This window comes from Allotabrizicola aquatica (SeqCode) (assembly GCF_965194375.1).
In the GTDB taxonomy this organism is placed as follows: domain Bacteria; phylum Pseudomonadota; class Alphaproteobacteria; order Rhodobacterales; family Rhodobacteraceae; genus Tabrizicola_A; species Tabrizicola_A aquatica.
Window position 1 is genome coordinate 1 of record NZ_CBDAEL010000004.1, and the last position, 109,959, is coordinate 109,959.

At 61.7% G+C, this 109,959-nt stretch carries 113 protein-coding genes, 1 tRNA gene and 1 pseudogene; 71 read left to right on the forward strand and 44 right to left on the reverse strand.

Translation table 11 applies throughout. The annotated features are described in order from the left end of the window. The coding region (locus AC72UB_RS06985; RefSeq protein WP_505189145.1) for a transposase at nucleotides 1-346 on the forward strand (346 nt) is incomplete at its 5' end. A 246-nt stretch (nucleotides 347-592) separates the two neighbouring features. Next, nucleotides 593-1,006, forward strand: coding sequence for a hypothetical protein (locus AC72UB_RS06990; protein WP_505189146.1), 414 nt, complete (start codon nucleotides 593-595; stop codon nucleotides 1,004-1,006). A gap of 181 nt (nucleotides 1,007-1,187) precedes the next feature. Here the strand turns inward: AC72UB_RS06990 and AC72UB_RS06995 are convergent, their stop codons facing one another. The 7 genes from AC72UB_RS06995 to AC72UB_RS07025 all read right to left on the reverse strand — a co-directional run bounded on the left by AC72UB_RS06995 (nucleotide 1,188) and on the right by AC72UB_RS07025 (nucleotide 10,157). Then, nucleotides 1,188-3,611, reverse strand: coding sequence for a GcvT family protein (locus AC72UB_RS06995; RefSeq protein WP_505189147.1), 2,424 nt, complete (start codon nucleotides 3,609-3,611; stop codon nucleotides 1,188-1,190). A gap of 168 nt (nucleotides 3,612-3,779) precedes the next feature. Next, nucleotides 3,780-5,087, reverse strand: a complete 1,308-nt coding sequence (locus tag AC72UB_RS07000) for an ABC transporter permease subunit (protein WP_463291063.1) — start codon at nucleotides 5,085-5,087, stop codon at nucleotides 3,780-3,782. Nucleotide 5,088: 1 nt separating this feature from the next. Then, nucleotides 5,089-6,093, reverse strand: a complete 1,005-nt coding sequence (locus tag AC72UB_RS07005; RefSeq protein WP_505189148.1) for a branched-chain amino acid ABC transporter permease — start codon at nucleotides 6,091-6,093, stop codon at nucleotides 5,089-5,091. A 3-nt stretch (nucleotides 6,094-6,096) separates the two neighbouring features. Next, nucleotides 6,097-6,813, reverse strand: a complete 717-nt coding sequence (locus AC72UB_RS07010) for an ABC transporter ATP-binding protein (protein WP_463291061.1) — start codon at nucleotides 6,811-6,813, stop codon at nucleotides 6,097-6,099. After that, a complete protein-coding gene (locus tag AC72UB_RS07015) occupies nucleotides 6,806-7,597 on the reverse strand; it encodes an ABC transporter ATP-binding protein (protein WP_505189149.1) in 792 nt (263 codons plus the stop codon). Before AC72UB_RS07015 ends, AC72UB_RS07010 begins: the two co-directional genes overlap by 8 nt. A gap of 123 nt (nucleotides 7,598-7,720) precedes the next feature. Beyond that, nucleotides 7,721-8,917: an ABC transporter substrate-binding protein gene (locus tag AC72UB_RS07020; protein ID WP_463291059.1), complete on the reverse strand. Its 1,197-nt coding sequence runs from the start codon at nucleotides 8,915-8,917 to the stop codon at nucleotides 7,721-7,723. Between the two features lie 217 nt (nucleotides 8,918-9,134). Further along, complete coding sequence (locus tag AC72UB_RS07025) at nucleotides 9,135-10,157, reverse strand: GlxA family transcriptional regulator (RefSeq protein ID WP_463291058.1); 1,023 nt, start codon at nucleotides 10,155-10,157, stop codon at nucleotides 9,135-9,137. Between the two features lie 154 nt (nucleotides 10,158-10,311). Here AC72UB_RS07025 and AC72UB_RS07030 point away from each other — a divergent pair, with 154 nt between their 5' ends. Continuing rightward, entirely contained in the window at nucleotides 10,312-11,682 is a 1,371-nt protein-coding gene (locus AC72UB_RS07030) for a class II 3-deoxy-7-phosphoheptulonate synthase (protein WP_505189150.1), read from the forward strand. Nucleotides 11,683-11,727: 45 nt separating this feature from the next. Here AC72UB_RS07030 and AC72UB_RS07035 read toward each other — a convergent pair whose 3' ends face one another. Then, nucleotides 11,728-12,366, reverse strand: a complete 639-nt coding sequence (locus tag AC72UB_RS07035; protein ID WP_505189151.1) for a PAS domain-containing protein — start codon at nucleotides 12,364-12,366, stop codon at nucleotides 11,728-11,730. A 196-nt stretch (nucleotides 12,367-12,562) separates the two neighbouring features. Between AC72UB_RS07035 and AC72UB_RS07040 the strand changes: the two genes are divergently transcribed. From AC72UB_RS07040 to AC72UB_RS07175, 28 genes are all read left to right on the forward strand, one after another. Beyond that, complete coding sequence (locus AC72UB_RS07040; RefSeq protein ID WP_505189152.1) at nucleotides 12,563-13,474, forward strand: YicC/YloC family endoribonuclease; 912 nt, start codon at nucleotides 12,563-12,565, stop codon at nucleotides 13,472-13,474. Nucleotides 13,475-13,477: 3 nt separating this feature from the next. Beyond that, the gene (gene gmk, locus AC72UB_RS07045; protein ID WP_505189153.1) at nucleotides 13,478-14,125 is read left to right on the forward strand and encodes a guanylate kinase; all 648 of its coding nucleotides are present in this window, start codon (nucleotides 13,478-13,480) and stop codon (nucleotides 14,123-14,125) included. Then, a complete protein-coding gene (locus AC72UB_RS07050) occupies nucleotides 14,122-14,643 on the forward strand; it encodes a gamma carbonic anhydrase family protein (RefSeq protein ID WP_505189154.1) in 522 nt (173 codons plus the stop codon). Before gmk ends, AC72UB_RS07050 begins: the two co-directional genes overlap by 4 nt. 47 nt (nucleotides 14,644-14,690) lie before the next feature. Beyond that, entirely contained in the window at nucleotides 14,691-15,938 is a 1,248-nt protein-coding gene (locus AC72UB_RS07055; protein ID WP_505189155.1) for a TCR/Tet family MFS transporter, read from the forward strand. A gap of 10 nt (nucleotides 15,939-15,948) precedes the next feature. Further along, the gene (locus AC72UB_RS07060; protein WP_505189352.1) at nucleotides 15,949-17,181 is read left to right on the forward strand and encodes a DegT/DnrJ/EryC1/StrS family aminotransferase; all 1,233 of its coding nucleotides are present in this window, start codon (nucleotides 15,949-15,951) and stop codon (nucleotides 17,179-17,181) included. Between the two features lie 186 nt (nucleotides 17,182-17,367). After that, nucleotides 17,368-17,724, forward strand: coding sequence for an NADH-quinone oxidoreductase subunit A (locus tag AC72UB_RS07065; RefSeq protein WP_463291068.1), 357 nt, complete (start codon nucleotides 17,368-17,370; stop codon nucleotides 17,722-17,724). Beyond that, complete coding sequence (locus AC72UB_RS07070; RefSeq protein ID WP_282365840.1) at nucleotides 17,715-18,248, forward strand: NuoB/complex I 20 kDa subunit family protein; 534 nt, start codon at nucleotides 17,715-17,717, stop codon at nucleotides 18,246-18,248. Before AC72UB_RS07065 ends, AC72UB_RS07070 begins: the two co-directional genes overlap by 10 nt. Before the next feature lie 9 nt (nucleotides 18,249-18,257). After that, the gene (locus AC72UB_RS07075; protein WP_505189156.1) at nucleotides 18,258-18,860 is read left to right on the forward strand and encodes an NADH-quinone oxidoreductase subunit C; all 603 of its coding nucleotides are present in this window, start codon (nucleotides 18,258-18,260) and stop codon (nucleotides 18,858-18,860) included. Nucleotides 18,861-18,863: 3 nt separating this feature from the next. Further along, a complete protein-coding gene (locus tag AC72UB_RS07080) occupies nucleotides 18,864-20,105 on the forward strand; it encodes an NADH-quinone oxidoreductase subunit D (RefSeq protein ID WP_505189157.1) in 1,242 nt (413 codons plus the stop codon). Next, nucleotides 20,105-21,220: an NADH-quinone oxidoreductase subunit E gene (locus AC72UB_RS07085; protein WP_505189158.1), complete on the forward strand. Its 1,116-nt coding sequence runs from the start codon at nucleotides 20,105-20,107 to the stop codon at nucleotides 21,218-21,220. Before AC72UB_RS07080 ends, AC72UB_RS07085 begins: the two co-directional genes overlap by 1 nt. Nucleotides 21,221-21,232: 12 nt before the next feature. Continuing rightward, nucleotides 21,233-21,478 (forward strand): hypothetical protein, encoded by a 246-nt coding sequence (locus AC72UB_RS07090; RefSeq protein ID WP_463291048.1) that lies wholly within the window; start codon nucleotides 21,233-21,235, stop codon nucleotides 21,476-21,478. Between the two features lie 9 nt (nucleotides 21,479-21,487). Continuing rightward, nucleotides 21,488-21,709 carry a DUF5337 family protein gene (locus AC72UB_RS07095; RefSeq protein ID WP_505189159.1) on the forward strand — a complete coding sequence of 74 codons (222 nt, stop codon included), beginning with the start codon at nucleotides 21,488-21,490 and terminating at the stop codon, nucleotides 21,707-21,709. A gap of 13 nt (nucleotides 21,710-21,722) precedes the next feature. After that, on the forward strand, nucleotides 21,723-23,018 hold the full coding sequence (nuoF, locus tag AC72UB_RS07100) for an NADH-quinone oxidoreductase subunit NuoF (protein WP_505189160.1): 1,296 nt from the start codon (nucleotides 21,723-21,725) through the stop codon (nucleotides 23,016-23,018). Nucleotides 23,019-23,033: 15 nt separating this feature from the next. Further along, the gene (locus AC72UB_RS07105; RefSeq protein WP_505189161.1) at nucleotides 23,034-23,336 is read left to right on the forward strand and encodes a hypothetical protein; all 303 of its coding nucleotides are present in this window, start codon (nucleotides 23,034-23,036) and stop codon (nucleotides 23,334-23,336) included. Nucleotides 23,337-23,413: 77 nt separating this feature from the next. Then, nucleotides 23,414-23,830: a DUF5333 domain-containing protein gene (locus tag AC72UB_RS07110; RefSeq protein WP_505189162.1), complete on the forward strand. Its 417-nt coding sequence runs from the start codon at nucleotides 23,414-23,416 to the stop codon at nucleotides 23,828-23,830. A 73-nt stretch (nucleotides 23,831-23,903) separates the two neighbouring features. After that, the gene (gene nuoG, locus AC72UB_RS07115; RefSeq protein WP_505189163.1) at nucleotides 23,904-25,913 is read left to right on the forward strand and encodes an NADH-quinone oxidoreductase subunit NuoG; all 2,010 of its coding nucleotides are present in this window, start codon (nucleotides 23,904-23,906) and stop codon (nucleotides 25,911-25,913) included. Between the two features lie 6 nt (nucleotides 25,914-25,919). Then, entirely contained in the window at nucleotides 25,920-26,324 is a 405-nt protein-coding gene (locus AC72UB_RS07120) for a YNQ4 family lipoprotein (protein WP_505189164.1), read from the forward strand. 34 nt (nucleotides 26,325-26,358) lie between these two features. Then, complete coding sequence (gene nuoH, locus AC72UB_RS07125; RefSeq protein ID WP_505189165.1) at nucleotides 26,359-27,396, forward strand: NADH-quinone oxidoreductase subunit NuoH; 1,038 nt, start codon at nucleotides 26,359-26,361, stop codon at nucleotides 27,394-27,396. A gap of 4 nt (nucleotides 27,397-27,400) precedes the next feature. After that, nucleotides 27,401-27,895 carry an NADH-quinone oxidoreductase subunit NuoI gene (gene nuoI, locus AC72UB_RS07130; protein WP_463290303.1) on the forward strand — a complete coding sequence of 165 codons (495 nt, stop codon included), beginning with the start codon at nucleotides 27,401-27,403 and terminating at the stop codon, nucleotides 27,893-27,895. Nucleotides 27,896-27,901: 6 nt separating this feature from the next. After that, nucleotides 27,902-28,324, forward strand: coding sequence for a carboxymuconolactone decarboxylase family protein (locus AC72UB_RS07135; protein ID WP_463290302.1), 423 nt, complete (start codon nucleotides 27,902-27,904; stop codon nucleotides 28,322-28,324). Then, nucleotides 28,321-28,935, forward strand: a complete 615-nt coding sequence (locus AC72UB_RS07140; protein ID WP_505189166.1) for an NADH-quinone oxidoreductase subunit J — start codon at nucleotides 28,321-28,323, stop codon at nucleotides 28,933-28,935. Before AC72UB_RS07135 ends, AC72UB_RS07140 begins: the two co-directional genes overlap by 4 nt. A gap of 81 nt (nucleotides 28,936-29,016) precedes the next feature. Then, nucleotides 29,017-29,322, forward strand: a complete 306-nt coding sequence (gene nuoK, locus AC72UB_RS07145) for an NADH-quinone oxidoreductase subunit NuoK (protein ID WP_463290300.1) — start codon at nucleotides 29,017-29,019, stop codon at nucleotides 29,320-29,322. Nucleotides 29,323-29,326: 4 nt separating this feature from the next. Then, nucleotides 29,327-31,570, forward strand: coding sequence for an NADH-quinone oxidoreductase subunit L (gene nuoL, locus AC72UB_RS07150; protein ID WP_505189167.1), 2,244 nt, complete (start codon nucleotides 29,327-29,329; stop codon nucleotides 31,568-31,570). A gap of 3 nt (nucleotides 31,571-31,573) precedes the next feature. Continuing rightward, nucleotides 31,574-33,106: an NADH-quinone oxidoreductase subunit M gene (locus AC72UB_RS07155; protein WP_505189168.1), complete on the forward strand. Its 1,533-nt coding sequence runs from the start codon at nucleotides 31,574-31,576 to the stop codon at nucleotides 33,104-33,106. A 12-nt stretch (nucleotides 33,107-33,118) separates the two neighbouring features. Next, nucleotides 33,119-34,558, forward strand: a complete 1,440-nt coding sequence (nuoN, locus tag AC72UB_RS07160) for an NADH-quinone oxidoreductase subunit NuoN (protein ID WP_505189169.1) — start codon at nucleotides 33,119-33,121, stop codon at nucleotides 34,556-34,558. Next, a complete protein-coding gene (locus AC72UB_RS07165) occupies nucleotides 34,551-35,303 on the forward strand; it encodes a biotin--[acetyl-CoA-carboxylase] ligase (RefSeq protein WP_505189170.1) in 753 nt (250 codons plus the stop codon). Before nuoN ends, AC72UB_RS07165 begins: the two co-directional genes overlap by 8 nt. Before the next feature lie 11 nt (nucleotides 35,304-35,314). After that, nucleotides 35,315-36,088, forward strand: a complete 774-nt coding sequence (locus AC72UB_RS07170; protein WP_463290296.1) for a type III pantothenate kinase — start codon at nucleotides 35,315-35,317, stop codon at nucleotides 36,086-36,088. Then, entirely contained in the window at nucleotides 36,085-37,761 is a 1,677-nt protein-coding gene (locus tag AC72UB_RS07175) for a ribonuclease J (protein WP_505189171.1), read from the forward strand. The genes AC72UB_RS07170 and AC72UB_RS07175 overlap by 4 nt, the downstream gene beginning before the upstream one ends. 94 nt (nucleotides 37,762-37,855) lie before the next feature. Here the strand turns inward: AC72UB_RS07175 and AC72UB_RS07180 are convergent, their stop codons facing one another. From AC72UB_RS07180 to AC72UB_RS07195, 4 genes are all read right to left on the reverse strand, one after another. Beyond that, nucleotides 37,856-39,586, reverse strand: coding sequence for a DEAD/DEAH box helicase (locus AC72UB_RS07180; RefSeq protein WP_505189172.1), 1,731 nt, complete (start codon nucleotides 39,584-39,586; stop codon nucleotides 37,856-37,858). 172 nt (nucleotides 39,587-39,758) lie between these two features. Further along, nucleotides 39,759-41,267 (reverse strand): L-piperidine-6-carboxylate dehydrogenase, encoded by a 1,509-nt coding sequence (gene amaB / locus AC72UB_RS07185; protein WP_505189173.1) that lies wholly within the window; start codon nucleotides 41,265-41,267, stop codon nucleotides 39,759-39,761. Between the two features lie 301 nt (nucleotides 41,268-41,568). Continuing rightward, on the reverse strand, nucleotides 41,569-43,164 hold the full coding sequence (locus tag AC72UB_RS07190) for a peptide chain release factor 3 (protein ID WP_463290292.1): 1,596 nt from the start codon (nucleotides 43,162-43,164) through the stop codon (nucleotides 41,569-41,571). 62 nt (nucleotides 43,165-43,226) lie between these two features. Next, nucleotides 43,227-44,234, reverse strand: a complete 1,008-nt coding sequence (locus tag AC72UB_RS07195) for a Hint domain-containing protein (protein ID WP_505189174.1) — start codon at nucleotides 44,232-44,234, stop codon at nucleotides 43,227-43,229. A 144-nt stretch (nucleotides 44,235-44,378) separates the two neighbouring features. On the opposite strand from AC72UB_RS07195, the gene AC72UB_RS07200 reads away from it, so the two are divergent. Both AC72UB_RS07200 and AC72UB_RS07205 read left to right on the forward strand, forming a co-directional pair. Then, nucleotides 44,379-45,155 (forward strand): SDR family oxidoreductase, encoded by a 777-nt coding sequence (locus tag AC72UB_RS07200; RefSeq protein ID WP_505189175.1) that lies wholly within the window; start codon nucleotides 44,379-44,381, stop codon nucleotides 45,153-45,155. 60 nt (nucleotides 45,156-45,215) lie between these two features. After that, nucleotides 45,216-46,310, forward strand: coding sequence for an ABC transporter ATP-binding protein (locus tag AC72UB_RS07205; protein ID WP_505189353.1), 1,095 nt, complete (start codon nucleotides 45,216-45,218; stop codon nucleotides 46,308-46,310). Nucleotides 46,311-46,318: 8 nt separating this feature from the next. Here AC72UB_RS07205 and AC72UB_RS07210 read toward each other — a convergent pair whose 3' ends face one another. Beyond that, nucleotides 46,319-47,002: a helix-turn-helix transcriptional regulator gene (locus tag AC72UB_RS07210; RefSeq protein WP_505189176.1), complete on the reverse strand. Its 684-nt coding sequence runs from the start codon at nucleotides 47,000-47,002 to the stop codon at nucleotides 46,319-46,321. A 151-nt stretch (nucleotides 47,003-47,153) separates the two neighbouring features. On the opposite strand from AC72UB_RS07210, the gene AC72UB_RS07215 reads away from it, so the two are divergent. The 5 genes from AC72UB_RS07215 (at nucleotide 47,154) to AC72UB_RS07235 (ending at nucleotide 51,139) form a co-directional block, all read left to right on the forward strand. Then, nucleotides 47,154-47,366 carry a twin-arginine translocase TatA/TatE family subunit gene (locus AC72UB_RS07215; RefSeq protein ID WP_463290288.1) on the forward strand — a complete coding sequence of 71 codons (213 nt, stop codon included), beginning with the start codon at nucleotides 47,154-47,156 and terminating at the stop codon, nucleotides 47,364-47,366. Nucleotides 47,367-47,418: 52 nt separating this feature from the next. Further along, nucleotides 47,419-48,069, forward strand: coding sequence for a Sec-independent protein translocase protein TatB (tatB, locus tag AC72UB_RS07220; protein ID WP_505189177.1), 651 nt, complete (start codon nucleotides 47,419-47,421; stop codon nucleotides 48,067-48,069). Next, a complete protein-coding gene (gene tatC / locus AC72UB_RS07225; RefSeq protein WP_505189178.1) occupies nucleotides 48,066-48,971 on the forward strand; it encodes a twin-arginine translocase subunit TatC in 906 nt (301 codons plus the stop codon). Before tatB ends, tatC begins: the two co-directional genes overlap by 4 nt. Further along, nucleotides 48,968-49,804 (forward strand): ATP-binding protein, encoded by an 837-nt coding sequence (locus AC72UB_RS07230; RefSeq protein WP_505189179.1) that lies wholly within the window; start codon nucleotides 48,968-48,970, stop codon nucleotides 49,802-49,804. Before tatC ends, AC72UB_RS07230 begins: the two co-directional genes overlap by 4 nt. A gap of 63 nt (nucleotides 49,805-49,867) precedes the next feature. Continuing rightward, on the forward strand, nucleotides 49,868-51,139 hold the full coding sequence (locus tag AC72UB_RS07235; RefSeq protein WP_505189180.1) for a hemolysin family protein: 1,272 nt from the start codon (nucleotides 49,868-49,870) through the stop codon (nucleotides 51,137-51,139). Between the two features lie 23 nt (nucleotides 51,140-51,162). Here AC72UB_RS07235 and AC72UB_RS07240 read toward each other — a convergent pair whose 3' ends face one another. From AC72UB_RS07240 to surE, 3 genes are read right to left on the reverse strand one after another with little or no spacing between them, the layout of a single operon-like run. Beyond that, a complete protein-coding gene (locus AC72UB_RS07240) occupies nucleotides 51,163-52,347 on the reverse strand; it encodes a peptidoglycan DD-metalloendopeptidase family protein (RefSeq protein ID WP_505189354.1) in 1,185 nt (394 codons plus the stop codon). A 47-nt stretch (nucleotides 52,348-52,394) separates the two neighbouring features. Continuing rightward, the gene (locus AC72UB_RS07245; protein ID WP_505189355.1) at nucleotides 52,395-53,060 is read right to left on the reverse strand and encodes a protein-L-isoaspartate(D-aspartate) O-methyltransferase; all 666 of its coding nucleotides are present in this window, start codon (nucleotides 53,058-53,060) and stop codon (nucleotides 52,395-52,397) included. Then, nucleotides 53,060-53,845 (reverse strand): 5'/3'-nucleotidase SurE, encoded by a 786-nt coding sequence (gene surE, locus AC72UB_RS07250; protein WP_505189181.1) that lies wholly within the window; start codon nucleotides 53,843-53,845, stop codon nucleotides 53,060-53,062. The genes AC72UB_RS07245 and surE overlap by 1 nt, the downstream gene beginning before the upstream one ends. 188 nt (nucleotides 53,846-54,033) lie before the next feature. Here surE and dusA point away from each other — a divergent pair, with 188 nt between their 5' ends. Then, entirely contained in the window at nucleotides 54,034-55,023 is a 990-nt protein-coding gene (gene dusA / locus AC72UB_RS07255; protein ID WP_505189182.1) for a tRNA dihydrouridine(20/20a) synthase DusA, read from the forward strand. 155 nt (nucleotides 55,024-55,178) lie between these two features. Further along, nucleotides 55,179-55,913, forward strand: a complete 735-nt coding sequence (locus AC72UB_RS07260; RefSeq protein ID WP_505189183.1) for a hypothetical protein — start codon at nucleotides 55,179-55,181, stop codon at nucleotides 55,911-55,913. Nucleotides 55,914-55,918: 5 nt separating this feature from the next. Here AC72UB_RS07260 and AC72UB_RS07265 read toward each other — a convergent pair whose 3' ends face one another. The 3 genes from AC72UB_RS07265 to ccmI are packed head-to-tail and all read right to left on the reverse strand — an operon-like array spanning nucleotide 55,919 to nucleotide 57,824. After that, the gene (locus tag AC72UB_RS07265; protein ID WP_463290281.1) at nucleotides 55,919-56,149 is read right to left on the reverse strand and encodes a DUF1289 domain-containing protein; all 231 of its coding nucleotides are present in this window, start codon (nucleotides 56,147-56,149) and stop codon (nucleotides 55,919-55,921) included. Further along, on the reverse strand, nucleotides 56,146-56,619 hold the full coding sequence (gene ruvX / locus AC72UB_RS07270; protein ID WP_505189184.1) for a Holliday junction resolvase RuvX: 474 nt from the start codon (nucleotides 56,617-56,619) through the stop codon (nucleotides 56,146-56,148). The genes AC72UB_RS07265 and ruvX overlap by 4 nt, the downstream gene beginning before the upstream one ends. Beyond that, on the reverse strand, nucleotides 56,616-57,824 hold the full coding sequence (ccmI, locus tag AC72UB_RS07275; protein ID WP_505189185.1) for a c-type cytochrome biogenesis protein CcmI: 1,209 nt from the start codon (nucleotides 57,822-57,824) through the stop codon (nucleotides 56,616-56,618). The genes ruvX and ccmI overlap by 4 nt, the downstream gene beginning before the upstream one ends. 192 nt (nucleotides 57,825-58,016) lie before the next feature. Between ccmI and AC72UB_RS07280 the strand changes: the two genes are divergently transcribed. Genes AC72UB_RS07280 through AC72UB_RS07295 form a run of 4 tightly spaced genes read left to right on the forward strand, consistent with a single transcriptional unit; the run spans nucleotide 58,017 to nucleotide 63,138 of the window. Beyond that, a complete protein-coding gene (locus AC72UB_RS07280) occupies nucleotides 58,017-59,264 on the forward strand; it encodes a sarcosine oxidase subunit beta family protein (RefSeq protein ID WP_505189186.1) in 1,248 nt (415 codons plus the stop codon). A gap of 34 nt (nucleotides 59,265-59,298) precedes the next feature. After that, nucleotides 59,299-59,622 (forward strand): sarcosine oxidase subunit delta, encoded by a 324-nt coding sequence (locus AC72UB_RS07285; RefSeq protein WP_463290277.1) that lies wholly within the window; start codon nucleotides 59,299-59,301, stop codon nucleotides 59,620-59,622. Next, nucleotides 59,619-62,594 carry a sarcosine oxidase subunit alpha family protein gene (locus tag AC72UB_RS07290; RefSeq protein WP_505189187.1) on the forward strand — a complete coding sequence of 992 codons (2,976 nt, stop codon included), beginning with the start codon at nucleotides 59,619-59,621 and terminating at the stop codon, nucleotides 62,592-62,594. Before AC72UB_RS07285 ends, AC72UB_RS07290 begins: the two co-directional genes overlap by 4 nt. After that, entirely contained in the window at nucleotides 62,587-63,138 is a 552-nt protein-coding gene (locus AC72UB_RS07295; RefSeq protein WP_505189188.1) for a sarcosine oxidase subunit gamma, read from the forward strand. Before AC72UB_RS07290 ends, AC72UB_RS07295 begins: the two co-directional genes overlap by 8 nt. A 54-nt stretch (nucleotides 63,139-63,192) precedes the next feature. Here the strand turns inward: AC72UB_RS07295 and AC72UB_RS07300 are convergent, their stop codons facing one another. The 3 genes from AC72UB_RS07300 to AC72UB_RS07310 all read right to left on the reverse strand — a co-directional run bounded on the left by AC72UB_RS07300 (nucleotide 63,193) and on the right by AC72UB_RS07310 (nucleotide 65,033). Continuing rightward, nucleotides 63,193-63,798, reverse strand: coding sequence for a TetR family transcriptional regulator C-terminal domain-containing protein (locus tag AC72UB_RS07300; protein WP_463290274.1), 606 nt, complete (start codon nucleotides 63,796-63,798; stop codon nucleotides 63,193-63,195). A 110-nt stretch (nucleotides 63,799-63,908) separates the two neighbouring features. Continuing rightward, on the reverse strand, nucleotides 63,909-64,373 hold the full coding sequence (locus tag AC72UB_RS07305; protein ID WP_505189189.1) for a heme-binding protein: 465 nt from the start codon (nucleotides 64,371-64,373) through the stop codon (nucleotides 63,909-63,911). A gap of 27 nt (nucleotides 64,374-64,400) precedes the next feature. Continuing rightward, complete coding sequence (locus tag AC72UB_RS07310; protein ID WP_505189190.1) at nucleotides 64,401-65,033, reverse strand: TetR/AcrR family transcriptional regulator; 633 nt, start codon at nucleotides 65,031-65,033, stop codon at nucleotides 64,401-64,403. Between the two features lie 118 nt (nucleotides 65,034-65,151). On the opposite strand from AC72UB_RS07310, the gene AC72UB_RS07315 reads away from it, so the two are divergent. The 3 genes from AC72UB_RS07315 to hydA are packed head-to-tail and all read left to right on the forward strand — an operon-like array spanning nucleotide 65,152 to nucleotide 69,037. Beyond that, complete coding sequence (locus tag AC72UB_RS07315) at nucleotides 65,152-66,402, forward strand: Zn-dependent hydrolase (protein ID WP_505189191.1); 1,251 nt, start codon at nucleotides 65,152-65,154, stop codon at nucleotides 66,400-66,402. A gap of 21 nt (nucleotides 66,403-66,423) precedes the next feature. Further along, nucleotides 66,424-67,557 (forward strand): glycosyltransferase family 61 protein, encoded by a 1,134-nt coding sequence (locus tag AC72UB_RS07320; RefSeq protein WP_505189192.1) that lies wholly within the window; start codon nucleotides 66,424-66,426, stop codon nucleotides 67,555-67,557. Nucleotides 67,558-67,582: 25 nt separating this feature from the next. Continuing rightward, nucleotides 67,583-69,037 carry a dihydropyrimidinase gene (gene hydA, locus AC72UB_RS07325; RefSeq protein WP_505189193.1) on the forward strand — a complete coding sequence of 485 codons (1,455 nt, stop codon included), beginning with the start codon at nucleotides 67,583-67,585 and terminating at the stop codon, nucleotides 69,035-69,037. Nucleotides 69,038-69,093: 56 nt separating this feature from the next. Here the strand turns inward: hydA and AC72UB_RS07330 are convergent, their stop codons facing one another. Next, entirely contained in the window at nucleotides 69,094-69,240 is a 147-nt protein-coding gene (locus AC72UB_RS07330) for a hypothetical protein (RefSeq protein WP_463290267.1), read from the reverse strand. 95 nt (nucleotides 69,241-69,335) lie between these two features. Here AC72UB_RS07330 and AC72UB_RS07335 point away from each other — a divergent pair, with 95 nt between their 5' ends. The 10 genes from AC72UB_RS07335 to AC72UB_RS07380 all read left to right on the forward strand — a co-directional run bounded on the left by AC72UB_RS07335 (nucleotide 69,336) and on the right by AC72UB_RS07380 (nucleotide 79,292). Then, nucleotides 69,336-70,142, forward strand: a complete 807-nt coding sequence (locus AC72UB_RS07335; RefSeq protein ID WP_463290266.1) for an ABC transporter ATP-binding protein — start codon at nucleotides 69,336-69,338, stop codon at nucleotides 70,140-70,142. A gap of 99 nt (nucleotides 70,143-70,241) precedes the next feature. Then, complete coding sequence (locus tag AC72UB_RS07340; protein WP_463290265.1) at nucleotides 70,242-70,574, forward strand: SMR family transporter; 333 nt, start codon at nucleotides 70,242-70,244, stop codon at nucleotides 70,572-70,574. Further along, nucleotides 70,571-71,437 carry an ABC transporter permease gene (locus tag AC72UB_RS07345; RefSeq protein WP_463290264.1) on the forward strand — a complete coding sequence of 289 codons (867 nt, stop codon included), beginning with the start codon at nucleotides 70,571-70,573 and terminating at the stop codon, nucleotides 71,435-71,437. Before AC72UB_RS07340 ends, AC72UB_RS07345 begins: the two co-directional genes overlap by 4 nt. Next, nucleotides 71,434-72,279 carry an ABC transporter permease gene (locus AC72UB_RS07350; protein ID WP_505189194.1) on the forward strand — a complete coding sequence of 282 codons (846 nt, stop codon included), beginning with the start codon at nucleotides 71,434-71,436 and terminating at the stop codon, nucleotides 72,277-72,279. Before AC72UB_RS07345 ends, AC72UB_RS07350 begins: the two co-directional genes overlap by 4 nt. Nucleotides 72,280-72,320: 41 nt before the next feature. Continuing rightward, a complete protein-coding gene (locus AC72UB_RS07355; protein WP_505189195.1) occupies nucleotides 72,321-73,295 on the forward strand; it encodes an ABC transporter substrate-binding protein in 975 nt (324 codons plus the stop codon). A gap of 183 nt (nucleotides 73,296-73,478) precedes the next feature. Next, nucleotides 73,479-74,738 (forward strand): helix-turn-helix domain-containing protein, encoded by a 1,260-nt coding sequence (locus AC72UB_RS07360; protein WP_505189196.1) that lies wholly within the window; start codon nucleotides 73,479-73,481, stop codon nucleotides 74,736-74,738. 100 nt (nucleotides 74,739-74,838) lie between these two features. Continuing rightward, a complete protein-coding gene (locus tag AC72UB_RS07365) occupies nucleotides 74,839-75,207 on the forward strand; it encodes a response regulator transcription factor (RefSeq protein WP_463290260.1) in 369 nt (122 codons plus the stop codon). Nucleotides 75,208-75,211: 4 nt separating this feature from the next. After that, nucleotides 75,212-75,505, forward strand: a complete 294-nt coding sequence (locus AC72UB_RS07370; RefSeq protein WP_505189197.1) for a hypothetical protein — start codon at nucleotides 75,212-75,214, stop codon at nucleotides 75,503-75,505. Between the two features lies 1 nt (nucleotide 75,506). Then, on the forward strand, nucleotides 75,507-78,224 hold the full coding sequence (locus tag AC72UB_RS07375) for an ATP-binding protein (protein ID WP_505189198.1): 2,718 nt from the start codon (nucleotides 75,507-75,509) through the stop codon (nucleotides 78,222-78,224). A 54-nt stretch (nucleotides 78,225-78,278) separates the two neighbouring features. Further along, entirely contained in the window at nucleotides 78,279-79,292 is a 1,014-nt protein-coding gene (locus AC72UB_RS07380) for a FliM/FliN family flagellar motor switch protein (protein WP_505189199.1), read from the forward strand. 102 nt (nucleotides 79,293-79,394) lie between these two features. Here AC72UB_RS07380 and AC72UB_RS07385 read toward each other — a convergent pair whose 3' ends face one another. The 4 genes from AC72UB_RS07385 to AC72UB_RS07400 form a co-directional block, all read right to left on the reverse strand. Next, on the reverse strand, nucleotides 79,395-79,829 hold the full coding sequence (locus AC72UB_RS07385; protein WP_505189200.1) for a protein tyrosine phosphatase family protein: 435 nt from the start codon (nucleotides 79,827-79,829) through the stop codon (nucleotides 79,395-79,397). 39 nt (nucleotides 79,830-79,868) lie between these two features. Further along, complete coding sequence (locus tag AC72UB_RS07390) at nucleotides 79,869-80,333, reverse strand: DUF6691 family protein (protein WP_463291449.1); 465 nt, start codon at nucleotides 80,331-80,333, stop codon at nucleotides 79,869-79,871. Further along, on the reverse strand, nucleotides 80,333-80,758 hold the full coding sequence (locus AC72UB_RS07395) for a YeeE/YedE family protein (protein WP_505189356.1): 426 nt from the start codon (nucleotides 80,756-80,758) through the stop codon (nucleotides 80,333-80,335). Before AC72UB_RS07395 ends, AC72UB_RS07390 begins: the two co-directional genes overlap by 1 nt. A 90-nt stretch (nucleotides 80,759-80,848) precedes the next feature. Continuing rightward, complete coding sequence (locus AC72UB_RS07400) at nucleotides 80,849-81,712, reverse strand: MBL fold metallo-hydrolase (RefSeq protein ID WP_505189201.1); 864 nt, start codon at nucleotides 81,710-81,712, stop codon at nucleotides 80,849-80,851. Nucleotides 81,713-81,876: 164 nt separating this feature from the next. On the opposite strand from AC72UB_RS07400, the gene AC72UB_RS07405 reads away from it, so the two are divergent. From AC72UB_RS07405 to AC72UB_RS07415, 3 genes are all read left to right on the forward strand, one after another. Beyond that, the gene (locus AC72UB_RS07405; protein ID WP_463291451.1) at nucleotides 81,877-82,194 is read left to right on the forward strand and encodes a TraR/DksA family transcriptional regulator; all 318 of its coding nucleotides are present in this window, start codon (nucleotides 81,877-81,879) and stop codon (nucleotides 82,192-82,194) included. Nucleotides 82,195-82,266: 72 nt separating this feature from the next. Further along, nucleotides 82,267-82,506, forward strand: coding sequence for a hypothetical protein (locus AC72UB_RS07410; protein ID WP_505189202.1), 240 nt, complete (start codon nucleotides 82,267-82,269; stop codon nucleotides 82,504-82,506). Between the two features lie 139 nt (nucleotides 82,507-82,645). Continuing rightward, nucleotides 82,646-84,475, forward strand: coding sequence for an enoyl-CoA hydratase/isomerase family protein (locus AC72UB_RS07415; RefSeq protein WP_505189203.1), 1,830 nt, complete (start codon nucleotides 82,646-82,648; stop codon nucleotides 84,473-84,475). An 11-nt stretch (nucleotides 84,476-84,486) separates the two neighbouring features. Here AC72UB_RS07415 and AC72UB_RS07420 read toward each other — a convergent pair whose 3' ends face one another. The 3 genes from AC72UB_RS07420 to AC72UB_RS07430 form a co-directional block, all read right to left on the reverse strand. Beyond that, complete coding sequence (locus AC72UB_RS07420; protein ID WP_463291454.1) at nucleotides 84,487-84,702, reverse strand: hypothetical protein; 216 nt, start codon at nucleotides 84,700-84,702, stop codon at nucleotides 84,487-84,489. Nucleotides 84,703-84,897: 195 nt separating this feature from the next. Continuing rightward, entirely contained in the window at nucleotides 84,898-85,350 is a 453-nt protein-coding gene (locus tag AC72UB_RS07425) for a hypothetical protein (RefSeq protein WP_505189204.1), read from the reverse strand. Between the two features lie 34 nt (nucleotides 85,351-85,384). Next, nucleotides 85,385-85,459 (reverse strand) — tRNA-Gln (locus tag AC72UB_RS07430). 124 nt (nucleotides 85,460-85,583) lie between these two features. Here AC72UB_RS07430 and AC72UB_RS07435 point away from each other — a divergent pair. After that, nucleotides 85,584-86,762: a BaiN/RdsA family NAD(P)/FAD-dependent oxidoreductase gene (locus AC72UB_RS07435; RefSeq protein WP_505189205.1), complete on the forward strand. Its 1,179-nt coding sequence runs from the start codon at nucleotides 85,584-85,586 to the stop codon at nucleotides 86,760-86,762. Nucleotides 86,763-86,837: 75 nt separating this feature from the next. Here the strand turns inward: AC72UB_RS07435 and kdsA are convergent, their stop codons facing one another. From kdsA to AC72UB_RS07455, 4 genes and pseudogenes are all read right to left on the reverse strand, one after another. Further along, nucleotides 86,838-87,668 (reverse strand): 3-deoxy-8-phosphooctulonate synthase, encoded by an 831-nt coding sequence (gene kdsA, locus AC72UB_RS07440; RefSeq protein WP_505189206.1) that lies wholly within the window; start codon nucleotides 87,666-87,668, stop codon nucleotides 86,838-86,840. Nucleotides 87,669-87,673: 5 nt separating this feature from the next. Beyond that, nucleotides 87,674-89,344, reverse strand: a complete 1,671-nt coding sequence (locus tag AC72UB_RS07445; RefSeq protein ID WP_505189207.1) for a KpsE/RkpR family capsule polysaccharide export protein — start codon at nucleotides 89,342-89,344, stop codon at nucleotides 87,674-87,676. Then, nucleotides 89,328-89,987, reverse strand: a complete 660-nt coding sequence (locus AC72UB_RS07450) for an ABC transporter ATP-binding protein (RefSeq protein WP_463291459.1) — start codon at nucleotides 89,985-89,987, stop codon at nucleotides 89,328-89,330. Before AC72UB_RS07450 ends, AC72UB_RS07445 begins: the two co-directional genes overlap by 17 nt. Before the next feature lie 208 nt (nucleotides 89,988-90,195). Then, nucleotides 90,196-91,407, reverse strand: a pseudogene (locus AC72UB_RS07455) (Na+/H+ antiporter NhaA). Nucleotides 91,408-91,572: 165 nt separating this feature from the next. Between AC72UB_RS07455 and AC72UB_RS07460 the strand changes: the two are divergent. The 7 genes from AC72UB_RS07460 (at nucleotide 91,573) to AC72UB_RS07490 (ending at nucleotide 97,218) form a co-directional block, all read left to right on the forward strand. Further along, nucleotides 91,573-92,358 carry an SseB family protein gene (locus AC72UB_RS07460; protein ID WP_505189208.1) on the forward strand — a complete coding sequence of 262 codons (786 nt, stop codon included), beginning with the start codon at nucleotides 91,573-91,575 and terminating at the stop codon, nucleotides 92,356-92,358. A 193-nt stretch (nucleotides 92,359-92,551) separates the two neighbouring features. After that, a complete protein-coding gene (gene rplM, locus AC72UB_RS07465; RefSeq protein ID WP_430464015.1) occupies nucleotides 92,552-93,016 on the forward strand; it encodes a 50S ribosomal protein L13 in 465 nt (154 codons plus the stop codon). Between the two features lie 2 nt (nucleotides 93,017-93,018). Then, the gene (gene rpsI, locus AC72UB_RS07470) at nucleotides 93,019-93,504 is read left to right on the forward strand and encodes a 30S ribosomal protein S9 (protein ID WP_505189209.1); all 486 of its coding nucleotides are present in this window, start codon (nucleotides 93,019-93,021) and stop codon (nucleotides 93,502-93,504) included. Nucleotides 93,505-93,991: 487 nt separating this feature from the next. Further along, nucleotides 93,992-94,243 (forward strand): hypothetical protein, encoded by a 252-nt coding sequence (locus AC72UB_RS07475; RefSeq protein ID WP_463291464.1) that lies wholly within the window; start codon nucleotides 93,992-93,994, stop codon nucleotides 94,241-94,243. Nucleotides 94,244-94,427: 184 nt separating this feature from the next. Further along, nucleotides 94,428-95,318: an ABC transporter permease gene (locus AC72UB_RS07480; RefSeq protein WP_505189210.1), complete on the forward strand. Its 891-nt coding sequence runs from the start codon at nucleotides 94,428-94,430 to the stop codon at nucleotides 95,316-95,318. After that, a complete protein-coding gene (locus AC72UB_RS07485; protein ID WP_505189211.1) occupies nucleotides 95,315-96,121 on the forward strand; it encodes an ABC transporter permease in 807 nt (268 codons plus the stop codon). The genes AC72UB_RS07480 and AC72UB_RS07485 overlap by 4 nt, the downstream gene beginning before the upstream one ends. 23 nt (nucleotides 96,122-96,144) lie before the next feature. Next, nucleotides 96,145-97,218, forward strand: a complete 1,074-nt coding sequence (locus AC72UB_RS07490; RefSeq protein WP_505189357.1) for an ABC transporter ATP-binding protein — start codon at nucleotides 96,145-96,147, stop codon at nucleotides 97,216-97,218. On the opposite strand, the gene AC72UB_RS07495 is transcribed toward AC72UB_RS07490, so the two are convergent. The 7 genes from AC72UB_RS07495 to AC72UB_RS07525 all read right to left on the reverse strand — a co-directional run bounded on the left by AC72UB_RS07495 (nucleotide 97,215) and on the right by AC72UB_RS07525 (nucleotide 103,547). After that, on the reverse strand, nucleotides 97,215-97,823 hold the full coding sequence (locus AC72UB_RS07495; protein WP_505189212.1) for a TetR/AcrR family transcriptional regulator: 609 nt from the start codon (nucleotides 97,821-97,823) through the stop codon (nucleotides 97,215-97,217). The two genes, AC72UB_RS07490 and AC72UB_RS07495, sit on opposite strands and share 4 nt — an antisense overlap. Then, entirely contained in the window at nucleotides 97,820-98,689 is an 870-nt protein-coding gene (ppk2, locus tag AC72UB_RS07500) for a polyphosphate kinase 2 (protein WP_505189213.1), read from the reverse strand. Before ppk2 ends, AC72UB_RS07495 begins: the two co-directional genes overlap by 4 nt. A gap of 11 nt (nucleotides 98,690-98,700) precedes the next feature. Continuing rightward, a complete protein-coding gene (gene metA, locus AC72UB_RS07505) occupies nucleotides 98,701-99,624 on the reverse strand; it encodes a homoserine O-acetyltransferase MetA (RefSeq protein WP_505189214.1) in 924 nt (307 codons plus the stop codon). Nucleotides 99,625-99,652: 28 nt separating this feature from the next. Further along, entirely contained in the window at nucleotides 99,653-100,522 is an 870-nt protein-coding gene (locus AC72UB_RS07510; RefSeq protein WP_505189215.1) for a DEAD/DEAH box helicase family protein, read from the reverse strand. A 107-nt stretch (nucleotides 100,523-100,629) separates the two neighbouring features. Then, a complete protein-coding gene (locus AC72UB_RS07515; RefSeq protein WP_505189216.1) occupies nucleotides 100,630-101,748 on the reverse strand; it encodes an OmpP1/FadL family transporter in 1,119 nt (372 codons plus the stop codon). Between the two features lie 122 nt (nucleotides 101,749-101,870). Further along, the gene (locus tag AC72UB_RS07520) at nucleotides 101,871-102,731 is read right to left on the reverse strand and encodes a DMT family transporter (RefSeq protein WP_505189217.1); all 861 of its coding nucleotides are present in this window, start codon (nucleotides 102,729-102,731) and stop codon (nucleotides 101,871-101,873) included. 39 nt (nucleotides 102,732-102,770) lie between these two features. Beyond that, nucleotides 102,771-103,547 (reverse strand): SDR family NAD(P)-dependent oxidoreductase, encoded by a 777-nt coding sequence (locus AC72UB_RS07525; RefSeq protein WP_505189218.1) that lies wholly within the window; start codon nucleotides 103,545-103,547, stop codon nucleotides 102,771-102,773. A 140-nt stretch (nucleotides 103,548-103,687) separates the two neighbouring features. Here AC72UB_RS07525 and AC72UB_RS07530 point away from each other — a divergent pair, with 140 nt between their 5' ends. Beyond that, a complete protein-coding gene (locus AC72UB_RS07530; RefSeq protein ID WP_505189219.1) occupies nucleotides 103,688-104,269 on the forward strand; it encodes a nitroreductase family protein in 582 nt (193 codons plus the stop codon). Between the two features lie 45 nt (nucleotides 104,270-104,314). Here the strand turns inward: AC72UB_RS07530 and guaA are convergent, their stop codons facing one another. Next, nucleotides 104,315-105,871, reverse strand: coding sequence for a glutamine-hydrolyzing GMP synthase (gene guaA / locus AC72UB_RS07535; protein WP_505189220.1), 1,557 nt, complete (start codon nucleotides 105,869-105,871; stop codon nucleotides 104,315-104,317). Between the two features lie 218 nt (nucleotides 105,872-106,089). Between guaA and AC72UB_RS07540 the strand changes: the two genes are divergently transcribed. Further along, entirely contained in the window at nucleotides 106,090-107,634 is a 1,545-nt protein-coding gene (locus AC72UB_RS07540) for a trimethylamine methyltransferase family protein (protein ID WP_463288421.1), read from the forward strand. Between the two features lie 57 nt (nucleotides 107,635-107,691). Here AC72UB_RS07540 and AC72UB_RS07545 read toward each other — a convergent pair whose 3' ends face one another. Beyond that, nucleotides 107,692-107,976, reverse strand: a complete 285-nt coding sequence (locus AC72UB_RS07545; RefSeq protein ID WP_505189221.1) for a DUF6477 family protein — start codon at nucleotides 107,974-107,976, stop codon at nucleotides 107,692-107,694. A gap of 214 nt (nucleotides 107,977-108,190) precedes the next feature. Here AC72UB_RS07545 and AC72UB_RS07550 point away from each other — a divergent pair, with 214 nt between their 5' ends. Next, nucleotides 108,191-109,312, forward strand: coding sequence for a DUF6456 domain-containing protein (locus tag AC72UB_RS07550; protein ID WP_505189358.1), 1,122 nt, complete (start codon nucleotides 108,191-108,193; stop codon nucleotides 109,310-109,312). Nucleotides 109,313-109,318: 6 nt separating this feature from the next. Here AC72UB_RS07550 and AC72UB_RS07555 read toward each other — a convergent pair whose 3' ends face one another. Continuing rightward, nucleotides 109,319-109,921, reverse strand: coding sequence for a YitT family protein (locus tag AC72UB_RS07555; protein ID WP_505189222.1), 603 nt, complete (start codon nucleotides 109,919-109,921; stop codon nucleotides 109,319-109,321). Nucleotides 109,922-109,959: the final 38 nt, after the last annotated feature.

The window sequence follows — 109,959 nt, forward strand, 5'->3', positions numbered from 1 at the left end:
GATCCATAAGTTCGGCCCGCCCGAGATCATGAACACGGATCAGGGCAGCCAGTTCACGTCCTTCGTCTGGACTGACAGGCTGAAACGGGTTGGCACCCGGATCTCTATGGACGGCAAAGGGCGCTGCATCGACAACATCTTCATCGAGCGCCTGTGGCGGTCCCTGAAGTATGAATGCGTCTATCTGCACGCCTGGGAAACCGGATCGCAGGCACGGGTCGGCATCGGGCGCTGGATCACCTTCTACAACCACCAACGCCCTCACACTGCCCATGGCGGCCAACCGCCCGCCGTGGTCTACTTTAACCGCATTGAAACCGATCAGCAGGTGCAGGCAGTAGCTTAAACAACCCGGAAAGCTGTCCAAGAGTTGGGGAGTAGCTCAGTGCACATAGAGTTCGCTTTTGGTCAAGATTGCGAGTTTTGAAAAAAATAAATATATTTTTCAATATTTTAGTATAACTTGTTGGTGAAGATAACCGCATTTATCGCGATCCATAGTCGCATTCGTCGTAGACCATAAAGGCCTAACAAAACGTGATACGGGCCGATCTATAGTCAACCCTGGTCCGCAGTCTTCAGTGAGAAAACGATGAAACTTGACGACCAGCCTTTACTTGCGCTCCTCGCCCAAAGAAGCGAGCGCTTCGCAAATCTAGAGAAGATCGTGGCGCGCGCAGTTCCGCTGATTGAGGCCGAGTTTGCACCGTTTGAGAAATACTCTGGCAAGGTCGCTATCAGCTTCGTAAGAGGGGCAAAAACCACGATCACCGCCGCTTGGCGCTATCGTCTGCCGTGCGGAAGCAAGATGGCGATCAAGGCGAACCTGGAGCTTCACCCGCAAGGTTGGATCATGAACGGTAATCAGCGGTCAGTGAATGTCTGGCCACTCTCGCCCGAGGCCGTCGCCGCTGCTTTCGTGCAGGTCAACGAGACGGTGGCTGAGGCGGCGTTCGAAGCAGTTGTGCTAGGCGAAGGCTGGCGGCTGCGGCACATTCTTCAATAGCAAGAAGTCGGGCGGCGAAATGTGTGGTATACATGATGGAATACTGGGTCTCCGCATTCAGTAAAAAACACTTTATTAACAATTAATTATGTAAATCTACAAGGGGGGCTGTCTGCCCCCCTTCGCGCGTTCCGCGCTCATCCCCCCGAGGATATTTTTCCCGCATTGAAGGCCCGAAGGATCAGGCCCGCATGCGGCCGCCATCATCCCACAAGGGGGCGAGGTGCACAGTGGCCTTGCGGCGTTCGCCAAGGATCTCGATTTCGCACACGAGGCCGTCTTTGACCTGGTCGGCGGGCAGGAAGCCTTGGGCCACCGATTTGCCCATCCAATGGCTGTAGCCGCCGGAGGTGCAGAAGCCCACGACCGCGCCGTCAAGCCAGATCGGCTCCCAAGCGACGACGTCGGATTCGTTGGCGTCCACCACGAAGGACACGAGCTTGCGCTTGGGTCCAGAGGCTTTTTCGGCGGTGGCGGCGGCTTTGCCGATCCAGTCTGCCTCTTTGTTCCAGCGGATGAAGCGGTCAAGCCCGGTTTCGCAGGGCGTGTAGTCGGGCGAGAACTCGCGGCTCCAGGAACCGAACCACTTGTCGAGACGCAAGGACATCATGGCGCGCATGCCGAAGGGGCGCAGGCCGAGGTCTTTGCCATGGGCGTTGAGCGTGTCCCACAGGTGGCGCACCGAGTGGATATCGCAGAAGATCTCATACCCCAGATCAGCGGTATAGGAGACGCGTTGCACGATGCAGTTTGCCATACCGACCGTCATGCGCCGCACGTCCATGAACTTGAACGCCTCGGACGAGACATCTGACCGGGTGCAGCGGGCCAGAAGCTCGCGTGCTTTGGGGCCTGCGATTTGGAAGCCCGACCGCGCATCCGAGATGTTTTCGACCTGCACACCGTCCATCGGGTTCATTTCGAACCAGCGCTGGTGCCAGCCTTGGGCGCCATAGCTGGCGGTCAGCTGGAATTCGGTTTCCGACAGGCAGGAGACTGTGAAGTCACCGATGATCTTGCCCGAATGGGCCAGCATCGGGGTCAGGGACAGGCGGCCCTGCTTCGGAATCGCGCCGGCCATGATGCGGTCAAGCCAAGCGCGGGCGTTGGGGCCTTTGACAAGGTATTTGCCGAAGTTCTGCAATTCGTTCAGGCCGACGCCCTCACGAACGGCCATGACTTCTTGGCGGGTGGCTTCCCATGCGTTGGAGCGGCGGAAGGTGGGTTCTTCATAGCGCGGCTCGCCGGGCAGGGCGTGGTAGTTCACCACCTCAAGCCCGTATTGCTGGCCCCAAACGGCGTTCATGCCGTCAAACACCTCATACATCGGGGTGGTGCGGAAGGGGCGGGCTGCCGGACGCTCTTCGTTCGGGTAACTGACCGAGAAGCGCATCTGGTAGTTTTCGATGACCTTCGGGACGGTATAGCCGGGCGAGGTCCAGGTGCCAAAGCGCGAGACGTCAAAGCCGCGCGGGTCGCGTTCGACCTCGCCGTGGATCATCCATTGTGCCAAGGCAAGGCCCATGCCGCCGCCTTGAGAGAAGCCCGCCATCACGGCGCAGGCTGACCAGTAGTTGCGCAGGCCTTGAACCGGGCCGATCAGTGGGTTGCCGTCAGGGGCAAAGGTGAAGGGGCCGTGGATCACGCGCTTGACGCCCGAGCGCTCCAGCACCGGGAAGCGGCGATAGGCGAAGTTGACCGAGTCTTCGATCTTGTCGAATTGCTCGTTCAAAAGCTCATGGCCGAAATCCCACGGCGTGCCGTCCACCGACCACGGCTCGCAGGGCTTTTCGTAAAAGCCGATGCAGAGGCCGCGGCCTTCTTGGCGCAGGTAGCTTTCGCCGCCCGGGTCCATCACATGGGGGAATTCGCGGCCCGATTTCAGGATGTCCATAATCTCGGGGATGTCATCGGTGACAAGATACTGGTGGGCCATCGGCAGAAGCGGCAGGTAAACCCCCGCCATCGCGCCGATTTCGCGCGCCCAGAGGCCGCCAGCGTTGACCAGATGTTCACAGGTGACGGTGCCCTTTTCGGTCACCACATCCCAGCCGCCATCGGCGCGCTGGTTGGTGGCCAGCACGCGGTTGTGCAGCACAATCTCGGCCCCGCCCATGCGGGCGGCCTTGGCATAGGCGTGGGTGGTGCCCGAGGGGTCAAGGTGACCGTCCAAGGGGTCATAAAGCGCGCCGATGATCCCTTCGAGGTTGACCATGCCATCGGTCAGCTTGGCGATTTCTTCAGGGCCGAGGATCTCGGTGTCCAGCCCCATATAGCGATGCTTGGCGCGTTCGGCCTTCAGCTGTTCAAACCGCGCCTGATTGTCGGCCAATGTGATGCCGCCCACGTGGTGCAACCCGCAGGACATGCCGGTGATCTCTTCCAGCTCTTTGTAAAGCCGGATGGTATAGCCCTGCAGCGCGGCCATGTTGGTGTCGCCGTTCAGGGTGTGAAAGCCGCCTGCCGCGTGCCATGTGGAGCCGGAGGTGAGTTCCGAGCGTTCGATCAGCATGACGTCGGACCAGCCGAGTTTGGTCAGGTGATACAGCACGGAACAGCCGACGACACCGCCGCCAATCACGACCACGCGGGCATGGGTTTTCATTCTGGGAGACTCCCTTGATCTGGTTTGATGGCACAATGGCGAGGAGGAGCGGCGGCTTCATGCTGTTTTGCGACAAATCATGTCGCAAAAAATAAGCGCGTTGCGGTGGATGCCATGACAAAGGGCCGAGATCGCTCTCGGCCCTTGGAAGCTGTGCCTGTGCGGCGGTTATTTCTCGGGGATCAACCCGCGCGGGGCAAAGCGCAAGACCAGCAAAAGCACGATGCCAAGGGTAACAAGGCGCATGTGCTGGGCGCTGTCGATCAGGTGGGTTTTCAGGTCACCCGGCGGCAGGGCGGCGGTGACATAGCCCATGAGGTTCGGGCCGAGATATTCCACCGCGAGCCAGAGCCAGCCGAGCAAGAGCCCGCCCAGGACCGCGCCCCAGTTGTTGCCAGAGCCGCCAACGATGACCATGACCCAGATCAGGAAGGTAAAGCGCAGGGGCGAGTAAACGCCGGGCACCAACTGCCCTTCCATCGAGGTGAGCATGGCGCCCGCAAGCCCGACGACGGCCGAGCCGATGATGAAGATCTGCAGGTGCCGACGCGTCACATTCTTGCCCATGGCCGATGCGGCCACTTCGTTGTCGCGAATGGCGCGCATCATGCGGCCCCAAGGGCTGTTCAGCGCACGTTCCGACAGCCAGATCAGCGCCAAAAGCACAGCGCCGAACATGGCGAGATAGAGGAGTTTCACCAAGATCGTTGACGAGGTGATCGGGCTCCAGCCCCAGCTGGTGACAAATTCGACATAGGCCGGGTTGGCCTGCAGATCGACTTCGTAAGGAACGGGCCAGGGACGAGGCAGGTCGATGATGTTCTTCACCCCGCGCGCGAGCCAGTCCTCGGATTTGATGACGACGATGACGATCTCGGCGATGCCAAGCGTGGCAATGGCTAGGTAGTCCGAGCGCAGGCCAAGGCAGATCTTGCCGATGACCCAAGCCGCAATCCCGGCCATCAGCGCGCCGACGGGCCATGCGACCAGCGAGGGCAGGCCAAAGCCGCCGATATTGCCATAGGTGGCGGGGTCGAAGGCCTCAACCGCGGCGACGCCGCTGTCAAAGACCGCGCGATAGAGGAAGAAGCCAGCGACGAGGAGGGCTGCCACGGCAAAGCCACGGGCGCGGCCCGGCTTCATGGCGCGGTAAAGCAGCGTTGCCGCCACGATCACGCCAACCCCGATCGCCAGACCGCCCAAGGTCATCCAACCGCCCGCGGCAAAGGCCTCGGGCACCGGACGGGCCGAGACCAGCACCACGGCCAGACCGCCCAATGCGACCGAACCGACTATGCCGGTGGAAAACAGCCCGGCATAGCCCCATTGCATGTTCACGCCCAAAGCCATGATCGCCGACAGGATGCCGATGTTCAGGATTTGCAAGGAGAGGTTCCAGCTTTGAAACACTCCGGTGAGGATGAACAACAGCGCCACACCGGCGAAAAGACCAAGATTGCGTTGGGTCTGGGTCATGTCATTTCCCCTTGAAGATGCCGGTCGGCATGAAGATCAGCACGATGATCAGGATCGCAAAGCTGACGGCCGATTTGTAATCGGTGGTCAAAAGCTGCATCAGCCCATCGGGTGCCATGCTGTCGGGCAGGACGTAGGTGGCGACCTTTTTCCAGGCATAGGTCATGATGACCTCGGACAGGGCCACGATATAGCCGCCCGCAATCGCCCCCAAGGGGCTGCCAAGACCGCCCACAACGGCCGCTGCAAAGACCGGCAGCAACAGCTGGAAATAGACGAAGGGGCGGAAGGATTTATCAAGTCCATAGAGCGTGCCCGCAATCACCGCCAAGGCGGCGGCGATGATCCAGGTGACCTGCACCACGCGGTCCGGGTTGATGCCAGAGAGCAGCGCCAGATCCTCGTTGTCCGAGAAGGCGCGCATCGACTTGCCGGTGCGGGTTCTTTGCAAAAACCAAAAGAGCGCGGCCACACAGATCACCGCCACAACCACCGTGACCGCAACCGTGGTCTTGATGACCAAGGGCTCGGCAAGGCCGGTGATCTCTTTGAAGGTTTGCGCGCTCAGCACAAAACGCTCACCATCCGCAAAGTTGCGCTCTTCCACGCCGATGATCAGGCGGACAAGGCCGTTCATCACGAACATGACGCCCGCCGAGACAATCACCAGAATGATCGGCGCGGCCTTTTGGGTGCGGTAGAACTTGTAGATGCCACGGTCAGTGGCCAGAACCAGCGCCGCTGTTGCGGCAATGCCAAAGGGCAGGGCGAGAAGCGCAGTCGGCAAGGGGCCAAAGGTAATGCCCCAAGATTGGAAGAGCCATGTGAACATGATCACAATGGCAGTCCCGAAGGCCATGGTGTCGCCATGCGCAAAGTTCGAGAAGCGCAGCACGCCAAAGATCAGCGTCACACCCAGCGCGCCCAAGGCAAGCTGGCTGCCATAGGCCACGCCCGGCACGATCACAAAGTTCAACAGGGCCACGAGGGCGTTGAGGAAATCCATATCTCAGCCCCCCAAGAAGGAACGACGGACCTCGGGGTCGGCCAAAAGGGCCTGTCCGGTGTCGGTGAAGCGGTTGGCGCCTTGGACAAGGACATAGCCTTTGTCCGCAATATCAAGTGCTTGGCGGGCGTTTTGTTCCACCATCAGAATCGAAATGCCTGTGCGGGCAATCTCGATGATGCGGTCGAACAATTCGTCCATCACGATGGGCGAGACACCAGCGGTGGGTTCGTCGAGCAAAAGCACCGAAGGCTTGGTCATCAGCGCCCGGCCCACAGCGACCTGCTGGCGCTGACCGCCCGATAGCTCACCCGCCGCCTGATGGCGCTTTTGGTGCAGGATAGGAAACAGGCCATAGATCTGATCCATGGTTTCCTTGATGCCCGCCTCATCGGTGCGGATGAAGGCGCCCATCTCAAGGTTTTCCTCTACCGTCATGCCGGTAAAGATATTCTGGGTCTGGGGTACAAAGCCCATGCCCTTGCGCACGCGGGCCTGCGGCGAGAGCTTTGTGATGTCCTCGCCATTCAGTTTCACGCTGCCACCGCGCAGGTTCAACATGCCAAAGGTGGCCTTCATGGCGGTAGATTTGCCCGCGCCATTGGGGCCGACGATCACGGCGATCTCGCCCTTGTTCACGGCAATGGTGCAGTTGTGCAAGATGTCGACGGTGCCGTAGCCCCCGGTCATATTCTCGCCGATGAGGAAGGGTTCAGCCATGGGCGGCCTCCTCTTTGACTTTGTTCTTCAATCCGGTGCCCAAATAGGCTTCGATCACGCGTTCGTCGTTTTTCACTTCATTCACAGTGCCTTGGGCCAAAACCTTGCCTTCGGCCATGCAGATCACAGGGCCACAGATGCGGCCGATGAAATCCATGTCATGTTCGATGACGCAGAAGGTATAGCCGCGTTCTTTGTTCAGCCGCACAATGGCATCGCCGATGGTGTTGAGAAGCGTGCGGTTCACGCCCGCGCCGACCTCGTCCAGAAACACGATCTTGGCATCCACCATCATGGTGCGGCCCAGTTCCAACAGTTTCTTCTGCCCGCCCGAGATATTGGCCGCCTTCTGGTCGGCCAGATGCGAGATGGTCAGAAACTCCAGCACCTCATCGGCCTTGTCGCGCAGGCGCTTTTCCTCGGCGGCAACCGCGCCGCGGCGGAAACAGGCGTTGAACAGGCTTTCGCCTGACTGGTTGGCGGGCACCATCATCAGGTTTTCGCGCACCGTCATCGAGCTGAATTCATGGGCGATCTGGAACGTGCGCAGCACCCCTTTGGCAAAAAGCTCATGCGGGGGTAGGCCGGTGATGTCTTCGCCTTGCATGGTGACCTTGCCCGAGGTGGGCGGCAGGCGACCAGCGATCACGTTGAAAAGTGTGGTTTTTCCCGCGCCGTTCGGGCCAATCAGCCCAGTGATCGAGCCGGTCTCAATCTTGAGCGAGGCCCCGTCAACGGCTTTGAAACCGCCGAAATGCCGGTGAAGGTTTTCGACAACAATCATGGTTCCCCCTGAAAAGCGGACGCCTCTTTTTGCCGGGATCAAACCCGGACTTGGGCGGCTTATCTTAAAGCAACGGCCCGAGGGATGGCCCCGGGCCGTGCAAAGTATCAGATCAGATGCAGATCAACGGAACTGAACAGTTTCGTAGACGCCGCCCTTGATTTCGAACTGCTTGTAGCGACCAGCGGATTCGCCGGGGCCGATCAGGGTCACGCCCGAAGCGCCATCATAGTCGATGGCGGTGCCAGCAGCGATCAGCTCAAGTGCCTTGCCCAATTCACCGGGCATGATCTTGACGCCCGAACCGTCAGCCGGGCCGTTGGCGATCTCAAGGATCTTGCCAGCGTAAACCTTGCTGTCGGTCGAACCTGCGGCGTGCATGGCCAGCATGATCAGCGCAGCGGCGTCATAGCTTTCCATGGTGTAAGGCGAGGTTGCGTCGAACGGGGTGGCTGCTGCCTTGCCCATTTCGGTCAGGATGGCAGCGCCGGGGCTGTCAGACTGAGCGACCTGGCCGTAGGAGCCGTCCAGAGCCGGACCGATCGCGGCGGGGAGCGAGTCACCCACCATGCCGCCGGGCAGACCGAACTGCGAGAAGGCGCCCGAGTCGAGCGAAGCCTGGATGATGCCCTTGCCGCCCTGGTCGAGGTAGCCTGCAACAACCAGAAGGTCGCCACCGGCCGCTGCCAGCGAAGCAACTTCGGCCGAGTAGTCAGCCTTGCCGTCTTCGTGCGGGATGTTGATGGTCACGGTGCCGCCCTGCGCGGTGAAGCCCGCTGCAATGGCTTCAGCCAGCCCCTTGCCGTAGTCCGAGTTGGAATAGGTCATCGCGATCGAGGTCACGCCCTTTTCCTTCAGGATCTCGCCCATGACTTCGCCTTCGCGGGCGTCGGAGGGGGCGGTGCGGAAGAACAGGCCGTCATCTTCAGCGGTGGTCAGAGCGGGCGAGGTGGCCGAGGGCGACACCATCGCGATGCCGTTCGGACGTGCAACGTTCTGCAGCACTGCGCCGGTCACACCCGAGCAGTCGCCGCCGATGATGCCTTTGACGCCTTCAGCGGTCACCATACGCTCAGCAGCCGAGGTGGCGGCAGCCGAATCGACGCAGGTCGAGTCGCCGCGCACGGACAGGAAGTTGTGAGCCGACTTGCCCGAAGCATTCACTTCAGCCATCGCAGCTTCGGCCGCATTGGCCATGTGGCTGGTCAGCGATTCGATCGGGCCGGTGAAGCCGATCAGAACGCCCAGTTTGACGTCTTCAGCCGATGCTGCACCGGTCAGTGCCAGCGTGGCGGCGGAAGCCATAAGAAGTTTTTTCATTGGTCTCTCCCATATTGGATCGCAATCCTGTGACCAAACTAGAGAGGCACCGCGAAAAAGGGAAGCCCCTTCATGTCGACAAGGTGCCGACACAAATCCAGGGTGGGCAAGAGCTTGCGAGGGGGCGGCGACGCCCCTCAGATGGGGTTCGCGGCGCCAAAGTTAAACCCCCAGCGTGCTGTGATCCGCAATCAGATCGCTGTGATAGAGGGAGGGATCAGATGGACAGTCGGCCCGCAATGGCGCCGGGCGTCAAGCCTTGGGTTCCGCGTTCACGGTAGGGCGTGGTGTTGTAATGGCTGCGGTAGCATTTCGAGAAATGCGACGGGCTGGCAAAGCCGCAAGCCAAGGCCACGTTGATCACGCTCATGTCGGTCTGCATCAACAGATTGCGTGCTTTTTGCAACCGCAACTCCATATAGTAGCGCTTGGGGCTGCGGTTCAGGTAGCGGCGGAACAGGCGTTCCAACTGACGGGTCGACATGCCAACCTCTTCGGCCAGATCGGCGGGCGACATCGGGTCTTCGATGTTGCCTTCCATCATCTGGATAACTTGGCTCAGTTTGGGGTGCCGCACGCCGATCCGGGTGGGGATCGACAGGCGCTGGCTGTCCTGATCGGTGCGGATTGAGGAGTAGATCAGCTGGTCGGCCACGGTATTGGCCAGATCTTCGCCCTGATCCGCCGCGATCACCTTGAGCATAAGGTCTATCGAGGAGGTGCCGCCAGCGGTGGACCAGCGGTTACCGTCCATCACAAAGACTGACTTGGTCAGTTTGACCTGCTCGAATTCCTCGAGAAAGCCGTCCTGATTCTCCCAGTGAATGGTGGCCTTCTTGCCATCAAGCAGGCCCGCCTTGGCCACCGTATAGGCCCCGGTGCAAAGTCCGCCCACTGTCACCCCGCGCCGCGCCTCACGGCGCAACCAGTTCAAGACACCCTTGGTTGAGGCCCGCTGCACATCGATGCCGCCACAGACCAGCACGATGTCATCCCGCTCAATCTCATCCAGTCCAATATCAAGCTTGAAGGACGCGCCGTTCGAACAGGCAACAAACTCGCCTTCACCGGCCAGAACCCAACGATACAGTTCTTGCCCCGAGACCCGGTTGGCAATGCGCAGAGGTTCGATAGCGCCCGCAAAGGACAGCATCGTAAAGCGTTCAAGCAGCAGAAAAACAAAGCGCTTGGGGCTGGCGGTCTTGGTGACCGAGGTGGCCTTGCGCTGAAGGTTGGACATCTTGCGACCTGTTTGTGTCGGTTTCGGTGTAAGGAAACAGGTATTGCACCGCTCTGCAAGGCGAATCCGCCTGATTTTTCACCCTTTCCGCCTTTGCATCCGCCGCATTTTTCCTTATACCGCGCGGCGATACCGCTAACGAAAGGGCAGGGCCATGACCAAGGGCTGGAAAAAGTCGGATTGGCGCGCAAAACCGCGCGTGCAGATGCCGGATTATCCCGATGCCGCCGCACTGGCTTCGGTTGAGTCGCAATTGGCCAAATACCCCCCGTTGGTCTTTGCCGGTGAGGCGCGGCGGCTGAAAAAGCAGCTGGCTCAAGCCGCTGAGGGCAACGCCTTTTTGCTGCAGGGTGGCGATTGCGCCGAAAGCTTCGCCGAATTTTCGGCCGACAACATCCGCGACACCTTCCGCGTTATGTTGCAGATGGCCGTGGTGCTGACCTATGGCGCCAAGGTGCCTGTGATCAAGGTCGGCCGCATGGCAGGCCAGTTCGCCAAGCCACGCTCGGCCAATACCGAGATGATTGGTGGGGTGGAATACCCCAGCTATCGCGGCGATATCATCAACGGGTTTGAAGCCACCCATGAGGCGCGGATCCCCGATCCGTCGCGGATGCTGCAGGCCTATACCCAAGCCGCGGCCAGCTTGAACCTTCTGCGCGCGTTCTCGACCGGTGGTTTTGCCGACATTCATCGCGTCCATTCTTGGACCTTGGGCTTTGCCGAACATGACAAGGCCGAACGCTACCGCGAGATTTCCAACCGCATTTCGGATGCTTTGGATTTCATGAATGCCGCTGGCGTCACCTCGGACAATGCCGAAGTGCTGAGCCGGGTGGATTTCTACACGAGCCATGAAGCACTGCTTCTGGAATACGAAGAAGCGCTGTGCCGGGTCGACAGCCTGACCGGCCAGAACGTGGCTGGGTCTGGCCACATGATCTGGATCGGTGACCGCACACGCCAGCCCGACGGCGCGCATGTCGAGTTTTGCCGGGGTGTGTTGAACCCAATCGGATTGAAGTGCGGCCCGACCACTACGGCGGAGGACCTCAAGGTGCTGATGGCCAAGCTGAACCCCGAAAATGAGCCGGGCCGTCTGACCCTGATTGCACGCTTTGGTGCGGGTAAGGTGGGCGACCATCTGCCGCGTCTGATCAAGACAGTGCAGGAAGAGGGCGCGAATGTGCTGTGGTCCTGCGACCCGATGCATGGCAACACGATCAAGGCGGCCTCGGGCTATAAGACCCGGCCGTTCGATTCGGTGCTGCGCGAAGTGCGGGAGTTCTTTGCCATCCACAAAGCCGAAGGTACCGTCCCGGGCGGTGTGCATTTCGAGATGACCGGCAAGGATGTGACCGAATGCACCGGCGGTTTGCGCGCGGTGTCGGATGAGAATCTGGCCGACCGCTATCACACCGCCTGCGATCCGCGTCTGAACGCGAGCCAAGCGCTGGAGCTGGCCTTCCTTGTGTCGGAAGAGCTGTCCGCCCAACGGGCCGAGGCGCGGCGCGCGGCGCTCTGATTTTTGCGGAAACGGGACAAAAGGCGGCCCCTTGGGCCGCCTTTTTCAATCACGCGAACTGACGAGACGCAGGTTAGGCCGCCCACTTGGCGGCTGAAAGCGATGAGGTTCTTCAGCAAAAGCAGATGCCATGCCGTGCGGTGCGATCCCCATCAGCGGCTCGCGCAGGATACGGCTGATGGCAAAACGGCGCGGGGCGCGGCCAATCTGGCCCTTGGTACACAGGCACCCCAGCGCCAGATCCGGCTCGCCATGGGCCCCGATAAGCGGCAGCAACAGCATCCGCGCCCATAGGGGGGGCCGCCCGATGCCGCGTTCGGCCTCAAGCCACAGGTGCAAAAGATGCTCGCCGCGAAAAAGCCCGCCCAAAGCCTCGGAGAGGGTGGCGCGCGCCACTGGTTCCAAAAGGGCTGTCACCGGCATGCCGCGCGGATCCATGCCCAGAAGATCGCTGAGCGCCATGCCTGCCAACCGCAGGCGGCCATGATGGGGGGCGATTTGCTCCACCAAGAACACCTGCTCCAAGGCCGAGGCGATGCCGCGTGGGTTTATGTCATCGCGCCGGGGCAGCTGGCCGGGCTTGCGCATCGCCTCCCAATAGGCGCGCACCGCCTGAAGCTGGTGGAAATCTGCGGTTTCGGCCCGGCTTTCGCCTTGGGTTGTGCCATCGATGAACCAAACCATGCCTGTTGTGCCTTTCTGTGCGGCCAATGCCGGATCACGGGGAACCGGGACGCAGACGCCGGTCCTGCCGCAAGGCCGAGGCTGGCCGACGCGCCGTATCCCTTAAGACTTTCCTAAGATACACGAGTTGAAACGCGTTTTGCGGACATTCTCGACAAATGGTAAACACTGAAAGCCGATAGCAAAGGAGAGGCCCATGCCTGTATCGAAGACCGTATCAATGACCGGATTCGCCGCGCGGCGCGGGCAGGGGGCGGGGCACAGCTGGGCTTGGGACATTCGCAGCGTCAACGGCAAGGGGTTGGATCTGCGACTTCGGGTGCCGGAGTGGATCGATGGGCTGGAACAGGCGCTGCGCGCCGAGATGGCCAAGGCGATGGGGCGCGGGAATGTCAGCCTGTCGCTGAAAGTCGCGCGCGATGGGATGTCAGAGGGGGCCGAAGGGCTGCGGGTGAACCCGCCCGCGCTGGCGGCGGTGCTGAAAGCCATGGCGGAGGTTGAGCAAACGGCGATGGATGCGGGCTTGACGCTGGCCCCGGCCAATGCCGCCGATGTGCTGGCGGTGCGCGGGGTTTTGGACACCTCAGCGGCTGAGATCGACACCGCGCCCCTGCGCGCCGCCATTTTGGCCGATCTGCCCGCCCTTATGGGCGAATTCGCGGCCATGCGCGCGGCCGAGGGTGCCGTGCTGGCCCGGTTGATCGGGGCGCAACTGGATGAGGTGGCGCGGCTGACCGAGGCGGCCACGCACGAAGCGGCGGCGCGCCGCGCCGCCGCCGCAGGCCATCTGCGAGAGGCTTTGGCGAAGGTCTTGGAGAATGTCGACGGGGTGGATGAAACCCGGCTTGCGCAAGAGCTGGCGCTTTTGGCGGTGAAAAACGACGTCACGGAAGAGTTGGACCGGCTTGGTGCCCATATCGGCGCGGCGCGCGCGCTTTTGGCGGACGGTGGCCCGGTGGGCCGCAAGTTTGATTTCCTGATGCAGGAATTCATGCGTGAGGCCAACACTTTGTGCTCAAAGGCGCAGTCGATGGCGCTGACGCGGATCGGGCTTGACCTGAAAACGGTGATCGATCAGATGCGCGAGCAAGTTCAGAACGTGGAATAGATCATGGCGCAGCTTCCCCCTCGGCGCGGGCTTTTGCTTATCCTGTCCTCGCCCTCGGGCGCGGGAAAATCGACGCTGGCCCGGCGGCTGATGGAATGGGACCCGTCTTTGCGGTTTTCAGTCTCGGCCACCACCCGCGCGCCCCGTCCGGGTGAGGTGGACGGGCGCGAATACTATTTCAAGTCGCGCACTGATTTCGAAGCCATGGTTGCCGCCGGTGAAATGCTGGAACATGCCGAGGTGTTTGGCAATTTCTACGGCAGCCCGAAGGGCCCGGTTGAGGCCGCGATGACCGAAGGGCGCGATACGCTGTTTGACATCGACTGGCAGGGTGGCCAGCAGATCCGCAACTCTTCGCTTGGCCGCGATGTGGTGTCAGTTTTCGTCCTGCCGCCGTCGATTGCCGAGCTGGAGCGCCGTTTGCGCGGCCGCGCGCAAGACAGCGATGAGGTGATTGCTGGTCGGATGGCGAAGTCGCAGTCTGAGATCAGCCATTGGGCGGAATATGACTATGTGATTGTGAACAACGATATTGATATAGCGTTCAATGACTTGTTGACCATTCTTCAAGCTGAACGCATGCGGCGCGATCGCCAGCCCGGAATGGCGGAGTTCGTTCGGGGCCTGAACAAGGAGTTTGATGCGCGATGATCTATGAACTGGACGGAATCCGCCCGCAGATAGACCCGTCGGCCTGGGTTGCGCCAACCGCGGTACTGATCGGCAATGTCATCGTGGGGGCTGGCGCGAACATTTGGTTCGGCGCCGTGCTGCGTGGTGACAATGAGCCCATCGTTGTGGGCGCGGGCAGCAATGTGCAGGAAAACGCTGTCTTGCACACCGATATGGGGTTTCCCCTGACCATTGGCGCCGATTGCACCATCGGCCACAAGGCGATGCTGCACGGTTGTACAATCGAGGCGGGCAGCCTGATTGGCATGGGCGCGACGCTGTTGAACGGCGCGAAGATCGGGGCGGGGTCTTTGGTCGGTGCTTGCGCCTTGGTGACCGAGGGCAAAGAGATTGCGCCGGCTTCGCTGGTCATGGGCGCGCCTGCCAAGGTGGTGCGGGAACTGGACGCGGCGGCGCAAGCGCGGCTTTTGAAATCGGCCGAAGGGTATCGCGCCAATGCGGCGCGCTTTGCCAAAGGCATGGTGGCGGTTGGCTGACCTCACGTCAGTTTGACACTTCCCCTTGGCAAACCTAGGGTCCGGCCATGAGCCACAACCTGACCAAACCCGCCAAAGACCGGGCGATGATCTTTATCCTGATCACCGTGTTTCTAGACATGGTGGGCTTTGGCATCATCATCCCGGTCCTGCCCGCGCTGATTGGCGAGGTGGGCCATGTCAGCCTTGGCGAGGCGGCGGTTTTGGGCGGCTGGATGGCCGCGGGCTATTCGCTGGCGCAGTTCCTTTCGGGGCCTTTGCTGGGCAACCTGTCAGACCGCTATGGCCGCAGACCTCTGCTTTTGCTGGCGATTTTTGGGCTGGGGGTGGATTTCCTGCTGCATGCTCTGGCGCCGACGATGGGTTGGCTCTTTGTCGGCCGCCTCTTGGCGGGGGTGTGCGGGGCAAGCTGGGTGATTGCCAATGCCTTCATCGCCGACATCACCGAGCCAGAGGATCGCGGCCGCGCCTATGGCCAGATGGGGGCGGCCTTTGGGCTGGGCTTTATCATCGGCCCGGCGGTAGGCGGGCTGTTGGGAGAGCTTGGCCCGCGTGTGCCGTTTTATGCCGCAGCGGCGGTGTCGGGGGTCAATCTGATCTACGGCTTCTTCGTCCTACCCGAAACGCTGGCCCCGCAGCATCGCCGCGCCTTTGACTGGCGCCGCGCCAATCCGTTCGGCGCGTTCAAAGTGTTTCGCAGCTATCCCGGCGTGGTGCCGCTCTGCGCTGTCATGGCGCTGTTTTTCTTCTTCACCTCGGTTTACCCCGCGATCTGGCCGTTTTGGGGCAAGGCGAATTTTGGCTGGTCCGAGGCGATGGTGGGTCTGACGCTGGCGGTGTTCGGGCTGGTGATGGCCGGGTTTCAGGGTTTTCTGACCGGTCCCGCTGTGGCGCGGTGGGGCGAGCAGAAGGTGGTGATGATCGGCCTTATCTCGGCCGTGATTGCGATGTTCGGCTATGGTGTGGTCGGCTCGTTGGTCTTGGTAATTGCCCTGATGATCGTGCACGGGCCCGAAGGGTTTGTGCATCCGATGCTGACCGCGATTTTGTCACAGCGCGTGCCAGAGAATGCCCAAGGCGAGTTGCAGGGCGGGATCAGCGCCATCACCAATGTGGCGATGCTGCTCGGCACAGTGTTCTTTGCCCAAGTCTTCGGCTATTTCATGCGCGAGGATGCGCCGATCCAATCCCCCAATGTGGCGTTTTATTTGGGCGGGATCGGGCTGGTGGGCACTGGGCTTTTCATGCTGACCGTGCTGAAGAAAGAACGCCGCGCGGGGCAACAGGATGGATGACGGGACCATGATCGAAGAACGCTTCTCGGGGTCGTTCACCCAGCAAGAGCCGATCCCCGAAGCCGGGATCGAGGCGGCGATGGCCGTGCTGCGCCATGGTCGTTTGCACCGTTACAACACCGCGCCGGGAGAGATTGCTGAGACCGCGCTTTTGGAAGAGGAATTCGCCGCGCTGATGGGGGCGAAGTATTGCCTTGCCGTGGCCTCGGGCGGCTATGCTATGGGCTGCGCGCTGCGGGCGATGGGGTTGCAACCTGGCGAACCGGTTCTAACCAATGCCTTCACGCTCGCCCCAGTTCCCGGCGCAATTTCTGCTGCGGGTGGCAGTCCGGTGTTCATTGAGGTGACCCATGATCTGACGCTGGACTTCGCCGATCTTGAGGCGAAGGCCAAGGCCACCGGCGCGCGGCTTTTGATGCTGAGCCATATGCGCGGCCATCTGTGCGACATGGAGGCGCTGGTGGCGCTGTGCGACCGGTTGGGCGTGCAGATCATCGAAGATTGCGCCCATACCATGGGGGCGGCTTGGAAGGGTGTCCCTTCGGGGCGGCAGGGCGCTGTGGGCTGCTATTCGATGCAGACCTACAAGCATATGAATTCCGGTGAGGGCGGCTTTTTGATCTCGGACGATGCCGAGATCATGGCCCGCGCCATCTTGCTGTCGGGCAGCTATATGCTCTACGCCAAGCACCGCGCCGCCCCCCCGGAAGAGGTGTTTCATCGGGTTCGGATGGAGATGCCCAATGTCTCGGGCCGGATGGACAATCTGCGCGCTGCCATCTTGCGCCCGCAACTCCCCATGCTGGCCGAGCGCGTGGCGCGGTGGGCGGTTCTTTATCAAACGCTTGAGGCGGGGTTGCAGGGGATTTCCGGGCTTCGGCTTGTGACGCGGCCCCCGGAAGAAACCTATGTCGGATCGTCGTTCCAATTTCTTTTGCCCGATTGGTCGGATGCGCGGATTGGTCTGTTCCTAACCCGCTGCATCGCGCGCGGGGTGGAACTCAAATGGTTCGGGGCCGATGAGCCGGTGGCCTTTACCAGCCGCTATGACCACTGGCGCTATGCCACGCCGCAAACCCTGCCGCGGACCGACCGCATCTTGAAATCGCTGATCGATATGCGCTTGCCGCTCACCTTTTCGCCCGAAGATTCGGCGCTGATTGCGCGGATTGTGCGGGCCGAAGCGCTGGGTGTGGGTCAGGGGCCAGAGCCTGACGCTGTCGAGCTGCCGCGCGTACAGTAGTGCGGGCCGTCAATTCGGCATACGATCGCATACAATTCGAGAAATCCGATGCTTCGCTGTGTCGAAATCCGCTGGGGATGCGTTGACCCCGGGCAGGGGCCGGGGTAAACGATGCCCAGAGTTTTTGCGGCCCCTGCGCCGTGGCGCGCCCAATGCCAGCCAAAGGAGACACTCGTGGACAATCCGATGTTGCGAGAATACCTGCCGATCCTCATCTTGCTTGCAATTGCTGTTGGGCTTGGCCTTGTGCTGATCCTTGCGGCTGCGGTGATCGCGGTGCGCAACCCGGACCCCGAGAAGGTCTCGGCCTATGAATGCGGTTTCAACGCCTTTGACGATGCCCGGATGAAGTTCGACGTGCGCTTCTACCTTGTGTCGATTCTCTTCATCATATTTGACCTTGAAGTTGCCTTCCTTTTCCCATGGGCGGTGGCCTTTGGTGAGATTTCGATGGTCGGGTTCTGGTCGATGATGGTGTTTTTGGCCGTGCTGACTGTGGGCTTTGCGTATGAATGGAAGAAGGGGGCTTTGGAATGGGCGTGATGACCGGAGCCAATACGGCTGGCGGCGACCGTGAGGTGGCCACCCAAGCCCTGAATCGTGAGCTGCAGGACAAGGGGTTCTTGCTGACCACGACCGAAGACATCATCAACTGGGCGCGCAATGGCTCGCTTCACTGGATGACCTTTGGTCTGGCCTGCTGCGCGGTTGAGATGATGCACACTTCGATGCCGCGCTATGACCTTGAGCGGTTCGGCACGGCCCCCCGCGCCTCACCGCGCCAGTCGGACCTGATGATCGTGGCCGGCACGCTGACCAACAAGATGGCCCCGGCGCTGCGCAAGGTCTACGACCAGATGCCAGAGCCGCGCTACGTGATCTCGATGGGCTCCTGCGCGAACGGCGGCGGCTATTATCATTACAGCTATTCGGTGGTGCGCGGCTGTGATCGGATCGTTCCGGTCGATATCTACGTTCCCGGCTGCCCGCCCACGGCCGAGGCGCTGCTTTATGGCATCTTGCAGTTGCAGCGGAAGATCCGCCGCACTGGCACCCTTGTGCGCTGAGAGGTTCAAATGTCTGAAGCCCTGCAAGAACTTGGCGCCTATCTCGAGCTGAAGCGGCAAGATGCCGTCATCGCCACCGAAGTGGCCTTTGGTGAGTTGAACGTGACCGTTCAGCTTGCGCATCTGGAAAGCTTTGTGGAATTCCTGCGCGATGACGCGGCCTGCCGGTTCACCTCGCTGGTGGATATCACCGCCGTCGACCACCCCGAGCGCGACCCGCGCTTTGACGTGGTTTATATGTTCCTCTCGATGTACCAAAACCACCGCATCCGCGTGAAGGTATTGGTCGGCGAGGAGGAGATGGTGCCCTCGATCGTTGAGATTCACCCCAGCGCGAATTGGGTGGAGCGTGAGGTGTTCGACATGTTCGGCATCCTCTTCTCGGGCCACCCTGACCTGCGCCGGATCCTGACAGACTATGGCTTCCGCGGCCATCCCTTGCGCAAGGACTTCCCGACCACGGGGTACACCGAGGTTCGCTATGACGAGGCGCAAAAGCGCGTGGTCTATGAGCCGGTCAGTTTGGTGCAGGAATACCGGCAGTTTGATTTCATGTCTCCGTGGGAGGGTGCGCAATACATCCTGCCGGGCGACGAAAAGAAGGCGGTGTAAGTCATGGACGGCGACATCATCCGTAACACCTATGACGACGGCAGCCGTGACGCCCAAACGGGCGAGCATCGCATTCGCAACTTTAATATCAACTTTGGCCCGCAACACCCTGCCGCGCATGGTGTTTTGCGTCTTGTGCTAGAGCTTGACGGCGAGATTGTCGAACGCTGCGACCCCCATATCGGCCTGCTCCATCGCGGCACTGAAAAGCTGATGGAAAGCCGGACTTACCTGCAAAACCTGCCCTATTTCGACCGGCTGGATTATGTGGCGCCGATGAACCAGGAACATGCCTGGTGCCTGGCGATTGAAAAGCTGACCAACACGCCGGTGCCGCGCCGGGCATCGCTGATCCGCATCCTCTATTCGGAAATCGGCCGGATTCTGAACCACCTTCTGAACGTCACCACGCAAGCTATGGACGTTGGCGCGCTGACCCCGCCGCTTTGGGGCTTTGAAGAGCGCGAAAAGCTGATGGTGTTCTACGAACGTGCCTGCGGCGCGCGTCTGCACGCCGCCTATTTCCGCCCCGGTGGTGTGCACCAAGATCTGCCGCCCGCGCTGATCGACGATATCGAACAGTGGGCGAAGGAATTCCCGCGTGTCTTGGGCGACTTGCATGGGCTCTTGACCGAAAACCGCATCTTCAAGCAGCGCAATGCCGACATCGGCATCGTCACGGAAAAGGATATCTCGGACTGGGGTTATTCGGGCGTGATGGTGCGCGGTTCCGGCTTTGCTTGGGACCTGCGCCGCAGCCAGCCTTATGAGCTTTATTCCGAGTTCGATTTCCAGATCCCGGTTGGCAAGAACGGCGATTGCTATGACCGCTATCTGTGCCGCATGGCCGAGATGGAAGAGAGCCTGAAGATCATCCATCAGGCGATTGCCAAACTGCGCGCGCCCGACGGCCAAGGCGACGTGATGTCGCGCGGCAAGATCAGCCCGCCCAAGCGCGGCGAGATGAAACGGTCGATGGAAGCGTTGATCCATCATTTCAAGCTTTACACCGAAGGCTTCCACGTTCCCGCCGGTGAGGTTTACGCCGCCGTTGAGGCCCCGAAGGGTGAGTTCGGCGTCTATTTGGTCGCCGACGGCACCAACAAACCCTACCGCGTCAAGATCCGCGCGCCGGGGTACATGCACCTGCAATCCATGGATTACATCTGCAAAGGCCACCAGCTTGCAGACGTCTCCGCGATCATCGGCACGATGGACATCGTGTTCGGGGAGGTTGACCGCTAATGCTGCGCCGTCTGCACAAAGACCAGCCTGCGTCCTTTGAATTCACCCCGGCGAACCTTGCTTGGGCCAAGGGGCAGATTTCCAAATACCCCGAGGGCCGTCAGGCTTCGGCGATCATCCCGCTTTTGTGGCGCGCGCAGGAACAGCACGGCTGGCTGACCCGTCCAGCGATTGAATATGTCGCGGATGTGCTCGGGATGGCCTATATCCGGGCATTGGAAGTGGCGACCTTCTACTTCATGTTCCAACTGCAACCCGTTGGGTCTGTGGCACATATCCAGATTTGCGGCACCACGTCCTGCATGATCTGCGGGGCCGAAGAACTGATTGCGGTCTGTCAGGACCTGGTTGCCAAAGCGCCGCATACCCTGTCGGCGGATGGCAAGTTTTCGTGGGAAGAGGTCGAATGCATGGGCGCTTGCGCCAATGCGCCGATGGCCCAGATCGGCAAGGACTATTACGAGGACCTGACGGCGGATAAACTGCGCGCCTTGATCGGGCGGTTCTCCAATGGTGAGGTTCCGGTTCCGGGTCCGCAGAATGGCCGTTACGCGGCTGAGCCTTTGTCTGGGCTGACCACGCTGAAAGACTTTGAATCGGGTCGGATGCAGTACAACGCCTCGGCGCAGTTTGCCGTGGACATTCGCGACACCGTCAAGCGCATCGATGGCACTGAAGTGCCTTTGACGACGCCGTGGCTGGGTAAGGCCGCGAAGGCGGCAAAGACCGAGGCCCCGAAAGCGGCGGCCCCGAAGGCGGCAGACGCGCCTGCCAAAACGCCTGTTGCGGCGAAGGTGGCCAAGCCTGCCAAGGCTGATGCGGCAGTCGGGGGCAAGCAGCCGAAGGGTTTGAAGGCCGCGAAAAAGGGTAAGGCCGATGATCTGCAGATCATCGAAGGCATTGGTCCGGCCTTGGAAAAGCTCTTGCACGAGCTTGGCATCTTCCACTTTGAGCAGATCGCCCAATGGGGCGAGGCCGAGATTGCTTGGATCGATGCCAATCTCAAGGGTTTCAGGGGCCGTGCGACGCGCGACAAGTGGGTCGCGCAGGCCAAGCTCATTGGTGAGGTGGGGACGGAAGAATTCCTCATCCGCGCCAAGACCAACAATTACTGACGGGGGTAGGCGATGGACGATCATCATCACGAACATGCGCCCGTCGATGGCCCTTGGGCCGGGGGCTGGCTCGTCGCCGCTGTTGCTGGGTTGCTCGCCGCCTTTGTGGCCCGCGCGATTGGCGATGTGTCGCTGACCCCGGCCTTTGTCGTCGGTCTGGTGACCTTTGGTGTTTTCGGCGTTCTGCTCGGGCAGGGCGGGGTTGAACGGGTGGATGGCGGGGATCATGGCGCGGGCCATGGTCATGGCCACCACTGAGGTGATGGGGTGAAAGCGCCCAAGCCCAAGGATGATGGAACGGCCAAACAAGCGCGGCGTGTCGCGGTTGTGATGGCGGGGACCATGATCTTGTGGATGGGGGCGCAGGTTGTGGGTCGAGACATGGGGTGGCCAGCCGAGCTGACGCTTCTGCTCGATCTGGCGGCGCTGGCTGGATTTATCTGGTGCTTGGCCGTGACATATCAGATCTGGCGCAAGCGCCGGGGTTAGGAAGAGGGGCATCATGCTCAAGGATCAGGACCGCATCTTTACCAACCTTTACGGGATGCATGACCGCACGCTGGCCGGGGCCAAAAAGCGCGGGCATTGGAACGGCACGGGCGATCTCATCAAGCTGGGCCGCGACAAGATCGTTGAGATCGTCAAGGCATCGGGCCTGCGCGGTCGTGGCGGGGCGGGCTTTCCGACCGGTCTGAAATGGTCGTTCATGCCCAAGCAATCGGATGGGCGGCCGTCTTATCTCGTGATCAACGCCGACGAATCCGAACCGGGCACCTGCAAAGACCGCGAGATCATGCGCCATGATCCCCACACGCTGATCGAAGGCGCGCTGATCGCGTCTTTCGCGATGGGGGCCAATGCCTGCTACATCTACATTCGCGGTGAATACATCCGTGAGCGTGAGGCGCTGCAAGCCGCGATTGACGAATGTTATGATGCGGGCCTTTTGGGCAAGAACGCCGCCAAATCCGGCTGGGATTTTGACTGCTATCTGCACCACGGGGCGGGGGCCTATATCTGCGGTGAAGAGACCGCGCTGCTGGAAAGCCTTGAAGGCAAGAAGGGCATGCCCCGGATGAAGCCGCCGTTCCCGGCGGGTTCGGGTCTGTACGGATGTCCGACGACGGTGAACAATGTCGAATCGATCGCCGTTGTGCCAACGATCCTGCGGCGCGGGGCGGATTGGTTTTCCTCCTTTGGTCGCCCCAACAATGCGGGCACCAAGCTGTTCGGTATCTCGGGCCATGTGAACAACCCTTGTGTGGTTGAAGAAGCGATGTCGATCCCGCTGAAAGAGCTATTGGAGCGTCACTGTGGTGGCGTTCGCGGCGGCTGGAAGAATATCAAGGCGGTGATCCCCGGCGGGTCTTCCGTGCCGATGCTGAACGCAGCGCAGTGCGAAGATGCGATCATGGATTTCGACTGGCTGCGCGAGCAGCGGTCCGGTCTGGGGACTGCTGCTGTGATCGTGATGGATCAATCAACTGATGTGATCAAAGCCATCTGGCGTCTGTCCAAGTTCTACAAGCATGAAAGCTGTGGCCAGTGCACCCCTTGCCGCGAAGGCACGGGTTGGATGATGCGCGTGATGGATCGTCTGGTCAAAGGCGAGGCCGAGGTGGAAGAGATCGACATGTTGATCTCGGTTACCAAGCAGGTCGAAGGCCACACCATCTGCGCGCTTGGTGATGCGGCGGCTTGGCCTATTCAGGGCTTGGTGCGCCATTTCCGCGAAGAGATTGAAGACCGGATCAAAGCAAAGAAAACCGGTCGCATGGGCGCGATGGCGGCCGAGTAAGTGAAGGGGATTGCGATGATGTCGCTGGGTCTGTTGACCGCTTGCGCTGCACCGGGGCCCGCCCCGATGCCGCTGGCTGCCAGCGGACCTGTGGCCATTTCGCAAGACGGTGTTGGATATCTCGTGGACCTGCAACCCACCCTGTCTGGTGCGCAAATCACGGTCGCGGCCGATCAGGGTGCGATGGCGATGGATCAAGGTCTGATCGCCAAGCGCGTGGCCGGTGCCTTGTGCGAAAGCCGGGGTTCAAAGCTGGATGGTCGGGCCCTTGGGCGGTTTGTCGCCGGGTCTTGGGTGTTTGATGGGGGCTGCCTATGAGCCGCATCGCATCCTGTCATGGCATAGCAAAGCGATTGAGCCCATGTCATGGGACCGTACCCGCTTTGGAGGCGACCATGACACGTTCCATTCTTGGCATTGCGCTTTGTGCGCTGAGCATCCCAGCCTTGGCAGCTCCTGCCTTGGCGCTGGAACCGATCAACACGGAAAAGCACATCAATGAGACCTTGTTGCAGGGCTTCATCGCAGACAGCATCGACGACAATTGCGACAGCATCTCGGCGCGGAAACTGCGGGCTTTGTCCGAACTGAACTCGCTACGGAACTATGCGCTGGAAAAGGGCTATAGCAGCCAAGAGGTGAAGGCGTTTGTCACCTCCAAAGCCGAAAAAGCCCGTGCGAGGGCTTTGGCGTCGGATTGGCTGCGCAGACACGGCGCGGTGGTTGGCGCACAGGCGGGCTATTGCAAGATCGGTCAGGAAGAGATCGCCAAGGACAGTCTGATCGGACAGCTTTTGCGGTTTGACGGATGACCAGACGGAATGACGGAATGGCCGCCCCAAGCACACGGTTTGAGGCGGGATCAGGTGAAGGACGGGTAGGCAGATGACCAACCTCAAGAAGATCAGCATCGACGGTATCGAGGTCGAGGTGGATGGCGCGATGACCATCATTCAGGCCGCCGAAGTGGCAGGCGTGGAAATTCCGCGCTTTTGCTACCACGAGCGTCTGACCATCGCGGGCAACTGCCGGATGTGTCTGGTCGAGGTTGTCGGTGGTCCGCCAAAGCCAGCGGCAAGCTGCGCGATGCAGGTGCGCGATCTGCGCCCCGGCCCTAACGGTGAGGCCCCGGTGGTCAAAACCACCTCGCCCATGGTGAAAAAGGCCCGTGAAGGGGTGATGGAGTTCTTGCTGATTAACCATCCCCTCGATTGCCCGATCTGCGATCAGGGCGGCGAGTGCGATCTGCAGGATCAGGCCATGGCGTACGGCGTTGATTTCTCGCGCTACCGCGAGCCCAAGCGCGCATCGGAAGATCTGGATCTGGGTCCCTTGGTGGAAACCAAGATGACGCGTTGCATTTCCTGCACGCGCTGCGTGCGCTTTACCACCGAAGTGGCTGGCATCACCCAGATGGGCCAGACGGGCCGGGGGGAAGACAGCGAGATTACCAGCTATCTTAACCTGACCTTGGACAGCAATCTGCAGGGCAATATCATTGACCTCTGCCCGGTCGGCGCGTTGACCTCAAAGCCTTACGCCTTCACCGCCCGTCCGTGGGAATTGACCAAGACCGAAACCATCGATGTGATGGATGCCTTGGGATCGAACATCCGCGTGGACACCAAGGGCCGCGAAGTGATGCGCATTTTGCCGCGCAACCATGACGGCGTGAATGAGGAATGGATTTCCGATAAGACCCGCTTCATCTGGGACGGTCTGCGTCGGCAGCGCCTAGACACGCCTTACATCCGCGAAAACGGCAAGCTGCGCAAAGCGGATTGGCCCGAGGCTCTGGCTGCGGCGGCGGCGGCGATGAAAGGCAAGAAGGTTGCCGGTCTTGTGGGCGATCTCGCCTCGGTTGAGGCGGCTTATTCGCTGAAGACCCTGGTTGAAGGTCTGGGCGGGCATGTGGAATGCCGCACCGACAACGCGAAGTTGCCCAGCGGAAACCGCTCAGCCTATGTCGGCACGGCATCGGTGGACGATATCGATACGGCCAAGACCATCCTTCTGATCGGCACCAACCCGCGCGTGGAAGCCCCAGTGCTGAACGCCCGCATCCGCAAGGCTTGGGCCAAGGGCGCGACGGTCGGTCTGATCGGCGAAGCCTGCGATTTGAGCTATGAGTACAAGCACATGGGCACCGACCGCGCCGCTCTGGTCGACCTCGTGGGCAAGGTTACGGCCAAGGACAACACGCTGGTCATCATCGGCCAAGGCGCGATCAATGAGGCTGATGGTGAGGCGGTACTGTCCCAAGCCATGGCCTATGCCACCGGGGCAGGGGCCAAGCTCATGGTCTTGCACACCGCCGCAGCGCGCGTTGGCGCGATGGACGTGGGCGCAGTGACCGAAGGCGGTCTGGCCAAGGCAACCGAAGGGGCCGAGGTGATCTACAACCTTGGTGCTGATGAGGTCGAGATCGCGGCGGGTCCTTTCGTGATCTATCAAGGCAGCCATGGTGATCGGGGCGCGCAGCGGGCCGACATCATTCTGCCGGGTGCTGCCTATACCGAAGAAAACGGGCTTTTCGTGAACACCGAAGGCCGCCCGCAACTGGCGGTGCGCGCCGGGTTCGCGCCGGGGCAGGCCAAGGAAAACTGGGCCATCCTGCGCGCGCTTTCGGCTGAAGTCGGCCAGACCCTGCCGTGGGACAGCTTGGCGGCGCTGCGGGCCCATCTGGTCGCCAAGCACCCGCATTTGGGCCGCGTGGACGAGGTCGCCGAAAACGACTGGCAGCCTTTGGCCGTGAAGGCCCCCGCCAAGGCCACCTTCCGCCCAGCGATCCGCGAGTTTTACCTGACCAACCCGATTGCGCGCGCAAGTGCGGTGATGGGCGAGTTGGCTGCATTGGCCAAGTCGCGCGCTGCCGCGCAGTTGGCGGCGGAGTAAGCGGATATGTGCTTTGCCTGCAAAACCATCGCCAGCCTTGGGGTCGCGTCCGCGATCCTGTTGGGCTGCGCGGGGGGTGAGCAGGTGACGAGCGGCACGTTCTCGCCCAGCTATGGCGGGATCGAGACGCTCCTTTTGGACGGGGATCTCGTGAATTTCCGGGTGGAAATGACCGGGGCAAGGGACAATCAGGACGTGGCCGATTATGCGGCCTGTGCTGCGGCGCAATATGCGCTGATCCGGGGCTTTGGATTTGCCCGCCATGTGCGGACAAATGTCGATAATCAGGGTGGAACTTGGCGCGGGGATGCGGTTTACACCATCTCGGCGGCGCTGCCCGAAGGGTTGAGAACAATAGACGCCGAAGTGACCGTGCGCGACTGTGGCGCACGTGGCATTCCGACGGTGTAAGGGCCACGAAAAGGCTAAGGGGACGTAAGGGATCATGGCTGAATTCTTCCAGACCGGCGCGGGAATTGCGGTGCTGATTGCGCTGCAAAGCCTTGCAATCATTGCCTTTGTGATGATCAGCCTGTTGTTCCTTGTTTACGGTGACCGCAAGATTTGGGCGGCCGTGCAAATGCGCAAAGGCCCCAACGTGGTTGGCCCCTTTGGTCTTTTGCAATCGGTGGCCGATGCACTGAAATATGTGGTCAAGGAAATCGTCATTCCCGCCGGTGCAGACCGCCCGGTGTTCTTCTTGGCCCCGATGCTGTCCTTTGTGCTCGCGATCTTGGCATGGGCCGTCGTGCCGTTTGACCAAGGCTGGGTCTTGGCCGATATCAACGTGGCGATCCTCTTCGTCTTTGCCGTCTCGTCGCTGGAAGTTTACGGCGTGATCATGGGCGGTTGGGCGTCGAACTCGAAATACCCTTTCCTTGGCTCGCTGCGGTCCGCCGCGCAGATGATTTCTTACGAAGTCTCGCTGGGGCTTATCATCATCGGCATCATCATCTCGACGGGTTCCATGAGCTTTGGCGCCATTGTGGCCGCGCAAGACGGCGATCTGGGCCTTCTAAACTGGTACTGGCTGCCGCACTTCCCGATGGTGTTCCTGTTCTTCATCTCGGCCTTGGCCGAAACCAACCGCCCGCCGTTTGACCTTCCGGAAGCGGAATCCGAACTCGTCGCCGGGTTCATGGTGGAATACTCCTCCACCCCCTACCTTCTGTTCATGGCCGGCGAATACATCGCCATCTTCCTGATGTGCGCGCTGATGTCGCTGTTGTTCTTCGGCGGCTGGCTCTCTCCGATTCCCGGTCTGGCCGATGGCTGGTGGTGGATGGTTGCGAAGATGTGGGTCTTCTTCTTCTTCTTCGCGATGGTGAAGGCGATTGTGCCCCGCTACCGCTATGACCAGCTGATGCGGATTGGTTGGAAAGTGTTCCTTCCGATGTCGCTCGCATGGGTCGTGATCGTGGCGTTCTTGGCCAAGTTTGAAATTCTGGGCACCTTCTGGGCCCGCTGGACCATCGGAGGCTGAGGCAATGGCAAACATCGACTGGGGCCGTGCGACCAAATACTTCCTTTTGGCCGATTTCATCAAAGGCTTTGGCCTTGGCATGAAATACTTCTTCGCGCCGAAGGCCACGCTGAACTATCCGCATGAAAAGGGGCCGCTTTCGCCCCGTTTCCGTGGCGAACACGCGCTGCGCCGCTATCCCAATGGCGAGGAACGCTGCATCGCCTGCAAGCTGTGCGAAGCGATTTGCCCCGCGCAGGCCATCACCATCGACGCCGAACCGCGTGAAGACGGCTCGCGCCGCACCACGCGCTATGACATCGACATGACCAAGTGCATCTACTGCGGTTTCTGCCAAGAGGCCTGCCCGGTGGATGCGATCGTCGAAGGCCCGAACTTCGAGTTTTCGACCGAAACGCGCGAAGAGCTGTTTTACAACAAAGACAAGCTCTTGGAAAACGGCGCGCGCTGGGAAGCCGAGATTGCCCGCAATCTTGAACTCGACGCGCCGTATCGGTGATCTGACATGACCGATGATCTTGCCAAGTTTTTCCAGCAGATGATGGAGCAGGGCCAGAAAATGGCCGCTGCCTTCAATCCGGCATTGGAAAGCATGGATATGAAGGGCTTTGAAAAGCTCTTCCCGACGCTGCCGAAAGACATGCTTGAGGCGTGGTTTGGCAAAACCTTCAATCCCGAGGGCCTTGATGCGCGCACCCGCCTTTTGGTGACGATTGCCGCGCTGACAGTCTTGGGGGCGCAGGCCGATGTGCAGCTGCGCATGACCATCCGTCAGGCGCTGAGTGCCGGGGCCACGCAGCGCGAGATTGCCGAAGTGATCTGGCAGATGAGCATGTTTGGCGGCGTTCCTGCCATGCAAAAAGCGCTGGAGATTGCGCAGTCGGTCTTTGCCGAGACTGCCGCCAATACTGGGGAGAAAGACGCATGACCGTCGCTGATTACGCCTTTTATGCCTTTGCCATCGTCACGGTGGCGGCAGGCCTTATGGTCACCATCAGCCGCAACCCGGTGCATTCGGTTTTGTGGCTGATCTTGGCCTTCCTCTCTTCGGCCGGGCTCTTCGTGCTTTTGGGGGCCGAGTTTGTCGCCATGCTCCTCATCATCGTCTATGTCGGCGCGGTGGCGGTTCTGTTCCTGTTCGTCGTCATGATGCTGGACATCGACTTTGCCGAGTTGAAGGGCGAGATGGCCCGCACCATGCCTTTGGCCATGCTGATCGGCATCATCATCTTGATGGAACTGTCGCTGGGTGTTGGCGCTTGGGTGCAGGCCGAAGGCGCGATGGGCTTGCGCGATGCGGTGGCGCCTGCCGCCGATCAGGTGGAGAACACCCGCGCTTTGGGTCTCATCATCTATGACAAGTACATCCTTTTGTTCCAGCTTTCGGGCCTGATCCTGCTGGTCGCGATGATCGGCGCGATCTTGTTGACCATGCGTCACCGCAAGGATGTGAAGCGCCAGAATGTGCTGCATCAGATGTGGCGCGATCCGGCCAAGGCGATGGAGTTGAAAGACGTCAAGCCGGGGCAGGGGCTCTAAGCCAAAGGGGCGGGGGCACCCCGCCGCGACAAAGACACGACAGCGATAAGACAACGGGCAAATGCCCTGAGGGACATGAGAATGGTGGGACTTGAACATTACCTGACAGTGGCGGCGGCGCTGTTCGTCATTGGCATCTTTGGCATCTTCCTGAACCGGAAGAATGTCATCGTCATCCTCATGTCGATCGAATTGATGCTTCTGGCGGTGAACATCAACTTCGTCGCCTTCTCATCTTACCTGGGCGATCTGGTCGGGCAGGTGTTTACCCTGTTCATCCTGACCGTCGCCGCCGCCGAGGCCGCCATTGGCCTTGCGATCCTTGTGGTGTTCTTCCGCAACCGCGGCACCATCGACGTCGAAGACGTCAACGTGATGAAAGGCTGACGCAATGGCTCAGATCATTCTCTTTGCTCCTCTGATCGGGGCCATTCTGTGCGGCTTTGGCTGGCGTCTTATTGGCGAGCGTCCGGCGCAGATCTTGACCACCGCTTTGGTGTTTCTGGCGGCGATCCTGTCTTGGGTCATCTTCCTGACCTTTGACGGCGAAACCCAGCACATCACCGTCTTGCGCTTTATCGAAAGCGGGGCCTTGTCCACCGAATGGGGTATCCGGGTGGACCGTCTGACCGCGATCATGCTGGTCGTCGTCAACTCCGTCTCAGCGCTCGTGCACCTCTATTCGTTTGGCTACATGGCCCATGACGACAACTGGGGTCCTGATGAGCCTTATCGGGCGCGTTTCTTTGCCTACTTGTCGTTCTTCACCTTTGCCATGCTGTCGCTGGTGACGGCCGACAACCTTGTGCAGATGTTCTTTGGCTGGGAGGGCGTGGGCGTTGCCTCCTACCTTCTGATCGGGTTCTACTACCGCAAGCCCACCGCCAATGCCGCCGCGATCAAGGCCTTTGTGGTCAACCGCGTTGGCGACTTTGGTTTTGCCCTTGGCATCTTTGCGCTGTTCTATCTGACCGACAGCATCAAGTTTGACGATGTCTTTGCCGCTGCCCCTGCGCTGGCGGAAACCAACCTGCATTTCCTGTGGGCTGACTGGAACGCGGCCAATCTGATTGGTGTCCTCCTGTTCATCGGCGCGATGGGCAAATCGGCCCAATTGTTCCTGCACACTTGGTTGCCGGACGCGATGGAAGGTCCGACCCCGGTGTCGGCGCTGATCCACGCCGCGACCATGGTGACGGCGGGGGTGTTCCTCGTCTGCCGCATGTCGCCGGTCTATGAATACGCGCCTTCGGCCACCGCCTTTATCACTGTGCTCGGGGCCTTGACCGCCTTTGTGGCCGCAACCATCGGTCTGGTGCAGAACGACATCAAGCGTGTGATCGCCTATTCGACCATGTCTCAGCTTGGCTACATGTTCGTGGCCGCAGGGCTTGGGGCCTATCCGGTGGCGATGTTCCACCTCTTCACCCATGCCTTCTTTAAGGCCATGCTGTTCCTTGGCGCAGGCTCGGTCATCCATGCGACCCACCATGAGCAGGACATGCGCAACTATGGTGGCTTGCGGAAGAAAATCCCGCTGACCTTCTGGGCGATGATGATCGGCACGCTGGCCATCACCGGGGTGGGTATCCCGCTGACCTATTACGGCTTTGCCGGCTTCCTGTCGAAAGACGCGGTGATTGAAGTGGCTTATGTCGGCAGTTCTTTTGCCTTCTGGCTCTTGGTGGTCGCCGCCTGCTTTACCAGCTTCTACAGCTGGCGCCTGATGTTCATGACTTTTTACGGCACCAACCGCGCTGCCGCGCATGACGATCATAGTCATGACGATCATGCACATGACAGTCATGGGCATGGGCACCATGAGCCGCATGAAAGCCCGATGATCATGCTGATCCCCTTGGCTGCGTTGGCCTTGGGTGCGATGTTCTCGGGAATGGTTTGGTACAAGGTCTACTTTGGCGATGAGGTCAAAGTGCGCGATTGGTTCGGAATGGAAGCCGCCGCCCATGCCGAGGCGCATGGCGAGGATCATGCCGAAACCATCGCGGCCCCGGCCGAGGGGGAGGCTGTCGCAGAGGCCACCACCACTGAGGCCACAACAGTGGGCACAGCCGACGTTGCCCATGGCGACGCGGCTCATGCCGCTGGCACAGCCCCCAAAGGCGCGCTGGTGATGTTGCCCTTCACGGCTGACGAACAGGCGCTGGTCGATGCGCGTCTTGACCCGAAAAAGATGGAGAAGGCCGAACATGCGCCCACCACCATCATCAACGCCGCCCATCTGGTGCCGGCTTGGGTCAAGGTCTCGCCCTTTGTCGCGATGCTGATTGGTCTCTTCACCGCTTGGCTCTTCTACATCAAGAACCCCAGCCTGCCGGTGGGGCTGGCCGCCCAACAGCGCCCGCTGTACCTGTTCCTGCTGAACAAGTGGTACTTTGACGAGCTTTATGACTGGGTCTTCGTCCGCCCCGCGAAATGGCTTGGCCGTTTCCTGTGGCACAAGGGCGATGGCGCGGTCATCGACGGCGCGCTGAATGGCATCGCCATGGGGATCATCCCCTTCTTCACCAAACTCGCGGGCCGTGCCCAGTCGGGTTATGTCTTCACCTACGCCTTTGCCATGGTTCTCGGGATTGCTGCCCTGTTGACCTGGACGGTTCTCGGGGGTCACTGAGTTATGGATAACCTCCTGTCGATTATCACCTTCATCCCGGCGGTTGCCGCGCTGATCATGGCGCTGTTCCTGCGGGGCGATGACAAGGCCGCCGAGACCAACGCCAAGTGGCTGGCGCTTTTGGCCACCATCGCGACCTTCCTTGTTTCGCTGTTCCTGTTGATCGGGTTTGATCCGGCCAACACCGACATGCAGTTCGTCGAGGAATATGCGTGGATTGCCGGGCTGAACTACAAGATGGGCGTGGACGGCATTTCGATCCTCTTCGTGATGCTGACCACCTTCCTGATGCCTATCACCATCCTGTCGTGCTGGGGCGTTCAAACCCGCGTCAAGGAATACATGATCGCCTTCCTGATGCTGGAAACGCTGATGATCGGCGTGTTCTGCGCGCTGGATCTGGTCTTGTTCTACCTGTTCTTCGAGGCTGGCCTGATCCCGATGTTCCTGATCATCGGCATCTGGGGCGGGCAGAACCGCATCTATGCGGCGTTCAAGTTCTTCCTCTACACCTTCCTTGGTTCGGTTCTGATGCTGGTGGCCATGATCGCGATGTATTTCGCGGCGGGCACCACTGACATTCCGACGCTGATGGCCTTTGAGTTTTCCAGCGAACCGATGGCGGTGCTGGGCCTGACCATCGCAGGCGGGATGCAGACGCTGTTGTTCTTGGCCTTCTTCGCCTCGTTTGCGGTGAAGATGCCGATGTGGCCGGTGCACACTTGGCTGCCCGATGCCCACGTGCAGGCCCCGACGGCGGGCTCCGTCATTCTGGCCGCGGTGCTGTTGAAGATGGGGGGCTATGGCTTCCTGCGCTTTAGCTTGCCGATGTTCCCGGTCGGGTCTTATGTGATGACCGATATGGTGTTCTGGATGTCGGCGATCGCCATCGTCTACACATCGCTTGTCGCCTTGGCCCAAGAGGACATGAAAAAGCTGATCGCCTATTCGTCGGTTGCCCATATGGGCTATGTGACGATGGGGATTTTCGCGGCCAACCAGCAGGGCGTGGATGGGGCGATCTTCCAGATGATCAGCCACGGCTTTATCTCGGGCGCGCTCTTCCTCTGTGTTGGCGTGATCTATGACCGCATGCACACCCGCGATATTGACGCATATGGCGGCTTGGTGAACCGGATGCCCGCCTATGCGCTGGTCTTCCTGTTCTTCACCATGGCCAATGTGGGCCTTCCCGGCACAAGCGGGTTCGTCGGCGAATTCTTGGTCTTGATGGGCATCTTCCAGGTCAACACCTGGGTTGCAGCCATCGCGACCTCTGGCGTGATCCTGTCAGCGGCCTATGCGCTTTATCTTTATCGCCGCGTCGCCCTTGGTGAGCTGGTGAAAGAGGCGCTGCGCACCATTCAGGACATGAGCCGCCGTGAGCGGGCGATTTTCGCGCCCTTGATCGTGATGACCCTGCTTCTGGGGGTCTACCCCGCACTTGTGACCGATATCATCGGGCCTTCGGTGGCCCAGCTTTTGACCGACTACCATGCAGCCCTGCCCGTTGTGGCAGAAGCCGCGACGCATTGAAGGACCGATCCGATGACTGGTGTTGATCTGCAGATCCTGTTGCCCGAGATCCTTCTTGCGCTTTACGCGCTGGCGGCACTGATGGTGGGGGTTTACGGCAGCAAAGATAAGCTGACCCCGCTTTTGACTTGGGCGACAGCGGGCCTGTTCGTCGCGCTTGCGCTTCTGGTCGCCTTGCGCGGCGGCGAGGGGGCCTCGGCCTTTGGCGGCATGGTGGTGGATGATGCCTTTGCCCGCTTTGCCAAGGTCGTGATCCTGATCTCGGCCGCCGGGGTGCTGGTCATGTCGCAAGACTACATGGCGCGGCGTGATTTGGCGCGGTTCGAATACCCGGTGCTGGTGACGCTGTCGGTGATCGGCATGATGATCATGGTCTCGGCCGGTGATCTCATGGCGCTGTACATGGGGCTGGAGCTGCAGTCGCTGTCGCTTTATGTCATGGCCGCGATGCGGCGTGACAGTGTAAAGTCGACCGAAGCCGGGTTGAAGTATTTCGTCCTTGGCGCGCTGTCGTCGGGTCTGTTGCTGTATGGTGCATCACTGGTCTACGGCTATGCTGGCACCACGCTCTTCGCGGGCATCGCCTCGACCCTGACCGAAGGCGAGGCGCCCTTGGGCCTGCTGTTCGGCCTTGTGTTCCTGATCGCCGGCATGGCGTTCAAGGTCTCGGCCGCGCCCTTCCACATGTGGACACCCGATGTCTATGAAGGCGCGCCGACGCCGGTGACGGCCTTCTTCGCAACCGCCCCCAAGGTGGCCGCCATGGCGCTGATCGCCCGCGTTGTGCATGACGCCTTTGGCAGCGTGCCCGACGATTGGAGCCAGGTTTTGGCCGCGCTGGCGGTGGTGTCGATGTTCCTTGGCGCTGTGGCTGCGATTGGCCAAAAGGACATCAAGCGCCTGATGGCCTATTCGTCCATCGCCCATATGGGCTATGCGCTGGTCGGTCTGGCTGCGGCCACCCCGCAGGGGGTGCAGGCCACGCTGATCTATATGGCGATCTATGTCACCATGAACCTTGGCACCTTTGCCTTCATCCTGTCGATGGAGCGTGATGGCCGTCCGGTCACCGATATTGGCAGCCTCAACCAGTTCGCCCGCGCCGAGCCTTTGAAGGCCATGGCGATGCTCGTCTTGCTGTTCAGCCTTGCCGGTGTCCCGCCGATGCTGGGCTTTTTCGGCAAGTTCTATGTGCTGAAAGCGGCAGTGGATGCGGGGCTGGTGTGGCTGGCGATTGCCGGGGCTGTGGCCTCGGTCATCGGGGCGTTTTACTATCTGCGCATCGTTTACTTCATGTATTTCGGTGCCGAGCAGGACCCGGTCGAAAGCCGCATGTCGCCGGTGCAGTGGCTGATGCTGGTGGGCGTGGCGGCGGCGATGCTGATCGGGGTGGTGAACCTCTTCGGCATTGAACCGATTGCGCTGCATGCCGCCGAGGCCCTTCTTGGATAAGGCCTGGCCTGAGGGCGTTCTAAGGTTTGTTCTGGACAGCGTGGGCAGCACAAATGCCCACGCGCTAAGTGAGGCCCCGGCGATGGCGGGGCCTGCTTGGTTTTTGGGGCTGGAACAGACGGCGGGGCGGGGCAGGCGGGCGCGGGCCTGGTCCAGTCCACCCGGCAATTTTCATGGCACGCTGTTGCTCTTTCCAAAGGAGCGCCCTGACCAAGTGGCGCTGCGCAGCTTTGCCGCCGCACTGGCCTTGCGCGATGCCTTGGTGGCGGTGACTGGGTTGCCCGAGGCCTTCAGCCTGAAATGGCCGAATGATGTGCTTTTGAACGGGTCAAAGCTCGCCGGAATTCTTCTTGAGGCGACAAGTGCTGGCACCGGTGTCCAAGCGCTGGCGATTGGGATTGGGGTCAATCTGATGGCCCATCCCGACCAAAGCGTGATGGAGGAGGGCGCTTTGCCTGCGGTGTCCTTGCTGTCGGAAACCGGCTTGCGTGTTGCGCCGGAGGCGTTCTTGGCCGCCTTGGCTCCGGCCTATGCCCGCTGGGAGGCCGTGTTCACCGCCCAAGGCTTTGCCCCCTTGCGCGCCGCATGGTTGACCCATGCGGCCAAGCTTGGCGAGACGATCCGGGCGCGCACTGGAAAAGACACCCATCACGGGGTGTTTGACACGATTGATTCACAAGGCAACCTTATCCTCATGACGGCCACGGGACGGCTGGAAATCCCGGCGGCTGAGGTGTTCTTCTGAAAGGACGCGCCATGCTTTTGGCCATTGATTGCGGCAACACCAACACGGTGTTCTCCATCTGGAACGGCACCGGCTTTGTCGCCACCTGGCGCATCGCCACCGACCACAAGCGCACGGCGGATGAGTATTTCGTCTGGCTCTCCAGCCTCATGGCACTGACCAAGACCGAAGCCAGCATTACCGAGGCGATCATCAGCAGCACCGTGCCGCGCGTGGTGTTTAACTTGCGGGTGCTCTGCGACCGCTATTTCGGCTGCCGCCCCTTGGTGGTTGGCAAGCCCGAATGTCAGCTTCCTGTAGCGCCGCGTGTTGATCAAGGCACGACGGTGGGTCCGGACCGGCTGGTCAACACGGTGGCGGGGTTTGACCGCCATGGCGGCAACCTGATTGTGGTGGATTTCGGCACCGCAACCACGTTTGACGTGGTCGACCATGACGGCGCCTATGTCGGCGGGGTCATCGCCCCCGGCGTCAACCTCTCGCTCGAAGCGCTGCATATGGCCGCGGCGGCGCTGCCGCATGTCGATGTGACCAAACCGACCCGGGCCATTGGCACGAATACGGTGGCCTGCATGCAGTCGGGCGTGTATTGGGGCTATATTGGGTTGGTCGAAGGAATCGTCCGCGAAGTGCGGCGGGAACGTGCGGCCCCGATGAAGGTGATTGCAACTGGCGGTCTGGCCAGCTTGTTTGCCCAAGGAACAGAACTATTTGATGCGATTGAGGATGATCTGACCATGCATGGCCTCGTCCTCATCAACGCCTACAACAAGGAAACCGTATGAGCGGCGAACGCCTGATCTATCTTCCCCTTGGGGGTGCCGGTGAAATCGGCATGAATGCCTATGTCTACGGCTATGGCAAACCGGGGAAAGAGCGGCTGATGCTGGTCGATGTGGGGGTTGCCTTCCCGGATATGGACAGCAGCCCCGGCGTCGATCTGATTTTGCCCGATCTGTCGTGGTTGGTGGAAAATCTTGACCGGCTGGATGGCATCGTGATCACCCATGCCCATGAGGACCACATCGGCGCCTTGGGGCATCTGTGGCCGCTTCTGAAAAAGCCGGTCTATGCCCGCAAGTTCACCGCCAGCATTGGCCGGTTGAAGTTTGAAGAGGCCGGGCTGCCGCTCGATGCCATTCACACCCTTGAGGCGCGGCCTGCTGCGGTGGAAATCGGCCCCTTCACAGTGCAATTCCTGCCGATGCCGCATTCGATTCCCGAAAGCTCGGGCCTGATCATCGACAGCCCGGCGGGTCGTATCCTGCACACCGGTGACTTCAAACGCGATCCGTCGCCGATTGTTGGCGAGGGGTGGGATGATGCAATGCTTGAGGCCGTGGCGGCCGAGACGCCCGTCAAGGCGATGATGTGCGACAGCACCAACGTGTTCTCGCTCAACCCCGGCCGGTCTGAGGCAAGCTTGGCCGAACCCTTGACCGAGTTGATCCGGGGCGCGAGCGGTATGGTCGTGGCGACCACCTTCGCCTCGAACGTGGCCCGCCTGAAAACCCTGGCCGAAGCGGCACGGGCGGCGGATCGGTCGATCTGCGTCTTGGGTCGGGCGATGAAGCGGATGGTGTCGGTCGCCGAGGAAACCCGGGTGTTGACCGGTTTTCCGCGCGTGGTCAGCCCGGAAGAGGCGTTGGAAATCCCGCGCCGCAACCTGATGCTGTTGGTCACCGGCAGCCAAGGCGAACGCCGCGCCGCCAGCGCGGCCCTCAGCCGGGGCAAATACCTTGGCTTTGAGATGAAGCAGGGCGACACGTTCCTGTTTTCGTCCAAAACCATTCCGGGTAATGAGCGTGGCGTCTACAAGCTGATGAACGCCTATTCCGAAATGGGCGTGAATGTTGTCGATGACAACAACGGAAAATACCATGTCTCGGGCCATGCCAACCGCCCCGATCTGGAACACATCCACCGCATCTTCCTGCCCGATATGCTGGTGCCAATGCACGGCGAACACCGCCATTTGCGCGAACATGTCCGCATCGCGCATGAGGCGGGGATTGCCGGGATCGTGGCGACCAACGGCATGATGGTGGACCTGACGGGCGATGTTCCCAAAGTGGTGCAGCATATCGAAGCGGGCCGCGTCTATCTGGATGGCACGGCGCAGATTAGTTCGATGGATGGGGTGGTGCGTGACCGCATCCGTCTCGCTCTGAACGGGTTGGTCATGGTGACGATCATTCTGGACGAGCAGAATGAGCCCTTGGGTGAGGCTTGGGTGGAACTGATGGGCTTGCCCGCCACCGGTTTGGGTGAGCGTCCGTTGACCGAAACCTTGGAAGCCGAGTTGACCGAGTTTCTGGAACGCGCCTCTGGCAAGATCATCTCCGACGATGACAAGCTTGACGAGGCGCTGAAGCGCATCGTGCGGCAGGTGGCGATGGAAGAGATCGGCAAAAAGCCCGAGGTTCGAGTGGTCATCAGCCGACTGACGGCAGAGTGACCCAACCAGAGGTCGAAAATCAGAAGGCCCCGCGATCAACGCGGGGCCTTTTGATTTTGAAAGATCCGTTACCGCTGATCGACTAAGAGTCAGATCATGCGTCAGCGGTGGTTTCGCGGGCGTCTTCAGCAAGCGCTTCGGCGGCCATGTCTTCGGCCGACTGCGGTTTCAAAGCAAAGCTGCGCAAGATGAAATCCGGCACATGATCGCCCATACCGATCACGCGGTTATGGTCCTCACGCGGAGCACGATCACGCCGGTCTTCGCGCCGCGGATCGCGGCGGTCTTCCCGGGGGCGCTCTTCGCGAGGGCGATCGTCACGCGGGCGATCTTCGCGCGGGCGCTCATCGCGGGCACGGTCGTCGCGGGGGCGATCCTCACGCGGACGATCTTCCCGCGGCCGATCTTCCCGCGGACGGTCGTCGCGGCGGCGGTCGTCACGACGACGATCCTCGCCGCGATCACGGCTGCGTTCGGGGCGGGATGCGGTGGATTGCTCGGGCTCGGCCATGACGGCAACTTCGATCACGGGCTGGGCGGCCACGGGCTCCAGCGAGGCGACCTCGGTGTGCGGCTTCACCGGCCGGTCGCGCCGGTCAGTGTTGCGGTCGCGGCTGCGCGGACCGCGCGTTTCATCGCGCGGGCGGTCGGGCCGGTCTGACAGCCCCTCCAGCGCGCCCTCTGGCACCTCGCCGCGCGGGATTTCCTGTTTCACCAAAGCCTCGATGGCAGCCAGATACTTGGCATCCGAAGGCACGCAGATCGAATAGGCTTTGCCCAAACGTCCAGCGCGGCCGGTGCGGCCGATGCGGTGGACGTAATCCTCGGGGTGCGAGGGCATGTCAAAGTTGAAGACATGGCTGACCGAAGGCACATCCAGCCCGCGCGCGGCCACGTCTGAGGCGATTAGCAGCTGCAACTTGCCATCGCGGAACTGTTCCAGCGTGCGGGTGCGCATGCTTTGGTCCAGATCGCCATGAATCGGGGCCGCGTCAAAGCCGTGCGACTTCAACGACTTGGCCACCACATCCACATCCATCTTGCGGTTGCAGAAGATGATGGCGTTGGTGCAAGACTCACCTTCAGCCTTGATCAGCGCGCGCAGGACGGCGCGCTTTTCGGTAAAGCTGCGGTCTTTGCGGCTGGGCGTGAACTGAATCAGCTTTTGGTCGATCGTGGTCGAGGTGGTGGCTTGGCGCGCCACTTCGATTTTCACAGCTGCCGACAGGAAGGTATTGGTGATCCGCTCAATCTCGGGCGCCATGGTGGCCGAGTAAAAGAAGGTCTGCCGCGTAAAGGGCGTCAGCGAGAAGATGCGTTCGATATCAGGGATAAAGCCCATGTCGAGCATCCGGTCGGCCTCGTCGACCACCATGATCTGGACGCCCGTCAAAAGCAGCTTGCCGCGTTCGAAATGGTCCAAAAGACGGCCGGGCGTTGCGATCAGGACGTCAACGCCCCGGTCGATCAGCTTGTCCTGCTCGCCAAAGGACACGCCGCCAATCAGCAAAGCCTTGGTCAGCTTGGTATGCTTGGCATAGATGTCAAAGTTTTCCGCCACCTGTGCCGCGAGTTCACGCGTCGGAGCCAGCACAAGGCTGCGCGGCATCCGGGCGCGGGCGCGGCCCTGACCCAGAAGCGTGATCATCGGCAGGGTAAAGCTCGCGGTTTTTCCGGTGCCGGTCTGGGCGATGCCCAAAACATCCTTGCCCTGCAGGGCGTGCGGAATGGCCTGAGCCTGAATGGGGGTGGGTGTTTCGTATCCGGCTTCGGCAACAGCCTGCAGCACGCGCGGATCCAGCGCAAGGTCAGAGAATTTGGTCATTAGCGTCCTGAAACTGCGGGATCGGCCCGCAAGGGAAAGTAGGGGACGCATCTTTCCGGGCGTCCCGGCGTCGTAGGGTCAAGCCCCGTGAGTGGCGGATACTGGAAAACCACCTCGCGGTCAAGCAAAGCAACGGAGGCAGGGCAGGATAGGGCGCAGGACGGTACGGAGGTTAGCCGATGTCGAAGGTCACGCCCTGCGCCAAGGGCAGGCTGCGGCCATAGTTCAGCGTGTTGGTGGCCCGCCGCATATAGGCTTTCCACGCATCCGACCCGCTTTCGCGCCCGCCGCCGGTTTCCTTTTCACCCCCGAAGGCGCCGCCAATCTCGGCACCCGAGGGGCCGATGTTGACATTGGCGATGCCGCAATCACTGCCGCGGGCTGAAAGAAAGAGCTCGGCCTCGCGCATATCATTGGTGAAGATCGAAGAGGACAGGCCCTGCGGAACTTCATTATGCTTTTCAAGAGCATCGTCAAAGTCATTGTATTTCATGACATAAAGGATGGGCGCGAAGGTCTCATTCAAGACTGGGCCGATCTGGTCGGGCATCTCGACAAGTGCGGGGCGCACATAGGCGCCGCCCTCCGTTTGCACCACATCGCCACCATGCACCGTGCCACCTGCAGCGCGTGCCTGTGCCAGCGCGATCTGCATCGCTTCAAGGGCGGCATGGTCGATCAGGGGGCCCACCAGCATGCCCTGTTCCAAGGGATTGCCCACCTTGACGGACGCATAGGCCGCCTTCAGGCGCGGCAGGAAGCTGTCATAGAGGCTCTCATGCAGGAAAAGGCGGCGCAGGGTGGTGCAGCGCTGGCCGGCCGTGCCCATCGCCGCAAAGGCCACGCCGCGCAGGGTCAGGTCAAGGTTCGCGGTGGGGGCGACGATGGCGGCGTTGTTGCCACCGAGTTCCAAGAGGCTGCGGCCAAAGCGGGCCGCGACGCGCGGGCCAACCTCGCGCCCCATGCGGGTGGACCCTGTGGCCGAAACCAGCGCCACCTTGGGGCTATCCACCAGCGTCTCACCCAGCATGCGCCCGCCGATCAGCACCGTGGTCAGGCCCGCCGGGGCCGCGCCGCCTTCGGTATTGAAGCGGGTGATCGCGCGCTCCAGCATGGCATGGGCGGCAAGGGCCGACAGGCTGGCCTTTTCCGAAGGCTTCCACACCACGGCATTGCCGCAAACGAGCGCAAGGGCGGTGTTCCAAGCCCAGACCGCAACGGGAAAATTGAAGGCGGAAATCACCCCCACCACGCCCAAGGGATGCCAAGTTTCCATCATGCGGTGCTCTGGTCGCTCGGATGCAATTGTATATCCGTACAATTGCCGCGACAGGCCCAGGGCGAAGTCACAAATATCAATCATTTCTTGCACTTCGCCCAAGCCCTCGGACAGGACCTTGCCGACCTCGATGGAGACAAGACGGCCAAGATCCGCTTTGTGGGCGCGCAATTCCTCGGCCCAAAGCCGCACCAGCTCGCCGCGTTTTGGGGCCGGAACTGTCCGCCAATCGCGAAAGGCACGGTGCGCGGCGTCAATTCGGGCGATCGCGATAGCTGGGCTGTCTTCGGCGATCTGCACCAGCACCTCGCCGGTGATCGGCGAATGGGCGGGCAGGGGGCCTTTTGTCAGCGTGACGCCAAGCCGAGAGAGCAGTGCGGAAACATCATCGCAGAGGAGCATTTTGGGCCTCAAATATCAGGGTCGGCTCAGTTGAACCGTGAACCGATCTGGGGTGCAAGGCAGGCGAAATGCCTGAAATCTTGTCAAAATGCCGTGTCAACGGGCGGTATGCTGTGTCTTGGTGGCAAAAACGCGTGTCGGCATCGTTCAATCCGACAGTCCGCCGTGCACAGACCGTCAGTTTGCCAGCGAAATATTTTTCGTGCTCCGTCCGGCCAGCAGGGCGAACCGTCCACCACGGCCTCGAAGGGTCCGGTGCCCCCTCGCGCCGAGCTAGATGCCAAGGGCGAGCGTAACCTGCTTACACCATCATTTCCTTGGTCGCCGTCAGCTTCAGCGCGGGGTAGTCGCGCTCGACCCGGTCAATGTCCCATTTCAGGCGCGTCAGGAATACGGTCGCCCCGTCATTATCCACGGCGATGTGGCCCTTGTTGACGTTGATGAATTTCTCCATCTCGTCTTTCGGCCCCGCCACCCAGCGCGCTGAGGTGAAGTTTGACGGCTCAAACCGCACGGGCAGCGAGTATTCCTGCTCGATCCGGCTGGCCAGCACTTCAAACTGCAAGGCCCCGACGACGCCGACGATAAAGCCCGACCCGATCATCGGCTTGAACACCTTGGCGGCACCTTCTTCGGCAAACTGCATCAGCGCCTTTTCCAGATGCTTGGCCTTCATCGGGTCCATCGCCCGCACGCCGGACAGAAGTTCTGGCGCGAAGGACGGGATTCCGGTGAAATGCAGTGCCTCGCCTTCGGTCAGAGCATCGCCGATGCGGAGTTGCCCATGGTTCGGAATGCCGATGATGTCACCGGCCCATGCCTCTTCGGCTAGTTCGCGGTCGGCAGCCAGAAACATGACCGGGTTGGCAATCGCCATCGGCTTTTTCGACCGCACATGCAGAAGCTTCATGCCACGTTCAAAATGCCCCGAGGCAAGGCGCACGAAGGCCACGCGGTCGCGGTGCTTGGCGTCCATATTGGCCTGCACCTTGAACACGAACCCGGTGACCGGCTTTTCTTCCGCCGAAATCTGCCGCTCAGCCGCCTTTTGCGGCTGCGGCTGGGGGCCGTATTCGCCCATGCCGTCCATCAGTTCCTTGACCCCGAACGAGTTGATGGCCGACCCGAACCAGATCGGCGTCATTGACCCGTTCAGGAAGGAGGCGCGGTCAAAGGCGGGCAGAAGTTCGCGCGCCATTTCAATCTCTTCGTGGAACTTCGCCAAAAGATCCGCCGGCACATGTTCGGCCAGTTTCGGGTCATTCATCCCCGAAATCTTGATCGATTCTGCCACCTTGTTGCGGTCGGCGCGGTCCATAATCTCCAGCCGGTCGTGCAACAGGTCATAGGCGCCCACAAACTCGCGCCCCACGCCGATGGGCCAGCTGGCTGGGGTGACATCAATCGCCAGATTCTCCTGAATCTCGTCGATTATCTCAAACACATCGCGGCTTTCGCGGTCCATCTTGTTGCAAAAGGTCAGGATCGGCAGGTCGCGCAACCGGCAGACCTCAAACAGCTTTTGCGTCTGGCTTTCCACGCCCTTGGCCCCGTCGATCACCATGATCGCGGCATCAACGGCGGTGAGGGTGCGGTAGGTGTCTTCGGAGAAATCCGAGTGGCCGGGGGTGTCGACCAGATTGAAGCGGAACTCGCGGTAGTCAAACGACATGGCGCTCGCCGAAACCGAGATGCCCCGGTCGGCTTCGATCTTCATGAAGTCTGACCGCGTGCGCCGGGCTTCGCCCTTGGCGCGCACTTGGCCTGCCATCTGAATGGCACCCCCGAACAGCAGGAACTTTTCGGTCAAGGTGGTTTTGCCGGCGTCGGGGTGCGAGATGATCGCAAAGGTCCGGCGGCGGGCGATTTCGGGCGGAAGGGGCGCTGCGTTTGTCATGGGGCGGGGCTTTAGCGCAAAGGCGGGCGCGCGTCCACCGAGATGCAGCCGAATGCCGGGGCTTAGCGCCGGCTTCGGCCCGGTTTGAACAGGGTTTCCGCCCCGACCGCATCCAGAAACTGGCGCCCGGCCTCGGTGCCAAAGTGCTGCACCTGACGCAAACCCGGAAAGCGCGCCTTGACGTCGGCGGACAATTCGGTGGGCAGGCGGTTTACGGTGGCGTCATTCACCATCAGGCTTTCGGCGGGCACGCCCTCGGCATAGATGATCTCATGGCGATCAAAGACGATGCTGAGAAAATCGACAAAGCCGCCTTCGCGCAGGAACACCCGCTCGCCATCGACCAGATGCTTGGCCTGCACCAACAGCTCAGAGGTGGCCAGCCCGGCCATCCGCTCGCGTTGATAGAGGAACATCCGGTGATGCTGGCTGACAATCAGATCGCCCGCATTGCCCAAAGTGCCTGCGGTGATGACCACGGGCGCAAAGGGGCCGACAGCCTTGAGCGTGGCGCGCCCGATCCAGCGGATCGGCTGGCCGCCATGGTCGCGCGTCAGCACCTTGTCGCCGGGGTTCAGATCCTCAATCGGCTTTTGCGCGCCGGTGGCCAGCGTGATCATGGTGCCGCGCGCAAAAGAGATGCACAAAAGGTCAGACAGACCCGCATCATCTGGGGCCGCTTCCACCTTGAGAAGCGTGTAATCGGTCGCCGTGGCCATGGGAGAGAGGGGCAGGGCAAAGCGGCTGCCATCCGGCAGGGCCAGCACCAAAATCTCAACCCGGTCACCCTCTTCGCCCATCAGCGCATAGCGGGCCTCAAGCCGGATCACTTCCCCCTCGCGCCCGACGGCCGACCCGGCGGCGACGCGCTGTGCCGTGCCCGGCGCGCGGGTGACGACAAGACGGCGCGGGCGGTTGTCTGGGTCCAGTTGATAGATGTCACCGGGACAGACATCGGCAGGGCCCATTAACCCGTCGCCATGTGCCGCGCCGTGGCTGACATAGATGTCATCGGCCGCCAGAACCTGGCAGGCATGACCGGGGAGAGCGGAAAAGGCTTCGTCTGTCATCAAAGGCACGGTTTCAAAGGAATTAGGTCTGATCTAGAGGGCTTGACCCTCAGACACAACGCGGATGGGCGACACGCTAAGCTGCTATTGCGGCGGATTTTTGGCCTGCTAAGGTTTTGCGTTACAGGACAAGGGGAGACTGGCATGGATCTGGGTGTGCGCGGCAAACGGGCTTTGGTGACGGCGGCTTCCAAGGGGTTGGGGCGGGGCTGTGCCATGGCTTTGGCCGAGGCGGGTGTGGATCTGGTGCTGAACGCCCGCGGGGCCGAGGCGCTGGAGGCGACCGCCGCGGCGATCCGCGCGGCCCATGGCGTGCAGGTCACGACGGTCGCAGGCGACATTACCACCGAGGCCGGGCGCGCGGCCGTTCTGGCCCATGGCCCCTTTGACATTCTGGTGACCAATGCTGGCGGCCCGCCGCCGGGCATGTGGCACGACTGGAGCCGGGATGATTTCATCAAGGCGATTGATGCCAATATGCTGACCCCGATCGCGCTGATGCAGGGCTGCCTGCCGGGGATGATCGAACGCGGCTGGGGCCGGGTGGTCAACATCACCTCACAATCGGTAAAATCGCCCATTCCGCAGCTGGGCCTGTCGAATGCCGCGCGGGCGGGGCTGACCGGCTTTGTCGCGGGCACCTCGCGGCAGGTGGCGCCCCATGGGGTGACGATCAACAACCTTTTGCCTGGTATCCACGACACCGATCGCGCAATTGCGCTCGATGGTGGGGTGGTCAAGGCGCGTGGGATCAGCATGGAAGAGGCGCGGGCTGAACGTATGGCCACCATCCCCGCCCGCCGCTATGGCACCTCGGAAGAGTTTGGCGCGGCCTGCGCCTTTTTGTGCAGCCAACATGCTGGGTTCATTGTGGGCCAAAACATCCTGTTGGATGGTGGGTCGGTGAACACGACGCTGTAACGCGGCGCACTTGCCGGGTTAGGGCGGGCCTGTTAGGTAACGCCCGATAAAATCTGTCGGATACCGCACGTGACCGCATCCACGCCTCGCCTTGTCGTCGAACAGCTCAGCCGCCGGTTTGGCGGTCAGTTGGTGGTGTCAGAGGTGTCGCTGTCGGTTGAGGCGGGCAAGGTGATGTGTCTGCTGGGCCCTTCGGGCTGCGGCAAGTCCACCACCCTGCGGATGATTGCTGGGGTGGATCGGCCTGACGCAGGCCGCATTTGGATTGATGGCGTCGAAGTCTTTGGCCCCACCGTCAACCTGCCGCCCGAAGCGCGCGGCGTTGGGTTGATGTTTCAGGATTTTGCGCTGTTTCCGCATCTGACGGTGGCGGGCAACATCGCTTTTGGCCTGAAGGGTGATGCGGCCCTAAAGGCCCGGCGGGTGGCTGAGCTTTTGGACAAGGTCAATCTGCCCGGCTTTGCTGACAAGCACCCGCATGAGCTGTCGGGGGGGGAGCAGCAGCGCGTGGCCTTGGCCCGCGCCTTGGCCCCGCGCCCGCGCATCATGCTGATGGATGAGCCCTTTTCGGGCCTCGACAACCGCCTGCGCGACGGGGTCCGCGATGCCACTTTGGCGCTACTGAAAGAAGAGGGCGCGGCGGTTTTGTTGGTCACGCATGAGCCGGATGAGGCCATGCGGATGGCCGATGAGATTGCGCTGATGCGCGCGGGTGTCATCGTGCAACGCGGCGCGCCCTATAACATCTACAACTCGCCAGTGGATCGGGCCGCAGCTGGATTTTTCAGCGATATCAATGTGATTCAGGGTGTCTCGAAAGGCGCGTTGACCGAAACGCCCTTTGGCGCCTTTTTGACACCGGGCCATGCCGATGGGGCTGCGGTGGATATCATCATCCGCCCTCAGCATCTCAAGATCGACTTTGACCGCGCAGGCCGTGGCCCGAATCCCACGGTGCAAGACGGCACGCCCGCGCGCGGCACGGTGACGCGGGCGCGGTATCTCGGCCGTGAAAGCCTGGTCGATTTTGCCATGGACGAAGGCCCCTTGACCCTGACCGCCGCGGTTCCGGGGGTGTTTTTGCCCAAACCCGGCACAGTCCTGTGGCTGATGATCCGCCGCGACCGCTGTTTTGTGTTTCCCGCCAGCGCGTGAACCCGTTTCTAGGCTGACACTTCTGCCGCCAGCGCGCGATAGTCTGCCAGACCTTGCCCCGGCACTTCGGCAAAGACCTCGCCCGTTGGAGTGATGGCCATGATCCGGTCCAGCCGGAACGCCCGAAAACCGCCGCGCGCCTCGCACCACGCGGCCAGCACCCAGATCTGGCCTTGCAGATCCAGCGCCAGCGGGCGGACGTCGCGGTGGCTCTCCAGTTCGTTCAAGTCAAGATAGGCGATGCTCAGCCGCTCGTGCTCGGCAATCGCGGCGCGCAAGATCGGCAGGTGCGGCTCGGCGCGGGTGGTTGTGGTGCCCGTGAAGGCAAAGATGTCTTCGCGGTCCGGGTCAACCGGGGCAGGGGCCACGGCCCCGATTTTGGAGGCAAGGCTGCGCGCCGCGCGGGCCAGTGCCGGGTCTTCGCCTGCCGCGACCAATCGCAGGCCCGCCCGCAAGGCCTCCAATTCACTGGCTCCCAGCATCAAGGGCGGCAAGGTGGTGGGCGCGCGCAGGATATAGCCCACACCACGTTCGCCCTCGATCGGCATGCCGCTGGCCATCAAGGTGCCCATGTCGCGCCAGATCGTGCGCACCGAGACGCCGCCCAAAGCCTGCGCCAGATCGGCGGCGCGGTGCAACCGGCCATCGCGCAGGATCTGCACAAGGTCAAACAGACGGTCAGAGCGGCGCATGGGGGTCCTTTTTCAAGTCATCAACTGACAATTAATTGTCAGTTACCCAAAATGTCCAGCCCTTTGCCCCTTACACCCGGCCCAGTTCTGCCCCTAGCATGGGATCAAGCTGCAATCTGGCCACTCGGTTGGCCACATCGGAGAGATCATCATGCTGAACAACATCGGCCTTCCCGGCATCCTTCTTATCGCAGTCGTCGTGCTTGTGCTTTTTGGCAAGGGCAAGGTCTCGGCGCTGATGGGCGAAGTGGGCAAGGGCATCACCGCCTTCAAAAAGGGCGTGAACGACGGCACCAAGGAAATTGAGACCGAGACCGCTGAGACGGCCAAGGATGTGACCCCGGCCGAGAAGGACAAGGTCTGACACCCGTCCATTTCGCGAAACGCAATCTGCGGAGGGGCGCATGGACTTAGGCATGTCTGAACTTTTGGTCATCGGGATCGTGGCGTTGATCGTCATCGGCCCGAAAGACCTGCCGGAAATGTTCCGCCAGCTTGGCCGGTTTACCGCCAAGATGCGCGCGATGGCGCGCGATTTTTCGCGTGCCATGGAGCAGGCGGCGAAAGAAACTGGCGTGGCGGATGTGGCCAAAGATTTGAAGTCGGTGGCGAACCCCAAGGCAGCGGGCCTGAACGCGGTCAAGGATGCGGTCGACAAGTTCGAACGCTGGGACCCGATCAAGAATGCCGCCCGCCCGACCGAACCCATGCGATCTGGCCCTCTCGTGCCGCCGCCGATGCCGCCGATGGCCAAGCCCGCCGAGGTTGCAGCCGTGGCCGAACCGGCCGCTGCGGTTCCTGAACCGGTGACGTCCGCCCCTGCGCCTGGCCCCAACACTGCCGCGCTTTACGAAAAGAAGGCTGCGAAAGAGGCGATTGTCAAAGAGGCGGCGGCCAAGCTGAAGGCCTTGGATGCAACCCCTGTGGCCGCCACCCCGGCGGCCGATCCCGCACCTGCCAAACCTGCACGCGCGTCCAAGTCAGCCGCCGCGACGGCGCCGGCCGCGGCCGCCCCCAAAACCGCCGCGCCCAAGGCTCCGCGCAAGAAGAAAGCTGCGGAAGAATGACCCAGAACGACGACATCGACAATTCCGCTGCCCCGCTGATCGAACATCTGGCCGAGCTGCGCAACCGCCTGATCTGGGCGGTGATGTCCTATATCATCGCGATTCTGGCCTGCTTTGTTGTGGCTGAACCGATCTTGAACTTCATGCTGCATCCGATCGAGCTGTCGATGCGGGCGCTCGGCGATCCAAACCCGGTGATGCAATACACCTCGCCGCAAGAGTATTTCTTTACCCTTGTGCGGATTTCGATGGTTGCAGGCTTTGCTGTGGCCTTCCCGGTGATCGGCTATCAGCTGTGGCGGTTCATCGCGCCGGGTCTCTATAAGTCGGAAAAGAACGCGTTTTTGCCCTTCCTGATTGCTTCGCCTGTGCTCTTTTTGACCGGTGCGGCGTTTTCGCATTACGTCGTGACACCGATTGCCATGGACTTCTTCCTTGGCTTTGCCGACGCCTCTTCGATCGTCGCGGCACTCATTCCGACGCTGACAGATATCCCCGGTGACGTGCCTGCGGCTGACACCGGCTCTGATACCGGCATCGACATCGTGTTTCAGGGCAAGGTCAACGAGACGCTGGATATCTCGCTCAAGCTCATCATCGCCTTTGGGATGTGCTTTCAACTTCCGGTGCTGCTCACATTGATGGGCAAGGCGGGGATCGTTTCCTCAACGGGTCTGATTGCCATGCGGAAATACGCGGTGGTGTTGATCCTGATCGTCGCGGCCCTCGTCACGCCGCCCGATGTGATGAGCCAGCTGATCCTGTTCTTCGCCGTCTACCCCCTTTACGAAGTCTCGATCTTCCTGATCCGCCGCATTGAAAAGCGCCGTGAGGCCGAGTTGCGCGCCGAAGGGCTGTGGGACGAGGATGATCCGTCGGACGAGACCGAAGGCAAGGCATGACCGACGCATTGACCCGCATCGCCGAGGCGCTGGAGCGCCTCGCTCCGGCACCTATGCCCGCGCCAGACTTTACCGCCGCTGAGGCCTTTGCATGGCATACAGCACCCGATCGCCTTGAGCCGGTCGTGCGGGTGTCGCGGGTGGATATCGGCTTGCTCATCGGGATCAACCGCTCGCGCGATACGCTTTTGGAAAACACCCGGCATTTTGCCGCCGGGCTTCCCGCTAACAACGCGCTGTTGTGGGGCGCGCGTGGCATGGGAAAATCCAGCCTTGTCAAGGCGATCCATGCCAAAGTTGTCTCAGAAGGTCTGCCGCTGAAAATCGTGGAACTCAGCCGCGAGGATCTGCCTTCGGTGGCCCGCCTCTTGGCCCATCTGCGCGCCGCGTCCTTTCGGTTTATCCTCTTTTGCGATGATCTGTCGTTCAGCCATGACGACCAGCATTACAAGTCGCTGAAGGCGGTTTTGGATGGTGGGATCGAAGGGCGCCCGGAGAATGTGCTTTTCTACGCCACCTCAAACCGCCGTCACCTGATGCCGCGTGATATGATCGAGAATGAAACACAGGCCGCCATTCACTCCACCGAAGCGGTGGAGGAAAAGGTGTCCTTGTCCGATCGCTTTGGCCTGTGGCTGGGCTTTCATCCCTGTGATCAGGACCAGTATCTGGAGATGATTGCTGGCTATTGCAGCGCGCATGGCGTGCAGGTGCCGGCTGACCGTCTGCGGGCCGAGGCGATTGAATGGCAGGCCACGCGGGGCGGTCGGTCGGGCCGGGTGGCTTGGCAGTTCTTCTGCGATCTGGCCGCGCGTGAGGGCGTGCGGATCTGACGCGCGCCCATTATTCCCCGCCATCTTGTACACACGCTGGCGCATATCCATCTAGGCCCGATCATGATCCTTGAACTTTGCATCATCCTTGGCCTGATCTGCCTGAACGGCGTGCTGGCCATGTCGGAACTGGCGATTGTGTCCGCGCGTCCTGCCCGCCTTCGCCCTCTGGAAGCCAAGAGCCGCGGTGCCGCTGCTGCCCTGCGGTTGGGCGAACATCCGGGGCGGTTTTTGTCCACGGTTCAGATTGGTATCACTTTGGTCGGCATCTTGTCGGGTGCCTTGTCCGGGGCGACCTTGGGCGCGCGGCTGACACAAACGCTGGTGGACCGTGGGGTCGATCCGGACTGGGCCGCCAATCTGGGGGTCGGGGTGGTGGTGGTGGCCATCACCTATGTCTCGCTGATCGTGGGCGAGCTGGTGCCGAAGCAACTGGCGCTGCGCAATCCGGAAAAGCTGGCGATCACCATGGCCCCCGCGATGCTGATGCTGTCGCGCGTGGCCGCCCCTTTGGTTTGGCTTTTGGACAGGTCTGGTCGGGTGATCTTGTGGCTCTTGGGCCAGCGCGGGGCCAGCGCCAATCGGGTGACCGAAGAAGAGGTGCACAGCCTGTTGGCCGAGGCCCATGACAGTGGCGTGCTGGAACCCGAAGAGCGTGAGATGATGGCAGGCGTTATGCGGCTGTCGGACCGATCAGCCAGCGCATTGATGACCCCGCGCCGGGATGTCGAGATGCTGAGCATCGACATGACCAGCGCCGAGGCGGTGGCTGCGCTGCGGCGTATTGGGCGTCCCCGCGTGCCGGTGCAAGACCGCGACACCGGGGATGTCTTGGGTATCGTCACGCTGGCCGAGGCCTTTGACGCGGTATCCCGCCGCGAGACGCTGGATCTGCGCGCCTTGATGCATGAGGTGCCGGTGGTGTCAGACCGCGCCGATGCGTTGGATGTGTTGGCCGTTCTGCGCGGAGCGACGCATCATCTGGCGCTGGTCTACGATGAGTATGGCCATTTCGAAGGCATCATCACCTCGGGCGATGTGCTTGAGGCAATCACCGGGGCTTTGGCCACCCAAGATGACAGCGAACCCGCCATGGTGACGCGCGCCGATGGCAGCCTTTTGGTGGCAGGGTGGATGCCAGCGGATGAGTTTTGCGATCATATGGGCCTGCCGCGAGAGATGTCCGGGGGCTATGACACGGTCGCGGGGCTGGTTCTGCATCAGTTTCGCCACCTGCCGGCCTTAGGCGAACACGTGGTCGCCCAAGGTCACCGGTTCGAAGTGATCGACCTTGACGGGTTGCGGATCGACAAGGTTCTGGTTTCGGCAGATTGAGACGGCCCGTTTGGGCCGCCCCTTTACTGCACGTAAGGCAGCGGATCGAGGCTGTCGACGCCCTTGCGGACCTCAAAATGCACGAAGGACGGGTTGGCATTGCGCACAGCGGCGATGGTCTGGCCTTTCTTGACCTTATCGCCTTTGCCGACCTTCAGACCGTCCACGCCCGCATAAACCGTCAAAAGCCCATCCGCATGGCGGATCACCACGATGGGCGTACCAGTGGTGTCCTTGGTGACAGCCGCGACCGTGCCATCGGCGGCCGCTTGAACCGCCGTTCCGGCGGCGGCGGCAATATCGATGCCGTCATTCTTGCCCTTGGCATAGCCGCGAATGATCTTGCCCTGCACGGGCATGGCGAACTTGGCTTCCGTGGTGCGCTGGCTGGCCATATCCTCTTCGGCAGGCTTGGCCTTTTCCACTTCGGCGGCGGTGGCCACCTCTTCATCTGGCAACGGTTCCTTGGCCGACGGCGGGGTCGGGGTGGGCGTGCCGCTTCCGGGCGCGACCTCAGCGACCTCTTCTTCCTCTTGAGGTGCACCGGTCGGGGTGGGGATCAGAAGATACTGGCCCTCGCGCACCGACAGTTCCGCATCAAGCCCGTTCCAGTCGGCCAAGGCCTTGGCGGAAACGTTGTAGCTGCGGGCAATGGAAAACGCGGTTTCGCCGCGCGCCACGCGGTGGCGTGTCGGTTCCATACCGCTGGCGCCGCCGATGGTTTTGGCGGCGGTTGGGGTTGCCGCGGTTGTGGCCGGGGCGGTGCTGTCCACGCGGTCCAGCGCCGTGGTCGCGATGGTCGAGACATCAACCGAGCCGGGCGTTGCGCCAGACCCGATCACCCCACCTGCCGCTGTTGGCGCACCGGCGACGCGGGTCGGCAGCGACAGAACCTCGCCTTCGCGCAGGCTGTCACCGGGTTGCAGGGCGTTAAAGCTGGCGAGTTCCGCCGCAGGCAGACCCACGCGGGCCGCCACCGAACCGACCGTATCGCCCTTGCGCGCCACGGCCACCTGATAGCCGGGATAGGAGATCACCCCGCGCCCATCGGCCCCCGGCCGAGCCCCGGTTGCCTGCAGGGCGGCACCCGAGGTGTCCAACCCCCCGGCACCGCTGCGCAGGTCCCAGTCAAAATTGTTGCCGCCAGTGCAGGCAGACACCAGAAGCATCGCAGTCAAGCTTAACACCGCGTTACGAGAACCGCCCATTACCGCCTCATCCTTGTTGACACCGGGTTTGTTCCCGGCTTGTGCCATCATTCATTGCCAAGACCCTCGACAAGCGGCACGAAACGGACCGCCCGCAATTCCTCATAGTCATAGCCCGTCTCGTGGCGCGTTACCTTGATTAGGCTTTGCACCGCATCCGACTGGCCAACCGGCACGACCATGATACCGCCGATCTTCAATTGCGACAACAGGGGGCCGGGAGGGTCTTCGGCCGCGGCTGTCACGATAATGCGATCAAAGGGCGCAACATCGGGCAGGCCAAAGCTGCCGTCAGACGTCATCGCAACCACATTGACCAGCCCAAGTTCGCGAAAGAGCTCCTGAGCTTCGCGCACCAACCGCTTGTGCCGGTCCACCGTGTAGACCCGCCGTGCCAACTGGCTGAGAATGGCCGCCTGATAGCCCGACCCGGTGCCCACCTCGAGCACGGTGTCGCGCGGCTGCACCGCCAGCGCCTGCGTCATCAGCCCCACGACCGAGGGCTGGCTGATCGTTTGGCCACAGGCAATCGGCAGCGGCATGTCTTCATAGGCGCGCTCGGCGAAGAGGCCGCGCACAAATTGGCCGCGGTCGATCCGCTCCATCGCGGTCAACACACGGGCGTCGGTGACGCCTTTGGTCCGAAGGGCAAACAAAAAGCGCATCTTGCGTTCAGCGGCCGTCCCGTCATCGTCAGGCAGGCCGTGGTCCATCATGCCAACCGCGCCTCAAGCTCGCGCAGCCTGTCATGTGCTGTTAAATCGCAGCGAAGGGGCGTGACCGAGATGTAACCTTCCACGTTGGCTGTCACATCGGTGCCGGGGAGCGTAGGGCGACCCTGTTCGCCGCCCTTGATCCACATGAATTGCCGCCCGGTGGGCGAGATATGCGGTTCAATCCGAAACCCGGCATAGCGCCGGAATCCTTGGGAGGCCACACGCGTGCCTTTGACCGCATCAGCGGGCAGGGGGGGGAAGTTGACGTTGTAAAACAGCCGATAATCCGCCTCGTCCCACAGGCCCTTGTCCAAAAGGGCGCGCACGACCCCAACGCCCAGCTTGGCGGCGGCGTCAAAGGGGTTGTCGATGTTCACATTGGCCGGGCCGTAGAATTGCGACAGGGCGATGGCCTTGATGCCATGCAGGGCTGCCTCCATCGCGCCGCCGATGGTGCCGGAATAAAGCACATTCTCGCCCGCATTGTTGCCCCGGTTGACGCCAGACAGCACCAGATCTGGCGGGGCGTCTTTCATCACATGGTAGATGCCCGCCAGCACGCAATCGGCCGGGCTGCCCTCGGCGGCAAAGCGGCGGGGGCCAAGCTCGGCGATCATGGTGGGGTGCGTGTAGCTGATGCAATGCCCCACGCCCGATTGCTCAAAGGCCGGGGCCACCGTCCAGACCTCGCCTCCCGGACCAGCGATCTCGTTTGCGATGGCCTGCAGCACGGCCAAGCCGGGTGCATTGATGCCGTCGTCATTGGTGATGAGAATGCGCATGGGGGAGGGGCCTTTCGTTGTTCTTCTGAATAGACCAGCCTTAGGGGTCTCGCAAGGCTTGGCCGCAAGGGAATGTGGTTGTCGCGCCCGGTGTGGCGCGGGTGACGCAATGCTTAGCGGACCCACAGCAGGGCGCGGTGGACGGCCCGCGCATTTCGCGCTATCTGGCGCGCCACAGGATGACCCCGATGACCGCTGATCCCCAGACCGCCCACCGCCTCTCGGTTGCCCCGATGATGGACTGGACTGACCGTCACTGCCGGGTGTTTCACCGGCTGATGACGCGCCGGGCGATGCTATATACTGAAATGGTGACCGCCCCCGCTATCGTGCATGGGCCAAAGGCGCGGCTCTTGGATTATTCCGAGGTCGAACACCCTGTGGCACTGCAGCTTGGCGGGTCGGACCCGGCAGAGCTCGCGCGGGCGGTGCAGATCGCGCGGCCTTGGGGCTATGATGAGGTTAACCTCAACTGCGGCTGCCCGTCGGACCGGGTGCAATCGGGATGTTTCGGGGCGGTGCTGATGGAGCGCCCGGCGCTTGTGGCCGAGTGCGTCAAGGCGATGCAGGATCAGGCCGATGTGCCGGTGACGGTCAAATGCCGGATCGGGGTGGATGACCAAGACCCCGCCACCGTGCTGCCCGGCTTTTTGGAAACGGTTGCCGCCGCGGGCGTGCGCCATTTCATCATCCATGCCCGCAAGGCGTGGCTTCAGGGGTTAAGCCCGAAAGAAAACCGCGAAATCCCGCCGTTGGACTATGATCTGGTGCTGCGGATGAAGGCGGAGTTTCCGCATCTGACGATTTGCATCAATGGCGGTGTCACCACGCTGGCGCAGGCGAAGGGCCTGCTGGACCAAGGGCTTGACGGGGTGATGATCGGGCGTGCGGCCTATCATGATCCGGCCTCTGTGCTGATCGGGGCCGATGCGCTTTGGGGTGAGGATTATGCACCCAACCCCCATACGGTGGTTGAGGCGATGAAGCCCTATATCATGGCGCATCTGGAGGCGGGCGGGCGGGTGCATCAGATCACGCGGCACATGCTGGGCCTCTTCACCGGCCGCCCCGGCGCGCGGGGCTGGCGGCGGGTGCTGTCTGAAGGGGCCAACAAGCCGGGGGCAGGTTTGGCCTTGCTGGATCAGGCCTTGGCCGAGGTGAGTGTCGCCGCCGGATAGAGGCTCGGCCCATGTGTACGGATGTACAGTGATGCGCATGGCTTGACCTTGGCGCAACCCACCCCAGAATAACGGTCTGAACACCCGGAGTTTTCCATGCAGTTTCTTGCTTCCCTGTCGCTGCCTTGCCAGACCTGCACCTGCGGGGTCGCAGGATGACCGGTTGGCACAAGATCGGCCCGCATCCCGCACTTTTGGCTTGGGCCACGGCGGCGCATCCTGTGGCGGTTGCGGCCTTGCTCGACACCGATCAGCCGTTGCGCTGCGGGGGCACGTGGGCCGTGGGCTTGGACCTTTTGCCCAATGCAGAGGATGGCGCGATTGCAGGCGTTCCGCTCCCGTGGGATGTCCTAGGTCTTGCGCCAGTGGCCCTGCATCCTGCGCAACTCTCCACCATTCACCTCGGCTATCCGCGCCCCTCGGCGGAGGAAACCGAAGCGGCCTTCCGCTTTCGCCTGAACCGCGACGCGGCGCATCTGGATGGGCTACTACCCGTCGGGCCAGACCGACTTCGCATGATCAAAGAACCGCATGCGTGGATTGTGGGCCTGCCGCTGACCACCTCGGATGGCGCGCCTTTGGTAGTGTGGGAGGGCAGCCACACGATCATGCAGGCCGCGCTCCAAACGGCGCTCGCGCCGCATTCGCCCGAAAATTGGGGCGATGTGGACATCACGGCCGCCTATCAGGCCGCGCGGGCCGAGGTGTTTCGGACCTGTCCGCGCCGTGAAGTGCCGGGGGTTCCGGGTGAGGCAGTGCTGCTGCATCGCCACCTTGTCCATGGTGTCGCCCCTTGGGCTGAGGGCGCGACAGCCCCCCCTGAGGGCCGTGTCATCGCCTATTTCCGTCCGGTGATGGACAGCGTGCAGGACTGGCTGTTGCAGGACTAAGACCGTCAGGCCGTGCCGCGCCCCATGCGGCCGCCGCGCCGCTTGGTCATCGTTTTGGCGCGGGCGGGCAATTCGGCCATCAGAAGGCGACGCTCGTCCGCGCTCATCCGCGACCAGCCGCCGATTTCGGCTATGGTGCGATAGCAGCCGATGCAGATCTTCGCCTCGGGATGAACGACGCAGATCTTGACGCAGGGGCTTTCAATCTCGGCACGCTTCCAGATCTCGTCGGTCATGATCCCCCCAAAACGCGCATACGGTCCAACGCGCCTTGCAGAATATAGCCTGCCGCCACCTGATCGATCACCTCGCGGCGACGCTTTCGCGACGTATCCGCCTCCAACAGCGCGCGTTCGGCCGCCACGGTCGACAGCCGCTCGTCCCAAAAGGTGATCGGCAACGCGGTCAGCTTTTCCAAATTGCGCACAAAAGCGCGGGTTGACTGCACGCGTGGCCCCTCGCTGCCGTCCATGTTCAGGGGCAGGCCAAGGATCAAGCCTGCCGCATTGCGATTGGCGACAATCGCCAAAAGTCGCTGGGCATCCAGCGTAAACTTCTCGCGCCGGATCACCTCGATCGGCGTGGCAATTGACCGCGACAGATCCGACACGGCAACCCCAATGGTCTTGTCGCCCAGATCAAGGCCCAAGATCGCTCGGTAGGGCGGCAAAAGCCCGTGAAATTCGATGATGTCGGTCAGGATCATGGGCCAAAGCCCGCAGCGGTGGCCGCGTCGCGCACCGATTGCAGCCCGGCCGGATCGGCGGCCAAGGCAGTTTCGGCGGCGCGCAGGGCGGCGGTGCCGCGGTCGGGCTGGTTCAGAACCTGGAACGCGTTGATCAGCCGCAGCCATTCCTCGACCGATCCGCCTTCGGCCAAAAGCCGCGCCTCAAGCTGGCCCACCATGCCTTCGATCATCGCCTGCTGGTCCTCGGCGGTCATATCTCCGGCTGCCGCCATGTCCTCGGCACTGGGGCCGGGCAGATCGGGCATCTGGAAGGGAATTCCGGCCAATGCGGCGGCGGTCTCGATGTCGGCGCGGGCGGCCTCGACCCAAGGGGCGTCTTCGGGGCCTTCTAGGATCAAGGGCTGCCACAACTCAAACGCCCGATCCGGACGGCCGTTCTGGGCAAACATCAACCCCGTCAGATAGCGCGCCATGCCGTTATCAGGCGCGCGACGCAGCACGTCGATCAGATGCGCCTCGGCCTCTGGCGAGACATAGCCTTGGGCTTGGGTGATTAGGATTTGCGCCGCAAAGAGGTGCTGCTCAGGGCTGGCACTCTGTTCCAACAGGGTCAGAAGCTTGGTTTGCGCCTCATAGGCGGCCTGATAATTCCCAAGCGAACTTTCGTTGCGCGCCAACAGTTCCAGCCCCATGGCGTCATCAGGCCGCTCAGTCACAGCGGCGCGCAGCTTGTCCATCAAGGCCGTGAATTCCGCACCCGGATCGATGGGGGAGGCTGCGGGCAAGATCGCCAAGGTCTCGGCTTGCGAGGGGCGCGATTGCAGGGCCTGATCGGCGGCGGCAAGGCGGCTTGTTAAGGGCAGATCGGCATAGCCCGGGGCACCCATGCGATCATAGAGCCACAAAGCCCCGCCCAACACAGCAATCACCAGTACGCCCGCCCAGATCAGGCTGCCGCGCGCCGTGGGGGCGGCTTGGCTTGCCAAGCTGCGATCAGCCTCCAGAAGTCGCCGCGAAACCTCGACGCGCAGGCGTTGACCTTCCTCCTCCGAGAGGGTGCCGCGCGCCAGATCACGATCCACTTCGGCCAGTTGGTCGCGGTAAACCTTCAGATCGGGGTGTTCGCCATCACTGTCGCCACCCCGCCGCAGGGCCTGCACCATGACCAGCGCCACCATGGCGGTGAGCACCGCGGCAATCGCCCAGAACAGCCACAGATCCATCGTCATCCCCACAGAGTTGCCCCGCCCATGTAACCCTTTCACAGCCGTGGCAAAAGGGGCCACTCCGCCGCAGTGTCCGTCACCGCATCACATCGGCGCCATCATGTCGCAATTTTCCCGATTGTGCCGCTGGTAGGACGGGTTCTTGCAGTCATCCGTTGGACAAGCAACCAAGACGCAAAGGGGCCTGCCATGAAACGTTATTCGGTCTTTGCCATCGCCAAGGAAGCGATGACCCATCATCTGGGCTGGGAGCGGGCTTGGGCCGCGCCAGAGCCGAAAAAGCACTATGATGTCATCATCGTCGGCGCGGGCGGTCATGGTCTGGCGACGGCCTATTATCTTGGCAAGAACCACGGCATCAAGAACGTGGCGATCATCGAAAAGGGTTGGCTGGGCGGTGGCAATACCGGGCGCAACACCACGATCATCCGGTCGAACTATCTGCAAGACCCCTCGGCTGCGATCTATGACAAGGCGTTGCAGCTTTACGAAAACCTGAGCCAGGATCTGAACTACAACGTGATGTTCAGCCCGCGCGGGCTTTTGATGCTGGCGCAGACCCATCACGAGGTGCGCGGCTATCTGCGCACGGTGCATGCCAACCTGTTGCAGGGCGTGCAGACCGAATACATCAGCCCGGCCAAGGTGAAAGAGCTGGTGCCGATCATCAACATTGACGGTCCGCGCTACCCGATCCTTGGCGCGCTTTATCAACCGCGCGGCGGCACCGGGCGTCACGATGCCGTGGCTTGGGGCTATGCGCGGGCCTGTTCGGCCATGGGGATGGACATCATCCAGCAGACCGAAGTCACCGCCGTGCGCTCTGAAGGCGGCGTGGTGAAGGGCGTTGAAACCTCGAAGGGGTTTATCGGCTGCAACAAGCTGGGCGTGGTGGTTGCCGGTCATTCCGGGCAGCTGGCCGAAATGGCGGGCTTCCGTCTACCGATTGAAGCGGTCGCGCTGCAAGCGCTGGTGAGTGAGCCGATCAAGCCTTGCATGGATGTGGTCGTCATGGCCAACACCGTGCACGGCTATATGTCGCAATCTGACAAGGGCGAGATGGTCATCGGTGGCGGCACTGACGGGTTCAACAACTTTACCCAGCGCGGCAGCTTCCACCATATCGAAGAGACGCTGCGCGCTTTGGTCGAAACCTTCCCGATGATCAGCCGCCTAAAAATGCTGCGCCAGTGGGGCGGGATTGTGGACATGACCGGCGACCGCTCGCCCATCATCTCGAAAACACCGCTTGGCAATTGCTTCTTCAACTGCGGTTGGGGCACGGGCGGCTTCAAGGCCATTCCCGGCTCCGGCTGGGCGATGGCGGAACTTATGGCCAAGGGCGAGCCGGGGCCGCTGGCCGAGGAATTCTCAATGTGGCGCTTCAAGGAAGGCAAGTTCATCGACGAGTCGGTGGCTGCCGGGGTGGCGCATTGATGGCTGGGAACATTGAATTCAAGGGAGAGATCAAATGCTGATCCTCGAATGCCCCTACTGCGGCGTAAAGGCCGAGGAAACCGAGCTTTCCCCCGGATATGAGGCGCATCTGAAGCGTTATGGCCCGGGATCGACCCCGGAAGAGTTCGAAGCCTATATGTTCGCCCGCAAGAACCCCAAGGGTGTGCACTTCGAACGTTGGCGTCATGCTTACGGCTGCGGAAAGTGGTTCTTGGCCGCGCGCTGCACCGCCACCTTGGAAGTGTTCGGGACATATCCCGCACAATCTTCCGCTCCGCCTGCCGATCTGCAGGCCAAGATCAAGGCCAAGCGGCCCAACTGGGAGGGCTACAAGTGAGCACCCGTCTGTCCAAGGGCGGTCGTCTGATCGACCGCGCCCGTCCCGCCCATTTCACCTTCAACGGCAAGCGCATGTCGGGCTTTGCCGGCGACACGCTGGCCGCCTCGCTTCTGGCCAATGACCAGATGTTGGTTGGTCGGTCGTTCAAGTATCACCGTCCGCGCGGCATTGTCGCCAGCGGTGCCGAAGAGCCGAACGCGATTGTCAACATGGGCGAGGGCGGGCGGTTTGAACCGAACCAGCGCACCACCACGACCGAGCTCTTTGACGGGTTGACCTGCACAAGCCAGAACCACTTTCCCAGCTTGGAATTCGATGTCGGCGTTGTGAATAACTATGCTGCGCGCTTCCTGCCGGCGGGCTTCTATTACAAGACCTTCATCCACCCGCGCTTTGCATGGAAACATGTGTTCGAACCGATCATCCGCCGCTCGGCTGGCCTCGGCAAAGCCCCAGTTGGTCAGGACGCGGATCACTATGAGCAGGCTTATGCTTTCTGCGATCTGTTGATCGTGGGCGGCGGTATTGCGGGCCTGCAGGCGGCCTTGATCGCCGGGCAGGCGGGTCACCGCGTCATCTTGATGGAGCAGACCGCCCATTGGGGTGGCCGCGCGCCGGTGGACGGCGATGTGATTGACGGAACATCGGCGGATGCATGGGTAAAGAACGCCGTTCAAGCCCTTGAAAAAATGTCGAATGTCACGTTGCGCCTGCGCTGCATGGCGGCGGGCGTTTATGACCACGGCTATGTGCTGGCCGATGAGAAGGTGGCTGACCATACCCCCGGCGACGGGCGGCCAAAGCACCGGCTCTGGCGCATCCGGGCGGGCAAGATCGTGACCGCCACGGGCGCGATTGAGCGGCCTTTGTCCTTTGCCGGCAATGATATTCCCGGCGTGATGCTGGCCTCGGCCGTGCGCGATTATGTGGTAAATTTTGCCGTCTCTCCGGGCGACCGCACGGTGATTGCCACCAACAATGACGACGGCTACCGCACCGCCATTGCCTTGAAAGAGGCGGGGCTGGAAGTGCCTTTGGTCGTCGATGCGCGCAGCACTGTGACGGGCGATCTGCCCGCCCGCGCCCGCGCTATGGGCATCCGCGTTGAAGCGGGCCGGGCGATTGTGAAGGTCAAGGGCGGCAAGCGGGTGACCGGCGTCTCCATCGGCCTTCAGGCTGGTGAAGGCGCTGTTCTGGAAGAGGTCGCTTGCGATGTCGTCGCCATGTCGGGCGGCTGGTCGCCTGTGGTGCACCTGTGGAGCCATTGCGGCGGCAAGCTGACCTGGGACGATGCGCAGGCGCATTTCCGTCCCGACGCCACCCGCCCGCCGACCAATCACGACGGGTCGACCATGGTGATGGCGATTGGTTCGGCCAATGGTCACCTGTCCGCCGCGGGCACTTTGGCTGATGTCGGCGCTCAGATGGGTGGCAAGGCGTCGACCGCCGCCGCCGTGACGGAGGCCCCGATGGAGGCCGTCTGGATCATGCCGCAGGGCGCAGGCATTCAGCTGAAGTCGAAGATGTGGCTGGATTACCAAAACGACGTGAAGGTGTCGGACGTCCAACTGGCCGCCCGCGAAGGCTATACCAGTGTCGAACACACCAAGCGTTACACCACGCTGGGCATGGCGACCGATCAGGGCAAGCTGTCGAACATCAACGGTCTGGCCGTGCTGGCCGGGGCCTTGAACGACAAGATCCCGAATGTCGGCACCACCACCTTCCGCCCGCCCTACACGCCCGTGACCTTGGGCGCGCTGGCAGGCGAAAGCCGGGGCGAGATTTTCCAGCCCCTGCGGATGAGCCCGATCCACCGCTGGCACGAAGCCAACGGCGCCTATATGGAACCGGTCGGCCTGTGGCGCCGCGCCTATTGCTATCCGCGCGGGGCTGAGTCCCACGAGCAAGCGGTGCACCGCGAAATCCTGAATGCCCGCGAAAATGTGGGCATGCTGGATGCCTCTACCCTTGGCAAGATCATCGTCAAGGGCCCCGATGCGGGAAAGTTCCTGGACATGCTTTACACCAACGTCATGTCGAACCTTGGCATCGGCAAGTGCCGCTATGGTCTGATGTGCAACGAACAAGGTTTCCTGTCGGATGACGGCGTCGTGATCCGCCTGTCCGAGGACAGCTGGCTCTGCCACACCACCACCGGTGGGGCCGACCGCATCCATGCGTGGATGGAGGACTGGCTGCAGTGCGAATGGTGGGATTGGCAGGTTTATGCCACCAACGTCACCGAGGAATACTCCCAGATCGCCGTCGCCGGCCCCAAAGCCCGCAAGGTTCTGGAAAAGCTGGGTGGGATGGATGTTTCTAAGGAAGCGCTGCCCTTCATGACCTTTGCCGATGGCACGCTGGGCGGCTTGCCGGTGCGGGTGCATCGCATCTCGTTCTCGGGCGAGTTGTCCTATGAAATCGCCACCCCGGCGGGCCATGGTCTGGCACTTTGGGAGGCGCTGATGGCGGCCGGGGCCGAGTTTGGCGTCATGCCTTACGGCACCGAAGCCATGCACATCATGCGGGCCGAGAAGGGCTTTATCATGATTGGCGATGAAACAGATGGCACGGTGATCCCGCAAGACCTGAACCTTGGCTGGGCGATCTCCAAGAAGAAGGCGGATTATCTGGGCAAGAGGGGGCAGGAGCGCACCTATTTGGCGAGCCCGAACCGCTGGAAGCTGGTGGGGTTTGAGGCGCTGGATGGCTCGGTCATCCCCGATGGCAGCTATATCATCGCCGATGGCTTCAACGGCAACGGCCAGCGCAACACCCAAGGGCGCGTGACGTCGACCTATTACAGCCCGACCTTGAAGAAGGGCATCGCCATGGGTCTGGTCAAAGGCGGCATGGACCGGTTGGGCAATGTGGTGGAGTTCAACACGCTGACCACCGCCACGGTGAAGGCGCGGGTTGTTGACCCGGTGTTCTATGACAAGGACGGGGAGAAGGGCAATGCGTGATCCAGTTGCACCCTTGGGCAATGCCCGTTTTGACGGCTTTTGCCAGATCCACGAAATCGGCCCCTTGGGGATGATCTCGCTTCGCGCCAAATCCGATGTGAAATCGCTGGCCAAGGCGATCAAGGCGGCGGTGGGTACCAAGGTGCCCGCAGCGCGCCGGATCGAGATGGCTGGCGACCGCGGCTGCGGCTGGATGAGCCCGGACGAATACCTGTTGATCCTGCCCTATGGCGAAACCGGGGCTGCGATGGCCGCCATTGCCAAGGCGATGGGCGACGATCACCATCTGGCCGCCGTGGTGTCAGATGCCCGTGCGGTGTTCCGGGTGGAAGGCGCCAAGGCCGATCAGGTTTTGGCCAAACTTTCCCCGGTGGACTTTGCCAAGTTGGAGCCGAATGAGCTGCGCCGCACCCGTGCGGCCCAGGTGGCCGCCGCGATGTGGCGCGACGAGGCGGGCTATACCGTGGTCTGCTTCCGGTCGGTTGCGGCCTATATGATGGGGCTTTTGTCCCATTCGGCCGCACCGGGCAGCGAACTGGCGTAACTGGCTTAGATTTCAGGAAAAGGGGCTGGCTGTTTGGCTGGCCCTTTTTTCTTGTCAGGGCTTCAGAAGCCTTGAAAACAAAGTGTCAAGAAAGGCCCCAGCCTCGGCAAAGGGATCATGCCCGGTGCCCAGCACCGCGCGCACCTGCACGTCAAAATCGGCGTAATGCTGGGTCAGTGCCCAGATTGAAAAGATCAGATGATAGGGGTCCAGCCGCGCGATGCGGCCCTGATCCATCCAGCCGCCCAGTACGGCAGCCTTTTCATCGACAAGCCGTTTCAGATCGCCCTCGATCGCTTCCATGATCCGGGGCGCGCCTTGCAGGATTTCATTGGCGAAAAGGCGGCTTTCACGGGGATAGTCACGCGACAGATCGAGCTTGGACCGCACATATCCCATGATTTCGGCCAAAGGCTCGCCTTCTGGGTTGAGCGCGCGCAAGGGGTCCAACCACGTGTGCAAAAGGCGGTTGAGTAATGCGGTGTGCACCGCCTCTTTCGAGGGGAAGTAGTACAAGAGGTTGGGCTTTGATAGGCCCGCCATCTCGGCAATCTGGTCCAGCGTGGCCCCGCGATAGCCGTGGACGGAAAACACATCCAAAGCCGCCTCCAGAATGGCGGAGGAGTTCTTTTCCTGAATGCGGGTGCGAGGCTTGGTCATAAGGGGGCTGGTCTGTCACGCGTCTGGGGGCAAAGGATGCTGGAAAAACAGGCGGAATGCAAACACTTGGCCAGATTAGGGTCAAAGCCCAAGGGAGCATTGGCCGGGCGCTAAAGCCCCGCCTTCAGCTGCCGTAGGCCCGCAACGGCCAGATTGTGATCGTCCACCTGCGCAAGGCCCGAGACGGTCACCACCGCCACCACACCAGCGCCCGCGACGCGGATCGGCACCGCGCCGCCCTGTTCGGCATAGTCTTCGACCGGCAGACCGAACTTGGCCAGCGACTCGCCCTTGGCACGGGTGCGCACGCCCACGGCCAGCGAAGCCTCTTGGAACAAAAGCGCCGTGGCCGATTTGCGCTGAATCCAGCGGTCGTTGATCGGGCCTGATCCCGGCAAGGCCGCGTGAAAAAGCGTCCGGTCGGGCGTTCGGATATTGATGACGATGGTCAGGCCACGGCCAAGCTCGGTCAGGATCTGGCCCAGCGCCAGCGCCTCGGCCTCGGCAAAGCGAGGCAGGGTCAGGCTTGCGGCTTCGGCTTGCAGGGTCTCAGAGGAGGGGAAATCGGGGGTCATGGGCACCACAAAGGGTTAAGGGTGGGGTCAGATGGCGCCAATGCCGCGCAGGATCATAGTTTTCACACTGTCTTTGGCTGCGCGCCATTGGGCTTCGGTCAAAGGCTTGCCGCCGTTTAAGGTCTCAATCTGGTGGCCGAAGTCGGCGTAATGCTGGGTGGTGGCCCAAAGCATGTACAAAAGGTGCTCGGGGTTCACCGCCGCCATTTTGCCCTCATCAATCCAGCGCTGGATGAGAGTGGCGCGGCCAGTGGTCCAATCGCGCAGCGTGGTTTCCAGATAGTCCTGAATGACCGGCGCGCCGTGCATCACCTCGGACGCCCAGACTTTGGAGCCATCGGGGTGGCGGCGCGAGATTTCCATCTTGGCGTCGATATAGGCGCCAATGCCTTCCACCGGGCCGGGTGCGCGATCCATACTTCCGGCGGCCTGCAGCCAGATTTCAAAGATGTTCTGCACGACCTGGCGATAAAGCGCCTCTTTGGTGGGGAAGTAGTAATGCAGGTTGGCTTTGGGCAGGCCCGCCATATCGGCGATCAGCTGCATCGTGGCCCCGCCAAAGCCGGCTTCAGCAAAAACTTTCTCGGCCGCCTGCAGAATGAGCGTTTCATTCTGTTGGCGGATCTCAATCCGGCGGAGAGGGCGGGCGGTGTCAGACATGGTTCAGATTTTCGTTGACCGTTTGGTCAGGGTGTGGTGCGTTTCATCTTGACCATACGGTCAGGAAAAGATTCGCTGCAAGGGGCATCAAGACTCCGGCAGTTCGGGGAGAAGACGAATGGCCGCACCGGGCGAGAACATCCGCATCAATTCTGCGCGTCTTTGGGACAGCCTTGAGGAGATGGCACTGATTGGGCCGGGGGTGGCCGGGGGCTGCAACCGCCAGACCCTGACCGACGCCGATGGCGAGGGTCGCCATTTGTTTCAGCGTTGGTGCGAAGCGGCGGGCATGACCATGGGCGTGGACACGATGGGCAATATGTTTGCGACGCGCCCCGGAACAGACCCTGCGGCGCTGCCGGTCTATATGGGCAGCCATCTGGATACCCAGCCGACGGGCGGGAAATATGACGGGGTTCTTGGGGTTCTGGGGGCCTTGGAAGTGGTGCGGTCGATGAACGACCTTGGCATCAAGACCAAGCATCCGGTGGTGGTGACCAACTGGACCAATGAGGAAGGCGCGCGCTTTGCGCCTGCTATGCTGGCTTCGGGCGTATTCGCTGGCATCCATACCGAGGACTATGCCAAGGGCCGCCGCGATATGGACGGCAAGCTCTTTGGCGAGGAATTGAAGCGCATTGGCTGGGAGGGGACCGAAAAGGTCGGCGCCCGCAAGATGCATGCGATGCTGGAATTGCACATCGAACAGGGTCCGATTTTGGAGGCCGAGGGCAAGGATATTGGCGTCGTCACCCACGGGCAGGGTCTGTGGTGGCTGGAAATCACGCTGACCGGTAAGGACGCGCACACGGGGTCGACCCCGATGCGGATGCGGGTCAATGCGGGCCTCGGCATGGCGCGGATCACCGAGCGTGTGCATCAGATTGCCATGAGCCATCAGCCCAATGCCGTGGGCGCGGTGGGGCAGGTCAAGGTGTTTCCGAACTCGCGCAATGTGATCGCCGGCAAGGTGGTTTTCACGGTGGACATTCGCAGCCCCGAACAGGCCAAGCTGGATACGATGAAGGCCGAGGTGATGCGGGCCGCTCATGCTGTTGCCGCTGAACTGGGCCTTGGCTGCGCCATCGAAGAGGTTGGGCATTTTGACCCGGTGACCTTTGATGTAGGCCTTGTGAAGATCGTCCGGCAATCAGCTGAAAACCTTGGACTTTCGCACATGGATATCGTGTCGGGCGCGGGCCATGATGCCTGCTGGGTCAACCGGGTTGCGCCGACCGTGATGATCATGTGCCCATGTGTGGACGGGCTGAGCCATAACGAGGCGGAAAACATCAGCCCCGAATGGGCGGCGGCTGGGACCGATGTGCTGTTGCACGCGGTGCTTGACGTGGCCGAAGTGGTCAGCTGAGCCGAAACAGGAGCGCTGCCGATGTCGATGACCCTGCCCACGGATCCGGCGCTGCCCTTGGCGGGCTGCGTTCGCGACGTGGCTGGGGCATTGCTCGTGCCACCTGCGGGGCCCGAACGGCCGCAGCCTTGTGGGGTGTTCGACGGCGCGGTTCCGGTGCCCGAAAGCCTGTGCTTTGGCGGCGATGGGCAGCATCCGATCAACAGCTTTCCAGCACCGCGCCCAGCCGAGCAACATCTTGGGGGGACGCACCTCTTCGGTGGCATCCTCTCAGGGCATTTCGGGCATATGCTGGTTGAGGGCACGGGACGGCTTTGGGTGCTGCACGGGCGTACAGATGTTGCAGGTGTGGTGTTTTTCGCCCGACCCTTCGACAAAGCCCGGCAATGCGGCAAGATGTTTGCCCAGATGGCGGCCGTATTGCGCTTGCCGCCTGTGACGGTGCTGGAAGCGCCGGTGACAGTGGACCGCTTGATCTTGGCCGAGCAGGGCCTTGGCTCGGGGGCCTTGTTGAACGGTCGGCCCGAGACGCGGGCGTTCCTGCGCGACCGGATGGCGCAGGTGGCCCCCGAAGGTGCTGGGCGCAAGTTTTACATCACCCGCAGCGGCCAACCGGCGCGTCGTGGCATGATCGTGGGGGAGGCCTCGCTTGAGGCCTTGTTTGCCGCCGAAGGCTATGAGGTGATCCGCCCCGAAGATCACAAACTCGCCCGGCAAGTTGCGATGTTTCGCGCGGCTAGCCACGTGGTGGGCACCGAAGGCTCTCCGTTCCATCTTTTGGCGATGGCGGGCCAAGCGGGCTGCAAAGTGGCTGTGATCCAGCGCCGCCGCTCACCGACCTTTTCGCAGATTTGTCAGCATCTTGAAGCCTTTATCGGCGGTACAGTCACGCGAATTGATGCGGTGGCCAGCATTCATGCGCCGAAGAAAGCCCGCAATCCGAACCTGATTTACTTAGAGCCCTCGCGCCCCGCCATGTGGGCCGCGCTGCATGAGGCGGGTTTTGTCGGGGGCGCGCCGTGGGAGGAAATGACAGCCGAGGCGCGCAAAGCTGCGCTTGGCTGGCTTGAAGCTGAGACCGAACAACGCCTGCGGCCCGTGGCAGTGGAAGACCTGCCCGAGGACGACGGGGATGAGGAAAAAGACGCCGCCTGAGGCGCGCGAGACAAGGGAGACTGCGATGTCCAGCACGGTTATCAAGAACGGCACTGTCGTGACGGCCGATCTTTCCTATGAAGCGGATGTAAAGATCGAAGGCGGTGTCATCACCGAAATCGGCAAGGGTTTGAAGGGCGACAAGGTGCTGGATGCCACCGGTTGCTATGTGATGCCGGGCGGGATCGATCCGCATACGCATTTGGAAATGCCCTTCATGGGCACCTATTCCTCCGACGATTTCGAATCCGGCACGCGGGCCGCCATGTCGGGCGGCACCACGATGGTGGTGGATTTCGTGCTGCCGGGGCAGGGTCAGGGGCTGATGGATGCCGCCCAGATGTGGCACAACAAATCGGGCCGGGCGCATTGCGATTACTCTTATCATATGGCCGTGACCTGGTGGGGCCAGAAGGTGTGGGAGGATATGGAGGACGCGGTCAAGGCGGGCATGACCTCGTTCAAGCATTTCATGGCCTATAAGGGCGCGTTGATGGTCAACGATGATGAAATGTATCAATCCTTCAAACGGGTTGGTGACCTTGGCGGTCTGGCCATGGTCCATGCAGAGAACGGCGATGTGGTGGCTGAACTGACCGCCAAGCTGATTGCCGAGGGCAACACCGGCCCCGAAGGCCACGCCTATTCGCGCCCGCCACAGGTTGAGGGCGAGGCCACGAACCGCGCGATCATGATCGCCGATATGGCGGGGGTGCCCTTGTATGTCGTGCATACCTCTTGCGAGGAGGCGCATGAGGCCATTCGCCGGGCGCGGGCGGCGGGCAAGCGGGTTTGGGGTGAGCCTTTGATCCAGCACCTGACCTTGGACGAATCCGAGTATTTCCACCCCGATTGGGACCATGCCGCACGGCGCGTGATGTCGCCACCCTTCCGCAACAAGCAGCATCAAGACAGCCTTTGGGCGGGCTTGCAGTCGGGGTCGTTGTCAGTGGTGGCCACCGATCACTGCGCCTTCACCACTGAGCAAAAGCGGTTCGGGTTGAAGTCCTTCGCCCAGATCCCGAACGGGACAGGCGGGCTTGAGGACCGGATGCCGATGCTGTGGACGCATGGGGTGAACACCGGGCGTCTGACGCCGAACGAGTTTGTGGCCGTCACATCAACGAACATCGCCAAGATATTGAATTGCTATCCGAAAAAGGGTGCAGTTCTGGTTGGGGCTGATGCCGATCTGGTGGTTTGGGACCCGAAAAAGGAAAAGACCATCACGGCCAGCGCCCAGCAATCGGCGATCGATTACAACGTGTTTGAAGGCCAGAAGGTCACCGGCCTGCCGCGCTTTACCCTGAGCCGGGGTCGGGTGGGCATTGACGATGGCAAGGTGGTGCCGAAGGAAGGCCATGGCCAGTTTGTGGCCCGCGCGCCGCGTCCGGCGGTGAACCGCGCGTTGAGCCAGTGGAAAGACCTGACGGCCCCGCGCCCTGTGACGCGGTCGGGCATGTCGGCCACGGGGGTGTGATGGCGGCTCTGTGCGACAGCTTGGGCCTTCATGGGCCAAGGACGGGAAAGGCGGGCTCAGGGCTCTCCCTGTTCGCTTTCCTCGTCGTCGTGCGGCAGTGGTGTGAAGGCATAGGCGATCTCAGGCGCGCCGAAATAGCTTTCTTCAAGGTCTTCGGGGCCGGGGGCGAAAGCAAGCGTGGTGGGGGCAAGCGGGATCAGCATGGCGGTCCTCCTGTTTGCGACGAGATGGGAATAGGGGCGGGCGGGTGCAAGGATGGCACCGCTGGCCAACGAAAATGTGAAGGATCAGGTGCGTGATGGACAGGCAGACACAGGGCACAGCCCAAGCTGGACCGGTGATCGAGGCGAAAGACCTCAATTTGGTGTTTCACACCAATGACGGCCCGGTGCATGCGCTGAAGGACGTGAACCTGACCATCAACAAGGGGGATTTTGTCAGCTTCATCGGCCCGTCGGGCTGTGGCAAGACCACCTTTCTGCGCGCCGTCGCCGCACTTGAACATCCGACCGGCGGCACGCTGACGGTGAACGGCATGACCCCGGATGAGGCGCGGCAGAAGCGCGCCTATGGCTATGTGTTTCAGGCAGCAGGGCTTTATCCGTGGCGCACGATTGCCGGCAATATCCGGCTGCCGCTGGAGATCATGGGCTTTGACCGCGCCGAGCAAGAGGCGCGGGTGGCGCGGGTGTTGGAATTGGTGGAGCTTACGGGCTTTGGCAAGAAATTCCCTTGGCAGTTGTCGGGCGGGATGCAGCAGCGCGCCTCGATTGCCCGGGCTTTGGCCTTTGATGCCGATATTCTGTTGATGGATGAACCCTTCGGCGCGCTCGATGAGATTGTGCGGGACCGGTTGAACGAAGAGGTGCTGAAGCTTTGGGCGCGCACCGGCAAGACGATTGGGTTTGTGACCCATTCGATCCCTGAGGCGGTGTATCTCTCGACCAAGATCGTGGTGATGAGCCCGCGTCCGGGCCGGATCACCGATGTGATCGATAGCCCCTTGCCGAAAGAGCGCCCCTTGGACATCCGCGACAGCAAGGAGTTCATCGAGATTGCCCACCGGGTGCGTGAGGGCTTGCGGGCGGGGCATTCCGATGAGTGAGCTTGCGCCCATGATTACCCGCGCCGGGGGGCTGTCTGCCCCCCACGGCCTTCGGCCTCCCCCCGAGAGTATTTTGGCCAAGTTGAAAGGGGCAGTCAGATGAGTGCGACCTATGGTTGGCTGCTCGCCGCGACCCTTGTGTTCATGGCGGCGAATTCCGGGCTAAAGATCTATGCCGGCGGCGCGGCGGTGTGGGTGCTGATCGGGGCATTGGTCCTGTTTTGCATCGGCAATACGCTGATGGTGCAGGTGATGCGCGGCGAGGGGCTGGGGGTGGCGATTGTGCTCTCGTCGATCTTCCAGATGGTGGCGATCACGCTTTTGGCGACTGTCGCCTTTGGTGAGCGGCTGGCGCCTTTGCAATGGGCGGGTCTTGCCTTGGGGATCGTGGCGGTGGCAATGATCGCTTGGCCGAAGGGGGCAGGGGCATGAGACATGTTGTTCCGGTTCTGACGGTTGTTTTGGCCATTGTGGTGATCTGGTACGCGGCGGCCGTCGGGTTGAACCGCGCGTGGATCTACGATCAGGCTGCGCGGGCCGGGGTGGAGCCCGCGACGGGCATGGCGCTGGTTGTCGAGACGTGGAATCAAGAGCGGCCGGTTTTGCCCGCGCCGCATCAGGTGGTGACGGAATTGGTCAAGTCCACCTTTGGCATGGCGCCGACGTCGAAGCGGTCATTGGTCTATCACGGCTGGATCACCCTCTCGGCCACGTTGTTGGGCTTTGCGATGGGCACGGCCATGGGCATTTTGCTGGCCGTCGGCATCATCCACAACCGCGCCATGGATATGAGCGTGATGCCTTGGGCGATTGCGAGCCAGACGATTCCGATCCTGGCGATTGCGCCGATGATCATCGTGGTTTTGAACTCGGTGGGCCTGCAGGGGCTGGTGCCGAAGGCGATCATTTCGGCCTATCTGTCGTTCTTCCCGGTCGTGGTGGGGATGGTTAAGGGCTTGCGCAGCCCCGATCAGATGCAGCTGGACCTGTTGCAGACCTATTTCGCCAGCCGGTCTGAAGTGTTCTGGAAGCTGCGCCTGCCCTCGTCGATGCCTTATCTCTTCACCAGCTTGAAGGTGGGTATGGCGGCCAGTTTGGTAGGGGCGATCGTGGGTGAGTTGCCGACGGGTGCGGTGGCCGGCCTTGGGGCGCGGCTGTTGTCGGGCAGCTATTATGGCCAGACAGTGCAAATCTGGGCCGCATTGTTTGCCGCGGCCGTGGTGGCGGCGGGCATGGTCATGCTGATCGGCATGGTGGAGCGGGGCACCTTGAAACGCATGGGGATGGCGCGATGAGCTGGGTTCTGGTGGCCTTGGGCGCTTGGGCGCTTGGCTGGTGGGTGAACAGCCGCCTTGCAGCCTCGCCCTTGGCGCGGACACAAGGCGGCAAGCTGGCGGTGCCGGTGATTTTCGGCCTGACCATCTTGATCCTGTGGGAAGGGTTGGTGCGGGGGCTGAACGTCTCGCCGGTGATCTTGCCGCCGCCTTCGGCCGTGGCGGTGCGCTTTGCCGAGAGCCTGCCGATCCTGTGGGGCGATTTCGTGCAGACGGCGGTGAAAGGGGCCTTGTCGGGCTATCTGATTGGCTGTGCTGCGGCCTTTGCCACGGCGATTGTGATTGACCGCAGCCCCTTCTTGCAGCGCGGCCTTTTGCCGGTGGGCAATTTCGTGGCCGCTTTGCCGATTGTCGGCATTGCGCCGATCATGGTGATGTGGTTCGGGTTCGACTGGCAGTCGAAGGCGGCCGTGGTGGTGGTGATGGTGTTCTTCCCGATGCTGGTGAACACGATTGCCGGGCTGAAAGCCTCGGACGCGATGCAGCGCGATCTGATGGCAACCTATTCGGCCAGCTACACGCAAACCCTGCTGAAGCTGCGCTTGCCTGCGGCGATGCCGTTTGTGTTCAATGGCTTGAAGATTGCCTCGACGTTGGCCTTGATTGGGGCCATCGTTGCCGAGTTTTTCGGCAGCCCGACCTTGGGCATGGGATTTCGGATCAACGCCAGCATCGGACAGCTTGCGCTGGACATGATCTGGGCAGAAATTGTCGTGGCAGCCATTGCTGGTTCGGCCTTCTATGGGCTTGTCGCGATGATCGAAAAGCGGGTGACCTTTTGGCACCCGTCACAACGGACTTAACAATGGCCCCGGCAAATGGGGTCGCAACACGGAGGTTTGGAATGAAAAAGCTACTGACTTCGGCGCTGTTCATGGCATTTGCCACGGGCGCGCAGGCTGCCGACGACGTGACGCTGCAGCTGAAATGGGTCACGCAGTCCCAGTTCGCGGGCTATTACGTGGCCGCGGCCAAAGGGTTTTATGAGGCAGAGGGCCTGAATGTCACCATTCTGCCCGGCGGCCCCGATGTGGCCCCGACCCAGGTGATCGCTGGCGGCGGTGCCGATGTGGTTGTTGACTGGATGCCGTCGGCCTTGGCCGCGCGCGAAAAGGGTCTGGCGCTGGTCAACATCGCCCAGCCGTTCAAGTCCTCGGGCATGATGCTGACCTGCTTGAAAGAATCGGGCATCACCAGCCCGGCAGACTTCAAGGGCAAGACCCTTGGCGTTTGGTTCGGCGGCAATGAATACCCGTTCCTGAACTGGATGAATAAGCTGGGCCTCAAGACCGACGGCACCGATGTGACGGTTCTGAAGCAGGGCTTCAACGTCGATCCGCTGTTGCAAAAGCAGGCGGCTTGCGTGTCGACCATGACCTACAACGAATACTGGCAGGTGATTGATGCGGGTGTGAGCCCGGACGATCTGATCACCTTCAAGTATGAAGATGAGGGTGTGGCGACGCTGGAAGACGGTCTCTATGTCATGGAAGCCAATCTGGCCGACCCGGCGTTTGAGGACAAGATGGTGCGCTTTGTGCGCGCATCCATGAAGGGCTGGAAAGAGGCTGAGGCCAATCCGGATGAAGCGGCGATGATCGTTCTGGAGAACGATGCAACCGGCGCGCAGACCGAAGCGCATCAAAAGCGCATGATGGGCGAGATCGCCAAGCTGACCGCTGGTTCGAACGGCGCTTTGGACCCGGCTGACTATGACCGCACTGTCGCGGCTCTGATGTCGGGCGGTTCGGACCCGGTTATCACCGCCGCACCGTCGGGCGCTTGGACCCATGCGATCACCGACAAGGCGCTGCAGTAACAACGGCTTGACGGCACATAAGGGGGCGCGGGGGAAACCTCGCGCCCTTTTTCTTTGGTGACCGCGTTCGGAGGCGATCTGTAGGGCCAAACTCTATTTGGTCTTGTCGTTGGTGGCAGGGAGGGTGGCGCTTGCGCTTTGTCCTTGGGTTTGTAAATATCTTTACAAACCAATGGAGATGATATGGCCCTGTCCGCCCTGACCGGAAGCCGTCTGCGTGAACGTAGGCAGGCCTTGGGGTTGCGGCAGGCCGATTTGGCGGCTGAGGTCGGGATTTCGGCCAGCTATCTGAACCTGATTGAGCACAATCGCCGTCGCATTGCCGAGGATTTGCTGACGCGGCTTGCCGCAGCACTTGATGTCAGTTTGGACAGTCTGCAGGAAAGCCATGCCGAAGGGCGCCTCGACGCCTTACGCGCGGCGGCAGCGGCGGTGCCGGGGGCGGGGGCTGAGGTGGACCGGCTGGATGAATTGGTCGGCCGTTTTCCCGGCTGGGCCGCCACCTTGGGCGAATTGCACGACCGCAGCCATGCGCTTGGCCGGGTGGTAGAGGTGTTAAGCGACCGCATGGCGCATGATCCGCACCTGTCAGCCAGCCTGCATGAGGTGCTGTCGGCGGTCTCCTCGGTGCGTACCACGGCGGCGATTTTGGCGGACACCGACGATATCGACCCTGCTTGGCGGCAGCGGTTCCACCAAAACCTGCATGCTGACAGTGAGCGTCTGGCCTTGGGCGCCGAGGCGCTTGTGGCCTATCTGGACGCCGCGGGGCCCGGACAGGAACACTCCATCGCCTCACCCCAAGAGGAGGTGGAGGCTTGGGCCGAGGCCTGCGATTGGCAGCTGGATATGGGGCAGGATTTGGCCCAGTCGACGCATTTGGCCTCTGGCGCGGGGCGGTCATTGGCGCTGGCGTTGCAGACGCAGCTTGCGGCGGATTTGGCGGCGATGCCTGATCCGGCCTTTGCCAAGGCGTTGGCCCGGTTGGGCCCAGACCCGCTGGCGCTGGCGGGGGCGTTTGGCGTTCCCGTGCTGGCAGCCTTTCGCCGCATCGCGCTCCGGCCCGGTTCGGGTCTGGGGCTGTTGCTCTGCGATGGGTCGGGGACTTTGACCTTACGCAAGACGGCGGCGGGGTTTTCCTCGCCGCGCTTTGGGGCGGCCTGTCCACTTTGGCCGCTCTTCACCGCGCTGACCCGGCCCGAAACCCCGGTCGAGGCCGTGATCGCGCTGCCCGGCCCGCAAGGCGCGCGCTTTCGGGCCCGTGCCTTTTGCCAGACCCGCTTTCCCGGTGGCTTTCGCGGTCCGGAGCTGCGCGAGGCCGCCATGCTGTTGCAGCCTGAGCCTGCAGGTGCGGAGGTGGCGCTCGAGGTCGGTTCGACCTGCCGCATCTGTCCGCGGGCCGACTGTCCGGCCCGGCGCGAGCCATCCATCTTGCGCGGCTGAGATGGGCAACAAAGGCGGCGCTTTCCCCTAAGACATTTTGACAGCGCCGCGTTTTCCTCCGATAGTCACAGGGTCGTGACAGCAAGGCGGGGAGGGGACGATGTCCGGGCGCGTGCTGCTCATTGAAGATGAGCCGAACATCGCCGAGGCGATCCGCTTTATCCTGTCGCGGGACGGCTGGGAGGTGACGGTCGAGGAGAACGGTGCGCAGGCGCTGCCGCGCGTGGCCGATGTGAAACCCGATCTCGTGATTCTAGATCTGATGCTGCCGGGGATGAGTGGGTTGGAGATTCTCTCCTCACTGCGCGCCGATCCCGCGACTGAGGCGCTGCGGGTGCTGATGCTCACGGCCAAGGGGCAGGGGCGTGACCGCGAAGCGGCCGAGCGGGCTGGGGTGTCTGCCTTTATGTCCAAACCGTTTTCCAATGCTGAAATGCGTGCGCAGGTGCGTGCCTTGATGGAGGGCTGATCCGATGCCCGGCGGTCCGCTGTTTCTGGCCCGTGCGGTCTATCGGCGACGCAGGTTGCGCGATGCTGCGCGGTTGTTGCCGGTGCTGGGGCTGTTGCTGATGCTGTTGCCAGCACTTGGGCGCGACACATCGGGCGATGTGCGCGATGCGATATATCTATTCGTCCTTTGGGCTGTTCTGATCGCGGCGGCCGCCGTGCTGGCCCCTGGCCTCTCTGCGACCGAGGGCGACCAAGAGTCTGACGGCCCCGCCGACATGCCCACGCCTGCCCAGCGCAGCGCCGAGGACCCGCGCTGAGATGCCGTTTAACGTTTTGGTCCTCTCCTGCCTGATTTATGTGATTTTCCTGTTTTCGGTGGCCTTTGTCGTCGAACGGCGGGCCGCGCAGGGGCGGCTGGGGTTCTTGCGCTCGCCCGTGATCTACACGCTCTCGCTGTCGATCTATTGCACCGCTTGGACGTTTTACGGCGCGGTCGGCTATGCGGCGCGCTCTGGCATCGAGTATCTGACGATCTATCTTGGCCCAACGCTGGTGTTCGTCGGCTGGTGGCTGGTCTTGCGCAAACTGGTGCGGATTGGTCGGCAACAGCGCGTCACCTCGATTGCCGATCTGATCTCCAGCCGCTTTGGCAAATCGAACATTCTTGGCGTGGTGGTCACCCTGATCGCGGTGGTGGCGACAACGCCCTATATCGCGCTGCAATTGCAATCGATGACGCTGTCATTTTCGGTCTTTGCGCAAGACACGCCAGAGGCGTGGCTTTTGCCCGGCCATGAGGACATTGCCCTGTGGGTCGCGGCAGGGCTGGCGCTCTTCACCATTTTGTTCGGCACCCGCAATCTGGACGCCAAAGAACAGCACCACGGCATTGTGACGGCGATTGCCGTTGAGGCGGTGGTCAAGCTGGTGGCCTTGCTCGCCGTCGGGATCTTTGTCGTTTGGGGGCTCGCCGGCGGGATCGGGGCGGTGATCGACAAGATCGCGGCGGTCGAGGCCGAGGGATGGCAAATGCAGCCCGACCGCTGGCTGGCCTTGATCGCCGTCTCTGCAGCCGCGGTGATCAGCCTGCCGCGCATGTTTCAGGTCATGGTGGTCGAAAACGTTGACGAGGCGCATCTCGCGCGCGCCTCGTGGGCTTTCCCCCTCTACCTCTTTGCGATGAGCCTGTTCATCCTGCCCATCGCCGTCGTCGGGTTGGAACGCATGCCGGCCGAGGCCAATCCGGACATGCTGGTCTTGACCTTACCTTTGTCTGAGGGGCAGGGCGCTTTGGCGATGCTGGCGTTCTTGGGCGGGTTTTCCAGTGCCACTTCAATGGTGATCGTCGAAACCATTGCCTTGGCCACGATGATTTCCAACAACGTCGTCATGCCGCTTTGGCTGCGCCTGCGCCCCGATGCGGCGATGTCGGGCAATCTGCGCGCGGGGGTCTTGCTGACCCGGCGCTTGGCGATTGTCGGGGTCTTGGCGCTTGGCTTTCTCTATTACCGCATCTCAGGCGGCTCGGCGGCCTTGGCCGCCATCGGGCTGATCGCCTTTGTCGGGATGGCGCAGTTTCTGCCAGCCCTTTTGGGGGGTATCTTCTGGCGTGGGGCCACCCAGGCCGGGGCGCTGACCGGGCTGATCGTGGGCTTCGTCGTTTGGGCCTTTACGCTGTTCCTGCCGTCTTTCGGCGAAGGGGCGGTTCTTTCGACGCAGGTTTTTGCCGAAGGGCTGTTTGGGTTGGACTGGTTGCGTCCAAGGGCGCTCTTTGGCACCGAAGGGATGGATCCCTTGGTCCATTCAGTGTTCTGGTCTTTGGCGTTGAACGCGACCACCTTCGCTCTGGTGTCGCTGGTGACCTTCCCCGACCCGGTGGAGCGCATTCAGGGGGTGGCCTTTGTCAACGCCTTTGACCGTGAGGCGCAGGCTGAACGGCTGGGTTGGAGCCATGGTCAGGCCGAGCCAGAGGCGCTTTTGGCGCTGGCGCAGCGGATCTTGGGCGAAGAGGCGCTGACCTTCTTTGAGGCCCAAGCCCGCGCACAGGGCAAAGAGGGCTTCTTGCCCGACCTGACGCCCGAGTTCTTGGCTGAGGCGGAGCGGCGGCTGGCAGGGTCTGTCGGGGCCGCAACAGCGCATGCGATGATCAGCCAGCTTTTTGGCCGTGCCACGGTGACGGTGGAAGATCTGATGGCAGTGGCCAATGAGACCGCGCAGATCATGGAGTACTCGGCTAAGCTCGAGGCCAAGCAAGACGAGCTGTCGCGCGCCGCGCGGCAATTGCGCGAGGTGAACGAAAAGCTCACCCAGCTTTCGGTGCAGAAAGACGCGTTTCTCAGCCAGATCAGCCATGAGCTACGTACGCCGATGACCTCGATCCGGGCCTTCTCAGAAATCCTAACCGAGGGCGATATCCCGCCGCAGACGGTGCAAGATTCCGGCCGGATCATCCACTCTGAGGCGCTGCGCCTCACGCGGCTTTTGGATGATCTGCTGGACCTGTCGGTGTTGGAAAACGGGTCGGTGCAGCTGAACCTCGATCTAGTCCATCTGGGCGGAATGATCGACCGGGCGGTGCAGGCGGCCAGCCAAACCCGGCCCGAGCGCCGCTTTGAGATTATCCGCGATCCGGTGGCCGAGGAGATACACCTTCTGACCGACCCCGACCGTTTGGTGCAGGTGTTCATCAACCTGATCTCCAACGCGCGCAAGTATTGCGATGCCGATCCGGGTGTGTTGCGCATTGCGGTGCGGCAAAAGGGTGGGCGGATCACGGTCGACTTTATCGACAATGGGAAGGGAATTCCCAAGGAGTCGCAGCGGATTATCTTCGAAAAGTTTGCCCGCCTGACCGATCAGATGCGCGCCGGGGGCGCGGGGCTCGGGCTGGCCATCGTGCGCGAGATCATGACCAATCTTGGCGGATCGATCACCTATCTTCCCGGCCAGCGCGGGGCGGCGTTTCGCGTGATGCTGCCCTTGCGGCTGGAAAAACCCGCAGCGGGGGCCGTCTCGGGCGAAGGCAAAGGCGCGTAAAGCCTTTGGCAACCTGTTTGTGGCAGGTCTGGGTCTTGGAAAGCTGCGGAGGGCATGGTGTCAGAGGGGGTGATCCGGCGCAAGGTGACGGCGGCCCGCGGCGAGATGGCCGAGGGCGGGCCGGGCGCTGATCGCGGCTGGCGTCTGGCCTTGGCGCGCGCGGCGCGTGACCAGTTGAAGGCCCCGCTTGAGGTGACCATGCTGGCACAGGCCCGTGTCGGTTTGGCCGAGGTGTTGGAGGTGCCGCCCGACCGCGCGCTTGTTGCGGTGCTGGAGGGGCCTGGCGATGGGCTTGGAATGCTCGCTCTGTCGCCCGAGGTGTTTCAGGCGATGGTGGAGGTGTTGACCATCGGTCGCGTGGCGCAAACCGCCGCTGCCGCGCGCAAGCCCACCCGCACCGATGCGGCGATGCTGGCCCCAATGATCGATGCCGCACTTATCGATTTGGAGGCCGGGCTTGCCGAAGAGGCCGATCTGACATGGGCCGGGGGCTGGCGCTATGCCTCGTTTCTAGAGGATCCGCGGCCGTTGGGCCTGATGCTTGAAGATGTCGCTTATCGTCTGGTGACAGTTGAGGTGGATCTTTCGCTTGGCGCGCGCCGGGGCAGGGTGGTCTTGGCCCTTCCGGCCGAAGGGCGTGGGCGCAAGCCGCGAAGCAAGGCGGCGGGCGCGATTTCTGACACGGTGGCGGCAGAGCGTCGCTTTGCCGAAGAGCTGGCTGAACAGTTGTCTGGCGCGGAGGTCCGGCTTGAGGCGGTGCTGACGCGGCTGTCGCTGCCCTTGTCGCGGGTGGTTGGTTTTTCCGTCGGAGATCAGCTGGTGCTGAACGCAGCGGCGCTGGACAAGATCAGCCTTGAAGGGTTGGACGGGCGCAAGATGGCTGAGGGGCGGCTTGGTCAGAACCGGGGCTTGCGGGCCGTACGGTTGACAGTTGGGGTCAACGTCGGGCGTGGATCTGCGCCGATGGCCGATCCTGCTGTGCTGACACCCTCTGGCGCCTTAGCTGAGAGTTGTTCCGGGGCGACTGATTCTACAGATCAGGTACCGGCGGTGCGGCAAAGTGCTTAGACCGGCCAGAGGAGCGGCGCGCAAAAGGACCAACTGACTGTCTGGCGGCTACATTTGGCTCATGCAGCATCAAGGTCAGGTCTTGGCGAGCCGTGACAAAGCTTAACTTTGACGGGCAAAAGCCTCAATCAAGGCGCGCAGCGGTTCGTGGTTGTAGCCGTTCCGGGCGGCGATGGTCAGCATGTCATCGGTCGGAATCTGGCCCGCGTTCATCAATTCCCACACCACGGTGGAGCGGTTGCCCGAGGCGCAATAGGCCAGAACTGGCCCGCCCGCAGCCTCGACCGCCTCGCGCTGGCGGGCGACAAGATCGGGGGTGAATTCGCCGGGATAAACTGGGTTTACCACAAAGCGCAGGCCCGCCGCCTCGGCCGCGATGGCCATGCTGTCGGCCCACAGATCGCCGCCAATTTCCCCATCGGGGCGATTGTCGATCACCAACACAAAGCCAGCCGCCTTGATCGCGGCCAGATCCTCAGGCTCAATCTGTGGGGCCACGGCGTAGTCGGGGGTCAGGCTGCGAAGATCAAGCGTCATGGCAATCTCCTTGGCTTCATCGGTCAGGGCGTGCTGCGGTCAAGAGGCGGTGCGGGACGAGAGCCAACCGGCCACCACCGGAGCTATGACCATACCCGAGACCATGGCGAGGAGAAAGAGGGCACCGCCCCAGCCGCCAACGGCGAAGGAGGCGAGCGCCGGGCCGGGGCATAGCCCGGCAAGGCCCCAGCCCGCACCGAACATCAAGGATCCTGTGATCAGCGCCCGGTCCAACTTGGCTGGGGTGCGGTCTGGGATGGGTGTGCCCAAAAGCGAGACGCCGCGCCGCTCGGCGATGCGCCAGACAAAGAGCATCGGCAAGACCGCGCCCCCCAGCACAAAGGCCAAGGTCGGATCCCAGTCGCCGAAGAAGTCAAGCCAGCCCTGCACCTTGCGGGTGTCGATCATGCCCGACACCAAAAGGCCCGAGCCAAAAAGGCCACCGGCCAGAAAAGCCACCAGATCGCGCGGTTCGGTGGGAAGTTTGAGGGTTTTGTTCGCCATCAGATCAACTCCAGCCCGTGGCGGAACACCAAAACGGTGACGGCGCCGCCCAGAAGGTAAAGCCCGGTCGAGGCAAGCCCGCGCGGGGCCAGCCGCGAAATCCCGCACACGCCGTGCCCCGAGGTGCAGCCATTGGCCAGCCGGGTGCCGATGCCAACAAGCAGCCCTGCAGCGATGATGATAACGGGGTTGGTGGTGATCTGTGTGTCCACGCTGGTGTACAGCGGTACCAACAGCGGCGGCACAACCAGCGCGCCGAACAAGAAAGCCAGCCGCTCCATCATGGTGCTGCGCCCGGTGCCATCAACCAGCCCGCCAAGGATGCCCGAAGCCCCCATGATCCGGCCATTGACCAGCAAATACATCGCCGCCGCCCCGCCGATCATCAGACCGCCGATTGCCCCCCAGATCCAATCACTTGGAATCATCGCCTGTTCCCCCATTCCGATTGTGGGTGTTTTAGCGCAGCCCGCGACCAAGGACCATGCCCACAGACCGGGCGCCCAAAAGCGCGATCACAGGCCGTTGACGGGCACTTTCAGATAGCTGACGCCGTTGTCATCGGGCTCGGGCATTTGTCCGGCGCGCATGTTGACCTGCAAGGACGGGATGATGAGCCGTGGCATGGCAAGGCTGGCATCGCGTGTCTTGCGCATCGAGATAAACTCATCGCGCGACTTGCCCGCGCCCACATGTTTGTTCAGCGCCTTTTGCGCGCCAACAGTGGTTTCCCACGCATATTTGTCGCGCCCCTCGGCCTTGTAATCATGGCCGACGAAAATGCGGGTCTCCTCGGGCAGGGTGAGGAGCTTTTGGATCGAGTCCCACAGGGTCTCGGCCGAACCGCCCGGAAAATCGCAGCGTGCGGTGCCGAAATCGGGCATGAACAGCGTATCGCCCACGAATGCTGCGTCCCCGATGACATAGGTTAGGCAGGCGGGCGTGTGGCCGGGCGTGTGCAAGACCTCGGCCCGCATCTGCCCGATCATCAGGCTGTCGCCTTGGGAAAACAGCTGGTCGAACTGGCTGCCGTCCCGCTGGAACCGAGTGCCTTCGTTGAAGATCTTGCCAAAGGTGTCCTGCACCACGGTGATCCGCTCGCCGATCCCGATCTTGCCGCCCAGCGCCTCTTGGATATAGGGCGCGGCGGAGAGATGGTCGGCGTGGACATGGGTTTCCAACACCCATTCCAGCCGCAAATCATTTTCGCGGATGAACGCGATCACGGCATCGGCCGACCGGGTGTCGGTGCGCCCAGAGGCGTAGTCGAAATCCAAAACGGAATCGATCACCGCGCAGGCTCGGCCTTCGGGCTCTTGCACAACATAGGTGATGGTGTTGGTGGCCTCGTCGAAAAAGGCGTGAACCTTGGGGGTCATGGCGCGCTCCGCGTTCGGTTGCTTGTAGCTAAGCTAGGCCGAAAGCAATTACATTTCAAGATATGAATATGAGAAACATGCGACATGGGCCGGGCGTGTTGACGTGCATCAAGGCGGAGCTCCGTGCGACGGACTAGGCTTCTTGTCGTGACAGGAGAATTGGCATGATTTCACTTTCTCAGCGTAAGAGCCAGCTTGAGGCCCGTCTGTCCGAACTGCAGGCGCGCCTGCATCGCATCGAGGATGAGTTGGACAGTCATACATCACCCGATTGGGAGGATATCGCGACCGAACGCGAGGCCGAAGAGGTGCTGGAGGATCTGGGCTCGGCAGGCCAGTTGGAGCTGCGCCAGATCTCGGCGGCACTGCAGCGGATTGAGGTGGGTGAGTATGGCACTTGCACCAAGTGCGGGGCCGAGATCGGCGAAGAACGCTTGGATCTTTTGCCGCATACCCCCTTTTGCCGGCGCTGTGCGGGCTAAGCCACGGACCGCGAACCGGTCCAAGGCGGATAGGGGTGGCGAACGACAGCCGATGACATAGAGGAGGCTAAGATGACACGAAAGCCATCGAAACAAAGTGATGCAACACCCACAGCACAGGTGGCCCAACTGATGGGCGAGATGACAGAGGTGGCCTTGGCGGGCCAAGTGATGGGTCTGAAGATCTTGGCTGCCGAAATGGAAGCGTTGAGCCATGTGATTCCGGGGCTTGTGGGCGCAGAGCCGCAGGCCGGTGTTGAGGGCCGGACTGACGCCGAGATCGAGGCGGATTTCGACAACATGCCGGTGTAGCCTTACGCCTTGCGCCGCTTATCCGGTCGGGTGTGGCCCGTCGCGGGATTGCCTTTTGGGCTGCCAGCTTGCTTAATACTGCGCTTAAGGGCCTTACAGTTTTTCGTGCGGGCCTCGGGTTGTGGTTCAGGGGTAAGCTATGGCGGCTGAGGAGCGGTTGATTGCGCAAGAGCAGCGCGGGGCCCTGTGCCTGCTGTGGTTGGCTCACCCGCCGTTGAATGCCTTAAGCCGCCCGCTTCTCGCCGCGCTGTCGGCCGCTTTTACCAAGGCCGAGGCGGATCCTTCTGTGCGGGCCGTGGTCTTGGCCGCCGAAGGGCCGCAGTTCTCAGCCGGGATCGAGGCGCGTGACTTGGGGCTGGTGGACAATGGGCCACTTCACCCGGTGGTGACCCAGATCGAGGCGATGACCAAACCCGTGGTGGTCGCGCTTCAGGGCAATGTGCTGGGTGGCAGCTTGGAACTGGCGCTGGCGTGCCATGGTCGCGTGGCGCATGCTGCTGCTCGGTTGGGGTTTCCGGAAATTGCGCTTGGGCTTTTGCCGGTGGCGGGGGGTGGCCAGCGGCTCGCCCGGTTGGTCGGCGCGCCTGTCTCATTGCACATGCTGCTCGAAGGCACAGGCCTAAGCGCGGGTGAAGCTTTGGCGATGGGCCTTGTCGATGATGTCGTCGATGACGTCGTCGAGGAGGCTGCGGGCCCGCTTGCGCGCGCCGAGGCTTTGGCGGCAAAGCTTTCACAACTGCCCATGACGCCCAGTCTTGCACGGCGTGACGGTCTGCGTGACCCGGTCGCCTATCAGTCTGCCGTCACTGAGGCGCGCAAGCGGCTTGCCGGGACGGCGCTGCCAGCGCCCCATGCCGTTGTGGACTGTGTCGAGGCGGCGCTTTTGCTGCCCGCCGCGCAGGGCCTTGCCTTTGAGGCGGCCCAAAGCGAAGCGATGGCTGAAAGCCCCGAAGCCTCGGCGCTGCGTCATGCCTTTGTGGCCGAGCGCCGTGCGCTGGCGTTGCCTACGGCGTTGGCAACCCCTGAGGCGTCCGGTGATCCTCCCGCCCTCGCGCGGGTGACGTTGCTGGGAACGGGCGGGCTGGTGCCTGAGGTTGTCTTGCAGGCCCTGAGTGCCGGGCTTGCGCTGCGTTTGATTGGGCCAGACCGGGCAGCGCTTGCGGCAGCGCTGCAGCATGTCGCGGCCCGTCAAGAAGCGATGGTGGCCGAAGGCCGTCTAAGCGCCACCGCGCGCGAAGCTGACTGGGCGCGGCTGGTTGCGGTTTTACCCACTGAGGCCGAGGCGCCGACGGATCTGGTGCTGGTCACCCCGGATGCGCCACGCATGGCCCGCTTGCCCGGCCCAGCGCTGGCCTTGGGTGGCTTGGGCCCCGTGGTCTTGCACCCTGGCCTTGCCGTTGGCGCGCTGGCCATGCTTGCGATCACCCCCGATGCCGCCGTTGAGCCGCAGATCGCGGCGGTGACACTTGCCCGGCGGCTGGGGTGGAAGCTTTTGCTGCAAGGGAAGGGCGCGGCAATGGATCAGCGGCTGCGCTTGGCGCTGTCGCGTGCGGTCGCGGTTCTGGAGGCCGAGGGCACGACGCGGGCGCAGGTTCTGTCCGCGCTGGCCGCGCAAGGCATGGCGGCGCTGCGACCTAAGGTGGCAGGGGATATAAAGGCGCATCCAGACACCGAGGCTGAAGGGATTGTCGAGTTCTGTCGCGCCGCGCTGATGTCCGAGGGGCTGCGCCTTTTGGAGGAAAAGAACGCGCTGCGGCCCAGCGATATTGATGCGGCGGCGCTTCTCTCTCGCCTGATGCCGCGCTGGCAGGGCGGGCCGATGTTTCAGGCGGACCTTATTGGTCTGATGGCCCTGCGCGCCGATCTGCGAACGCGCGCCCAGACCCATGCGCAACTGTTTGCCCCATCGGCGATTATCGACAGGCTGATCGCACAGGGCCAGCGGTTAAGCGATCTGAACCGCGGTTAAGAGCGGTGCAATTACGCCAGCATCACCCCAAAAACCACGCACATCAGGCCAAGGCCAGACACTGCAAGGGCGGCCATGTTCAAGATCACAGCCCGATGCAGAACCGCGCGCATCTGCTCATCGGGAAGTTGGGCTTTCTTCGCGCGCACTGCGATGATGACGCAATACACAAGACCCGCCACGCCCAGCAATGTCAGGGCTGCCCCGATCCAGATCATCCACGCCATTTCGAGTCCCTTTCTCGTTGGTCCCGTCCCACTCACCGTCGGTCCCGTCGTGGGCTTCATGCCTGTCTTTGGGCCAAAGTTCAACGCATGCGAACGGTGAGGGCGCTGACTTCCACAGAGCGATGTAAGGAAATCGGCGATCGCCAGCCCAAGGGCCATGCCGGATCTTCCCTTGGGCTATAGCGTAAAGTCTCCTTAGAACAGGAGCTTATACACATTTCCATTGGTGTCCGTCGCATTGCCAGACCCACTCGCCGTGCCCGAGCCAATCACAAAAGTGCCCTGAACGCGGGTACCATCGGCACAGACAGCGTAGATCTCACCGGTGTTGACGCCCGCGACGGTTTCCGTTTTGGCCCCCAACTCACCGCCCGTCTTGCGCAAGGTCAGGGACATTCCGGCGGTGTTGGACACGGTGCGCGGGGTCAAGGATGACCAGGTGCCTTCACATTTGACCTTGCCGGGCAGGCGGAAGGTCAGAGGGCCTGAGGTGCCTTCGGTGTTTTTCGCCTTGGCTTCGATCACCAGCGTTGGATCATCTGCCGCAATCGGCCCCTGCAGCGGGTAAAGCTGCATCGAGGCGCTGCCGCCACCGCCACAGGCCGCGAGGCCAATGAGGCTAACCAATGCAAGCGATCTGAGGCCCATGTCCGTCCCTATCATCTGCGCTGTGGGGAAAGGTTGGCTGGGGCGCTAGGATTCGAACCTAGGTATGTCGGTACCAAAAACCGATGCCTTACCACTTGGCGACGCCCCAACCGTGCCGCGGTGTTTAGCGAAGGGTTTTGGGGGGTGCAAGAGGGATTTCGCAAAAACATCGGGAGGTTGGGCCGTGGCGGGGCATGGTTGCCTGAGCGCGGTTTCGCGGCTATGCGAAGGCTATGAAACAGGTGGATGTCATCGTACTGGGCGCAGGGGCTGCGGGCCTTATGGCGGGCATCGAGGCCGCTCGGCGTGGGCGTCGGGTGCTGGTCGTCGATCATGCCGCGCGGGCGGGAGAGAAGATCCGCATCTCCGGTGGCGGGCGGTGCAACTTTACCAACCTTGGCATTGCGGCAGACCGATTCTTGTCGAAAAATCCGCGCTTTGCGCTGTCGGCGCTGAAACGCTACACCCAATGGGATTTCATCGCGCGGATGGATGCGGCGGGGATCGCGTGGCACGAAAAGACCTTGGGTCAGCTCTTTTGCGATGGGTCTGCCAAAGAGGTCGTGGCACTCTTGACGGGTGATCTTGCGGCGGCGGGGGGCGAGCTTTGGCTATCTTGCGCCTTGGGCGGAGTGCGGCGTGAGGGGACGGGCTTTGCGGTTGAAACCGCGCGGGGGCCGGTGCGCGCCGCGTCGGTGATTGTCGCGACCGGAGGCAAGTCCATTCCCAAAATGGGGGCCACGGGGTTTGGCTATCAGCTGGCCGAAAGCTTTGGTCTGCCGCTGGTTGAAACGCGCCCGGCGCTGGTGCCTTTGACCTTTGCAGAGCAGGAATTGAGTTGGATGGCGCCTTTGGCCGGGGTTGCCTTGCCCGCGCGGGTGGGTTGCGGCCGGGTTGCGTTTGATGAGGCGGTTCTCTTCACGCATCGCGGCCTGTCGGGCCCGGCGATCTTGCAGATTTCCAGCTATTGGCGGGAAGGACAGGCGATTGGGCTTGACCTCTGTCCAGGCGTCGATGTCGCGGCAGCCCTGCGCGGGGCCAAGCAAGAGAATGGCCGCGCGCTCTTGCGCAGCCATCTGGCGCGGTTGGTGCCGGAGAAGCTTGCACGGCATATCGAGGCCGATCTGGGGTTAGAGGCGCCCTTGGGCACCTTGTCCAACGTCGTGTTGGACCAAGTTGCCCGGCAGATGCGCGACTGGCCGTTGCGCCCGGTGGGGTCTGAGGGCTATCGCACCGCGGAGGTCACGCTGGGCGGCGTCGACACCGACGCGCTGGACGCACGCACGATGGAGGCCAAGGGCGTGACCGGGCTTTACTTCGTAGGTGAGGTCGTTGACGTAACCGGCTGGCTTGGCGGGTATAACTTTCAATGGGCTTGGTCGTCAGGCTGGGCGGCCGGGCAGGTGGCCTGACCCAGCGCTCCTCGTCGACTTCGTCGCTCGTCGCGCGCCCTCGACGAGAAGCCGAAGGCGCACGAGGATGCGGGGTCATACCCGCAGGGGGTTCGCCTTGGCCAGCCGGTCAAAGCCCATCAGACTGTCGATCAGCGCGGGCATGTCGCGCAGGTGGATCATGTTCGGACCATCTGACGGCGCGCGGTCCGGGTCCTCATGCGTCTCGATGAACACCCCGGCAATTCCGACCGCCACCGCACACCGCGCCATCAGGGGCGCAAATTCGCGCTGGCCGCCCGAACTGTCGCCCTTGCCGCCCGGTTGCTGCACCGAATGGGTCGCATCCATAATCACCGGATAGCCGGTGCGCGCCATGATCGGCAGGCTGCGCATGTCGGCCACCAGCGTGTTATAGCCAAAGGACACCCCGCGCTCGGTCAAGAGGATCTTGTTATTGCCGGTGGAGGCCACCTTTTCGGCCACATTCGCCATACCTTCAGGCGCCAGAAACTGGCCCTTCTTGATGTTGATGACCGCACCCGTCTCGCCCGCGGCCAGCAAAAGATCGGTCTGGCGGCAGAGGAAGGCCGGGATCTGGATGATGTCCACCACCTTGGCCGCCGCACGCGCCTGATCGGCGTCGTGAATGTCGGTCAGAACCGGCATGCCCATGGCGCGCACCGCCTCAAGCACCTTAAGGCCGCCCTCAAGACCCAAGCCGCGCTTGCCCTTCAGGCTGGTGCGATTGGCCTTGTCGTAGCTGGCCTTGAACACATATTGCGCGCCTGCCTTGGCGCAGGCTTCGGCCATGGTGCCCGCAATCATCTGCGCGTGATCAAGGCTTTCCAACTGGCAGGGGCCTGCAATCACCATCAGCGGGCGGTCGTTGCCAACCGTTAGCCCACCGATCTTCACGTCTTTCATCTGCATTACGCCGATACCTGTTCTCTCAGGATCGCCACTGTCATTGAAACCATCAGATAGATGCCCGCAAAGATCAGCATGACGACCAAGGTGTTTTCAAAGGCGCGCGGATAGGCGGCCTCGTCGGGGGCCACCGGGGCCACCGCCACCGACAGATAGCGTGTCTGGCGGTTGGCTTCCACCCTTGCCGTTTCCATCGCTTGCAGGGATTGCGCCAGCAAAAGCTGCCGGGTTTGGGCATCGGCTTGGGCCACCAAGAGATCGGATTGCACCTGCGCCAGCGACACCCCATCCTGACCCTGATCGGTCAACTTGCCGCGCAACTCGGCGATCTGGACCTGCAACGTGTCAATCCGGCGCTTCAGCGGGTCCATCCGCGCCTTGTTGGGGTTCTGGTTCGACTCCATCTGGGCCAAGGACAGCTGATCTTGGGTCAATTGGGTTTCCAGCTGGCCGATCTGGCTGGTGATCAGGCCGATCTCAGCCTCGGACGACAGAATCTTGAATCGCTCTTGCAGTTCCACCAGCCGAATATTGGCCTCTTGGTACTTTTTCTCAGCGTCTTCATAGCTTTTCCGCGCGCCTTTCATCTGATCTTCGCGCAGGCGCTGCGTCATCTGGTCGACCTGCTCCTCGGCATAGCCGATCAGCGCGTTGGAATACTCCACCGCCTTTTGCGGATCGGCCGCCGTCACCTCCATTTTGACGACCCCTTCGGTTGGGTCATAGGAGATGCGGATGATTTTCTTGTAAAGCTTATAGACCGCACTTTCGCTGGCATCAGGTGGGATGCGCTGGATCACGTCGATCTCATCAGAAGAGAAATGCTCACGAAAGCCGTTGTCTGCCTCAAGCCGCTGCATGGCGACTTGGCTTTGCAGATAACCTTGCACCGCAATCGAATCTTGCGCTGTGGCCATCGGGGTTGAGGAAAACAGCCCCCCCATCCCGCCCGCGCTGGGGCTTTCGGCCTGTTGGATCACGAATTGGGTCTTGGCGGCATACATCGGCGTGGCGATGGCATAGAAGTAAAGCGCCGCAAGGAACGTGGGCAGCAGCACGAAAACCGAGAGCCGGGCAAACAGCAGCACCGATTTGCGGCGACGGCGGCGTGCCATGTCGCGCTGGATTTTCATCACCTCGGCCAGATGTGCCTGCTCGGCGCGCGTTTCGGTCGAAGGAAGCTGGGCGGGCTTCATGGTTTGCGGCAAGCGGACGCCATCGCCGCCGGGCGTGACGGTCAGCGCGCGCGAGCCAGGCTGGCCCCCCGTCGCAGCCCCGCCGCCGCCCACAAGCTCCAAAACCGCATTGGTCTGGAACGGATCAATCCCACGGGCGCGCAACAGGCGCACCGCGTCAAAATCCGAGGTGGCGGGCAACCCATGCTGCTGGGCCAGCCGCCGCGCCATGCGCAATTGCCGTCCTGTCAGTCCTTCGCGGCGGATCGCGTCAATTTCAGTTGGGGCCGCCTCGGGCGAGCCGGGGCGGGCCATCGGGCCGCCTGCCGTGCCAAAGTTGCTGGCGCCAAAGCCATCGGCATCGGGGCCGGGCATAAAGGCATCATCGCCCGGTCCTGCGGCGCCAACCCCGGCGCGCGCGGTATTCGCCGGGCGCGGGGGCGGCGGCGGGGGCAACTCGATCCGGCGGGTGCGGAACCGTTTAACTGTGAGCTTCATAGTCATAAAGCCGCTTCGCCTCTTCCAGAGTGTCGAACATGTAAAGCTGCCCATTGCGCAGCACCGCCGCCGAGCGGCAGAATTTTTCCAGCGTTTGCGGCGCGTGCGAGACCACCACAACCGTTGCATTCTTCAGCCGCTGGCGCAGCACCTGACCGGCCTTTCGGTTGAACTCGACATCGGTCGAGGCGGGCATGCCTTCGTCGATCAGGTAAATGTCGAATTCCAAGGCCAGCATCAGCGCGAAGGACAGCCGCGCGCGCATGCCCGAAGAATAGGTGCCGACCGGCATGTCGAAGTATTCCTCAAGCCCGCAGAGCCAGCGGCAGAAGCTTTCGACGTAATCGGGATCAAGGCTGTAAAGCCGGGCGATATAGCGGGCGTTTTCGGTGGCGCTGTGCTTGTTTTGAATTCCGCCCATAAAACCCAAGGGAAACGAGATGCGCGAGGTGCGCAGAACTTTGCCCTCATCCGGTTTTTCAAGCCCCGCCATCATGTTGATGATTGTGGTCTTGCCCGTGCCGTTGCGTGCAAGGATGCCCATCGAATTGCCGATGTCGATCCGGAAACTGGCCCGGTCAAGAATGACCTTGCGCGTCTTTCCGGTCCAGAAGGACTTGCTGACATCTTCGAATGCGATCATCCGCCTGCTCTGTGCCCGATCCCGCCGCGCGGGCCTGTGGTAAAGTGTAGTGAACCAAGGTTAAGGACAGGTTCGCGCCTTTATGCCACTAAGCTGCCGACAGATGCCGCTGATAGTCGGCATTTCAGGCGACATTATGGCTTTATTCGCGAAATGAAGACAATACGCCGTGAGCGGGCAGAGTGTTGCGCAGCGGGTTTTCCGCGGCTCAGCGGTGCATCAGGCGCGACAACACCAACGCTGCGGGGCCTGCCAAGAGCGAGATCGCCAGCCCCAGCCGTGCCGCTTCGGCCATCAACCCGCCGGGCAACGCGCTTTCCAGCGACAACGCTGGCACGGTAAAGCCCATGCCCGCGATCATCGCCACCAAGACGACATCGCGCCGCGTCAATGCTGCGGGAAGGCGCGCGCCGAAAAGCCGCGTAGCCAGTGCCAGCCCAAGCAAAAGGCCCAAGGGTTTGCCGATCCAGAGCGCCGCGATCAAGACAAGCGTCGTCGGCGCAAAGGCGCCAAGGTCAATGCCGCCCCGCGTGAGGCCAAAGCAGAACAGAACCAACGCCAGCGGTTTGACCAGATGATGGGCAAACTAGTTGAGGGGATCGTGCAGGAAGGCCTCAGCCTCAGCGAAGACGCCAAAGCTCCGGTCGGCATGGGGAATCACGACAAGCACCGGCAAAAGTCCCAACTCTGGCGGCAGACCCGAGGCCACCACCCCAACCCAAGATACCAGCCCCGCCAACACATAGGGCCAAAGCGCCATCGCCCGGCGACGACGCGCCTCACCCGCGTTTGGGCCGGGATCACGCGCCACAAGCCGCCAAACCGAAATGACCGCAACGGCGGGGAGGGCCAGCCAAACCAGCCGCCACGTCGCCTCGGGATCGGTCAACCCGGTCAACAGAAGGCCCAATATGTCCAGCCCGATCGCCAGCAACAGCGAGACATGCAGCGCCGGATGCCCGGCACCAAACACCGCGCGGGCCACGAAATAGGCCAGCACCACATCGCCGCCGACCGGAACCTGCCAGCCTTGGGCAAAGCTGCCGCTGTAGTTGGTGACACTCAGAGCCGAGATGGTAATCCAGACCAGCACCGCCCCGATCGCCCCGCCCAGAATGCCTGCCACGGGTGCCAGCGCCTGCCGCCCCGCCATAGCACCGCGCGACAGCACCAGGGCCTCCCACAGCTCCTTGGCGATGAAGGCGACGAACAGCGGCATCATCAGGTGCGACACAATCAGCATTGGGGTCAAAGACACTGGCAAGGGCGCCAGCCAACGGGGCAGATCAAGATCCATCAACCGCCATTCCAGCGCGTCGTAATAGCTCGCCGGTGCCAGATTCACCCACAAGGTCGCCAGAAACATGCCCGACAGCAAAGCCTGAGCAAACCGGCGAACAAAGGGTGAGACACGATACATGGCAACTCCATACGCGCAATGTCATGGGGCTGTTCAATCATGCAGGGGCGGTTGGTTCAATGACGATTCCGTGGCCAAACGCACGACAAGGCAGCGCGCCTCTTGTTCCGCGCCCGATTGCCCATTAGGCGATGGGCGTTGCTATCGTCGTCCCGGAGAGCCGCCATGACCCGTTCCGCGCTTGATCTTGCTCATGCCGCCATGCAAGCGGGTGATGAGGCCGATGCGCGGGCCTTTTATCGGCTTTTGGCGGACGCGCCGCTTTGCCTATTGCTCAGCGCGCCTGCGGAGGGCGACCAATTGCAGCCGCAGGTTTTTGATCTGAGCGATGGGCCGGTGATTTTGGCCTTTGACAGCGAAGAGCGGCTGGCAGCGTTTCAAGACGGCCCACAGCCCTATGCCATGCTGCCCGGTCGGGTGATCGCGCAGGCAGTGGCGGGGCAGGGGGTGAGCCTAGGGCTGAATCTTGGCACCGGCGCCGAAAGCGAGACGCTTTTGCCACCCGAGGTCTTGGCGCATCTGCTGGCGCTTTTGGATGTCAGTTCCAACGTGGTCGAAGGGCAGGCCCGGCGGTTTGAGCCGCCGCAGGTGCCTCTGGCAGCGCGAGCGGCGCTCGCGGCGGCGGTGCAGTCGGCGGCGGGGTTGGTGGCTGGAGCGGTTCTGGCTGGGGTGGTCTATGACACGGGCGCACGTGGCCATATTCTGGCGCTGGTTGGTGCCAACCCGACGGCCGAGCCTGCCTTGGCGAAAGCTATGGCCGAGGCGCTGTCATTTGCGGGCCTTGAGGCGGCGGCGCTCGACGTGGTGTTCCTAAGCGCCGAGGACCCGGCCTTGCGGCGCATCGCGGCGGTCGGGCACGCGTTCGAGATCACCCAGCCTGTTCTTCCCGATGCTTCATTGTCGCCGCGTGCGCCGGGCAGTGACCCTGATCGGCCGCCGCGCTTGCGTTAGAGCGTTTCTCCTCGAGCTTGGGTGAACATGATACCTCATCACGTGGGGTATTAAGATACCGCATATTGCAAGTCATTGAAATTACATAAAAGAATTAATACTGTGACGCTTGACCGTGCCGCGCCCATCGGCGATAAGCCGCCATCTAAGTTTCTGGGGGGCTTGCCCTCTTTCTCCTTACGGGACCAACCACATGAAAACCTTTACCGCAACGCCTGCGGATATTGAGAAGAAGTGGATCCTGATCGACGCCGAAGGCGTTGTTCTGGGCCGTCTTGCCACCATCGTGGCCAATATCCTGCGCGGCAAGAATAAGCCGACCTTCACGCCGCACATGGACATGGGCGACAACGTGATCGTCATCAATGCCGACAAGATCCAGATGACCGGCAAGAAGCGCGAAGACAAAGTCTATTACTGGCACACCGGCCATCCGGGCGGCATCAAGCACCGCACCGCGCGTCAGGTTCTTGAAGGCGCGCATCCCGAGCGTGTGGTGATGAAAGCCGTTGAACGGATGATCACCCGCAACCGTCTGGGTAAGCAGCAGATGACCAATCTGCGCGTTTACGCAGGCGCCGCTCACCCCCATGAAGCTCAGCAGCCGACCGTCCTTGACGTCAAAGCGCTGAACCCGAAGAACACCCGGAGCGCATAATCATGGCCGATATCAAATCACTCGACGATCTGAAATCCGCCGTTGGCAACGCCCCGGCTGCGGCACCTGCCGCGATTGTTCGCACCCCGGTCCGTGACAAGCTGGGCCGCGCCTATGCCACCGGCAAACGCAAGAACGCCATCGCGCGCGTCTGGGTTAAGCCCGGCTCAGGTAAGGTTGTGGTCAATGGCAAGGACATGGCAGCCTACTTCGCCCGTCCGGTGCTGCAGATGATCCTCAAGCAGCCCTTCACGGTAGCCAATGTGGAAGGCCAGTTCGACGTCTACGCCACGGTTGTGGGTGGTGGTCTCTCGGGCCAGGCTGGTGCTGTGAAGCACGGCATCTCGAAGGCACTTCAGCTGTATACGCCCGAACTGCGTGGCGCGCTCAAGGCCGCTGGCTTCCTGACCCGCGACAGCCGTGTGGTGGAACGTAAGAAATACGGTAAGCCGAAAGCTCGCCGCTCGTTCCAGTTCTCCAAGCGCTAAGCGTTTCTTTACGTTGCAAGAACACGCGGTCCCTTTGGGCCGCGTGTTTTCTTTTGCGCGGTGGGCTTGCGGATGTGGGATCAGCGTCAAGGCCCCTTGGTTGTGCTTTGCTACTGGACGATGTGATTTGCTGCTTAGGCCGTGGCAGTCGCGCGATCGCGCAGAATTGGTTTTTCGTACTGTCGTAGCGTTTCACGCCTTCATGTGTGTTCGCGCGCGGAATGAGGCTATGTCTGCGGCTGTGGGCGTCATAAAGGTCCACCATCGGGCGATCAGCTTTTCTTGGCGCTGAAGCGCTGACTTTGTGGTGCAACGGCTGCCAATCTGGCTTTGGCCGGCCGTGATTGTGCCAAAAGTTGCTCTATTGTTGCAATCTTGCTGCGGTCGCCGGGTTGATCACGGGGTGCCATCGACGGGGCTGTTGACCGTAGCGCCTGAAAACCTGCAAGATTCCGTCAGAGCAGAATAAAAATGAGAAGGCCCGAAAATGGGACTCCAAACCACCTTTCACGCCCCCAACGGGGGCGCCGATTTCCTTGGATGGCGCAAGTCGCGCACGGGCGCGACAGAGATCGTCTATGATGACGGCGTAACGCGCCGCATGGTCTGGCGCGTTGCCGGCTCCACCAATGAGGCGCGAATCGTCGAAGCGCTTCGGGTCTCGGTCGCGAGCCTGAGGATTGTGCCCACGCTCTATGACGAGCTGAAAAAGCGGGCAATCGCGATCGAACGGGTCTGATCGGGGCCTGTTTTGGCCTGCATTCTGTGGCCCTGCGTCTAAGTCTTTGAATCGGCATGCCGGACCTTTGGTCCGGCTTGATCCGTTCACTCATCCGGCCTAGTTTAAGTGAAATCTCTTGCCCGGCGCCGCGCCATACGCATAGGATTTGATCAAATAACAGGACGGCGTGCCAACAGGGGGCATGATGAGCAATAACGGTGTACTGGCCCGGATCCGCCGATCCGAGGGGGCCAGCGGTCTGGCGATCATATCGCCGTCGGCGATCTACGCGATCCTGCTTTTGGCCGCGCCTTTGGCGACGGTCTTGCTGTTTTCGGTGCTAATGTCCGAAAACGGCCAGATCGTTTGGCAGTTCTCGCTGTCGAATTACGAGACCGTGTTCACCCACCCTGTCTACCGTGCCATCATGCTGCGCTCGTTGATGGTGTCGATGATGGTGACACTGGCCACGGTGCTTTTGGCCTATCCCTTGGCCTATTACATCTCGTTCCACGTGCCCGCGCATCGCAAGTCGATGTGGCTGTTTCTGGTGACGCTGCCGTTCTGGACAAGCTATATCATCCGCGTGTCGCTGTGGCGTGTGATCCTTGGCTATAGCGGGGTGATTGACTCGGCGCTGATGGATTTGGGGCTGATCGGTGAGCCGCTGAACATTCTGTCCAATGGCGTCGCCTCGATCGTGATCACGCTTGCCCATGCCTATGCGCCCTTTGCCATCTTGCCGATCTTTGTGGCCTTGGAAAAGGTCGACCGGTCGCTTCTTGAGGCGGGGCAGGATCTGGGCGAGTCCAAGCTGCGCACCTTCTGGCGCGTGACCTTGCCCTTGTCTATGCCGGGGGTGATTGCGGCGGTGCTGATCGTGTTCATTCCGACGGTGGGCGACTATGTGACACCCGAACTGATCGGTGGCGGGAAAGTGCCGATGATTGCCAATATGATCGAAAGCCAGCTTCTTAAGCAGCGCGATCAGGCGCTTGGTTCGGCCCTGTCGGTGACGGTGATGATGATTGTGGCCGTGGTGTCGATCATCTTCCTCCTGTTGAACCGGCGCTTCCTTGGGGGGCAGAAATGAAATCTCCGTCCTTGCGCGTCTATGCCATCGCCTATCTGATCTTCCTTTATGCCCCGATCATCCTCCTGCCGATGTTCGCCTTGAACGACAGCAAGGTGGTGCAGTTTCCGCTCAAGGGATTCACCTTCGAATGGTTCCGCGAAATGACGCAAGATGCCCAACTGGGCATTGCGGTGAAAAACAGCCTGATCATCGCCTTCTCCTCGGCGACCCTGTCGACTGTGCTTGGCATCTTTGCCGCCCGCGCCTCAACCCGGTTTTCCTTTCCTGCCAAGGGCTCGATCATGGGCCTGATCATGCTGCCGATGGTTTTGCCCGAGATCGTCGTGGCGATGTCCTTGTTGATCGTGCTCTTGTCGATGGGAGTGAAGCTGTCGCTCTTGACCATCATCATGGGTCATGTGCTGGTCTGCACACCTTTTGCCGTGGCCATCCTGTCCTCGGCCTTCCAATCGCTTGATAAGTCGCTGGAGGAGGCGGCCTATGATCTGGGTGAGACGCCGCTTTCGACCTTCCGGCTGATCATCCTGCCCTTGGTCTTGCCCGGCATCATCTCATCGTTCCTGATCTGCTTTACCATCTCGATCGACGAATTCATCATCTCGAACTTCCTTGGAAGCGGCGAGGCGGTGCTGTCGGTCTATATCTTTGGCCAGTTCCGTTTTCCGGCCAAGGTGCCGTCGATGCTGGCGCTTGGGACCATTTTGGTGCTCGTATCGATCCTTCTTCTGACCATTGCTGAATATTTCCGCCGTCGTGGCATCGCCAAGACCGGTGGCAAGGATACCGGAGGCTTCCTGTGACGTTCTCGGCTGACAAACCCACGATGATCGAATTCAAGGACGTCCATAAGTATTATGGCGATTACCATGCCTTGCGTGGGATCAACGGCACCATCAAGGCCGGCGAGTTTTTCTCTTTGTTGGGGCCGTCGGGCTGTGGCAAGACCACGCTTCTGCGCACCATTGCGGGGTTTGAGGGCATCTCCTCGGGCGCCGTCCTGATCGACGGCAAGTCGATGGAAGGCGTGCCGCCCAATGAGCGGCCAACGAATATGGTGTTCCAGTCCTACGCCATTTTCCCGCATATGTCGGTGGCCGAAAACGTGGGCTTTGGCCTGCGCAAAGATCCCCGGTCTAAGGCTGAAAAGGCCAAGGCTGTGGAAGAGGCCTTGGAGATGGTGGGCCTGAAAGGCTTTGGCGGCCGTGCGGCGCATGCGCTTTCGGGCGGGCAGCGGCAGCGGGTGGCGCTGGCGCGGGCGCTGATCCTGAAACCTAAGGTTCTTTTGTTGGACGAACCCCTCAGCGCGCTCGACAAGAAGATGCGCGAGCATATGCAGGTGGAGCTGATTAAGCTGCAACGGCAGGTGGGGATTACCTTTATTCTGGTGACCCATGATCAGGAAGAAGCCCTGGTCATGTCCGACCGCATCGCGGTGATGTTTGACGGCGAGATTGCGCAGCTGGCCGATCCGGAAACGCTGTACAGACGTCCGATGTCCAAGAAGGTGGCCGATTTCATTGGCACCATGAATTTCATCCCCGCTACGGTGTTGTCCGATGCCGGTGGCAAGGTTGAGGTGGATGCCAAGGGCCTTGGCAAGGTGACGCTGGACGCGGCAATGCAGCCCCCGGTGAGCGGCGACAGCCCTGTGGTGGGCCTGCGCCCCGAGACGCTGACGCTGCTCTATGATGACCAGAAAGCCACCGACCGCGAGACGGATGGGGTGATCGACGAGGTGATCTACTTCGGCGATATGACCTATTATGACGTCTATCTGGGCGGCACAGACGTCGAAGTGCGGCTGTCGATGCGCAATGTGCCGGGCCGTCCGGTGCTGGACGTGGGCACCAAGGTGCGGGTGGCGTGGTCGCCTTCGGCGCTGGTTCTGTTCCGCTAACGGTCGGGCGACAACAGTCCCAGACCCCGCAGATAAATGCCGATCCCGGTTTCGAGCAGATCCTCGGGCGGGAAGGGGCTGCGGTTCTGCCCTCGCATGAACAGTTCGACCACGCCATGGCTCATCGCCCAGACATGGGCCGAAAACATCGCGGCGGGCGGGCGGCGACCTTCGGGGAGTTGGGCTGCAAGCCCGGCGGCGGCCATATCCTGCACCGCCTTCGCGCGCAGCGCGACATCGGCCACCTGCGGATGGGCGGCAAGGTTCAGCCCGCTTTCGAACATCGCCATGTAATGGCCGGGATATCTGCGGGCAAAGGCCAGATAGGCGCGCCCCGTCGCCTCAAAAGCTGCTAGCGGCGAGGGCTTGCCGCCTGCATAGGCAAACTCCATCAGAGCGGCAAAGATATCAAAGCCTTGGCGCGCTACCTCGGCGATCAGATCCTCGCGCCCGGCAAAGTGGCGATAGACGGCGGCGGGGGTGACATCGGCTGTCTTGGCGGCCTCGGACAGGGTAAAGCCATTGGGCCCCTGCGCCGCGATCAGCTCCAGCGCCGCATCGACCAGCGCTTGGCGCAGGTTGCCATGATGGTACCCCTTTTTCACCGTGTACGCAGCCGGGTTCCACCGCAGATCTTGGTGTCGATCTCGCCGATCTTGTCCATGTCGCGCCCTTTGTACTCCACCGCCCGCAGCACGGTTTGCAGCGCGGCAAGGCGGGCACGTTTCTTGTCATCCGACAGGATCATCGTCCAGGGCGCATAGGTGAAATCACTGCGCGCCATCGTGTCGTCAATCGCGGCGCAATAGGCGTCCCATTTCGACAACCCGTCGATGTCGATCTGACTGAGCTTCCATTGCTTCAGGGGGTCTTGCTCGCGATCGAGAAACCGCTTGAGCTGTTCGGCCTGCCCAACCTCAAGCCAGATCTTCAAAAGCGTAATACCCTCATCGACGATCATGCATTCAAATTCAGGCAGTTGGCGGAAGAACTTCTCACGCTGTTCTTCGCTGCAAAACCCGAAGACATGCTCAATCATCGCCCGATTGTACCAAGAACGATCCAAGATCGCCATTTCGCCCTTGGCGGGCAGCCAATCGACATAGCGTTGGAAATACCATTGCGCAGCCTCGCGCTCCGTCGGTTTCGACAGCGCCACCACATGGGCAAAACGCGGATTCAGGTTTTCGCGCATCACGCCGATGGTGCCGCCTTTCCCCGCCGCATCGCGCCCTTCGAACACCACGACCAAGCGCTGGCCACTGGCCTTGAGGCCTGCCTGCATCTTGACCAGTTCGATCTGCAACGCCTCCATTTGGGCGTCATAGGCCTTGCCCTTCATCTCATCGCGGTAGGGGTAATCTGGGTTCAGAATGTCATCTTTGTCCGCAGTGTTGATGGCCTTGCGCAGGTTTTCCGGCGCGGTTTCGCGGAAAAAGCGGCTGATCGCACCGTCAAAGGGCAGGTCCATTCGTTACTCCTTCACTTACCTATGTCATCAAGATCAAAAGGCGTTCCTTGGTAAATTTCATTCAGCCAATTGCCATACAAAAGATGCGCATGGCTGCGCCAACGGTTCTTGGGCGGATTGGCCGGGTTGTCGTCAGGGTAATAGTTCAACGGCACATTGATCGGCGTGCCAGAGGCGACGTCGCGGTCATATTCCTGCTTCAGCGTGTCGCTGTCATATTCAAAATGGTTGAAGATATAGAGCGCGCGGTGGCCCGGATCCTCTACAAGGCAAGGCCCCACCTCGCCGCTTCCCAAAAGCGTGCGCAGGCCGGGGGCGGCATCAATCTCGGGTTGCCGAACTTCGGTCCAGCGGCTGACGGGGATGACAAAATCATCGGAAAACCCGCGCAGATAGGGGGAGGTCGGGTTCAGGTTTTGATGGCGGAAGCAGCCGAAGGCCTTGGCATTCAGCATGTGTTTTTGCACGCCATGGAAGTGGTAAATCATCGCCATGCCGCCCCAGCACACGCCAAAGGTCGAATGCACATGGGTTTGCGTCCAGTCCATCACCCGGCGCAATTCGTCCCAATAGGTGACCTCTTCAAACGGCAGATGTTCAATCGGCGCGCCGGTGATGATCAGACCATCAAACTTCTCACCCGACGCCTCCACCTCGGCAAAGGGGCGGTAGAAGGTTTCCATATGCTCAGCGGCCGTGTTGCGGGTTTGATGTTCGCTCATGCGGATCAGATGGAAGTTGATCTGCAGGGGCGTGGCACCAATCAGCCGGGCGAACTGGGTCTCGGTCTGGATCTTTTTCGGCATCAGGTTGAGAAGCCCAATCCGCAGCGGACGAATGTCCTGCTGCGCCGCCCGGTCCGGCGTCATGACCATGACGCCTTCGTTCCTCAGAACATCATAGGCGGGCAGGGTGGCGGGGAGCGTGATGGGCATTTTGAGAAACCTGATGTTTTACAGTACGTTAAGTCGTAGATGCGCGCCGATCAAGGGCGTGGGCGATCAGCGCGTCAAAGGCGGCGGGGCTTCTTACCTCGGCCACTTCTTCGGCGGTGACGGTCACACCCCAGCGCGCCATCGCGGCATAGCGCGGCTGGCGGCTTTCCAAGAGCCGGGCATAGCCAAAGCGCAGGAACGCGTCGGGGTCGGCTTTGTCGGCGGTCAGACCGCTTTCGGCCAAATAGTCGGCCCAGACGGTCAGCAGAAACTCGGGCCGATAGAACATCGGCTTTGGCGCGCGGTCGAAGCGGCGGCAAAGCTCGGCCCGGTGCGCTTCGGATCCCTTGATCCAAACTGGCAAGAGATGGGCCGACACTTCCGCCATCACGGGATCGGCGGGGTTGTCTGCGTCAACCACTTCGCAGATCGAACCCGACGTATCGCAGACGAAGTGATTGTAGCCATACAAATCCTGCGCCCGATCAATGAACCGGGTGGTGTCGAGCATGGCGGCCACTTCGGCCTGACCATGCTGGGCCTGCCGCCGCTGGTATTCGCCAAAGGGCAGCCCGCCCTTTGCCGCATCGCCCGGCTTGCCCAGATAGGTCGAGAGAGGGGCCAGATTGTCAAAGGTGATGTTCGAGGTGATGAAGACCGAATCCGACATCAAAAGCTCGCGCAGCAAGGGAACCTTCATGGCTTCGCGCTTGAAGTTGTCCGAGATGTTTTCGCCCATATAGCGCGTGCCGATCCGGTAATCGACCGAGTAGTGAAACCAGTCCCCCGCCTCGCGCAGCATGTTGGACAGCGTGGTCTTGCCAAGCCCCGACATGCCAAACAGCATCACCCGCTTGTGCGGTGCGCGCAAGAACGCGGGTCCATCGGGGTACAGCATCGGGTAGCCTTTCAGATCGAGTGCGCGCTCACTTGTGTTACAAGTAATCGCCAGAAAAACAAAGGCCCCGCCGATTGTGGCGGGGCCTTGTACACTCTGTTTGTCTCTTAGAACGTGAAGCCAACCTTAACACCGACCCCGATGGCCGAGTTGCCGGTGAAGTTGCTGGCTCCGCTCAATGCTAAGGCGTCACCGACATCTACATAGCGCACACCGCCCGAGATTTTCATGTTGCCCATGGTGTAGGTGCCGCCGACTTGGATACTCTTGTAGCCATCAGTTGGCGAAAGGTTGCCTGCAATGCCACCGTTGGATTTTTCATAGCCAATAGAGATAGCCCCCGAGAACTGGTCAGAAAACTTGCGGCCGACGCCAATGTTATAAGTGATGCTATCGTTATCGTGTTCAGTAAGCGGATTAGCTGCTCCAGCATTCGGCCCGATCAGAGTGGTAGCCGTCCAGTCAACCCACCGAACCGAACCGAAAACTAAGGTATCTGCAGCGACGCCAGACTGAAAATCCAAGGTCAAGGACTGCGGGAGTTCGACATCGGTGGTATCCGTGAAGGGAGTCAAGGTTGGGGGCGCGACAAGAACGGAGCCAGTGACGGGCAGAGTGTGCTTGGTGCTTGACGCGTAGGTTAGGCCCACGCGCAGAGCGATTTCAGGTTTTTCATAGGCCGCGCCGAATAAATATCCAATGTCACGCGTATGGCGAAAAGATGCGTTATAAAAATTGGCCAGAGCCCCCCCAAAACCTGTAATGGTAGTGGTTGACAGTGAAACATTTCCGCCAATACCGACTGAGCGCACCCCTGCAACCACCGACAATTTGTCGTTCAGCTTATAGCGCCCCAGAAGTGCAATTGTTTCGCCCCGCAATTTCGCACTTGAGCCACGCACAGGGTAGGATGTTCCCGTCCCATAGCTGACATCCGCGCCGTAGCTTGGGTCAATTGTTATGCCCAACGAGAGTTTTTCGTTAAGGTCGCTTTTGAAAGCGACGCCGACTGTTCTGTATGAACCCGCGATGTTGCCTGAGGCCACTGAGCCCACATTGGTTGCGCCCTCAACCTTAGGTGTCACATGGCCAAGACTCAGCTCACCATAATTGCCTTTTTCAAACATGAAGCCAACCGGCAGGCCCGAGCGCTCAAAACCCCCGGCAAGAGCCGTGCTTGTCGAAAGCGCAAACGCAAGGCTGGCTGCACCAAACTTAATTGACATTAGATTCTCTCCCCTTGTCACCGCCGGTTTTTTGGCCCGCTTGCTTGGGGCCTTCCGGTTATCGGGCAATCTTGGGCAGAAAAGTGCCAAGGGTCAAATAAGTTCTTAACTTTAACGTGACGTTAACGTGACGTTATTTCACGCCTTACACTCAGCCAGATTCCTGAAAAAATCACCAAACCGCCAATGAGCACGTAAGGATCAATTGCCTCGCCATAGGCCATGGCACCGATCACGGCGATCAGGGGCAGGCGGATAAAGTCGATGGGCATGACAAAGCTTGCCGGCGCCAAGGTGAGGGCTGAGGTCAGCGACAGATGGGCCAAGACCCCGCAGACTCCGATTAGCCCAAGCCAAGGTAGGGTCTCAGCCGTTGGCCAGTTGACTTGGCCGTCATAGGTGGCGGCCAAGATGCCAAAGACCGCCTGAAAGGCCGTCAGCCAAAAGAGGATGGTGATAATCGCTTCATCCCGCGTCAGCCGTTTTGTCAGGATCGAGGTGGCGGCAAAGCCAAGGGCACTGCCTGCAGCCGCCAGAACCCCGGGGCTGAGGTTGGTTATATCGGGGCGTGCGACGATCAGGATCCCAGCAAAGCCAAGCCCGGCGGCGGCGAGTTTCGACAGCGTCAACCGCTCGCCCAGAAATAGGGGGGAAAGCAGGATCACCCAGAGGGGCGAGGTGAATTCCAAGGCAAAGACTTGGGCCAGTGGGATCATGGTCAGCGACCAGAACCACAGGTTCTGTGCGGTGAAATGCACGATATTGCGCCAGAAATGCCCAGACAGCCGATGTCCTGAGATATGGCCCAGCTGCCCAACCGCCTTGCCGATGACCAGCACAAGAACCAGCCCGATGATTGACCGTGCCGCCATGATCTCAAAGCTGTCATGGGTTTGGCTGATCTCGCGCGCGGCAACGGCCATGGCGGTGAAGGAAAAGATCGCACCGATCATCCACAGCGCAGCCTTAAGGGGCGGGGTCATAGGTGCAATCCGGCATTGGGCGGGCAGGGTGGGCGCATCTCAATACCCCGCCGTCAGGCCGAAATCGAGCATGATCGCCGCCCCGGTAATTCCGGCGGCTGCGGGCGAGAGGAGAAAGGCCACGTTCTGGGCCACCTCATCCGGTGTCAGGAACCGCGCGGCGGCGCCTTGGGGGTAATGGGCCAAAAGCCGGGCATGATAGCCCGCTGGATCGCCCGCGCCGTAGGTCTGCGCCTGATAGTCCAGCATGGGCGAGGCAATATCCGAGGGGCAGAGCGCGTTCACCCGGATACCTTGCGGGGCAAGTTCCCGGGCCAGCGCCTTTGTCATCACCGTGACCCCACCCTTAGAGGCACAGTAGATCGCGGCACCCGCATTGCCGACCACCCCTGCATCGGATGAGATATTGACGATTGCCCCTTTTGTTGCGGCCAGCGCCGGGATGGCGCGAGAGCACAGAAAGAAGGTGGCCTTGAGGTTGACATCGATGCAGGCTGCCCAATCTTCCTCGCGGGCAAGTTCGCTTGCGCCCTCCACCCAAATGCCCGCAGCGTTCACCAGACCGTCCAGCTTTCCCAAGGCGGCGGTGGCACGGGTCACAATCTCGGTGCAGGTGGCGACCTGCCGCAGGTCGCCCAACAGGGGCACTGCGCCGGTGACCTTTGCCGTTGCTTCAAGCGCTGCAGCGTTGACATCGGTGATCGCCAACCGCGCCCCAAGCTGGGCCAAGAGCCGCGCCGTGGCCCCGCCCACGCCGCCACCGGCACCGGTGACGAGATAGGCCTTGCCGTGGAAGAGGTCGGGCGCAAAGATCATAGGGCGCGGTCCTTTTGACCTGCATCTGGCGTCACAGAGACGGGTTTGTCCAGCCCGGCTATTGCGGCCGGGCTTGTGGTTCGGGCTGGGCGGATTAGCTTAGGTTCGCATCCACTTCATGTCTTGTTCAAATGTCCGCCATGATACCTCGTCACCCTGATCACCAGATTGACCCGCAGTTTCTGACCCGCTGGTCGCCGCGCGCCTTTTCGGCCGCGCCCCTGCAAGAGGCCGACATGCTGCGCCTATTGGAGGCGGCCCGCTGGGCACCTTCGGCCTCGAACCTGCAGCCGGCGCGCTTTGCGTGGGGGCTGCGCGGAGATGCGGCTTTTGAAGCGATCCTGACCTCTTTGGTGCCGTTCAATCAGGATTGGGCCAAGGCTGCGGCGGGGCTGATCGTGGTGGCTTCTAAGCCCCATTCCGAAAAGAACGGGGCCGAGGTGGCGAATGTCTGGCATGGGTTTGATGCCGGGGCGGCTTGGATGAGCCTTGCTTTGCAGGCGCAGTCGATGGGGTTCATTGCCCATGCAATGGGCGGGTTTGACAGCGCGGCCTTGGCGGCGGCGGTGCGGCTGCCTGCGGGTTATGCGCTGCACGCCGTTGTGGCGGTGGGGGTGCAGGGTGAGGCCGAGAGCTTGCCCGAGGCCTTGAGGGCGCGCGAGATGCCGAACGGTCGCCGCACGCTGGCCGAGGTGGCGGCACACGGGGCCGTTCCGGTCTGAAAGGGTGCCCGCACTAAAAAGGCCCGCGCAGTGGCGGGCCTTTTGTCATTCCAACTCGATCGTGCCGGGCGGTTTTGAGGTGCAGTCGTAAAAGACCCGGTTGACGCCCTTGACCTCGTTGATGATCCGCGTGGCGGTTTCCGACAGGAAGTCATGGGTAAAGGGGTAGTAATCCGCCGTCATCCCATCGACCGAGGTGACCGCGCGGAGCGCAAGCGCATAGTCATAGGTGCGCCCGTCGCCCATCACGCCCACAGTGCGCATCGGCAGAATGGCAGCGAAGGCCTGCCAGATCTCATCATAAAGCCCGTGCTTGCGGATCTGGTCGATATAGACCGCATCGGCCCGGCGCAGGATGTCGAGCTTCTCGCCCGTGATCTCGCCGGGGCAACGGATCGCAAGGCCCGGTCCGGGGAAGGGGTGGCGACCGATGAAGGAGGCGGGCAGGCCCAACTCGCGGCCCAAGGCGCGGACCTCGTCCTTGAAAAGCTCTCGCAGGGGCTCAACCAGTTTCAGGCCCATCTTTTCGGGCAGACCACCGACGTTGTGGTGCGATTTGATCGTGACCGAGGGGCCGCCCGAGAAGGAGACAGATTCGATCACATCGGGATAGAGCGTGCCTTGGGCGAGGAATTCAGCGCCTTCAATCTGGTTGGCGTATCTCTGGAACACGTCGATGAAGAGCCGCCCGATGGTCTTGCGCTTGACCTCTGGGTCCGAGACGCCTTCCAGCGCGTCGAGGAACAGGTCTTTTTCATCGGCGTGAATGAGGTTCAGGTTGTAATTGTCGCGGAACATGGCGACGACCTGTTCCGCCTCACCCAGTCGCAAGAGACCATGGTCGACAAAGACGCAGGTGAGTTGATCGCCAATGGCCTCGTGCAGAAGGATGCCGGTGACCGAGCTGTCAACGCCGCCTGAGAGCGCGCAGATCACCTTCTTGTCGCCAACTTGGGCGCGGATCTTGGCGATCATCTCCTCGCGGTAGGCGCCCATGGTCCAATCGCCCTTGAACCCGGCAAGCTTGACGAAGTTTTCGTAAAGCTTGGCGCCTTTCGGAGTGTGGTGCACCTCGGGGTGGAATTGAACGGCATAAAAGCGGCGCTCGGGGTCGGCGGTGATGGCAAAGGGCGCGTTGGGTGAGGTGCCGTAGACTTGGAAGCCGGGGGCTATTTTCGACACGTGGTCGCCGTGGCTCATCCAGACCTGCTCATCCCCCGCCTCGAACCAGCCCGCCAAGAGCGGGCAGGTCTCGTTGGTGGGGGTGACGTAAGCCTTGCCAAACTCAGCCGTGCCGTGGCCGCCTTCGACGTGGCCGCCCAAGCAATGCATCATGACCTGCTGGCCATAGCAGATGCCCAAGATCGGCACACCCATGTCAAACACGCCTTTGGGCGGCATCGGTGCGCCGTCCCAATAGACCGAGGCGGGACCGCCCGAGAAGATCACGGCCTTGGGCCCGAAGGCCCGAAGGAAGGCGTCATCCACTTTGTTGTAGGGATGAATTTCGCAGTAAACGTTCAACTCGCGCAGGCGACGCGCGATGAGCTGCGTCACCTGAGAGCCGAAATCGATGATGAGAAGGCGGTCATGTTGGGTCATGGCTTCGCGTAAAGAATGGCAAAGGGAATCGCAAGAGGCCGACAGGCGGGGGTTTCACACCCCCGCACCCCCGTGGGATATTTGCGCCACGTTGAAGGCGGAATCTTCGTCGCTTTTGGCAAGTGGTCGTGTCGCTTTTGGCGGTCATGCGCCGCTTTTCCGAGGCGGGTTTTGTCCGGCATGCCGCATAAGAGACAAAACAGCTTTCGGAGGCTTTCATGAACGATATTGCAGCAGGGCGTCGGGCTCGGGGTGGTGGCGGGTCGGCCCGTCGCGCGGAACGGACCGCGGTGTCCTTTGAGACCGCAAAGTTCATCCAGCGCAACATTCCGAATTTCGAGATTCTGAACGAAGAAGCGCTGCAGATCATTGAATGGAACGCCGAGACCGTTCTGGAAGAGATCGGTGTCAACTTTGTCGAGAACGAAGGGGCGCTGGCGCTCTGGCGCGCGGCTGGGGCGGATGTGCAGGGCGAGCGGGTCCATATTCCGCGCGGTTTGGCCCGCAAGCTGATTTCTACAGCGCCCAAGACCTTTACCCAGTATGCGCGCAACCCCGAGCGCAATGTTGAGATCGGTGGTCGCAATCTGGTCTTGGCGCCGGTCTATGGCCCGCCCTTCGTGCATGATGCCAAGGGTGGTCGTCGCTATGCCACGATTGAGGATTTCCGCAATTTCGTGAAGCTGGGCTATATGTCCAAATGGCTGCACCATTCGGGCGGTACGGTCTGTGAGCCGACCGATATTCCGGTGAACAAGCGCCATCTGGACATGCTTTTGGCGCATATGACGCTGTCGGACAAGCCGTTCATGGGCTCGGTCACCGAGCCGTCTCGCGCGGCGGATTCGGTGGAGATGGCGAAGATCCTGTTCGGCAGCGATTTCGTTGACCAAAACACCGTGATGACCAGCCTTATCAACATCAACAGCCCGATGACCTTTGACGGGATCATGATGGGGGCTTTGGAAGTTTACGCCAAGGCCAATCAGGCGGCGATTGTGTCGCCCTTTATCGTGGGTGGCGCGATGGCGCCGGTGACGGTTGCAGGCACACTGACGCAGGTGCTGGCCGAGGTTCTTGCCGGCGTGGCCTATAGCCAGTTGGTGCGGGCAGGGGCGCCGGTGATTGCGGGGGCCTTCGTGACCTCGATCGACATGAACTCGGGTGCGCCGACCTTTGGCACGCCGGAGGCGAGCCATATCACCTATGGCGTCGGCCAATTGGTGCGCCGTTTGGGTCTGCCTTACCGCTCGGCGGGCGGGTTCTGTGGATCGAAACTGCCGGATGCGCAGGCGGGCTATGAATCAGCCAACAGCCTGAACATGGGTCTGCTCTCGGGCGTGAACTTCATGCTGCATGCCTGTGGCTGGATGGAGGGTGGTCTGGTCTCGTCTTACGAGAAGTTCGTGATGGACGCTGATCAGCTGGGCACGCTGCATCATCTGGCGCAGGGCATTGCGGTGGACGAGAATGGCCAGGGCATGGATGCAATCCGTGAAGTGGGCCCGGGCGGCCATTTCCTGGGCTGCGAGCACACGCAGGCCAATTTCAAGACCGCCTTCTGGCGCACAGATCTCTTTGACTACAAGCCCTATGAGACCTGGGCTGAAGAGGGCGCGCGCGACACCATGGCGCTGGCCGGTGAGCGGGTGCAAAAGATGTTGGCCGATTATCAGGCCCCGCATCTGGACGAGAGCATCCGGGAGGGACTTGAGGGTTATGTCGCTCGCAAGAAAGAGTCGATGCCGGACGCCTTCCTCTGATTGTTTCTGAAGCGTTAACAATATGGCCCGTCGGGAAACTGGCGGGCCAGTGTCATTCTAAAGCGCGACTTTGCGCGGCAAGAGATTTGCTTCGGCCATGAGCGCCGCAAGAACCTCAATGTGGCGGACAACCGGGTAGGTCAGGTCGCCGGTTTTTCGGCTGTGCTCTAACCGCGCTTCTTCGGCCAGAAGGGTTGGTAAGATTGTCTCAGACCTGTCAGAGTCCTGCAAAAGACGGCTGAGATCACGGTCGCGCCGATAATCTTCAAGCCCAAAGCGGGCGGCCCGGACCAAGAGGCGCGGGCGGCGCATGTTTGCCAGAATGATGCGAAAATCGGTCATGAATGCCCCCTAGACACTGAGGCGGCCAGAGTAATCGCGCACAGCGTGGCGTTGCATTGCGCGAGGAATAGCGCGCGTTGGTTACGACTTTGTTTAAGAAATCGAAACAATTATCGAGACACGGCCGAAAATTAACACTTGGGTAAGAAATGCCACTCAGGGTTGAGTTGCTCTGAAGGGCCTTCCGAACCGAAGCTGCTGAACGAGTCTGATGATGCAAGGTAACCTGACGCCCCTGCGCATGCTGCCGACATGGCTTCCCGATGCGGTGCGGCTTTACCTTGACCACACCGAGGACGGGCTGTCGCTTCGGGCGCTGGCCCGGCGTGATGGCTGCCATGCCTCGACGGTGATGCGGACGGTTCGGCGTTACGAGAGACGCCGGGAAGACCCGCTGATGGACGAGGCGCTGGATGCGCTGGCCCGCAGCGCTGCCTGGCCGGTTGACCCTGTCAAAAAGGAGCCTGACCCGATGACTGCAGCCCCACGCCCGCAACCCGGAACGGTGGACGATCTGACCCTGAACCGCGAGGGTTTGCGGATTCTGCGGCGGTTGTCCGAGCCGGGGGCCAGCCTTGCGATTGCGACCGATATGGAAAAGGCGGTGGTGATGCGGGCGTTTCCCGATGGCCGCTGTACAAGGTTGGCAGTCGTGGACCGCGTGGTTGCGCAGGCCTTTGTGCTGCAGGATTGGATCTCCTTGCGGAAGGCGGGGCGGGTGGCAAGCTATGAACTCAGCGCGCCGGGAAAGGCGGCTTTGAAGCGGTTGATGGAGGCCGAGGATCAGGCGCGCATGGTCGGCGGGTTGGCCGAGGCGCCGATGGCCTTCGCCGATCAGCACCGGATCTGGGGTGAGCGGGTGGTGATGGGTGAGGAGGGGCCGCGCCGGGTGCGGCACAATCTGGCGGAAAGCCCGGTCACGGTGCTGGGACGGCGGCGCGAAAAGGATGGGCGGCCGTTCTTGGAGCCGTCTTTGGTGGAGGCGGCTGAGCGGCTGCGCGAGGATTTTGAGGTGGCCCAGATGGGCCCGCGCGTGGCGCAGAATTGGGAGCGGTTTCTGACGGGGGGTGACCGGGGTTCTTTTCACGGCGACGGCGGATTGGCGCAGGGTCCGAAGGCCGCGCGGGATCGGGTGGCGGCGGCCTTGCGGGATCTAGGGCCGGGTCTGGGGGATGTGGCGCTAAGGGTGTGTTGTTTCCTTGAGGGGATCGAGGCGGCGGAGCAGCGCATGGGCTGGGCCGCGCGGTCGGGCAAGATTGTGCTGCGCATCGCGCTGCAGCGACTGCGGCGGCATTATGACGAGACCTATGGCAAGCATGGCCCGAAGATTGGCTAGGCGAGATCAGGTGGCGATGTAGCGGTCCTTACGGTGGTTGATCGCGAGGAACAGGTTGAAGATCACTGCACCCGCAAAGGACCACAGAAGGGGACCGGGCTCTAAAATCAGCGCTGAGACGGCAAAGAGCGCGATGTCAAACCCAAGCTGGGCATAGCCGGCCGGAAACCCGGTGCGGTCTTGCAGCATCAGCCACAGGATCGAAATTCCGCCAAAGCTGCCGCCATGGCGCACGACCGCAAGCGCGGCGATGCCAAAGAGGATGCCGAACAGCAGGGCGGCAAAGGCCGGGTGGATGTGGGAGAACCCAAGCCAGCGCGGCAAAAGGGAGGTGAGAACCGACAGGGCGGCAATGGTGATCAGCGTTTTCAGCGCAAAGCGCGCGCCCATGCGGCGCCAGCCGAACCACAGGAACGGCAGCGATACCGCGAAATAGACCGCCGGGAACGGAAGGTTGAAGCCATACGCGATGAGCGCGGCAACCCCGGTGGTTTGGCCTGCGACAAAGCCCGAGAAGGTCAGGACATGCATGCCCACCGCTGCCATGCAAACCCCAAAGGCGATGCCTTGGACATCCTCGATCAGGGAGTGGCGCATGGGGTCGGTCATAAAGGTCAGCTGGTCACGCTGAGTTCATATATCAATAT

Coding starts and splice junctions, on each gene's coding strand:
- AC72UB_RS06990 (WP_505189146.1), top strand. CDS start 593: ATGAAACTTGACGACCAGCCTTTACTTGCGCTCCTCGCCCAAAGAAGC.
- AC72UB_RS06995 (WP_505189147.1), bottom strand. CDS start 3,611: ATGAAAACCCATGCCCGCGTGGTCGTGATTGGCGGCGGTGTCGTCGGC.
- AC72UB_RS07000 (WP_463291063.1), bottom strand. CDS start 5,087: ATGACCCAGACCCAACGCAATCTTGGTCTTTTCGCCGGTGTGGCGCTG.
- AC72UB_RS07005 (WP_505189148.1), bottom strand. CDS start 6,093: ATGGATTTCCTCAACGCCCTCGTGGCCCTGTTGAACTTTGTGATCGTG.
- AC72UB_RS07010 (WP_463291061.1), bottom strand. CDS start 6,813: ATGGCTGAACCCTTCCTCATCGGCGAGAATATGACCGGGGGCTACGGC.
- AC72UB_RS07015 (WP_505189149.1), bottom strand. CDS start 7,597: ATGATTGTTGTCGAAAACCTTCACCGGCATTTCGGCGGTTTCAAAGCC.
- AC72UB_RS07020 (WP_463291059.1), bottom strand. CDS start 8,917: ATGAAAAAACTTCTTATGGCTTCCGCCGCCACGCTGGCACTGACCGGT.
- AC72UB_RS07025 (WP_463291058.1), bottom strand. CDS start 10,157: ATGTCCAACCTTCAGCGCAAGGCCACCTCGGTCACCAAGACCGCCAGC.
- AC72UB_RS07030 (WP_505189150.1), top strand. CDS start 10,312: ATGACCAAGGGCTGGAAAAAGTCGGATTGGCGCGCAAAACCGCGCGTG.
- AC72UB_RS07035 (WP_505189151.1), bottom strand. CDS start 12,366: ATGGTTTGGTTCATCGATGGCACAACCCAAGGCGAAAGCCGGGCCGAA.
- AC72UB_RS07040 (WP_505189152.1), top strand. CDS start 12,563: ATGCCTGTATCGAAGACCGTATCAATGACCGGATTCGCCGCGCGGCGC.
- gmk (WP_505189153.1), top strand. CDS start 13,478: ATGGCGCAGCTTCCCCCTCGGCGCGGGCTTTTGCTTATCCTGTCCTCG.
- AC72UB_RS07050 (WP_505189154.1), top strand. CDS start 14,122: ATGATCTATGAACTGGACGGAATCCGCCCGCAGATAGACCCGTCGGCC.
- AC72UB_RS07055 (WP_505189155.1), top strand. CDS start 14,691: ATGAGCCACAACCTGACCAAACCCGCCAAAGACCGGGCGATGATCTTT.
- AC72UB_RS07065 (WP_463291068.1), top strand. CDS start 17,368: ATGTTGCGAGAATACCTGCCGATCCTCATCTTGCTTGCAATTGCTGTT.
- AC72UB_RS07070 (WP_282365840.1), top strand. CDS start 17,715: ATGGGCGTGATGACCGGAGCCAATACGGCTGGCGGCGACCGTGAGGTG.
- AC72UB_RS07075 (WP_505189156.1), top strand. CDS start 18,258: ATGTCTGAAGCCCTGCAAGAACTTGGCGCCTATCTCGAGCTGAAGCGG.
- AC72UB_RS07080 (WP_505189157.1), top strand. CDS start 18,864: ATGGACGGCGACATCATCCGTAACACCTATGACGACGGCAGCCGTGAC.
- AC72UB_RS07085 (WP_505189158.1), top strand. CDS start 20,105: ATGCTGCGCCGTCTGCACAAAGACCAGCCTGCGTCCTTTGAATTCACC.
- AC72UB_RS07090 (WP_463291048.1), top strand. CDS start 21,233: ATGGACGATCATCATCACGAACATGCGCCCGTCGATGGCCCTTGGGCC.
- nuoF (WP_505189160.1), top strand. CDS start 21,723: ATGCTCAAGGATCAGGACCGCATCTTTACCAACCTTTACGGGATGCAT.
- AC72UB_RS07105 (WP_505189161.1), top strand. CDS start 23,034: ATGATGTCGCTGGGTCTGTTGACCGCTTGCGCTGCACCGGGGCCCGCC.
- AC72UB_RS07110 (WP_505189162.1), top strand. CDS start 23,414: ATGACACGTTCCATTCTTGGCATTGCGCTTTGTGCGCTGAGCATCCCA.
- nuoG (WP_505189163.1), top strand. CDS start 23,904: ATGACCAACCTCAAGAAGATCAGCATCGACGGTATCGAGGTCGAGGTG.
- AC72UB_RS07120 (WP_505189164.1), top strand. CDS start 25,920: ATGTGCTTTGCCTGCAAAACCATCGCCAGCCTTGGGGTCGCGTCCGCG.
- nuoH (WP_505189165.1), top strand. CDS start 26,359: ATGGCTGAATTCTTCCAGACCGGCGCGGGAATTGCGGTGCTGATTGCG.
- nuoI (WP_463290303.1), top strand. CDS start 27,401: ATGGCAAACATCGACTGGGGCCGTGCGACCAAATACTTCCTTTTGGCC.
- AC72UB_RS07135 (WP_463290302.1), top strand. CDS start 27,902: ATGACCGATGATCTTGCCAAGTTTTTCCAGCAGATGATGGAGCAGGGC.
- AC72UB_RS07140 (WP_505189166.1), top strand. CDS start 28,321: ATGACCGTCGCTGATTACGCCTTTTATGCCTTTGCCATCGTCACGGTG.
- nuoK (WP_463290300.1), top strand. CDS start 29,017: ATGGTGGGACTTGAACATTACCTGACAGTGGCGGCGGCGCTGTTCGTC.
- nuoL (WP_505189167.1), top strand. CDS start 29,327: ATGGCTCAGATCATTCTCTTTGCTCCTCTGATCGGGGCCATTCTGTGC.
- AC72UB_RS07155 (WP_505189168.1), top strand. CDS start 31,574: ATGGATAACCTCCTGTCGATTATCACCTTCATCCCGGCGGTTGCCGCG.
- nuoN (WP_505189169.1), top strand. CDS start 33,119: ATGACTGGTGTTGATCTGCAGATCCTGTTGCCCGAGATCCTTCTTGCG.
- AC72UB_RS07170 (WP_463290296.1), top strand. CDS start 35,315: ATGCTTTTGGCCATTGATTGCGGCAACACCAACACGGTGTTCTCCATC.
- AC72UB_RS07175 (WP_505189171.1), top strand. CDS start 36,085: ATGAGCGGCGAACGCCTGATCTATCTTCCCCTTGGGGGTGCCGGTGAA.
- AC72UB_RS07180 (WP_505189172.1), bottom strand. CDS start 39,586: ATGACCAAATTCTCTGACCTTGCGCTGGATCCGCGCGTGCTGCAGGCT.
- amaB (WP_505189173.1), bottom strand. CDS start 41,267: ATGCTCCTCTGCGATGATGTTTCCGCACTGCTCTCTCGGCTTGGCGTC.
- AC72UB_RS07190 (WP_463290292.1), bottom strand. CDS start 43,164: ATGACAAACGCAGCGCCCCTTCCGCCCGAAATCGCCCGCCGCCGGACC.
- AC72UB_RS07195 (WP_505189174.1), bottom strand. CDS start 44,234: ATGACAGACGAAGCCTTTTCCGCTCTCCCCGGTCATGCCTGCCAGGTT.
- AC72UB_RS07200 (WP_505189175.1), top strand. CDS start 44,379: ATGGATCTGGGTGTGCGCGGCAAACGGGCTTTGGTGACGGCGGCTTCC.
- AC72UB_RS07210 (WP_505189176.1), bottom strand. CDS start 47,002: ATGCGCCGCTCTGACCGTCTGTTTGACCTTGTGCAGATCCTGCGCGAT.
- AC72UB_RS07215 (WP_463290288.1), top strand. CDS start 47,154: ATGCTGAACAACATCGGCCTTCCCGGCATCCTTCTTATCGCAGTCGTC.
- tatB (WP_505189177.1), top strand. CDS start 47,419: ATGTCTGAACTTTTGGTCATCGGGATCGTGGCGTTGATCGTCATCGGC.
- tatC (WP_505189178.1), top strand. CDS start 48,066: ATGACCCAGAACGACGACATCGACAATTCCGCTGCCCCGCTGATCGAA.
- AC72UB_RS07230 (WP_505189179.1), top strand. CDS start 48,968: ATGACCGACGCATTGACCCGCATCGCCGAGGCGCTGGAGCGCCTCGCT.
- AC72UB_RS07235 (WP_505189180.1), top strand. CDS start 49,868: ATGATCCTTGAACTTTGCATCATCCTTGGCCTGATCTGCCTGAACGGC.
- AC72UB_RS07240 (WP_505189354.1), bottom strand. CDS start 52,347: ATGGGCGGTTCTCGTAACGCGGTGTTAAGCTTGACTGCGATGCTTCTG.
- AC72UB_RS07245 (WP_505189355.1), bottom strand. CDS start 53,060: ATGGACCACGGCCTGCCTGACGATGACGGGACGGCCGCTGAACGCAAG.
- surE (WP_505189181.1), bottom strand. CDS start 53,845: ATGCGCATTCTCATCACCAATGACGACGGCATCAATGCACCCGGCTTG.
- dusA (WP_505189182.1), top strand. CDS start 54,034: ATGACCGCTGATCCCCAGACCGCCCACCGCCTCTCGGTTGCCCCGATG.
- AC72UB_RS07260 (WP_505189183.1), top strand. CDS start 55,179: ATGACCGGTTGGCACAAGATCGGCCCGCATCCCGCACTTTTGGCTTGG.
- AC72UB_RS07265 (WP_463290281.1), bottom strand. CDS start 56,149: ATGACCGACGAGATCTGGAAGCGTGCCGAGATTGAAAGCCCCTGCGTC.
- ruvX (WP_505189184.1), bottom strand. CDS start 56,619: ATGATCCTGACCGACATCATCGAATTTCACGGGCTTTTGCCGCCCTAC.
- ccmI (WP_505189185.1), bottom strand. CDS start 57,824: ATGGATCTGTGGCTGTTCTGGGCGATTGCCGCGGTGCTCACCGCCATG.
- AC72UB_RS07280 (WP_505189186.1), top strand. CDS start 58,017: ATGAAACGTTATTCGGTCTTTGCCATCGCCAAGGAAGCGATGACCCAT.
- AC72UB_RS07285 (WP_463290277.1), top strand. CDS start 59,299: ATGCTGATCCTCGAATGCCCCTACTGCGGCGTAAAGGCCGAGGAAACC.
- AC72UB_RS07295 (WP_505189188.1), top strand. CDS start 62,587: ATGCGTGATCCAGTTGCACCCTTGGGCAATGCCCGTTTTGACGGCTTT.
- AC72UB_RS07300 (WP_463290274.1), bottom strand. CDS start 63,798: ATGACCAAGCCTCGCACCCGCATTCAGGAAAAGAACTCCTCCGCCATT.
- AC72UB_RS07305 (WP_505189189.1), bottom strand. CDS start 64,373: ATGACCCCCGATTTCCCCTCCTCTGAGACCCTGCAAGCCGAAGCCGCA.
- AC72UB_RS07310 (WP_505189190.1), bottom strand. CDS start 65,033: ATGTCTGACACCGCCCGCCCTCTCCGCCGGATTGAGATCCGCCAACAG.
- AC72UB_RS07315 (WP_505189191.1), top strand. CDS start 65,152: ATGGCCGCACCGGGCGAGAACATCCGCATCAATTCTGCGCGTCTTTGG.
- AC72UB_RS07320 (WP_505189192.1), top strand. CDS start 66,424: ATGTCGATGACCCTGCCCACGGATCCGGCGCTGCCCTTGGCGGGCTGC.
- hydA (WP_505189193.1), top strand. CDS start 67,583: ATGTCCAGCACGGTTATCAAGAACGGCACTGTCGTGACGGCCGATCTT.
- AC72UB_RS07330 (WP_463290267.1), bottom strand. CDS start 69,240: ATGCTGATCCCGCTTGCCCCCACCACGCTTGCTTTCGCCCCCGGCCCC.
- AC72UB_RS07335 (WP_463290266.1), top strand. CDS start 69,336: ATGGACAGGCAGACACAGGGCACAGCCCAAGCTGGACCGGTGATCGAG.
- AC72UB_RS07340 (WP_463290265.1), top strand. CDS start 70,242: ATGAGTGCGACCTATGGTTGGCTGCTCGCCGCGACCCTTGTGTTCATG.
- AC72UB_RS07345 (WP_463290264.1), top strand. CDS start 70,571: ATGAGACATGTTGTTCCGGTTCTGACGGTTGTTTTGGCCATTGTGGTG.
- AC72UB_RS07350 (WP_505189194.1), top strand. CDS start 71,434: ATGAGCTGGGTTCTGGTGGCCTTGGGCGCTTGGGCGCTTGGCTGGTGG.
- AC72UB_RS07355 (WP_505189195.1), top strand. CDS start 72,321: ATGAAAAAGCTACTGACTTCGGCGCTGTTCATGGCATTTGCCACGGGC.
- AC72UB_RS07360 (WP_505189196.1), top strand. CDS start 73,479: ATGGCCCTGTCCGCCCTGACCGGAAGCCGTCTGCGTGAACGTAGGCAG.
- AC72UB_RS07365 (WP_463290260.1), top strand. CDS start 74,839: ATGTCCGGGCGCGTGCTGCTCATTGAAGATGAGCCGAACATCGCCGAG.
- AC72UB_RS07370 (WP_505189197.1), top strand. CDS start 75,212: ATGCCCGGCGGTCCGCTGTTTCTGGCCCGTGCGGTCTATCGGCGACGC.
- AC72UB_RS07375 (WP_505189198.1), top strand. CDS start 75,507: ATGCCGTTTAACGTTTTGGTCCTCTCCTGCCTGATTTATGTGATTTTC.
- AC72UB_RS07380 (WP_505189199.1), top strand. CDS start 78,279: ATGGTGTCAGAGGGGGTGATCCGGCGCAAGGTGACGGCGGCCCGCGGC.
- AC72UB_RS07385 (WP_505189200.1), bottom strand. CDS start 79,829: ATGACGCTTGATCTTCGCAGCCTGACCCCCGACTACGCCGTGGCCCCA.
- AC72UB_RS07390 (WP_463291449.1), bottom strand. CDS start 80,333: ATGGCGAACAAAACCCTCAAACTTCCCACCGAACCGCGCGATCTGGTG.
- AC72UB_RS07400 (WP_505189201.1), bottom strand. CDS start 81,712: ATGACCCCCAAGGTTCACGCCTTTTTCGACGAGGCCACCAACACCATC.
- AC72UB_RS07405 (WP_463291451.1), top strand. CDS start 81,877: ATGATTTCACTTTCTCAGCGTAAGAGCCAGCTTGAGGCCCGTCTGTCC.
- AC72UB_RS07410 (WP_505189202.1), top strand. CDS start 82,267: ATGACACGAAAGCCATCGAAACAAAGTGATGCAACACCCACAGCACAG.
- AC72UB_RS07415 (WP_505189203.1), top strand. CDS start 82,646: ATGGCGGCTGAGGAGCGGTTGATTGCGCAAGAGCAGCGCGGGGCCCTG.
- AC72UB_RS07420 (WP_463291454.1), bottom strand. CDS start 84,702: ATGGCGTGGATGATCTGGATCGGGGCAGCCCTGACATTGCTGGGCGTG.
- AC72UB_RS07425 (WP_505189204.1), bottom strand. CDS start 85,350: ATGGGCCTCAGATCGCTTGCATTGGTTAGCCTCATTGGCCTCGCGGCC.
- AC72UB_RS07435 (WP_505189205.1), top strand. CDS start 85,584: ATGAAACAGGTGGATGTCATCGTACTGGGCGCAGGGGCTGCGGGCCTT.
- kdsA (WP_505189206.1), bottom strand. CDS start 87,668: ATGAAAGACGTGAAGATCGGTGGGCTAACGGTTGGCAACGACCGCCCG.
- AC72UB_RS07445 (WP_505189207.1), bottom strand. CDS start 89,344: ATGAAGCTCACAGTTAAACGGTTCCGCACCCGCCGGATCGAGTTGCCC.
- AC72UB_RS07450 (WP_463291459.1), bottom strand. CDS start 89,987: ATGATCGCATTCGAAGATGTCAGCAAGTCCTTCTGGACCGGAAAGACG.
- AC72UB_RS07460 (WP_505189208.1), top strand. CDS start 91,573: ATGACCCGTTCCGCGCTTGATCTTGCTCATGCCGCCATGCAAGCGGGT.
- rplM (WP_430464015.1), top strand. CDS start 92,552: ATGAAAACCTTTACCGCAACGCCTGCGGATATTGAGAAGAAGTGGATC.
- rpsI (WP_505189209.1), top strand. CDS start 93,019: ATGGCCGATATCAAATCACTCGACGATCTGAAATCCGCCGTTGGCAAC.
- AC72UB_RS07475 (WP_463291464.1), top strand. CDS start 93,992: ATGGGACTCCAAACCACCTTTCACGCCCCCAACGGGGGCGCCGATTTC.
- AC72UB_RS07480 (WP_505189210.1), top strand. CDS start 94,428: ATGATGAGCAATAACGGTGTACTGGCCCGGATCCGCCGATCCGAGGGG.
- AC72UB_RS07485 (WP_505189211.1), top strand. CDS start 95,315: ATGAAATCTCCGTCCTTGCGCGTCTATGCCATCGCCTATCTGATCTTC.
- AC72UB_RS07490 (WP_505189357.1), top strand. CDS start 96,145: ATGATCGAATTCAAGGACGTCCATAAGTATTATGGCGATTACCATGCC.
- ppk2 (WP_505189213.1), bottom strand. CDS start 98,689: ATGGACCTGCCCTTTGACGGTGCGATCAGCCGCTTTTTCCGCGAAACC.
- metA (WP_505189214.1), bottom strand. CDS start 99,624: ATGCCCATCACGCTCCCCGCCACCCTGCCCGCCTATGATGTTCTGAGG.
- AC72UB_RS07510 (WP_505189215.1), bottom strand. CDS start 100,522: ATGCTGTACCCCGATGGACCCGCGTTCTTGCGCGCACCGCACAAGCGG.
- AC72UB_RS07515 (WP_505189216.1), bottom strand. CDS start 101,748: ATGTCAATTAAGTTTGGTGCAGCCAGCCTTGCGTTTGCGCTTTCGACA.
- AC72UB_RS07520 (WP_505189217.1), bottom strand. CDS start 102,731: ATGACCCCGCCCCTTAAGGCTGCGCTGTGGATGATCGGTGCGATCTTT.
- AC72UB_RS07525 (WP_505189218.1), bottom strand. CDS start 103,547: ATGATCTTTGCGCCCGACCTCTTCCACGGCAAGGCCTATCTCGTCACC.
- AC72UB_RS07530 (WP_505189219.1), top strand. CDS start 103,688: ATGATACCTCGTCACCCTGATCACCAGATTGACCCGCAGTTTCTGACC.
- guaA (WP_505189220.1), bottom strand. CDS start 105,871: ATGACCCAACATGACCGCCTTCTCATCATCGATTTCGGCTCTCAGGTG.
- AC72UB_RS07540 (WP_463288421.1), top strand. CDS start 106,090: ATGAACGATATTGCAGCAGGGCGTCGGGCTCGGGGTGGTGGCGGGTCG.
- AC72UB_RS07545 (WP_505189221.1), bottom strand. CDS start 107,976: ATGACCGATTTTCGCATCATTCTGGCAAACATGCGCCGCCCGCGCCTC.
- AC72UB_RS07550 (WP_505189358.1), top strand. CDS start 108,191: ATGCAAGGTAACCTGACGCCCCTGCGCATGCTGCCGACATGGCTTCCC.
- AC72UB_RS07555 (WP_505189222.1), bottom strand. CDS start 109,921: ATGACCGACCCCATGCGCCACTCCCTGATCGAGGATGTCCAAGGCATC.